The sequence below is a fragment of the Roseibium sp. SCP15 genome, assembly GCF_040329435.1.
Classification (GTDB): domain Bacteria; phylum Pseudomonadota; class Alphaproteobacteria; order Rhizobiales; family Stappiaceae; genus Roseibium.
Genome location: NZ_JBDZYI010000002.1, coordinates 1,143,988 through 1,259,330 on the forward strand (window position 1 = coordinate 1,143,988; position 115,343 = coordinate 1,259,330).

The following is a 115,343-nucleotide window of genomic DNA, read 5'->3' on the forward strand; positions in this document are numbered from 1 at the left end:
GCACAGCCGGAAATCATGCGCGCAGCGACCAAAGGCGTCATGCACGCAAATACGGCTTCCCGGAAGGTTTCCCGCCTCAATGCCCGCATCAAGGCACTCGGCGCATAATTCTTCCGTCATATGACCGTTAAAAAGACCCGGCCTCAGTGCCGGGTTTTTTTTAGCCGCGCAATTTTGTGGATGAAGCAACTCAACAACCAGTGCGCGCAACATTGTCAATTTTACCAGCTACAATACTGACAGTAAATTTCGTTTGTTTTCAATAACTTATGTACATGTAGGGGTTGAGTAACCTAATCAAACCGGATTCGATACGAGTCAAGTCGCCCATCGTGAATTTTTTTTTAAAATTGTTGTTTTTGGATTGTGACAGCGCCCCGCAAAGCAAAAAGTCATTGCTGTGAAAAGCGTTTGGTGAATCGGCAACAGCATGCAAATAATCGATGACGCTGGGGCAGAAACGCATTTGACCGGCCTTACGGTAAACCCCGCTGTTGCCCCGCTCCGCTCGGTCTGTATATTAACAATTGGCTGGCAGGGAAAAGATCAGCGAACAACCTAAAAAACAGTGCTTGGACCAAAAATGAACAAGTCAACTTTATATATATCTGAGCACGGGGCATTAAGAGCACGGTACGAATACAGCAATGTATTCACCATACTGCGCGCTTAGCGACATTTAGGCTTAGTTCTCTTTCCCAAATTCTTGTTATTACTTTTAATCAATAGCCCTTGGCTATTGAAGGGGGCTGTTGTGCAAATTGAGGGTAGCTACGCTGGAAATGTGAACTCCCAGGAGGCATTCGATGCGCTTTCCGACACACAGGACGCGGTCCTTGTCGATGTTAGAACGCAGGCTGAATGGGCGTTTGTCGGTGTGCCGGATCTGCGCGCTATCGGCAAGGAAACCTTGCTGATCGAATGGCAGAGCTTTCCCTCCTCCGGCCCCAACCCGGAATTTGCCGCAACAGTTTCAGACCACCTGGTCAAAAAAGGACTTGACCTTAGCGCTCCAATCTATTTTCTGTGCCGCTCCGGCGCACGGAGCCAGGCAGCAGCGATAGCCCTGACGCAGGCCGGTTACACACAATGCTTCAACGTTTCCGACGGTTTTGAAGGCCCGCTTGATGCGGAGAGCCACCGCGGAACTCAGTCCGGCTGGAAGGCCGCCGGACTGCCTTGGACACAAAGTTAGACACCCTTTCCTCGCGAAGGGGACAGGCGGCCGGATAATTTCGGGCGTCAACAACCATAACCGTCCCAAAAAGGGACAAAATAATGCTGCAAAAGCAGCAAGGCGCCGAAGAACGGCTGTGGCGGACCGTTCTTCATTGTACAGGAGGCAGATGACATGCAGGTTCAGGAGGCAGGCGGCTCCGAACATTGGAAGCGGGTAAAAAAGCAGCTTCGCGCAGAATTGGGCGATGATGTATTTACCAGCTGGTTTGCACGTGTAGACCTCGAGGAACATCAGGATGGCACTGTGCGCCTATCCGTTCCGACCCGTTTCCTAAAACAGTGGATCCAGAACAACTACAATGACCAGCTGATGGGTCTGTGGCAGCGTGAATGCGACAATGTGCACCGCATTGAACTGACTGTCCGCGGAGCTATCCGGCCGCGTCAGACCCCAGTTGCCAAGCCGAGCCTCACAGCTCCGTCTGGCGCAAAGCCTGTTTCGGCGGATTCCCGCGGCGATGCCCTGGTCGATGCGACACAGGTAACCCGTGCTCAGGCGGCAACCGCAGCTCTCGGCCGCGGTGAAACGGCAGCAGACAGCGCACGTGACGTTCTGCAAGGTGCCGCTCTCGATCCCAAGTATACGTTCGAGACTTTTGTCGAGGGCGAATCCAACAATCTGGCCCTCGCCGCAGCCCGACAGGTCGCTGCTGGTGGTGCCGTTACCTTCAATCCGCTTTACCTCCATGCCTCGGTCGGTCTGGGCAAGACCCACCTGATGCAGGCGGTTGCCGCGAAGGCGCGGGCAAGCGGACGCAAAGTGCTTTACCTCACGGCCGAGCACTTCATGTACAAATTCGTCGCAGCCCTGAAGTCCCAGTCGGCACTGGCATTCAAGGAAACGCTGCGCACCATCGATCTTCTTCTGATCGACGACATGCAATTCCTGCACGGCAAACAGGTGCAGCAGGAATTCTGCCATACCCTGAATGCGCTGATCGACGGTGCGCGTCAGGTCATCGTTGCGGCCGACCGGGCTCCGTCGGAGCTCGACACGCTGGACGACCGTGTACGCTCTCGCCTTTCTGGCGGTCTGGTTGTCGGCATTCAGGAGCCAGATTTCGTTTTGCGGCGGAACATTCTGGTTTCCCGGGTCGACATGGCGCAGAAAAACTACCCGCAGTTCGACGTGCCGGACAGTGTTCTGGACTACGTCGCCCGGCATGTGGCCTCTTCCGGCCGCGACCTTGAAGGCGCACTCAATCGACTAGTCGCTCACAACCAGCTGACCAATCAGCCGATCACGCAAGAAATGGCTGAATTGACCTTACGTGATCTGGTTCGCTCCAGCGAACCGCGCCGGGTCAAGATCGAAGACATTCAGCGTGTTGTTTCAAAGCACTACAACGTGACCAAGGCAGACCTGCTGTCGGCTCGCCGGACCCGGACGATTGTCCGTCCGCGCCAGATCGCAATGTATCTTGCCAAGGTGATGACTCCCCGGTCGCTTCCGGAAATCGGTCGCCGGTTCGGCAATCGCGACCATACAACGGTGCTGCACGCTGTGCGGAAGATCGAAGAAATGGCTCGTGGCGACTACGCCCTTGCGCAGGAACTCGAACTGCTCAAGCGCATGCTGGACGCCTGATCCCGGCACTTGTCACGCAGGTCCTTAGGTCCTGCGTGATGTCGCGTATGGCCGGTGAGTATTTCCTTCTTTTTCGTGAAAATTCACGTGGGAAGAAAAATTGAGTGCTCTTAGGGTTAAAATACACGATATTCTACCATTTTCGGGGGCGTTCCAGGGGGACGCCCCCTTGCTTTTGGCCGCAGTTGAGGGCAGTGTCTTCCCCCCGCTCCTTACAGGAGCCCCTAAGTCCAGTTTTGCCAGACGGTTCCGTCTGGCTTTTCATGAGTACGGAATGAGCGTATGAAAGCGACCCTCGAGCGGACCGACCTCCTCAAGTCCTTGACCCATGTTCACCGGGTGGTCGAACGCCGGAATACCATTCCCATCCTGTCGAACGTCTTGCTCCGCGCCGATGGCGGCGCGTTGAACCTCAAGGCCACCGACCTCGATCTCGAGATCGTTGAAGCCGTTCCGGCGATGGTCGAAATGCCTGGCGCCACCACCGTACCGGCACACATGTTCTATGACATCGTGCGCAAGCTCCCGGAAGGTTCCCAGGTTGTTCTGGAAACCACGAGTGACAATGCCACTTTGGAAATTCGGGCCGGCCGCTCGAAGTTCACACTGCAGATGTTGCCGGAGACCGACTTCCCGGATCTCACTGCAGGCGAATTCACGCACGGTTTTGCGCTGACGGCGGCTGATATCCGCAAGCTGATCGACACAACGCAGTTTGCGATTTCAACGGAAGAAACCCGCTATTACCTGAACGGTATCTACCTGCACACGGTTGATGCCGGCAACGGCCAGCAGTTCCGTGCCGTGGCAACCGACGGACACCGCCTGGCTCAGGCTGAAGTACCAGCACCTTCAGGTGCCTCCGGCATGCCGGGCATCATTGTTCCGCGCAAGACGGTCGGCGAGATGCAAAAGCTTCTGGAAGACCCGGAAGCTGACGTGCAGATCGAGCTGTCCGACACCAAGATCCGGATCACCACCGGCTCCATCGTTCTGACCAGCAAACTGATCGACGGAACCTTCCCGGATTATGGCCGCGTTATTCCGCAAGGCAATGACAAGGAAATGCGGGTTGACCGGGATGAGTTCAAGGAAGCTGTCGATCGCGTTTCTACCATATCCTCCGAGCGCGGCCGTGCAGTGAAACTCTCCCTTGATGAGGGCCGCATGGTGTTGACGGTCAACAATCCGGACTCTGGCAGCGCGACGGAAGAACTTGCCGTCGAATATGATGCTGAGCCTCTCGAGATCGGCTTCAACTCGCGCTATCTGCTCGATATCGCCAACCAGCTGAACAGCGATACAGCCTTGTTCCGGCTGGCAGATTCCGGTTCACCCACTCTCATTCAGGACAATACGGTCGACGATTGCCTGTTCGTCCTGATGCCGATGCGGGTCTGAGGACTGGCAACGGCGTAGGCACACGGAAGCGGTTTGATGACTGAATTCAGGACAGCGCAGCTGACCCGCCTGTCCCTGACCAACTTCCGGAATTATGAAAGCCTGTCGCTGAACCTTTCGGCGAAACTGGCAGCTTTTGTCGGCGCGAACGGCGCCGGCAAGACCAACATCCTCGAAGCCATATCTTTCCTCACCGCCGGCCGCGGCATCAGAAGAGCGAGCCTGGCCGACGTTTCCCGAAAGGACGGAGACGGCAGCTGGAGCGTTGCCGCCACGGTACTGCTCGACGGCTTCGAGACGAAGATCGGCACCGGCCTGATGGCAGGCACCAGTGGCCGGAAGGTGCGGATCGACGGAGAAGAGGTTCGTGGATCGGAAACGCTCTTGGACTATGTTCGAGTCCTGTGGCTGGTTCCTGCGATGGACGGACTTTTCACCGGCTCGGGCTCCGACAGGCGAAGGTTCCTCGATCGATTGACACTTGCCATCGACCCGGCTCACGGGCGACGTGTCAGCGATTTCGAAAATGCCCTGCGTCAGCGTAACCGTCTTCTGGATCAGGGTGGATCCGATACCTTCCTGAATGCTCTGGAAATCCAGGTGGCCGAACTGGGGACAGCCGTTTCCATCGCCAGAAACGAAACTGTAGGTCTGCTCAGCCAGATGATTGCAGACCAGGCCAAACAGGACCTTCCATTCCCGCATGCCGCGGTGACGCTGGAGGGAGCCTTCGAGGCTGAAACGATCGGTCTCAGCGCCTCGGATCGGGAAGATCATTACCGGCGAATGTTGCGTGACGGACGTCCGCGCGACCGTGCCGCCGGCAGAACGCTCACCGGCCCGCATCTGAGCGATTTGAAGGTCCGACACGCTGCGAAGGACATGCCGGCAGCCCAATCCTCAACCGGCGAGCAAAAGGCTCTCCTGATCGGACTCATTCTGGCCCATGCGGAACTGACTGCCAAAGTCTCAGGAATGACCCCCGTCCTCCTCCTGGACGAGGTCGCAGCTCATCTGGATCCGAACCGCCGGGAAGCCCTGTTCACCAAGCTGAATGGCCTGGGAGGACAGGTGTTCATGACCGGAACCGACGAAGCGCTTTTCGAAGCCTTGCCGCCCGGGGCCGAGGTGTTTGAGATCAAGGATCACGGTGGCCGTCTCCTCACTGGCGGGCAAACCTCATAAAACCGCCTGAATCTTATGGTTTTCCACCAGAATCCCTTTGCTGGCTTGCTTACAGCCCCCACGTGGTTGAACGCCCCAAGGAACCCCGTATAACGGGGGTAGAAAAGATAAACCGATTGGTGATTGATTCGCATGAGCGACACATCCACGTCAGAGCCTGTTCCAACTCCTGAAACCGAGAACGGTGCCGAATATGGCGCAGAGTCCATCAAGGTCCTGAAAGGCCTTGATGCCGTGCGCAAACGGCCCGGCATGTATATCGGCGACACTGATGACGGCTCCGGCCTTCACCACATGGTGTACGAGGTGGTGGACAACGCCATCGACGAGGCCCTGGCCGGACATGCTGACCATGTAACCGTCACGCTGAACCCGGACGGTTCGGTGACCGTTTCCGACAACGGCCGCGGCATCCCGACTGACATGCACCCGGAAGAAGGCGTTTCGGCGGCCGAGGTGATCATGACCCAGCTGCATGCAGGCGGGAAGTTCGACCAGAACTCCTACAAGGTCTCCGGCGGTCTGCACGGCGTTGGCGTTTCGGTGGTGAATGCACTTTCCACCCGGCTTGACCTGCGCATCTGGCGCAACGACCAGGAACACTTCATGACGTTTGCGCATGGTGAAGCGCAAGGCGCCCTTGAGGTTGTTGGACCGGCAAACGGCAAGAAGGGAACCGAAGTTACGTTCCTGCCCTCCCCGGAAACTTTCTCCAAAACGGAATTCGACCTGAGCACGCTTGAGCACCGCCTGCGTGAACTGGCGTTCCTCAATTCCGGTGTCCGGATTATCCTGACGGACAAGCGCGGCGTGGAAGATGTGGTCGAGGAGCTGTTCTACGAAGGCGGCCTGGAAGCCTTTGTCCGTTATCTGGACCGGGCAAAACATCCTTTGATCGAAGAACCGATCAGCATTCAGGCAGAACGTGACGGTATCACCGTCGAAGCCGCCATGTGGTGGAACGACAGTTATCACGAACAGGTTCTGTGCTTCACGAACAACATCCCGCAGCGCGATGGTGGTACGCACCTGGCCGGTTTCCGGGCCGCACTGACACGTCAGGTTACCGGTTATGCGGAAGCGGCCGGCCTGATGAAGAAGGAAAAGGTGTCTCTTTCCGGCGACGATTGCCGTGAAGGATTGACCTGCGTTCTATCGGTAAAGGTTCCGGACCCGAAATTCTCCTCGCAGACCAAGGACAAACTTGTGTCTTCCGAGGTTCGACCGGTCGTGGAAAACCTTATTTCACAAACGCTTAGCGAGTGGCTGGAAGAAAACCCAGCACCTGCGAAGTCGATCGTCTCCAAGGTTGTCGAAGCCGCGTCCGCCCGCGAAGCGGCCCGCAAGGCGCGTGAACTGACCCGGCGCAAAGGCGCTCTGGATATTGCCTCGCTTCCCGGCAAACTGGCGGATTGCCAGGAACGGGATGCTTCGAAAGCCGAATTGTTCCTGGTGGAGGGTGATTCCGCGGGTGGCTCGGCCAAACAGGGTCGTCACCGGGAAAATCAGGCCGTGTTGCCGCTGCGAGGCAAGATCCTCAACGTTGAACGTGCCCGTTTCGACAAAATGCTGTCTTCAAACGAAATCGGCACGCTGATCACCGCACTTGGCACTGGCATCGGCAAAGAGGAATTCAACGTCGAGAAGCTACGCTACCACAAGATCATCATCATGACCGATGCTGACGTGGATGGTGCTCACATTCGAACTCTTCTTTTGACCTTCTTTTTCCGGCAGATGCCAGACCTGATCGAAAACGGTTATGTCTATATTGCTCAGCCGCCGCTCTACAAGGTCAAGCGCGGTCAGTCGGAGCAGTATCTGAAGGATCAGGCGGCTCTGGAGGACTACCTTATCGCGCAAGGCCTCGATGACGCGTCCCTGACCCTTTCGGGCGGAGAAGTCAGAACGGGCCAGGATTTGCTTTCGGTTGTAGAAACTGCTCGCAAGATTGCCGATATATTCGACGGACTGCACTCGCGTTACAATCGCGATGTCGTCGAGCAGGCAGCCATCGCCGGCGCGCTCACTGCGGAAATCCTGGAAGATCATTCCAAAGCGGAAGAGGCAGCGGCCTATATCGCCCGGCGCATGGACATTCTGGCAGACGAATTTGAACGCGGCTGGACCGGTGAAGCACGCGACGACGGCAGCCTGGTCTTCAGGCGCACGGTGCGCGGTGTCGAAGAGGCGGCCACGATCGATGCCGCTCTGCTCGGCTCAGCCGATGCCCGGCGTCTTGCAGCCCACGCGGACCATCTGCACGAAGTTTACGGCAAGGCCGCACTCCTTCGCCGTAAGGATATCCCGACGGAAATCCGCGGGCCTCGAGCACTGCTTCAGCAGGTTTACGCGTATGGTCAGAAGGGTATCTCTCTGCAGCGCTATAAGGGTCTGGGGGAAATGAACCCCGAGCAGCTCTGGGAAACCACGCTCGATCCGAATGTCCGGTCCCTGCTGCAAGTCAAGGTGAAAGAGGCAGACGATGCCGACGACATCTTCACCAAGCTGATGGGTGACGAAGTTGACCCGCGCCGTGAGTTCATCCAGGACAACGCGCTCGCGGTGGCAAACCTCGACATTTGACGAAGACGCACGTCTGTCAACGATCAGGAGCGGCGATTTCGCCGCTCTTTTTTGTTGATCTCGCGCACTTCCGCAACTTCTTCGTCAGGACGTCCAGGGTTCCGGCTTGCCGAAGTAAAAGCCCTGTGCCGCTTCAATATTGAATTCCTGCAGCAACCGCGCTTCCTCGGCAGTCTCTACATGCTTGGCGATCACCTTAATGCCAAGCTCATGAGCAGCCCTGACGAGACCGTTCAGGATAGCTGCCTTTGCGGGCTCATCGACAACCTGCTGAGTCAGGCTCGATTCCAGTTTGAGCCACTCGACCCGCAGACCGGTCAGGCGTGAGAGAACGGGCCAGTGACCGGCAAAATCGTCAATCGCAGTCTGACAGCCGAATTCGCTGACAAAATTGAAGAACGATTCTACTGTTGCCGGTTCGCGCAGGAAGTCTCTTTCCGCAATTTCCAGGCAAAGCCGCGACGCCAGAAGCGGATTGACCGATAAACGGTGATAAAGGCCATCGCGAAAATTCGGATCACGCGCCGATTCCGCCGATACATTCATTGTCAGCAGAGAACGCACCGGATTGCGTTCAGCGGCGTCAAGAACCTTGTCCAGCGCCCAAGCGTCAACTTGCGCAATGAAGCCGGACCGCTCGGCCGCTGAGATCCAGGCGCGAGACGAGATTCCCTTTGCCCGGTCTCCCTGCAGCCGCAAAAGAACCTCCGAACCGCAAATCCTGTCATTCTTCAGGCACATGATTGGCATGGCGTAAAGCGCCAGTTCGCTTGCCCGGAAGCTGCTGGGCTCCGGCAACTCCGCCAATTCACTGCCTCTGGTCTGGCAGTCACTAGACTGGACGCTATGGATGTGAACCGATTGTCCGCCATATCTCTTGCCGCGCAGGCAGGCCCTGTCGGCCAGCCCGAGAATGCTGGCTGCATCACCATCCTTCAGCGAAACGTCACTGTCGACAAAGGCAACTCCGATCGATCCTCCGATGGTGAATACCCGTTCGCCGACTTCCAGGCGAATCCGGTCAAACCCGTCGAGGATCTTCTCGGCAATTTCCAACGCGGCCTCTTCGTTGGCCGCTGGCACCATGCCGGCAAACTCGTCTCCGCCGATACGGGCAACGGTGCCGAACTCACCGAGGGTCAGACGAAGACAGGCAGCGACCCGCAGAAGCATGTCGTCCCCCGCATCATGCCCTCCGAGGTCATTCACCTTCTTGAACTCATCGAGATCGATATAGAAAATCGCGAGACCGGTATCCGTGTCGGAGGAGAGACGTACGAGTTCACGGTTCAGGGCCTTTTTGAAGGCCCGGCGATTTTCCAGTCCCGTCAGCGGGTCCTGATAGGCCAACCGACGGTTTTCGGCAACTTCCCGCGGGCAATCGACATTCCGCCTGATGATTGCCATCGATACCGCCTGACCTTCCCTGCGGTTGCGGGTCTTTGGAAGCGGGAACATCCTGACTTCGCACATCTGACGATCTGCGGCGCCGGAAGGATCGGTCTCGCCATTTTGCGGTATGTAAAACGTATGCGGCAGGTCCTCACCGATCGACACCAGCATCTCGGTCAACTGATCCGCATCGAAATTGCAGGCTGTGACCTTCAAGAGCATCTCGGCCTTCTGCTGGTAAGTCTCTGTGCCGTCGAAAATCAGGACATCGTCAGGGAAATGTTCCAGCAATCCCTTTTCAAGACCGTCCGCTGTTTCCGCGTTTCGATGCTCAACGGGCTCTGCCTGTCCGTTTATTTCGTCCTGACCAACGTCTTCCATGTCAAACTGGACAAGCACGGCCTTGCGCTCTCCGGTCAGGGAAATGAACGACGTACAGATCATGTGATGGCAGAAGATGGTGCCCGACTGGAGGTAAATGGCGCCGCTTGCTTGCGCCGGAACACCGCTGAAGGCCGCCGACAGCACGACCTCGCATCGCTTCCAGCTGGCTTCGGACAGCAAGTCCTTCAGACCCGAGGGAACATCGGCAACAGCCTTCGCCGCGCATTCGGAAATCATATGGGTGTTGGAGACCAATATGCTGCCGTCCCGGGCAACGTAAGCGGCAGCGTGCGGCAGCACCTCCAGCAAGGACGTGTGAAAATCCGTGAGCGTTTTACTATCTGCACTCCCGGATTTCCCCCGCCGGTCATTTACTAACCGATGGCTGATTTGCACCAGATCGCCCTTTCAAAAAATCTTCGCAATTGGCGCTAACTCAAATACAACAACGCGCCGTCTTTATTCTGAAATCACTAACACAGTTTAACGTGTAAACTTGCGCGAGGAAAACTTCCCACAAGTCTTCAATTTCTTATGGTTAACGAAAAATTAATCCATAGTTATCTGATTTATTTAAAATTTTAACTTATTTTTCGATGAACTACATCTCATGTGCTTCGAGTTGCCACAATTTCATCATTATGCTGACGTAAGGGCCGCGGCGAATTGATGTTCATTCATTGACGTTTGTCCTTACCCGGGTCCCCGTGCCCTGCATGCCGATGGAAACACTCATGAATTTCTCGAATAAATCGAATTTCAATTGGCTGGCTCTTGCCTGCGCAACTGTATTTCTGTTCGTCAACGGTGGAGCTCTTGCAGCCGCTGACAGCTTTGAGCAATGCGGAAAGGCTTCCTGGTACAAGCTTGGCGGCAAGACGGCCAGCGGCGAAAGAGCCAATCCAAATGGCCTGACTGCCGCACACAGAACACTGCCCTTCGGAACCATGGTCGAGGTGACAAACCTGTCGAACGGCAAAACCGTTACTGTCCGCATCAACGACCGCGGGCCTTTTACCAAGGGGCGCGTCATCGATGTGACGTTGGCGGCGGCAAAAGAGCTTGGCTTCGTCGGTAAGGGGATCACACGGGTTCGGGTGACAGGCAAAGGCGAGCAAATTGACGCGCAGCATCGTCAAAAGTGCCAATAAATCATTCGCGATACTGCCGCAACAGTCGTTGACTGCATGACGCTAGGGAAAATCTGATTTATTTAACCTATTGAATCTTATTCGCAAATATAGACGAACTAAAGTTTCGTATTTGACTCAGTATGAATAACGATCAGTCGCATTACGGTGAATCAAAAAATAAAATATTTTACGGTAATGACATTCGCCGAAGATGCCGCTAGAGTTGCCGCCGTGGTCGATGGGGCCACGTGCACAGTAACTTTATTCGCGCAGTCTTCCCGGCTGCGCGTTTTTTTTTACGGGATGCGAAAAAATTCGGATCCCGGCTTGCAGGGACGAGCGATGGTCCGGCATGTCAACGCTCCAAAGCGACAAGGCCTCAATGCCTTACATGACTTCAGCTGCGTAACTTTCACTCCCTCGCCAGCGAGGCTGGCAACGTCCGCTGCGTCATGCCATCTCACTTGAGAAACTGACATGCTTTTGGCCGTCTCTGGCCTGGCCGGACGAGTGGTCAGACAATCAGCGACTTCAATTCATCAAACATCCAGCGGGTCGCCGGTCCCTGAAACGTTTCCTTTGCGATAAGGATTTCAATGGGCGGACTCCATGGCTTGTGGTCGAAGCGAATGTTCATGCGATGCATTCTGGACTGTGCGATCCATTCATCCGCCAGAAAGGCCGGCAGATAGGCCCAACCGAGACCGTCCATTACCATTGCGCAGATCGTACGATAATCGTTTGCAAACCAGGCAAGCGTCGACATTTTTGGAAAGGCATCCAGACCGGTTTTATCCACCCCTCTTAAAAGCAATTCCCTGTATGGGATCAGATCATTCATGGAGAGGTGCCGCCGGCTAGCCAGCGGGTGGTCAGGGGCGCAGACCGCATGAAACGGCAAATTGCCGATGAAGCAGTGTTCGACTTCATTGTCGATCTCGGCTTCGGAAATAATGAGACCAAGATCCACTTCGCCCGCTTTCACAAGGCCGCTGATATCAGGGCTGGCCACGGAAACGATTTCAAGGGCAGTTGTCGGAAACCGGTCACTGAAGCCGTGAAAGATCCGAGGCAGGCGCGGCAGCGCCAGGGCGCTGTCCATTGCCAGTCGAACTTCCGCCTCCTCGCCGCTCTGGATCGAGGCTGTTGCCGCATTGAGGTCATCCACCTGCCGAAGGATCGAACGGGCGAATTCCAGAATGCGGCTGCCCTGCGCCGTCAGCGTCGGCTTGCGCGTCGACCGGTCGAACAGTTCTACATCCAGATCCACTTCCAGAGAGGCAATCCCCTGACTGACCGCGGACTGCACCTTGCCCAGCTTGCGCGCACAGGCCGAGAAAGACCCTGTCTCCACGGTTTCGGCAAACATTCTGAGATGTTCCAGACTGTACATGGCCCCGCTCCCGCTATATCTGCTGCTATTATCATAATTTCTGATATTAATTGATTTTTTAATATCATCATAATTGATTAAAGGAGCTCCGGGATTTTGGAGTTTCATTGATGACGATTAAAGAACGGGTGCTGCATTCGGTCCTCTTTGAGGTGATTGCGCTGATCCTTTTCGTGCCTCTGGCGATGATGGTGACGGACAAGGGCGCGGGCACGATGACCGCCCTGAGTGTCAGCCTGTCGCTGATCGCCATGGTCTGGAACTTTGTCTACAATTGGGGATTTGATGGTGTGTTCGGCGCCGACCGGCTGTCGCGGCGCCTGCCCTTGCGCCTGTTTCACGGACTGTGCTTCGAGCTGGGCCTGATCTTCGTATCGCTGCCACTACTCATGTATGTCCTTCAGGAAAGTTTCCTGACGGTTCTGGCCATGGACCTTGGCGCCGTGGTCTTCTTTCTCGTTTATGCCGTTGTTTTCAACTGGGTCTACGACATCACCCGCGACCGCCTCTTTTCCTCGGCGCTCACAGGCAAATAGACCTCGCAGCCAAACGCTCCGGCCCGCCACAAGCACGGGGATCGTTGCCATGATATCTTGTCCATAAGCACAGAAAGCCATTGCCGAAGGCAACCGGATCTTGTAAGAGGACGCTCTATCCGCCGCATGGTTCACCAGCGGCCGACTAAGCACCCGTAGCTCAGCTGGATAGAGCGCTGCCCTCCGAAGGCAGAGGCCAGAGGTTCGAATCCTCTCGGGTGCGCCAATGTTTTCAATGGCTTAGCGAAATTTCTATTGTGAAAATTTGTTCCTTTCATAGGTTTGGGACAAATTTGGGACAAATCCGATTTCAAGGAACCGATGTCCCGTGCCAACCAAGCGCCTCAACAACCATCCTCACGTCTACGAACGCATCACTGCCGACGGGCGCCTGACAGGCTATCAGGTCAAGATCCGGAAAAAGGGCTTCCCCGACTTCACGAAAACCTTCGACCGATTGGCGGACGCCGATGCCGCCGTCGTCCAGGTCCTCAACGATCGCAACCACGGCAGCCGTCGCGATCACCGGGCTCCCGAGCGCATCACTCTCGGCGAAGTGCTGGAAAAGGCCATCCTGGAAATCCGGCGGGGCGAGCGGAAGGGCAAAGATGGCGATGCCGCGCGCTTGTCCGTTTTCATAAAGCGCCATCCGCCGTTCTGCCAGATGAGCATGGCACATATCACTCGCCATGACTGGGAGGACTGGAAGGCATTACGGCTGGAAGAGGTAAAATCCAGCACGGTGCGCCGGGAAATGAACTTGCTGATGCCGGTCATGAAACAGGCCGCCATAGATCTCGACATGCTCGGTTCCCCGCTGGATCAGGTCAGTCGCCCCAAGGTGCGAGATGAACGGATCATCCGGCTCGAACCCGATGAAGAGCTCAGACTTTTCCTGGAGTTCGGCCGTGCCAGGAACGAGCTTCTTCTTCCGGCCGCCCGGTTTGCTCTTGAGACCGGGTGCAGGCGCTCGGAACTGCTGCGTCTTGGCTGGGCCGACTACAGTCACAACGGTGGAACGATATATCTGCGTGATGCCAAGAATGGGCGCGGCAGGGATATTCTGCTTACCAGCGCAGCCCAGGCCGTCGTTGAAAGCCTGCCCGGCCGCCAGAAAATGAAAGGCCTCATCTTTCCCATTTCGGCCGAGGCACTGAAAAACGCCTTCGAGCGGGCGCGCCTACGCGCTGATGTCGAACATTGGCGCTGGCACGATTTCCGCCATGAGGCGATTTCGCGTTGTTTCGATCACGGCTGGACCGCGGAGCAGGTCATGGATTTTTCCGGCCACGTCGATATCAAATCGCTGTTGCGCTACCGACACCCACGAGTGGCCGATGCAGTGGCACGACTGCGCCGGATGGAAAGCGAGCGTCAAGCTGCTGGAGGTCTGCGGATAGCGGGGTGAACATCCTGGTTCCGGTGACAAACCGTCATTGAGGATCGGTGTTGTTCCGGAGCCAGGAATTGGCTGATGGCACCAGGCTCTTGCGCGGCCTTCCGAGCTTCTTGCCTTTTTTCGCCGCCATCTTTTTGGGCTCTTCCTTGGAGGGCTCCCGTCGAGCGGTTTCCGCTTTTGGCGCGGGAGCCTGCTGCGGCATGACAGGTTCCTGCCCCACCAGGGTGCGGGATTTCAACACCGGGCGCGACCGCGAAATCACCGCATGCGCCTCGATCCAATCCTCCACATCATCAGCGAGGTAAAGCGCGCGCTTTTGCGGCATGAAAAATCGCGGCCCCTCACCCTTCATCGCCAGTTGAGCGAGGGAACTTTCCGAGATTGGATAGTTTTCCGCGACCTCGCGCCGTGTCAGATATTTCTTCATGGGCGGCCCGGCGATTGCGGCGTGCTCGCGAGTGCCCGCACATGCCGGTCGGCATTTTGGATGGTAAGCGCCGCATATCCGGCGGCCTTTTCCGGCCGGCGGGCCGTGAGCCATGCCTCCAGCGTCGATCCCGACACGCCCTCCTCGAGAGCAACAACCACTGCGGCAAAGTCCAGCTCTGATGGAGAAGAGGCTTCCAGGGGGCGGGTCCCGCGTTGAACTTCGGCCCGAATGCGCGCCTCCTGCACATGGCGGATCCCGTCGAGCACATCGAAATCATCAGTCGTTGGAGGACAGCCGGATACCGCCGCGACCGGCGGCGTTTCACGGGCAAAGCCCGGGCCGCGCCCGCGCTGTGCCGCTAGGTGAGCCTTTACCTCGGTAAGCAGGTCTTCGCCCGCGGACGCAACACGGCCACTGGCATCTACCAGGCGCACGAATGGAAAACTTCCGTTTGCCTTCCGGTATTTCGGCTTGCGATTGGTGAAGCCCGGCAATCGGCCGGGTTGCATTGGACTGACGGCTCGCGGGTCACCGCCATAAAGTTCGGCCAAGCGTTTTACCGCGACACGAACAACGGGGTACGGCAGTTCACCAGCGGTGATGAGCTTGATCCAAACCTGGAAGTTTCCCGGTGACGTCTCCACGGTCAATGCCGGCTGCAAGCCATCTGACGCAACACGCGCCACTGCTTCAGCATTCAGATCGTCAAGCATAACGATGCCAGGATGTCCGTCCCGGGCCGATGGCCCGAGACGTATGAATATGGCCGCACCTCTTGCATTGGCTGCTGCGGCTCTAGAGAGGAGTTTCGCGACATCTGCCGGCCCCAGATTGCGGCCAGTCCAGATGCCACGGCCCCGAACTTCGGTTTCCCGAGGAGGAAAGATGAAGCCGATGTCGAGCAATGTATCAAGAGCTGTTCGAGTTTGCAGGACAGCCCGCCTTGTTGCTGGGTGGACCATAACCCCTCCTATCGAAGAAGCGTCGGGCCGATGACGGCGAGACAGTGGTCCGAAATGGCCCTTGCCATGGCCGGGGCGGAAAGGTTGGACCATCCGGCCGGCAGCGGCCTTGTGAGGTGGTCCAACACTTCCAGTCCCCGCAACCCCTTCTCCATCAGGCGTACAACGGAGCCGACCTCATCAACAGCATCATCCAGGTAGCCCGTAAGCTGCCCCCTCTCCGCCATCTCAATGGCGCGGGAAAAGAGGTCTCTGTCAGGATCCTGGACCGGGTATCGCTCACCGAGCGCCACACCGGCGATAGCCGCGTAGGCCGAACTTCCTGCTGGCAGAGATGAGCCATTCTTGAGAGCAGCCAGATCGTTGTGTGTGCTCTTCGCAGCTGCGTGACACTCCCTCAGGGTTCGCCTAAGCGCAAGCACAGACACAGAAGAGAAGTCCGGAGTATGCGGTTCGGTCGGCGTGATGTCGGGGTCGTGTTCATTCATGAGTTAGCCTCGCTGATTAATGTAGAGGCCCTCAATTATTCACACGGCGATGCAAGGAACAAAAACTTTTTTTCCGAGGCGACCGGCTTGTTTCTTTCATGGGCATTCATACGATTTCAGGAGGTCCAGAGAGGCAGCAGCCAGCCGTGCCTTGTTAACCGCGCAAGCGGTTTCCAAGGCAGCTGGCCAGGGGCTACGCGCCCCGTGGACCCCCGATGTTTGGCCGACCAGGAGTGGATGAGGATGAGCAGTGGCAGCGAAAAGCGGCAGAAAAATCAGGTGGTCGGCGTGCGTATGGAAGACGACCTTTACGGCATTCTGACCGATCGGGCCGCTCGGGCCGGTTTGCGGCCCGGCACCTACGCCCACCAGGTGCTCGCAGAGCATCTCGTCGGGGCAGAACCCGTCGCTCGGATTGCCCGCAACCGGATCATCGTGTCCGAAGAAGACCGTCAGGTTGTCGCAGAGTTCTCCCGGCATGCAGGGCGACTTTCCGGTGCGCTCATACAGGCTGCGCGTATTGCCAGGCTTGGTCGGATGACGGCCTACCACGAGCTTATCGAGCGACTAATCGCCGACCTTCAGACCGTACGCCAGGCGGTCTATGCCATCCAACGAGCGATCAAATGATCGGAGGAATGACGGAACACACGGGAGATGAGGCACTCGCGTATCATTGGTTGAAAGCCGACGGTCATGAGCGCGTCGAGATCCGGACCCATGGCCTTCTCGGTCGAGGAGCCGTCGATGGGCTCCAAGAGCTTTGTCTCCTTGCCTCAGGCTGCCGCTCTCGCAAACCTATTTTGCATACCTGGGCGAGCCCATCCATTGAGTACGACGCCCACCAATGGGAAGATTATTGGTGTCGGTTCGAGGACGAGATGGACCTTGTTGGACAGCCCTACGTTGAGGCCGAGCACCAAAAATTTGGTCGTGGCGGTCGGCATGCCACCCATGTTCATAGGGCCTATCTGCGTGTCTCTCCCGAGGGCAAGGCCATTCGCATGAGCCACCTCGCCCCCCGACAGGAGAAGCTGTCGCGTATCAGCGAGTTCATGACGGGCGAGCCCTTTACCAGCGGCATCTATAACCGGTCCGTCATTACGACCTTGCGAGAGACTGAGTTTGCCGCTGTTGCCAACGCCATGGTTGAAGCTGGATTGGACCAGCACCGAGCAACCCGGGCGACATCCGCGCAAGAACGCGCCGCTTCTGAGCGCCTTGAGGATATGGCCATCGACGAAGTGGAAATCCGGGTTTGGCGCGCCTGGAATGCGAGTGACGACGGCAAATCGTTTCGTGCACTACTCGATGCTGCGGGCTTAAGGCTGGCCACCGGCGAGAAAGTTGCTGTCGTCGTCACGCCAAGATGTAACCGGGTGCCGCTCCGGCGGGCCTTAAGCCGGGTGGCTAAGCGGCATGGGCAAGCATCAATTCGCAAGGCGGATGTCGACAGTCGGCTTGCCGGCCTGGAGCTCATTCACTGCGAAAGCCTTGAGCCGTTGAATGACTTTGCGGTGGAGCGCCTCGGTGTGACCGGGCGCGCGACTCGAGAAAATCGCAAGGCTGCAAAAGAAGAACTCGAACCGAGCTATCAGCCAACTGAAATATTTTCCAATGCTTCGGCCGAAAGCCCAAGGCATCTTGGGGAGCACAAAGGCACACCGGAATATTCTGAACCGGCAACGCCTCGGCCGCTCGATCCTGCGCAATTAACGCCCGAAGTTCTCGCCGCGATCGACCGTTTCAAGGCGGCGTTCTTTGCTTCGCCGTCTCCGGCGGAAGGGTCTGAACAGAGTGACATCAGGGATTTGGAAGTGGAGCAAAAAGCAAAATTGCGTTGTGCTAAAGCCTTAGAAAGTGAACTCTACCAGCAGCCAAGCCTGCAGGAGGTTACCTGGCGCGATAGCTACAAGGCTCAACTCGCTAACCTTCCACGAGAACTGGGCCCGCGACTTGCCTGGGTAGAACAGCAGGCGGCCGCTCGAGCGCGCATCCGCCTGAAGACCGGTGTTGTCGTCACCACAGAGCCTCTACGAGCAACGGTGTCCAAGCCAACCACCGATACTGTCGACGTTGTTGTCGCTCATGCCAAACGCCAAGGATGGAGGCAAGTCGTCATCACCGGCGGCACGGATGAATGGCGCGAGCGCCTCACCCGAGCTGTGACACGGGCAGGCATGGAAATTACGAACCCGGAGCTAAAGGAGTTTGCAGCCAACGAGACAGACCGCGAACTGACACGGTCCCTTGTCCGAACTTGGCTCACGACCAGAAAACAAGCCCAAGACACACGCAACCGAAAAGACATCGAATTGTTCTACCTGGCCATCGATGAACTGAAGGGCGCTACAGACCTGGACTTCGTCCTCGGACCAGATCTCGCCCGACGGTACAAATCTGATCGCGAACGGCTCCGCATCATTCGCGAAGAGGCGGCAAACAATTATCAACCGGTCGGACCGTAACAGGAATGCCCTGCGGCACAGGGGCGGCGGCGCGCGGCGCGCCAGGAAACGCCGCCTTTGGCGGCGGCTCTTGTAAGTCCAGTGAATAGCCTCAAGATTTCTGGACGCCTCAAGAAGCCCGCCCTGTTGGGGAGCCCTATTCTACATTTTCGCTGTGAAAACTCTGTGCCTAGAGTTCGAACGACGGTTTGTAAATTCCAAGCCCGAGAAGGGTCAGCTTGTCCGAGCGCTACAGACAAGCCGTGGATGATGTCGCAGAAGCTCTATCGGAAGGCGTCAGCAAATGATCAGCCGAATCCTGAAAGCCCTGGTGTGCGCCCTGCCGCTTATATCGGCACCTTCGGCGGCCTTTGCAGACTACCTGGTCGGAAGTCCGATCCAGGCGATTATCTGCCACGGGTTCATTTCCCAGACATGCGAAAGCAAAAGAGTTGACGCCACTTTCGAAGATGGAAAACCGCAGGATTTGCCAGCGATCTACGAAACAGCAGACCGACATGCCGGTGGAATTTGCTGGATCGAGATAGACAGCAACATTTTCAAAAACCTACTCGGATGCGGGTGCAACTTTGCAGGCAAGGGCAATCGACCAAAACTCATCATAATGGGCAGCAACTGACACATGCAGGAACCCGATTCCGCTTCGCGCCCACGATTCGGTCGGTTTCGCTCTTTGGAACGATGCCCGGAAGCCGTCGTTCGTTTCGGCTAACAGCTGCAACGGCCAATACGGGCGAAAGCCAAACGTTTGCTAAGGGTGCGTATTTGTAGTGCCTCTCCTTTGAGATCTGACCTTCCAGCCCACGACAGGGGTCGTCTCCCTTGTCAGTGGTCTGAAAGGCGGAGCGCAAACATTCGCCATAAACGAGAAGCAATCAATCCAATCAATCGGAAATTTCATTGTAAATGTTTTTGTGGTAACTGCGATCGGTGGAATCGGCCTTGGCCCGAAGTCGAATCTTGGTGATCTTAGGCCGTGTGGACGAATTGGAGATGCATTTCGCCGGGAAATGCATGGTTCAAGAACAAGGAAATCCGGCGCAGGGGATGCTGGCGCATCCTCAAGGCGGATTCCCGACGGGATTGAGCGATGCAGGCCCGGCCTTTCGGGTGTGACACCAGCCGTCGATTTGGCGCGAAAATTCTTTTGCGCGTATCACCGATACGCTCTGCAAGTCTTTTCACTCCAACTCTTGACCGGTGTCATACGAAATACGTCTCCAATTCGCCCACACGGCCTAGGGTTGAGTATTCTTGAGCAAAGGGTCTCCAAGCTCTCGGCCGGGAAAAACGACAGCTGCCGGCGTCGATCTGAATAAGGATGTGCACAACATTGGGGGATTAGTACAAATACTTCTATGAGCATTGTCGGATCGCTTTAACTTATGAGCGGGCCGTGATCTCAATGTCTTTGCCTGCGGCTTGTTTGCAAGTTTAAAGAGCGCTGAATACAAGCGCTGCACGTGGAGGGTAAATGGTTTCCCGATCAAATAAACGGCAAGCTGATGCAACGCCGCACGCGTCTTCACTGATCGAAGGGATGCGAGATTTCGGGTACACCCTAGAGACCGCCATGGCCGATATCATCGACAACTCGGTGACAGCTCGAGCGTCTCGAGTGAATATCCTTGCGGAGACAGCAACTGACGAGCCATGGATCGCAATCGTCGACGATGGGTGCGGAATGACCGAGCCCGAACTGATTGAAGCGATGCGGCCCGGTTCAAAAAATCCTCTCCTAGAAAGAGAAGGGCGTGACCTTGGTCGTTTCGGCTTGGGTTTGAAGAGCGCCAGTTTTTCCCAGTGCCGACAGTTGACGGTAATTTCGCGGAAGTCTGGAGAGACTTGTGCCGCGACATGGGACCTCGACAATGTGGCGCAGACCAATGATTGGCGGGTCGATCTGGAGGATGATCTGTCTAAAATTCCAGCGGCTAATAGTTTGCCGGAAAACGGCACAATCGTTCTCTGGCGCAAGCTGGATCGTCTTTCTACGAACTTCCGCCACGATACAGGGAAAAGGTCCGCAGAGATCAACAAGGCTATATCGGGAGCCGAGCGACATCTGCGTCTTTGTTTTCACCGGTATATGGAAGGCAACAGACCCGCTCTCCGCATTCTTTTAAACGAAAGGAAGTTGTCCCCCATTGATCCCTTTGCGACAGACCACTTAGCTACCCAAGCTGATCCGGAGGAACGGCTCCCGCTCCTGAACGGAGAGGTCGTCACTCAGTGCTTCACCCTTCCTCATCACAAGAAGATGTCGAAGTCAGCATGGGAAGAACTGGGTGGCTCGGAAGGACACCTTCGGTCACAAGGTTTTTATATCTATCGCGAGCGGCGCCTGATCATCGCTGGCAGCTGGCTCGGATTGGCGCGACAGACCGAATTGACGAAACTCGCGCGGGTGCGCGTCGACATTCCAAACACCATGGACTCCGATTGGAAGATCGACGTCAGGAAGGCTTCCGCGCAAATGCCGCCCGTGGTTCGCGAAAGGCTGCGACGGATTGTCGAGCGGTTGCAGGGGACATCCAAGCGAACCTACCAACGGCGCGGCCGCAAGCTGGTGTCGGACGAAAACCTGCCGTTGTGGAACCGCATTCGGAAGGACGAAGGCATTGTCTATCGACCGAATGTCGAGCATCCCTCGATCACCGGTTACGTGCAGATCTTGCCTGAAGAACTCCGCCACGGCTTCCAGGCCTGTATCAACTTGCTCGGGACCGGACTGCCGATCGCGGCGCTTCACGCTGACATGCTTGGCGGCGCGGAACGAGTCACTTCGGATGAGACCGAATTCAGCGAACTCGCCGAGGCAGCAGAAACTGCGGTCCGGGCCCTCATAGCGGCAAGCATGACAGGAAATGACGTGGTGCGGACCCTGTGCTCAACGGAGCCCTTCATCCACCACAAAGACTCGATTCGGAAGCTGGTCGAAGACATCGAACATGGAGAACGCTCGTGACAGCGCAACTGAAACACCTCGATGATGTGGTATCTCAATCGCTGGCTCATCAACGTAAAACTGGGGCTGAACTTCGAGACTTCATCACTACAATGAACATGGCGCTGAACGTAAACGCAGCGCCTGATGCGCTTGAGCAGCTGGCACGGGACATTGAGGAACGATTCGGCATCACGATGGGACTTGGCGCCATGGTTGATGCCGAGAACTTCCGTCCTTGGCTGGACGAAGCTAAGGCGTCGATCCAGCCATTCTATTGGGACCGGTACAAGAAGCTGCTGCACAAGAATGGTCTGCCGCAGGACGTCATCACGACAACGGACGAGTTGACGGATCGAATTCTTGGCCGTCTTGGCAATCCGGGCCTTGCGGAGAAATGGGACCGGCGCGGAATGGTCGTCGGTCACGTGCAGAGCGGGAAAACTGCGAACTACACCGGTCTGATCTGCAAGGCTGCAGATGCGGGCTATCGCCTGATCGTAGTCATCGCTGGCATTCACAACAATCTACGGAACCAGACGCAGGAGCGAATCGACGAAGGTTTCATCGGTCGTGATACAGGACGGTTAGCCACCCAAGGCAAGAAGGGCAACCGCGCCATCGGTGTTGGCTTGTTCGACGACCGACAGGTTCCGGTCAGCCTCACCAACACTCTTTCGGACTTTCGCAAGGACACGGCGTCGACGAATACCAGCCAAATCGACTCATACAAGGTACCGGTCGTCTTGGTGATCAAGAAGAACCACAACACTTTGCGCAACCTTTTGGACTGGCTGCGGGAGAACAGCGCGCGGGGTGACGATCAGATGATCGACCAACCGATGCTGTTGATCGACGACGAGGCTGACAACGCTTCGATCAATACCAAGTATTCCAAAGAAGAAATCACGAAGATCAACGGGCAGATCCGCGATCTTCTGAACATGTTCCATCGCAGCTGCTACGTCGGTTACACCGCAACACCCTTCGCTAACATCTTTGTCGATCCTGACCAGTACGATGAAGCGTTGAAAGAAGACCTATTTCCCAAACATTTCATCGTGGGTCTTGATGCGCCCTCCAACTACTTCGGGGCGAAGAAGATCTTCATCGACGGCGTTCCAGATGACGGAGACCCGATCTGGCTTCGTTACATCTCCGACAACGAAGATGTCCTTCCAATGAAACACCGCATTAATCAGACTGTCGATGAGTTGCCCGAAAGCTTGAGGGAAGCTGTGCGAGCCTTTCTGATTGCACGTACGATTCGAAACTTGCGCGGACAGGCGGCGAAACATTGCTCGATGTTGGTGAATGCAAGCCGTTTCACGAGTGTTCAAGGATTGCTCCGGAACCGACTCCATCAATATGTCGAGGGCATTTTGGATTCTTTGCGGGTCAACGGAGCGCGCGACGCGGCCGCTATAAATGATGCGATGATTGCCGACCTGCACGACACTTGGGAAATGGAATACTCTGATGCAGAATCGGACTGGTCCAAGGTTCTTGCGGCCATGTTGGAAGCCGTAGCCGCCACCAAAGTCGTCGAAGTGAACAGCCGCGCCAACGGTCTCGATTACTCCGGGGATTCCAGCATCGGTCAGACCGTTATCGCAGTTGGCGGCTTTTCCTTGTCGCGAGGACTTACCCTTGAAGGACTAACCATCACTTGGTTCCTCCGCAATACCATGATGTACGACACTCTAATGCAGATGGGACGCTGGTTTGGCTACCGTGGTGGCTACGAGGATCTTTGCCGTATCTGGATGCCTTCCGAGGCAATCGACTGGTATGCCCATATCGCCGAAGCCAGCGAAGAACTACATCTCGAACTCAAAAGAATGGAAAAAGCGAAGGCGACACCGTCGGACTTCGGCTTGGCCGTGAGGAGTCACCCGGCATCGCTTCTTGTCACGGCACGAAACAAGATGGGGTCCGGTCAGAAACATGTCATGATCGGGCTTTCCAATGCGTGGGTCGAGACGGCGAAAATCACCGCAAAACCGAAAGAATTGGAGGCCAACGAAGCTGCAGCCAAGCGCCTCCTACAAGACCTGGCGGCTCGCGGTCTTGACCCTGATGCTGCGGAGAGGGTCAACGGTGGTCATTTGCTACTAGACGCCCCCGTCGAGCTGATCGACCAGTTCCTGCTCAGTTGGCGCAACCATGATCAGGCGTTTCTGACGCAGCCTGGCCCAGTACGCAGCTACATCCGCGACCGCCACGAGGATGAGCTGAAGTTCTGGGATGTGCTTGTGACAGACGTGAAGAGCGAAACCACTAGTTTCGATATTGCCAACTGGTCAGTTGGGCCGCAAATGCGGCGCATTGGCTACGCTGACCTTTCGGATCACTTGCTGTCCATGAGTGGTAAGCGCTCTCGCATCGCTTCGCGTGGTGTTGAGCGTATCGGTGTCGACGGAAAGAAGGCCCAACATGCCGAAGCGCAGTACCTTGCGCAGGAAAAACTCGATGGCACGGATGAGAGCAAACGCCCATCCTTCCCTGACAGGATCTACCGCCAAGTCCGCGACAAACCCTTGTTTGTCCTGCATGTCGTGCAAGTACGCCAGCCCGATCAAATGGAAATCGATCAACTTCGGGACAAGAGCGTCCTCGATCGTCTGCCTGAGCGCCCAGTGATCGGTTGGAGCATCAGTCTCCCACCGTCGAGCAAACCCAATGATCGGGTCGAATACATTATCAACACGCAAAAGTTCCGCGAAATCTACGGCACCGAAGAGGAAGACGATGGCGCCTATGAAGACGATTGAGGGTCCGTGGGCCAACCTTTCCGAAAACCAGGCACGCCGCGTCGATGGCAAGGGCCGTTTTGATTTCTTCTGGGTGCGGATGCCGGACAGCTCTCCGGGCCTGATTTTGCGACTGGCGGCAATTACCGAGGAAGTGCGCCCTCTGCCGAAACTAAAGCACGTCGGGATCTTTTATCGCGTCGTCGAAGGCAGCAACTGCTGGTGCATTGCTCTTTCGGAACCAAAGCACCTCGACTTGTTCGAAACACTCTGCCGGGACGTTGTTTCGGCAGGTGAACAAGCTGCCGATCTGCAGAGTGCTGTTAACCGGGCGGTCCGGCGAGCCATGCGCTGGCATCATCTGCTTCGAGGGGGAAAACAGGAGATGCGGCTTGAGGTCCAGCGCGGCCTCGTCGGAGAACTGGCTTTCCTTCGCGAACTCGTCAACGTTCTCGGCCCGGCAAAAGCTGTTGAAGCCTGGAAAGGGCCGTTCGGCACTGCAAAAGATTTTGAGTTGCCCGGATTTTACTTTGAGGTGAAGGCGCGCAGAAGCGCTGCTCATTCAAAGATAAGGATATCGTCCGAGGCACAGCTGATGGATATCGACGACGCTCGGCTATTCCTAAGAGTGCAGGATGTCGATACCTCGCTAGGCGCCACGGGTAACAACCTGAAGGATCATGTAGACAGAACCGCCACCCTTTTCGAGAACGATATGGCGGCGCTGAACGTCTGGGAGCAACGCCTCGCGGAAAGCCCCTACGACGAAGACGCGGTCCAGTTTGAGCGTGGTTGGCACTTGGGAGGAGTGCGCCTTTTCGAAGTGGTTGAGGGGTTTCCTAGAATTGTACCACCGCTGCCACCAGGCACCGAGGAACTGGCCTATTCAATACGTCTTGATGCGTGCGCCCAATTCGAAACAGGTTTTGATTTGAACGATTTGATAATGGGAGATGTGAGGAATGTCGGCGCTTGAGGAATTTCATCAGAGCCTGATCGCCGACGTCCAGGGGGACGCCGATGCGATGGGTTTTTACACGCAGGAAGCCTTCTTCGAAAAGGTTGGTGAAATCCTCACCGAGGCCGGAGAGATCGACGAATGTGACTATTGTCATTTTGAGGGCACCCGCTCCGTATTAAAGGATGGAAAACGGCGTAGAGTTACACTGCAGGTGTCCGGCTACGGCGGTGACCCTCGAGATACAGGTGGTGATCTCGCGCTGATCCTGTGTGATTTCCAGATCACGCCCGAAGTCAGAAAAACAGATGGAAAACATCTGAATGGGCAATTTTCAAAGTTGGTCGAGTTCCTCAGATTTGCGCGGCAAGAGGAGTTCCTTGATGACCTCGAGGAGACAAGCAACGCAGCGCAACTTTCGGACCTTATCCAACAGCGCTGGTCGGCGATCGAGAAATTCAAGCTTGTCTACATCACCAATTCCGACAACCGAGCCAAGGTTGATGCTCGGCCCGCGGGGCAAATCGACGGGAAGCCGGTAACCTACAGCGTTTGGGACTTGAAGCGTCTTCAGGCTTTCGTCGAGCAGGGACGTGCACGGGAAGATTTGACTATCGATTTCGTACAAGACTTTGGGGGCGGTGTTCCCGTACTCAAAGCATCGGGGGCGGAGACGGCGCTGGAGAGCTACATCGCAGTCATTCCGGGTAAGCAGCTGGCCGAAATCTATGACCGGTGGGGTGCTCGCTTACTCGAAGCCAACGTGCGCAGCTTCTTGCAGGCTCGTGGCAAAGTAAACAAGGGGATCAGAGAAACAATCACGAAGGAACCTCACATGTTCCTTGCGTATAATAACGGTCTCGCAGCAACCGCCGAGAAAGTCGAACTGGAACGGATTGGTGACGGCCTTGTCATTACGAGCGCAGACAACCTCCAGATTGTGAATGGCGGCCAGACCACCGCCTCCATCCACGCCGCACGCAAGCTGGCAGGAGAGGGTCTGAAAGACATATTTGTCCAAATGAAGCTGAACGTCGTGCCTCCGGTTCTAGCCGATACTGTGGTTCCACGGATTTCGGAGTTCGCCAATAGCCAGAACAAAGTCAATGCGGCAGACTTCTTTGCCAATCACCCTTTCCACATCCGCATCGAAGAACTGTCGCGGAAGATCTTGGCCCCGGCAGGGTCTGGTGGTTATCGCGAAACGAAATGGTTCTATGAACGCGCTAGGGGGCAATTCGCAGATCAGCGCAGCAAGTTGACCAAAACCCAACGGGACAAGTGGGATGCCGAATTCCCTAAGAGCCAATTCTTCACCAAGACGGATCTCGCGAAGTTCGAGAATTCATGGAACGGAAAGCCGGAAGTTGTGTCCAAGGGGGCTCAAAAGAACTTCGCCGAGTTCGCCAAGGTGATCGAAAAGATGTGGGGGCGGAATGGTGTGCGCATCAATGAAGTCTGGTTCCGGCACCTCGTCGCAAAGGCCATAATTTTCCGCGGGCTGGAAAAGCTTGTCTCAGCTCAGGAATGGTACGAGGGCGGCTACCGTGCCAACATTGTGACCTACGCCGTTGCAAAGCTGGTGCACGACGCAGAGGCAGCCGAGAAGGTAATCGATCTCGGGCGAGTTTGGCGAACGCAGTCTGTTCCGGCAGCCTTGGAAGAAGCGCTGCTCGTGGCAGCATCCGAGGCGCAGACGCTGATAACCACGCCGCCTGAAGGTGTTCGGAATATGAGCGAATGGGCGAAGAAGCAAGCCTGTTGGGAGCGCTTCCGAAAGTCCAAACTTGTATACCCCAAGGACTTCAAAGGCCTGCTAATTTCGATCGAAGATGCCAAATCAGAGGATAATGAGGTCAAGGATGATGCAGAGTTGACCAAGAGCGTCGAAGATCAGGCAAAGGTTTTCGAATTCGGTGCAAAGTTCTGGCAAGAAGCACGTGATTGGGGGCGGCTGCACAAGCTGCTATCACCTTCCGAGTACGGGGTGCTCGATACTTGCGCCAAGATCCCCAGCCGCATCCCGACCGAACGCCAGACTTCGGTCGCGCTCCAAGTTCTTTCAAAACTGGAGCAGAACGGTTTCGGTGCCCACGAAATAGCACAGGTCGCCAACTAACTGGCGGTCAGGAACAATCGATCAGGTCAACAACTGCCTGACGGCCTTGCCGATCTGGAAGGCGAGATACGGCGGAACCGCGTTACCTACTTGATGGTACTGCTTCGTGCGGGGGCCGCAGAACCAGTAGTTATCAGGGAAAGTTTGGAGTCGCGCAGCCTCTCGAACAGTCAGAGATCTGCACTGTTTCGGGTCAGGGTGAATGAAGTAGTGCCCGTCCTTGGAAATGTGGCTGGTGACAGTTGTCGATGGTCGATTGGCATACTGCGTCCTGAACCGGTCGGCAAAATCGCCGGAGCCCCGGTTTTTATGCGCCGGTTGGAGAAACTCGGGGAACTCCATCAGCTTTGGTGCACGGCCGAATTTGTGAGTGAATGCCGCCGAGAACATGTAACGGCCGAGATCGTCAGGAATATGCCCGCGCGTCTCATGCTGCAGGGTCGAGTGCAGCCGCTCGTCCGAGAACCATTCTTGCAGGTGTCTCGAGCCAAATAATGTTTCGCTTTTACTGCTAACGGCACGAAGATGCGGAAGGTCGTTTGCGATAACGATTGATCGTGCCAGAGCACGTACGTCTTCAGCGACTTCATGAGCTTCTGCAATGGCAGATGCCTGCGCCCGGACAACGTGCTGCCAATCTCCCGTTGTATCCTTGCGGCTTAGGCCACTACGCAACTGACACATCCCTCCTATGACCTCTCCGACAGTCACCTGGGGCTGTCTGCCCCCAAGGACTGGACCATCAAGAACCAGGTTTCTGGCAAGGTCATTCCGAATACCGAGGATGATGACCCGGTGGCGAGCCTGGGGAATGCCATGATCCTCGGCTTTGATCAGGAAATCGCGGGCATCTACGCGGCCACCGTCCGAAGCAGTTGGCTGGGCAAGCGGCAGCAGACGATATCCGTCACCTGCCGCTTCGAGATCGTCGAGAACCCTGCTGAAGATGCCACCGCCGTCCACTTTGCTCGAAAGCATGCCCTTGACGTTTTCCATTACGAAAGCAGCTGGGTTTAGCCGATCTAGTATTCGCACGTACTCTCGGTACAGGTAGTGTCTCGCATCCTTTTCGGGAACGTAATCCGCCTTCCCTTTGTTGCGAGATCTACCGGCGAGGGAATATGCCTGACAAGGCGGTCCACCGATCAGGATCGTGTTGCCGGAATGCTTGTCTTTGGCACGATCAAGCTCCTTTGCCAGTTCATTGAAGACACCTTCATCACCCAGCACACGTTGACGGACTTCCTGCTCGGCAAGCTTCCAGTTGGTCGGGTAGAGTTCTGCCCAGTCTGGAAACGCCTTCCCTTCATTCAGCGCATCATAATATTCCTGCGGAAACTCGTCGAACGACCGTAGGAATGCCCGAAGACGTAGGGTCTGGACAGCGTGATGGTCCATCTCGACAGACAAATGGATCTTCATCGGGGCACCATCACGACGTCCGGCGCTCGAAAATCCTTCACCTAACCCGCCCGGACCGGCAAATAGGTCAATGATGGCAAATTCCTGAGGCATGTAGTCCCTTTCTTATCGGCATCTCTACCAGGTATGGCGGAATAATCCAGGTGAAAAATGCGCGCGAGATATATACATTCCGGGAATGGCCGATTTAGTGGATCAGAAGACGAGATCGCGGATGATGTCCGGGATCAAAAGCACGAACACGAAGCCGGAGATCCAATTGCGGAAAGCACTGCATGCGCTTGGATACCGCTTTCGAATTCATGATCGCCGCCTCCCAGGAACCCCGGACATCGTGCTCCCAAAATGGCGCGTTGCAATTCAGGTTCATGGCTGCTTCTGGCACCGTCACCCCGGCTGTCCAAAAGCCACGACTCCAGCAAACAATGCGGAATTCTGGCAGGCTAAATTCGATGCCAACGTGAAACGGGATGCTGCCGCTGCCGAAAAGGTTTTGCTCCAAGGCTGGCGTCTACTCGTCGTTTGGGAATGCGCGGCTCGGGAGTTCTCCGATGGTCATACACTGGATGAGGTTGTGAGGTTCATTGAGGAGGGAGCTGCATCTCCTGTGCGCTTTGCTGAAATCGGTTCGAAACTAGACGGCTAGCCGTGTCTCATCTCATCCCCCAAATGTCTCAATAGGCTCTAGATATAGATGGTAGACGTCCCAATGGACACAAGACCATCCTATTGAGACACTACAAATAGATCTGCTAGACGCTCCGCTGGCGTATACTCAACTAAACCACAAAGAGCATTCACACTGATGAGGTCCGCTATCGAGAACCCCGGGGAAGTGCCTGAACGTCCGTATTGAGGTTTCGTAGCTGTCATTTGATTGAACTGCAGCGAAGGTCGGCCTCGAGTGCGGATTGACCTCCTGTTGTTCATTGATCCAATGGAGGACATGCACGACGGCAGACGCGCGCTGCAATTCAAACACTACACCGGGTATGTGTCTTGCCTAATGCAGAAAACCTCGCCGAAGTCTCGCTGCGCTTCCCCCACTGATCCGGCTAAGGATCACCAAGACCTCCTCTTCTTTCAGCTCACCGCGATGCTCCAGTGCAACGGCAATCCTGTAAAGGAGCCGCATCTGCGTCGACAGCATTCCTCGAACGAGACCCGCAATCTCCTCAAGCCTCAGCCTTACTTTCTTCTGCAGAACATGATCGGTCGCGAGCCGTGCTTCGATGTGCTCAGGTGGTTCTTTCCAGAGCAACGAGCTGCCGAGGCCGAAGGAGGTTTCCTGCATCGCCGCCAGGACGCTGGCGCGTGCCAGGTCGCTCTCGCGCGGACCGCCTGCTGCCGTTGAGGCCATGCCGGTGAGGAGTTCCTCGGCGACGCGACCGGCGAGCAGGATGGCGAGATGCTTGTCGATATCGGCCTCTGTCGGAATGGCGGAAAAGCCCATGTCGACAAAGGCGTGCGGCCCGATTTCCGGCGAAAGAAGCGACATGTGGAAGACCCGAAGACCGAAGAGATGGGCCACGAGCGCGTGACCTGCCTCATGGACTGCCATCTGCCATCTTTCCTCCGGGGCATAGTGCGGTACCCTACTCAGAATTTCATCCTGTAGATGGCTTTTCGAAAGACGCTCTCCTGCCCGCCGAGCCCGTGCCCTGACTGCACGAACGAGAGCCTCCACATCGGCGCCGCTTGAGCCGCTCAGGAACCGGGCGATCGGACCGAGCTCGATGTCCTTCAGATCACCCTTGAGGTACTGCCGGAGAATATCCGCCAGGTCTTCCTCGTCGGGTAATGGGATCTCGATGATCCTTTCCAGCCGGCCAGGCCGAAGGAGCGCCTTGTCCAGAGCATCGGCCTTGTTGGTGGCGCCGACGACAATCACGCCCTCGCGACCTTCAAGACCGTCGAGCTGCTCGAGCAGCCCATTGATGGCCATTCTCACGTAGTCCGAATTTATGCTCTGCATATTGTTCCGACTGCCGACGGCGTCGATCTCGTCGATGAAGAGAAGCGAAGGCGCCTTCCGCCGGGCTTCATCGAAATCACGCCGCATGGTTCGCAGGTAATCGCCGAGATGACCGCAGGCCTGCCAGGCGGAGGCGGAGGTGGCGATGAGATGCAGATCGCAGCTATGCGCGAGGCTCGCGGCGAACTTCGTCTTGCCGACACCCGGAGGCCCGGTGAGAACAAGCCCCCGGTCGAGCTCCTCCCAGCCGATGTCTCCCTTGCGATAGGCAGCAAGGTCGAGTGCCAGGTCGAGCCCCCATGTGCGGGCTTCGCCATAACCGATGAGATCCTCCAGCGGGATCGGACCTTTTCCAGTCGCTGGCGCGCGGGACGTGAGCAATCGGCGCAACCTGGCACGGGTACGGGCCGGTCCTTCCTGCTCCCGCATGGCGGTGCCGATCTCGATGACGGATTTGGAGCGCAGGACATCCGGGTTGATCGCATCTGCAAGGCGTAGTTCCCGGTCGTGCAAGGCGCGAAAGGTCCGCTCCAGGTCCTCGACAGTCAGTGTTCCCAGGGACAGAACCACGTCGCAGGTCGCGCGTGCCTCCCCGGACAGCTCCTCAATGTCCTCCGCAATGATACAGACCGCGTAGCGCTCGTGCAGGTAAAGGGCGAGCCAGGAAAACGCGCTGCCGTCCTCGTCGATGTCTTTGGCCCTGAGGTCGCCTGGACCTGTGCTCTTGAAGATAGCAACGCCCGGTCCACTACGCCTGTAATTCGAGCGAAGATAGGCGTGATTGCTCGCCTTCCAGCCTTGAGGGACAAAACAGAATTTGATAATCGACTCCACGCTTTCCTGCCACGATTTAGGCGCTTCAAAGGCGACGACCCGGGCCGGAAGCAAAAGGCGTGTCGCCTTGCCCGCATCCGCGTCGACAATGGTCCGAGCGACCGCCGCTGTGATCATGGTGAGCACAGGGGGAAGAAGAAGCGCCTCGCGATCGAGAATCGACGCCGTAACATTCGCGTCCTCGTCGTCCGCCGGATCCATCTCGATCTGGTCTTCCAAGCCATCGGGGAATTCGATCTCGACCCTGGTGATCCGGTTGGAATAGTGCCCGGCCTTGTCGGCCTCGGCATTGACGCGCCGTTGCAGGCGACGGGCCAAGCGGGCAAAGACCTTGTCGATGCGCATCTTCCGCCGTGCCTCGGGTGTCTTGCGGGCAAGGCGCGCCTTTACGAGATCGGTCTCAGGGGTCACGGCAACCGGCTCGACGGTCTCAGAAACGCAGGTCATCGGCACACCTCCCGGCAGATTGCCTTATCCGAGAGAACCGCAACACTCCGCCGGGCCTGCTGCAGCAACGCTTCGGCCCTTGGTATCGCGCTCGGACCGGGGAGTGGCTCGGGACAATCATCGGACACAGGTAAGCAGAGGTTGGTGATGGACTCGGGGGCACATTCGACTAGACGCTCCCTGGTGCAATCGATCGCCACCAGCAGGGCGGAGGCCAGTAGGTCGAGGGAAGTGTTGTCCCCTTGAGAAGTCCGGCCGGATCGCATGTGGTCCTTGAGAGCTTGGCAGCAGGCCGTCAGGTCTCCGGTATCCGGAATGCTTTTGGCCGTTACTGCGCGGGCGGCATTGAGGCAGACGGCAATGAGATCGATCTCGCTTGCCTTGAGCTGCCCGTCGCGCCGCCACCAGGCAAGCGGGCGTGTGGCCTGGAGGCGATCGGGGAGCTCGGAAGAAAGGAATGCGGTGACAGCATCAGAGCTGTCCAGATGATGAGGAACAAGATGAGACAAGACACAGGTCTCCTGTTGACCCGTCGGTGAACCTACGGGCGGCATTGTAAAATCGGGATTGGATTGAAAGAGGCTGCCTAGACTGCGGCGAGCCTCGGTCGGCGTCCGGACCCGGGTGGAGGCGAAGCTCTCAGCCCCGCCTCCGGTCCGAGCCCGCGTTCCTCAAGACAGGAGAGCATTCTCGCGTCCGAGAGGATGCCGGTCAGCGGTGTGACCAGCTCTTCGAGCCGTTGCCGGACGCGATGGGAAAAATACGCCCGTGCCGCTTCCACCACCGGGGTGATCGCCACGCCGAAATACTGATCGACCGTTTCACGGGTCAGGACCGTGAAGCCATGAAAGTCAGCTGTGACTTCTCCGTAGAAACAGATGAGGACGGAACAGCCGGTCGCGGCCTTGATCCCGTTCCGTCTTGCATAGGATCGAGCGAGCATGGCCGTCGAAAGGAGATCATGGCGAGCCGCTTCGCGGATGGTCTTGCCCAGATAGGATGAGCGCTTGATCTCGATGGCCGTTGCCGTGAGCGTTCTAAGGTCGACGGCAAACTGGTCGATCCTGATGTGCCGGGCAATAGCCTTGTTATGTGGCAGCTGGGGCGGGTCTTCCGGGTCGATCTCACCGCTACGGGCAAGCTCTTCCGCCCGCCGGGTGACCGGAAAGGCGTCGGGCTTCCACGCCGTGAAATGCGGCGCCGCGGCGATCGTGTCCGAGATCACCGCCTCGATGAGCCCGCCATCGCGCTTCTGGATGGAGGCACAGAAGGACACGAATGAGGACACTTCCTCGGGCAGCACCGGGTCTCCGCCGAATGCGGCTTCGCTCGCGCCGATGACGGCGCTGTCCACCATCGCCATGATCTGGGGGGACAGCAAGGGATTGGCTGCAGGGGTAATAGCGGCTTTCCGCCTTGATCTGGTCTTCGTCATGCAAAGTTCTCCTGGCGTTCCGCGCAAGGAACCCACAATGCGACGTAAGGCACAGGGAGAACCCGTGCGAAAGGCACAACGCATTCGGGATCCGGTAGCCGGATCGCGACAAATCAATGGTCAGGGAAAAATTCGGCTCGTCAGGTGGCCGAACGCTCGCAAGGCTCCACACGAACCGTGCTGGATGCACCGAAAGAAACCTGCGGACAGATGACGAAGGGTGTTTCCGCGGCAATGCGCGGCAGTCTAGTCTTGGCAATAGCCATGGCCGGTATCTCCCAAGGATACGGGTGTGTGGTCAGGCTGTCGTTGGTGTTCCAGCACCGGCGGCAGCCGCTTCTTCCTCAGCCCGAACAAATCTCGGGCCGAGGTAATGAAGGTAAGACGATCGAAAATTCCTGCAATGGAGAAAGCGCTGCTCTCTGGCATTCTTTGACAACGTGGTTAATGGATTGCCTGTTCGGGATATTTTTTTGGGACAAACCACCATGAATTTCAGTAAACCAAAATTTTAACACGAACCAATATGAATTTACTATCAATGCGTTAGCAAAATCCATCAACCGTGGATTTGGCCCATTTTCGCGCTCAAGAAGGCGGGCAATGAAACGTAGACGCTCGTCCATCGGCTTTCACTCTTTCCAGGGCATCCGGGGCCACTACAAATGCAAAAGGTGTAAACCATGTCTCCGGTAAAAGATGTCAGCTATCAGTCAATAAGGACACGATGTGAGTTACGCACGCCACACCGTTTGATTTGGGACATTTGAAACGGTTTTTAAAACGGTTTTCGCTCGTCGATATCTTTAGTGGAGGCACTGATTGACCGATTCGGCGACTTTGCCTTATTTGAATTACAGGTATTGACCATTTGTTCGCGGACTCTATCCTGCTCTAAGGACTCAACTGTCATTCTTGGGACAACAGACGTGTTCCCGCGCAGTTGTTCGCAGCCAGAGTAATTGGCAAGCTCAATTGCCTGAGGACAGGTGTCGGGCCGGATTGATTACGCGCCAATTGCAAAGTGCCCCACGAGACGACGTCATGCCAAGTCTGGACAATCCGTTGGCGATGCTGTCGCTCAATGTGGAACGGTTACTGGCCGGGGGAACATCTGCATTTGAGGTGTCCACGAAGTGTTCTTATCACCTTGTAGCTCCAATCATGCGGCATTCAACGAAAGGCCCCTTCGCAGGAGCCAGACAATGCTCAGGACTAGCGCCATCGATGCGCAACTGGCTATGACCCCAAAGCCGGCCGGAAGCGAGTGGGTGTCCAGCAGCGAACCGAACCAAGGGCCAATGACACAGAATGGCAGTAAGGCGCAACTCGACTGAATCGAAAGGACCGTGCTGCGCAACGAACTCTCTTCAACCGCCCGGTTGGTCAAGATGCGAAACAGCGGTTCCCCCAGGCCATAGGACACGTAAAAGATCGCGTAGACGACAAGCGCGGACAGTGACTCGCTACCTGACACGAGATAGATGGCGGGACCGACCGTCAGACAACCGACAAGAATTGAGGAGGCACTTGTGCCGACTTTTTGAAAGACGCGCGGACTAAAAAAACTGGACACTGCCCACAGCAGAGCACCCACTGCCGGCAGAACACCAAACAGGCGAATATCAATCCCGAGCCCAGTTAGAAGGGGCTGCTCGGTGTAGAAATTCAACTCTCGCAAAAACAGATAGACACCACCGATGAGGGTCGCGAACAGCAAGGTCTCGGTCTTCCAGATGGCGGAGAACGCCCGGCGGATCTGCCATTGGTTCATCTTTTTTGTTTCACCGCGCACAGGACCGACTACCGGCTGTTCAGGAAGCAGGAGTGCGCAACCGGCAGCAGCCAGCAGGAACACCGCACTGAAAAGATACGGCAGCGCGATGTCGACACTGGCGATCAGGCCGCTGGCTAGGGCGTAAAAGATGAAGCTTATGTTCAGCACCGAGAAATTGGTGGATTCGACCTGGCTGTAGCGCGAGAGTTCGCCTCTGTGTTTGAGTTCGTCATAGATGTAGGCGGAATCCGCACCTGACATAAAGGCGCGCCCTGCACCGGCCAAAAACTCCATCACCGCAAACAACAGGAACCCCGACCCAGCCCAGATCCCGCCATATGCACCAGCAACCAGCAGCGCGCCGAGCGCAAGTGATGTGCGCCGGCGCACTCGGTCCGCAAACATGCCCGCAGGTATTTCCGTCAGAAGTTTGGCCAAGAAATGGATCGCTTGAAGCGTATACACCTGCTGCAGCGACAGCCCGTGCGACACGTAGAAGACGATAAGGATCGGGCCATGAAACATGGCGAACTGGAGAGCCGTGTATATATATAAGCGCGACATGTCAGGTTGAAGCCAGCAAGTTGTTCTGAAGAAATCCGAAGGGAGGCAGGACTGCCGTGGCCGGAAACAAGGCATCGGACGCAGCGTCCGTGATGACCACCGTCGTTAGCTCGCCCTTAATATCGTCGAGTTGAGCGATTTCAAACTGCGCGGCCGCAGTGTCCAAGAAAAAAATCTTTTGCCGCGCGGAAAAGGCATTTGAAACCACGAAAACCCATTTCCGCCTATTCAGGGCGCGCAGCCGGCAGACGATCGGAGCAATCTCGGCCGAGTACATTTCGACCAGAATGCATGTCAGTCCGACATTCGAGTATCCGATGACTTCATCCAGCAGCCCCGACTTGCTGCGCGCATGCCGATCTACGAAGCCGGACAGATAGACATGCCCCGGATCCAGCAGCGAAGTTCCGAGTGAATTCCCGAGTTTCTCGGCGATCTGGACGCCGACCGGTGTCATTTCGATGTATCTGAAAACGCGGTTCTCCCGGCACAGCTTGCCTGCAATGTCGTAGATCTGAGGATTGCCTTCGGTCAGCACCGTGACATGAGAAACCCCCATCCGGTTGAGAACCGAAAGATAACCGTCGATCAACAGGATATTCCTGTCGAAATCCTCGTAAAAATACGGCAACACGTAAAGGTTTCCGGAAGGATTAAGATGCCGGACCGTTTCTTCGAACGAGCGGTGAAAAAGTACGAGATCTCCGGCGTTGACAATCAGGTCCCTCACCTTGGCTGAAATCAGCTCCGTGCTGCTGCCGATCCCTACAAATGTCACGCTTTGCTCGGCGGGAGGGTTCCCCCCGGCCTGAAACAGGCTCAGACGTGCAGATTGCGACTGACGCGCGACCGCCCGGTCAGTGGTCAGAAAGGAAATGTCCAACGTCGGAGGCTCGATCTGCTCGGCACTCGGAGCAAAGCGACACAATTGAAGGCCTAGGCTGCTGCCGGTACGCAGCAAAAGTTCTTCGGTACTTGCTTGAGGCTTGTACAATGTGAGGCAACGGTCGTTTTCAAGGCACTGTGCGGCCATTCGTTCCAAGTTTTTTTGCGAAAATTCCGTCGGCTTGGTCAGGACCACGTAGCCGTCCGCGAGGGGCGACACCGGCGGTGCACCGAGCGGCGTTCCTTCTTCGATAATGCGATTTGCGACGTAGTGGGGCTGAGGACAAAAACTGCTGACCATGACATAACCTGTTAAAATTGCAAAATTCACTAATAAACTTTATACGTGTTTTTGCAACGAAACTTTTGTCTCATCAAGCGATTGGCTTCAGGCTCGCAAGCAACCTTTCGAGAATTCCGCAACCTCCTTTAACCTTCTGTAACAATGTAATTTTTTCTTTGACCACCCCTACAAAACCGGAGCTACACAGAATGCCTCAAACTTCTCGCGACGGGATTAAAGGGTCTCAAGAAGCCAGTTGAAAAATCTCGTGCATGCGCAATTCGCGTTGCCGCTCATAGTCTGCAACGACTTGGTCCCGGTCCTGCCCGACCAGATAAACAATGCCAGGGGTCGTCACCAGGTCGGTCGTCACGGAAAGACGATCACCGATCGGCACGAAGGCAATCGCATCCGCGAAACTCTCTAGGTGTTTGATCCCAGAATTTGATGGTGCAGTCTTTTCGCCCGAATGGAAGGATGCACTATGGGACAGGTTTTACACGGGGGCGCCACAACGACAGAGGCGATCCGTCGAGCAATACAAAATAGTCAAGAGAGCCTGAGGGCGTGACAAGTGTTACTTGTTGGTTAGTGAAACATTGGTATAGCAGCGGCAGATTTTCGAATTTGACTTTGAAGGACCGCAATTGCCGTCCTGGCGATCCCGCGCAGAACTTGTCCCAAAGTACCTTCTTCCACTTTGGCGAACAGATCGCGCCATCAGCTCTTAAGATCAAACAGCTAGTTTTACGATAACGCTGCAAACGAAATCGTATCGTGCTCGCCCAACTTCAAGCGAATTCAAAGTGCTTCCAACTCTGGAAACTGTTGCCAGCGAATACCCCGATTGGTCATCGTCTTACAGGAGATATCATCTTGAACCGCGTAAATGATTAACTTTCCGCCCGCAATTTGAAGACCCATTTCCCGTTTGCCAATGTATGCCCCGAAGGAGTTCTTCCCATTCAGGGAGATGCAGCCAGCCCGATGACCTTTTGAATTGACGAAGAAGTACGAAATCTCTGCGTCTCTAATCGAGTAGGGATCCTTGAACGTCTCTCTCACATATTCGGTGATTACGCGTCGTTCATTTGCTGTTGCTGGCGTCGCATTTGCCAGCATCGCATCGACTTGTTCGGAAGTTACGCACCCTGTCAAAACAAACGCTAAGACGATTGTGCTTGAAATTGAAACCCAATGTTTCAAACCAGCCCCCCAATTGCTGTTAAGTGATTTCGATATATCTGTTTTTCGGGCGTGCGCTAGTGTTTTTCAGCAACTACCAATGGCAGAAAAGCATCGGACATCTGATCCTAGCTGAATTTCGCAAAAGCGTTCAGAAACGGAAGAGATGAGAATCTTTTAAGACGCCGAGAATCAACGCAGTTTCAAGTTTCATTAATCAAAATTTAACCTCCAAACTGATTGTCTCCCCATACATAAAGTTGTTTCTACAAGGTTACGCAACCATGCTGCCTCCTGTCTCCCAACAATCGTCGAACCCATCTGTGGTCTCCCCAAACCAAAAAGCCTCTACAAAAACTCTTGCTGCCACTGACCGAGCGGACCAAAACAATCCGGAGGACATTGTTCAACTCAGCGAGACAGCACAGAACTTTGTGAACCAGAATAGCGATAGCAATGATCAAACCTCTAGCCCGAGTTCCAGCACTGTCAGATCATCGCTACAGGATCTTGGATCGCCGACAGAGATTGAAGAGGCGAAAGTCTACCTGAACGCAAAAATGGATCAGATGGAGAGAAAAAATCGCCTCTCACAAATCGAGTCCGCAATTGCGTTTGCTGAAGGGTTGAAAAAGTTTGAAGCAGACTACACAAAAATCAAAGACACGGAGCCGGTTCCCGCGATTGAATTGCAAGGTGATGAGTTGGAGGCAGCCAGGAAATTGGTGAGTACGCTGGATCCCAGTGTGAAATCTGAAGATGGAACGGTTCTCTATGTCGTGGACGGCAAAAACTACACTTTCAAACCGGACGGGTCGGCTACTGTGAACGACAATGGTGTCCCAACCAGCGAAGACGACAAACAAAGGGTGCTGGATACTCTTCAGGGATCTATCGACAGACTAAACGAGTTGACGGGAGGTTCCTCAATCTAGGAATTGACCGCCAGGCGTGAGGCCGCAGCCAAAGAAGTCGAGGCAGGCGAAAGAAGCCTGATCGAACAGCAATCCAATCTGGAAACTGCACACAGGAGCGGTGGCCGCAGCAATCAAGGGGTGATCGTCGACTCGACGGTTTGATTTCGTTCCAAATCAGTTGACTGAATTGAAGGGGAGCGCACAGTCGCTCCCCTTCTCTATCTTATGCTCGGAATACCGAGAGGTCGAAGATTTGATCGTTTCCGTCTTGCAGGTACTCGACGTGGTCGGACGACGTGAACCAATCAGAGAGCATGGCATAGTTGCTCAGATTTCCGTCCGCCGCATCGGCCGTAGAGTAAATTACGAGACTGTCGCGGGATCGTATGAAACCGAGATCGGCCGCCGCAACATCTTGATAGACTATCAGGTCGTGAGTGCCTGAATCGTAGGTTGCACCTGAGTTGTTATGGTAGAAGGCATCATTGTCAGAGCCTCCATCCATCAACACTGTTCCTGAGGACTGATCGAACAAGTTGTCAGCCCCGGCGACTCTCCAGCGTTCTTTGGGTACGTGGCTAATGGACTGCTTATTCAGGCTATTTTTTGGGACAAATTTGGGACAAACCAGTATGAATTCCAGTGAATCAAAAAATTGACAAACGAACTAATATGAATTAACTATCAATATGTTAGCAAAATCCATCAACCGTGGATTTGGCCCATTTTCGCTCTCCGAAGGCAGAGGCCAGAGGTTCGAATCCTCTCGGGTGCGCCATTTTATCTCTATCCCCCCTCCATACAAATTGACCGCTCGGAGACCCTAACGTTCACAACTCGTGCTCAGCTGCGGCGACTTGTCCGCATGCGCGACACCGGATGTCGGAGCCGCCGTATTTTAAAACTCAGAAATCCGAGCTAAGTCAGCCGGCTACCGGCCGCAGGCTGTTGCGATGAAAAGGGAAACCAAATGACAAAAGTGGCGCTCGTGATCATGGATGGGGCGGGTTACGACTCGGTCGTCAGCGAATGCGGCTATCTGGAAGGCGCCGTCACGCTTGGTCAGGCTCGGCGCTGGAAAATGCATACCGCGACCCCGAGCCTGTCGGGCCCGATGTACGAAACGATCCACACAGGTCTGTGGCCGCACGAGCATGGCATCGTTTCCAACGAAGCCGTGCGGCGATCCTCTTCCTCCAACATCTTTTCCCTGGCACGCGCTGCCGGCAAGACGACCGGTGCCGTTGCCCAGGAATACTTCCACCGGCTCTATGTCGACGAAGCATGGGATCAATTGCGCTCCGTCGAACACCAGGACGAAAACGCGCATATCCAGTACGCGCGGTTCTATTCGATGGAAGGCTACGGCTCGATCAATGCGGTCGCACCGGCGGAAATCGATCTTTGCGCGCAGACCACATTGCTCATGGAGCGCCATGCACCGGACTATATGTTGCTGCACACCTGCTCTGCCGACACGCTCGGCCACACCTACGGTGGCGACAGCAAGGAATACCGCCGGCAGATCTGGCACATCGACAATGCGCTTTCACGCGCCATCCCAGTCTGGCGCAAGCTTGGTTACGACATCATTGTGACCGCGGATCACGGCATGACGGCGGACCATTGGCATGGCGGCACCACGGCGGCTGCGACCGAGATCCCCTTCTACCTGTTTTCCGATGCAATGGCCCCGGCGGAAACAGAAGAACTTTCGCAGCTCGGCATTGCCGCATCCGTTCTGGCGCTTCTCGGGATAGAGGCGCCGGAAGGCATGCGTGAAGCCTTCATCACGCCAAAGAAATAGGTTGAACTGCCAAACAAAAGGCGCACGATCCCTCGTGCGCCTTCTTTCTATTTCGCCGCAAGTGTCCTGCGGGCCACTTCCATGAAGTGGCGGATCACCTTGACTTCCCGCCTCTGCGCGAGATGGACAAGTGTCTCGCTCATTTTCAGATCGACATCGGTCAGATTGATCTGCACCAGCCGGTCATCGTGACCGAATTCGGCCTTTGACACGAAGCCGATCCCGGCTCCCGAAGCCACCACTTCGCGCACTGCCTCACGGCCCTCGGCAACGATGGCCGGCTTCAGCCGGATGCGATGTTCGGCAGCTGCCTCGACCAGTTTGGCTCGCGTCTTGGACCCTTCTTCCCGAAAGATCAGCGGCAGCTTGGAAAGCTCTTTCAGGCTGAGACCACGTTTGCCCCCAGGCAGAAATCCGCGTTCCGCAAAGGCGGTGATTTCCGTGGAACCAAGGTTGAGCGTATCCATGTCCTTGCCCGGATCAACACTGCCCGCGATCCCGATTTCCGCGTTGTAGGCACGAAGTTCTTCGACGATTTCCTTGGTGTTGCCTACTCTCAGGGAGACCGTAACATCCGGATATTTCTTGCGAAATTCCGTCAGAATTTCGGTCACATGGTGCGCGGAATCGGCAACGATACGAAGCTCGCCCTCGATCGCAGCGCTGGTTTCGGACATGTATTCCTCGATCTGCTGCTCGATCTCGAAATACTGTTTGGTCATACGAAACAGCGTTTCACCCGCCTCCGTAAGATGCACCCGCTTTCGTTCCCGGTGAAACAGCAACACGTCATGGTCCTGCTCCAGTTTGCGCACCTGTTCGGAGATGGCCGGCTGGGTATGGCAAAGCGCTTCGGCAGCGCGCGAAAACCCGCCCAGAAGAGCAACGTGATGAAAGGCCTTCAACTGACTGTGGCGCACAGCAAACCTCCGACATTCGACATATAAGCCCCACCTATATTTCGATTGAAAATTGCAATTTCACATATAGATATAATTGCTGCAAAGGTATTCGGGAACCACCAATCTTGGAGAGCTTCCGATGAACGCCCATAACCCACGGATTGAGCCACCGCGCCTGGGTGAACCCTATCTTCTGACGCCTGGACCGCTGACCACCTCCTACGCGGTGAAAGAGGCCATGCTCGTGGATTGGGGAAGCTGGGACGGTGACTTCCGCGCCATGACCCGCGAGTTGCGCCAGCGGCTGATCGATCTTCTGGGCGACGGTTCGGACGATTTCGATTGTGTGCCGATGCAGGGTTCCGGAACTTTTTCCGTTGAGGCCATGCTGGCTTCCTTCATCCCGAAGGACGGCAAGGCCCTTGTGCTGGCAAACGGTGCATACGGGCTCAGGGCCGCGCAAACACTCGATTACCTGGGGCGTGACTACCAGCTGCTCGACAAGGGCGATTATCTGCCTCCGCGTGGTTATGAGGTGGCCCAGATCCTGGCGGAAGATCCGGCGATTACCCATGTCGTGGCGATCCACTGCGAAACATCCTCCGGCATCTTGAACCCGGTTGAGGAAATCTCGGAAGCCGTTTATGCGGCCGGTCGGAAGCTGCTGGTCGACAGCATGTCGGCCTTCGGCGCAATTCCGCTGGAAGTCTCCCAAATCCGGTATGAAGCCATGGTCAGCTCGGCCAACAAGTGCATCGAAGGGGTGCCAGGCTTCGGCTTCATTCTGGCACGCAAGTCCGAGCTGGAAGCTGCAAAGGGCAACAGCCACTCGCTCAGCCTGGATGTCCATGCCCAATGGGCGCACATGAACAAGACCGGCCAGTGGCGCTTCACGCCGCCGACCCACGTTGTTGCCGCCTTCCTGGAAGCCTTGCGAGCGCACGAAGTCGAAGGCGGTGTCGCCGGGCGCGGCCGCCGCTACACCCAGAACAGGGATGTCATGGTCAAGGGAATGCGAGAACTCGGCTTTGAGACGCTGCTGGACAATCGCTGGTTGTCACCGATCATCGTGACCTTCTTCTGCCCCGCGGATCCGAATTTCATTTTCAATCGCTTTTACGAGCTCATGAAAGACAAGGGCTTCATTATTTATCCGGGCAAGCTGACCGTGGTTGACAGTTTCCGTGTCGGCTGCATCGGTCAGATGGATGAACACGTTATGCGGCAGGTTGTTGTTGCCGCCAGAGAATCGCTGCGCGAGATGGGCGTTGCTTCCGCCACCCCTCCCCCGGCAGCTTTGGAAGAACGCGCCAAACTGGCCTCCTGAGAGTACAAGGAACAAACATGACAATTCACACGAGCGTTGAAGCAAACGAGCGCGTTTACCAGGGACCGAAGGTACCAGCCGTCGCGATTTGCCTTGATGGGTGCGAACCGGAATACCTGGATGTGGCGATCGCCAAGGGCCTGATGCCGACCCTGAAGAAAATGCGCGAGGAAGGCACCGACAAGCTGGCGCATTCCGTCATTCCTTCCTTCACCAACCCCAATAACCTGTCTATCGCAACGGGCCGTCCGCCGATCGTGCACGGCATCTGCGGCAACTACCTGATCGATCCTGACACGGGTGAAGAGGTGATGATGAACGATGTGCGTTTTCTGCGCGCACCGACCCTCTTTTCCAAGTTCTACGAAGCCGGTGCCCGCGTTGCCGTGGTGACCGCCAAGGACAAGCTGCGCGCGCTGCTGGGCGCCGGGCTGAAATTCGATGAAGGCCGCGCCATCTGCTTCTCCTCGGAGAAGTCCGATCAGGCGACACTTGCCGAAAACGGTATCGACAATGCTTCCAAGTGGCTGGGCATGGACGTGCCGGAAGTCTATTCCGCAGAGCTTTCCGAATTCGTCTTCGCGGCGGGCGTGAAGCTTCTGAAGGAATTCAAGCCGGACGTGATGTACCTGTCGACCACCGATTACATCCAGCACAAGTTCGCTCCGGACCAGCAAGGTGCGCTCGACTTCTACGCCATGTTCGACAAGTATCTGGCCCAGTTGGATGAATTGGGCGCGGCCATCGTTGTCACCGCTGACCACGGCATGAAGCCCAAACACCTGGCAGACGGGTCTCCGGCCGTTGTTTACGCTCAGGACCTCATGGACGAGTGGCTGGGCAAGGACCAGGCTCGCGTGATCCTGCCGATCACCGACCCTTACGTCGTTCACCACGGTGCCCTTGGTTCCTTTGCGACCGCTTATCTTCCGGAAGGGGCAGACCAGGCCGACATCATCGCAAAATTGCGCGCGACCGACGGCATCACGCATGTGCTGACCAAAGAAGAAGCAATCAAGGAATACGAGCTGCCGGGCGACCGGATCGGTGACCTTGTCATGGTTTCGGGCGAAAACATCTGCATTGGCACTTCCGAAGACCGTCATGATCTGGCAGCGTTGAAAGAGCCCCTGCGCAGTCATGGTGGACTGACCGAGCAGGTGGTTCCGTTCATCGTCAACCGCAAGATCGATCTGCCGGAAGCGCCGGTCCTGCGGAACTTCGATGCCTTTTATTACGCAACAAGTGCAGCGGCCCAGTGAGATGACCATCAACGTAGAAATCCGCAACGAGGGGATGCGCATTGGCGGTGAAGAGGTCTTCACCGACGATGTCGTGCCCGTGCATTACCCGTACACGAACGAAATCATTGGAACCGTTCCGGCGGGCAAGGCAGAACACGCAGCGCGCGCATTCGAGATTGCCGCGAACTACACACCGGTTCTGACACGCTATGAGCGCCAGCAGATCCTGTTCCGTGCTGCGGAACTGATCCGTGAAAAACGCGAATGGCTGGCCAAGTGGCTGACGCTGGAGCTCGGGATCTGTCATCAGCATGCGCTGTATGAGACCGGACGGGCGTATGACGTTTTCACCCTTGCCGGTCAGATGGCGATCCTGGATGACGGTCAGATCTTTTCCTGCGACCTGACACCCCAGGGCAAGGATCGCAAGATCTTCACCAAGCGGGAGCCGGTGCGGGCGATCTCTGCAATCACGCCGTTCAACCACCCGCTCAACATGGTCTCGCACAAGATCGCGCCGGCAATCGCCACCAACAACTGCGTGGTCTGCAAACCGACAGAGCTGACACCTCTGACGGCAATTGCACTGGCGGATATCCTTTATGAAGCCGGCCTTCCGCACGAGATGTTCCAGATCGTGACGGGATGGCCGAAGGATATCGGCGAAGAGATGATCACCAACGAGAACATCGACATCATCACGTTCACCGGCGGTGTGCCGGTGGGCAAGATGATTGCCGAAAAGGCGGGTTACAAGCGGACCGCTCTGGAACTCGGCGGCAATGACCCGCTGATCATTCTCAATGACCTGTCGGATGCAGACCTGGAAAAGGCGGCCACGATTGCTGTGGCAGGTGCAACCGGCAACTCTGGTCAGCGCTGCACGGCCGTCAAACGAATCCTGGTTCAGGAAAGTGTCGCCGACCGCTTTGTTCCCCTGGTGCTGGAAAAGGCCAAGGCGATCAGGTTCGGTGATCCGATGGACCCTGAAACCCAACTTGGATGTGTGGTTCATGCCCAGGCGGCTGAACTGTTCGAGAAGCGGGTCCTGATGGCCGCCGAAGAAGGAGCGGAAATCCTCTATCACCCCGGCCGCCAGGGTGCCTTGCTGCCGCCGATCGTTGTGGACAAGGTTCCGCATGGATCGGAGCTGGTCATGGAAGAGACCTTTGGCCCGATCGTTCCGATCGTTCGCGTTCCGGACAATGACGAAGAAGTCATGGCCATTTCCAATTCAACGGAATTCGGTCTGAGTTCCGGTGTCTGCACCAACGACCTGAACCGCGCGATTGCCTATATCAACGGCTTGAACGTTGGCACTTGCAACATCTGGGAACAGCCAGGCTACCGTATCGAAATGTCCCCGTTCGGCGGCATCAAGGACAGTGGCAACGCGGTGAAGGAAGGTGTTCTGGAAGCAATGAAGTTCTTCACCAATGTGAAGACCTATTCCCTGCCCTGGCCACGATAAGCCGGAGCGTTCCTCCCTGGACTGCGAGGCCCGAGTGGCCTCGCCCTTTTCTGTCGACCTAGAGGCTGCACGTTCTGCGTGGCAGCGAGAGGAAAATCATGACGCAACTCGTCCATACGGAAGGTGAATCCAATACGTCCGACGCCCGCAAGGCGTGGCTGAAAAAGTCGATCGGGCCCAAGTCTGCACCTCTTCTGGAACGGGACGCAAATGCTTTCCTGCACCAATCGCTTTCCTCCCCTTGCGTCTCGACCATCGCAAAGGCTGAAGGTATCTGGATCGAGGATATGGACGGCCGGCGTTACATGGATTTCCATGGCAACTCGGTTCATCACATCGGCTATGGACACCCGCGCCTGGTTGCCGCGATCAAGGCACAGCTGGACGACCTGCCGTTTGCGCCACGGCGCTTCACCAACGACCCGGCAGTGGAACTTGCGGAAAAGCTCGGCAGCATTGCACCGGGCGACCTGAACAAGGTGCTGTTCACCACCGGTGGGTCCGACGCAAATGAAGTGGCACTCAAGATCGCACGCGCGGCGACAAAACGCTTCAAGACCATCAGTTTCTGGGATGCGTTCCACGGCGCCGGTTTCGGCGCAGCCAGCGTTGGCGGCGAAGCGACGTTTCGCAGCCATATTGCCGGGCCGCTTTTGCCGGGGACAGAACATGTGGCCACCTATCATCCCACGCAATGCCCTTATGGACACAAGACCCTTGAGGACAGCGCGGCAGCCTGCGCCAACATGATCGAATTCGTTCTCGGTCGCGAGGGAGACGTCAGCGCGGTGATTGCCGAACCGATGCGCGCCATTCCCCTGGTGCCGCCACCCGGTTTCTGGAAGCGGGTGCGCGAGGCCTGCAACCGGCATGGTGCATTGTTGATTTTCGACGAGATTCCGACAGGCCTGGGCAAGACCGGCAAGATGTTCGCGTTTGAACATGACGACGTCATCCCAGACATTGTCACCGTGGGCAAGTCACTCGGCGGCGGTATTCTGCCGATAGCTGCCTGCGTCACGCGTCGGGATCTGGATGTGTGTGGTGAATATGCCATTGGCCATTACACCCACGAGAAGAACCCCGTGACGTCCCGTGCGGCCCTGACGACGCTCCAGATCATTGAGGACGAAGGTCTGGTTGAGCGCTCGGCAGAACTGGGCGCACACGCCGTCTCACGCTTGAAAAGCGAACTTCAGAACCTTCCGACCGTGGGAGACATTCGCGGTCGCGGCCTCATGTTTGGTGTCGAAATTATCGAGGACCGGGAAGACAACACTCCGGATCGCGATAGCGCCGAGCGGATTTACTATGCCTGCCTGGAAGCAGGACTGAGTTTCAAGATCAGTCAGGGAAACGTGCTCACACTTTCTCCGCCGCTGACAATCAGCAAGTCCGATCTGGATCACGCGCTTTCCATCGTGATCAACGCAATCAAGGCGGAAGGTTGACCCGTGAATACCGGGACACCTCGCGTCAACTGAAGCATCATGATCGGAAATTCCGGAATTGCCTGCTTGATCCATTGCAGGACCATTCAGCTCACCTGGTTGAAGGGAAGTTATCGCAGCGGGCTAGATCGGATCACCGGCTTTCCTTCACCATCACTCTAATCGGATTGTCTGGGTCGCAGCATTCACTGCCATCAGAGATAGTTTCTTTCTGATTACGCAATCGCAATTGCTGTGCCGAAGAAGCACAGGAACTTGCCTGTTTCTCTGCGGCCGAACACGGCTTCGCCACCAAAACCAGCAAGCGAATAGACCTAGCTAAACAACCTTATTTATATGTCGCATTGCGGTTGTTTGATATGGTGGTCGAACTGCTTTTTTGAATTTTGATTGCCATTTTCCTACCAGATCATGGTGTTCCGATCATCGGCGCGGCCGCTTCGAAGACAGGCTCTACGCGAGCTCAAACAGGAGAAATCCCAAGTCTACTCCGACTTGACGCTTCCCGATGATCGCAAATGGGAGCGAGATTGTGACCAGACGTTCGTTGCACGTCGGTATTCTCGGATTTGCGTCCATTTTGATCCCCACGGCTTCAGCTCTGGCTGACGAAAACCGAAGCATGGAATGCCGGGGACCGGATGGTTCGTACCAGGTACACTATGCACCGGAAGACAGGGTGCTCCAGATCGGCGGCCGGGAGATCGGGTTCGTGTTTCCCCCGGCTGATGAGCGCGGCACCTACATGGTTTCAGCGGTGATTGATGCCGCCCCTGTCATTGCCCTCTTCGAGCCGCAACACAGCGTCGTCTACAATTCCTTCGATGGCTCACGCATCCTGCGGGAAGACCCTTGCCTGCCGATACATTCCACCACCCAAACTGGCGAGAAAACACAAGGGCGCTCGCTGCTTGAAATTCAAAGGCTGCTGAACGGTCTCGGCCTCGACGTGGGTCCGATTGACGGCGTGGAAGGGCGCAGAACCCGTTCGGCAATCGCTGCCTTCCAACGGCTGATCAATGCCCCCGCAACCGGTATGCTGACACCGGGACAGACCAGGCGCCTTGTCGAACTGGTTCAAAAATCAGGGACCGAAACCGCAGACGTGCAAAATCGGCACGACATGGCAAAAACGACGGAAAGTGGCCCTTCCGACGTAACGTTTTTCAAGGACTGTGAATACTGCCCCGAAATGGCTTCCCTACCCAAGGGCCGTTTCCTGATGGGAGCAACTCCCGAGGACAAACGCGTGCCTTTCATCGAACTCAATCTGGCGAATGCGTTGCCCAGGCATGAAGTCACCCTGGATTACCTCTTTGCCATCGGCCGTTTCGAGGTGAGCGTCGAAGAGTTCGACCGTTTCGTGCAAGAGACCAATACTGAGGTGGGAGGCAGTTGCACCGTGCGGCTCATCGAGCGGGGACCGTTGGCGCACAAGCATTCTGGCACCCTTCACCCCGACAGCCACAAGATCATGCATGGGCCCAATGCCGTCATCATCTCGGATGGATCTCATCGCAGACCGGGATTGCCCGTGAACGACCGCCAGCCGGCCACGTGCATTTCGCGCGGCGAAGCAGAGGCCTATCTACAATGGCTGAGCACGAAAACCGGTCGAGCCTATCGCCTGCCCACCGAAGCCGAATGGGAGTATGCAGCAAGAGCCGGAACTGAAACCATTGCCTTCTGGGGCAACGATCTCTCCAGAGCGTGCGAATATTCCAACTTTGCCGATCAGCATTCCGGATACGCCGTCGGCATTGCGTCGCCGTGCGCCGAAACAATCATTCGAGAGTGGACAGCGGAAGTCGGCAGCTACAAGCCCAACCCATGGGGCCTGTACGACATGTTCGGCAACGTTCAGGAAATGACGGCGGATTGTTTTTTCAACTCTCACGCGGATTCACCAGCAGACGGCACGGCGCGCGGCAGGGCCGACTGCACCGTTTTCGTTGCCAGAGGTGGGGGTTACGAGCTGCCCTATACATCCATGAGGGCTTCGGAACGCCTCTTCTACGGCTACGATCCGGAGGCGCCCAACGACATAGAAAGGGGCAGGTCCAACGCGCTCGGCTTCAGGGTCGCGCTGTCATTGCAACCCGAAACGACAAAAGCGACCACCGAACATTCGCGGGACCCGACACAGCCTGCCGGTGCGAAGACGAAAAACCGGGAAGCAAGTGTCAGGAAGGTGAATACCGAAGCGCTGCAGCCGGTCCATTCCAGCGGTCATACCTGGAAAGCGCTTGGCAATTCGCGTTTCGTCACAGGCGACATCATGATGGGAGAGGACAATCTGACTTTCGATAACGGTACCAGACTGCCGATAAAGTTCGTGACGGAACGCCCCGGACCGTGGGCCGTCCAGAAGGCTGACCTGCCCGGCAAGATCTACAAGCTTGACCCTCCCGCGAACCCGTCCTTGCTTGGCGGCTACTCGCTTTGCGATGAACCCGTCACGTATCTGGTGTTTGCGCAGCCTTCCGCCGATCAACTGATCATGCTTGCCTTTGTCGGAAATGGCGTGCCGTTCACTTCCGGCTACAATCTTTGCGCCAACTACGATTTCGTACGCTAGTCAGACCGCAAGGCTCAACGTTGTGACACCGGCAACCATCAGGATAGCCGCTGTCAACCGCCGCGCCCAATAACCTTCCTTCAGGAAGACGAAACCGATCAGGGCTGCGAAAATGACGGATGTTTCCCGGAGGGCAGAGACAGCGCCGAGCGGCGCGAAGTTCTTGGCATAAAGTACCAGGCCATAGGCAATCATCGACACCATTCCGCCAGCGATGCCGACGACCCAGGTGCGGGCAGGCATATGGGGCAATACGGCCCGATAGCGCGTACCCAGGAACATCACGATGAAGATATTAAGCACGGCACCCCAGGCCCAGTAACTGAGCGTGTTCCCGGACAGCCGGACGCCGATCCCGTCTGTGAGCGAATAACCGGAAATGAAGATCCCGGTCGCAATCGCAAATCCAACCGCTCTCTTCTTGATGCCGGAACGCAGGACGGACCAGCTGGAAAAAATGATGCCAAGCGCGATCAGACCGATGCCAACCCAGGCCTGAAGGGGAAGATATTCACCAACGAAAAGCGCTGCCCACAGGGAGACCAGAGCCGGCACGATGCCTCTGGCAATCGGATAGACCACGCTCAGGTCGCCAAACTTATATCCCTGACAGAGCGTATAGAAATATCCGAACTGAATGACGGTTGTCAGCAGAATATATGGAAAGCTCTCTGCTGAAGGTAACGGCAAAAGAAGTACCATCACCGTCCCGGGCAGAACGTGCCCAAGCGCGACAAGCCCAAGCGTGATCGCCCCGTCTGCAGCTGTTTTCACGATGGTGTTCCATGTGGCATGCAGCACAGCCGCCAACAGGACGATCAGGATTACGCTCAGGCTCATGTTGTCAGAGTGCTGCCTTGAACAGGCCGGTAAGGTTTTCTTCCGTCAGTTCAATCGGGTTGCCACCGCAGCTCGGGTCGACGATCGCTCCCTTGACCAGCTCGGGAATTGCATCTTCCGTCACGCCAAGAGCGGAAAGACTGCCCGGAATACCTAGGCTGTCGTTGAACTCCTTCACGAAAGCCCGGAAACCGTCAAAGCCGCCTTCGATCCCAAGATAGGCCGCCGCCGTGTTGAAGCGGTCGGCAATGGCCGGGGCGTTGAAATCGAGCACGGCGGGCATGCAGACGGCATTTGTGGTGCCGTGGTGCGTGTTGAAAACGGCTCCGATCGGGTGGCTCATGGCATGGATGGCACCAAGTCCCTTCTGGAAGGCGGTTGCCCCCATCGCCGCAGCCGACATCATGTGGGCACGTGCCTCGATGTCGCTGCCATTTTCAAAAGCGCGCGGCAGGTAGTCCTTGACCAGACGCATGCCCTCCAGAGCGATGCCCTGGCTCATCGGGTGATAATGCGGTGAGCTGAATGCCTCCACACAATGTGCGAACGCATCGAGCCCTGTTCCAGCCGTGATGAATCCAGGCATGCCGACAGTCAGTTCCGGATCGCATATGACCACGGACGGCAAGACCTTCGGATGGAAGATGATTTTCTTTGCGTGGGTTTCGGAGTTGGTGATGACACTTGCACGTCCGACCTCCGATCCTGTGCCAGCGGTGGTCGGTACGGCAATGATCGGCGCGATGACATCGGCGTCGGCACGCGTCCACCAATCACCAACATCCTCGAAGTCCCACACCGGACGGGTCTGACCGGCCATGAAGGCAACCATCTTGCCCAAATCGAGACCGGAACCGCCGCCAAACGCGATCACGCCGTCATGACCACCGGCATTGTAGGCTTTGACGCCTGCTTCGAGATTCTTTTCATTCGGATTCGGATCGACTTCGAAGAACAGTCCGCGGCCCAGTCCCGCAGCTTCCATGATATCAAGCGTCGACTTGGTTATCGGAAGGTTCGCAAGCCCCTTGTCAGTCACCAAAAGCGGGTTCTTCATTCCCGTTGCGGCGCACGCCTCGGGCAGTTCCTTGATGCGACCTGCGCCGAACTTGATTGCGGTCGGATAAGACCAGTTTCCAACAAGGCTCATCGACATGTTTCCTGTAAAAGAGGCTGGTAACGCCGGGCGGTATGCCGCTAATCGCACCCCAGCTTATTGATCGTCTGTTTTGGGTTTTCAGACAGTCCCTTGGCTTCCATATCCTAGGAGTGCTCGGGAACTGTCTGTTTCACATCAGCGGATCGACCGCGTCAGCTTGTGGCCTTCTTGAGGTGGTAGGACTTCGGGCGTGTCAGGTTGTGATAACCGATCGCCGACAATCCACCCCCGCGCCCGGTATCCTTGCAGCCGGTCCAGCACAGGCCCGGATCGAGGTAATCGGCGCGGTTCATGAACACGGTTCCGGTTTCGATCCGGTCCCCTACACGAACCGCCCGATCGATGTCACGGGTCCAAAGTGACGCGGTCAGACCGAAATCGCTGTCGTTCATCAATTGGATCGCTTCCTCGTCGGAAGACACCTTCATGATACCGACAACCGGCCCGAAGCTTTCCTCCCGCATAACCCGCATGTCATGCGTGACATTGGTCAGGATCTGCGGCGTCAGGTAGGCGCCACCATCGTCTTCTGCAAAGGTCTCGATATGCGCGACTGCACCGGCTTCGACAGCCTCGGCGATCTGCGCCCGTACCTCGTCTGCAAAGCGAACATTCGCCATGGGACCGATCGTCGTTTCAGCGTCCAGCGGGTTGCCGAGCTTGTAGCCGTTCACAATCGCGACCGCCTTTTCAAGGAACGCGTCGTAAAGGCTTTCATGCACGTAGATCCGCTCGATGCCGCAGCAGCATTGGCCGGAATTGAACATGGCACCGTCGATCAGCGTATCGACGGCCGCATCAAGATCTGCATCTTCCATGACATAGCCCGGATCCTTGCCACCAAGCTCCGTGCCGACGCCGGTAAAGGTTCCCGCCGCAGCCTTTTCCATGGCCTTGCCGCCGCCAACCGAACCGGTGAAATTGACGAAATCGAACGCACGTGCGCTGATCAGTTCCGATGTCGTGTCGTGGTCCAGATAGACATTTTGGAAGACGTCTTGCGGCACACCAGCTGAGTGGAAGGCATTTGCCATACGCTCACCCACCAGCAGGGTCTGCGTGGCATGTTTCAGCAGGACGGTGTTGCCCGCGATCAGCGCTGGAGCAACCGTGTTGATTGCCGTCATGTAGGGGTAGTTCCAGGGCGCGACCACGAGCACGACACCATGCGGGATCCGCTTGATGTATCGCAGGAAATTCTCATCTTCCCCGGCTCTGATATCAGCCAGAGCCTCTTCCGCGATCTTGGCCATGTGGCTGGCGCGCTCATTGAAACCACCGAATTCCCCGCCATAGCGGACCGGACGTCCCATCATCTTTGCGAGTTCCGGCACGATCTCGTCATTCATCGCGCCGACCGCGGCAACGCCTGCGATGACCAGGTCGACACGCTCCTGGAGCGGGCGTTCGGACCAGGCAACCTGCGCTGCGCGGGCCTTTCCGGCGGCTTCAAAAGCTTCTTCGCGCGACAGGGTTTCACGTTCTGCAAACACCGACCCGTCGATCGGCGAGATACATTTCAAACTCCGGCTCATGCCGATTTCCTTCTTTAGAAAGGCTGTGTCTGGATGCGCCTGAGATCAGGCACGTTCAAAGCCGCGCTGGATCTCGTAGTCAGTCACCGCGCGTTCAAAATCCTCAATTTCCACGCCGGCAGCCCGGGTGTAGTGGTCCACCACGTCATCTCCGAAGGCGGCCCTCAACATCTCCGAGGTCCGCAACGTCTCACGCGCTTCCCGCAACGTCCCCGGGATCATGCCCGTCTCGCCCTGATAGACGTCGCCTTTCGTCGGTGGCTGAAGGTCCAGCTCTTCTTCGATACCCGCGATGCCTGCTGCCAGCATGGCCGCCATGGCAAGGTAGGGATTCATGTCAGAGCCCGGGATCCTGCATTCGACACGAATGGCCTTGGTTCCGTCACCGCACAGGCGAAAACCTGCTGTCCGGTTGTCCACGGACCAGATGATCCTGGTCGGTGCAAACGTCCCTTTCATGAAGCGCTTGTAGCTGTTGATGTAAGGAGCCATGAAGTAAGTGTAGTCAGGAGCGTATTTGAGCAATCCCGCCATGTAGGACTTCATCAGCTTCGACATTCCGAGTTCATCGGCTTCATCGAAAAAGGCCGGTTTGCCGCCCTGCCAGAGAGACTGATGAACGTGGCTCGAGGACCCGACCTTGTTGTGATTCCATTTGGGCAGGAAAGTCGCGGCATGTCCGTTCTGCCAGGCAATCTCCTTGACCGCATGTTTTGCGATCGTGTGATACGCCGCCGTATCCATGGCGCTTGCGTACTTGATGTTCAGCTCTTCCTGTCCGGTTTCGGCCTCACCCTTGGAATTCTCGACCGGAATCCCGGCATTCCACAAGTGGTTGCGGATCGGGCGCATCACATGTTCTTCCTTGGTGGTTTGAAGAATGTGATAATCCTCGTTATAGCCTGAGATTGGCTCCAGGTCGCGGAATCCCGACTTGCGGATTTCATCGAAACTCTTGGCAAACAGGAAGAATTCAAGCTCGGTTGCCATCTTGGCATCAAAGCCCATCGCCTCCAGCCGTTTCACCTGCCTTTTCAGGATGGCGCGAGGTGAATGCGTGACTTCTTCGTGCGTATGGTGATCGAGAATGTCACACAGGACCATCACCGTGCCTTCAAGCCAGGGTACCGGACGCAGGGTGGCAAGATCCGGTTTCATGACATAGTCGCCATACCCGCTTTCCCATGAAGTTGACGCGTAGCCATCCGGCGTCGCCATCTCCAGATCCGTTGCCAGCAGATAGTTGCAGCAATGGGTTTCCTCGTAAGCCCCATTGATGAAGTGACCAGCGTGAAAACGCTTACCCATCAAGCGGCCCTGCATGTCGACCAGACAAACCAGAACCGTATCCACTTCGCCTTCGGCAACTTGTGCCTTCAGGCTGTCAAAACTCAAAACACCATTCACGAAACAGTCTCCCCATTCGTGATCTTTTCAAGGGCAGGAAGCAAAAGATTCAGCAATTCCTGCCCGATTTCATCAATGTCTTCCGGTGTGCTCAGAAGGTCGTTGCGCACCTCGATCATTACGTTTGCGAGCCCCCGGCTCAGGGCGTGAATTTGCAGGGAATGCGTTACGCCATCCTCAGGACCATAGGGTTCGTTGCGGGCGACGCGGCGATGAGAGAGGGCTCCGGCATGGTCAAGCATTTCATCGACAAACCGGCTGTCACTGTCGTGCAGAAGACCGATTTCAACCGATCGTGGCTTGCCGAAATAGATCGGGGTAAAGCTGTGCACGGTGACCACCACGGTATCGGGACCGTGGCTATCGAGCACCTTGCCGGCCGCATCGCAAAACGGCCTGTAGACAGTCCTCACACGCTCTTGACGGTCCTCGGCTGACAGGCCCCGGTTGCCAGGCACTTCAATCACTTCGGACTTTTCGGTCATGGCACCGGGAGCTTCCGGCGGCCGGTTGCAATCGTAAACAAGCCGCGAAATGCGCGATGCGACAACCGGAGCATCCAGGGCCTTGGAGAGAAACAGTGACAGGTCGCGTGCTCCCGGATCCCAGGCGGCATGGCTGATGCTGTCGGCGGCCGAAAGTCCCAGATTGTCGTATTGAGGAGGAATGTGACTGGAGGCATGTTCACACAGGATGACAACGCGTCCCTTGCCTTCGGCATTCAGAATCTCGACGGCTTCTGTCATACCGAGCCTCCTTCTTCAGGCATGTTTTCAATCAATCGGGTCTCCAGGAGCTGTCCGTTTCCGTAAAGGATCGGATAGGCGACGGCCGCAATGTGGCTGTTGAATTCACGTAGCGCCCGCAATGTCTCCAGATGAATGTCGCTGGTCTCGAAGCTTTCCGCATTGCCGCCTTGAAGGCGTTTCAGATGCCGCTTGCGGCTCTGCCGCTCGGCACGCTTCAGTTCTGTTTTTTCAAGACTGAGCAGGCGCGCACTTTCCAGGTCGTCCGAAATCAAAACATTCGAGGCAAGCTTCAGGTTGGACAGGATCGCCTCATGCATATCCACGAGTTCTTCCCATCCCGCCTTTGAGAACTTCGCCTTTTTCTTGCGCAGCTCATTGGCAAGAACAGCAAGACGCTTTGAAACGACATCTCCGGCCGTTTCCAGGCGAATAGCGTATTCGGCCAGATCGAGCGCCGCACGCGTGTTTTCCTTGCCGAAGTTTTCCTGTGGAATTGAAGCCACGTAGGAACGAATGCCGGACAAACACTCGTTCACATCAAGGTCCATCGCCTGCAGGGATCGGATGGCGTCCTTTTCGCCGTTTTCATAGAGCGACAGAACCGGGCGGAACATGGTTTCGACAACGCCAAGCATACGCAGCAATTCGCGTTTCAGGCTGGTAAGCGCTTGTGCTGGAACTTCAAGATCGGCTTCATCGAGAACGCTCACAGGCTTGTGCGCGATTTCGGCGCCCAGCTTCTGATCGTTGCCGGCCTCTGGCAGGAGACGCTCCATCGGACCGGCCAGATAATTACAGAAAGGCAGCGCCAGAATAAGCAGAAGGGCGTTGAAGCCCATATGGGCATAGACCAGCATCTGGCCGCCATCAGGATTTCCAACCAGCCCAGCTCTCAGGATGTTTTGCGACACGAACAGAACACAGACCGCCAGTGTGCCCCTGAGAATGAGATTGGCCAATGGTATCCGCCGGGCCAGAATGGGCATGCCGCGGCTCAACCAGACGGGAATGAAGGCGCTGCCGAAGTTCGCGCCAAGCACCAGCGACAGGCCGGCGGCAAAAGGAATCGCACCGATCTGCACCAGTGTGACGCACATCAGAATGGCAGCAACGCTTGAATGCATGACAAATGCCAGCGCTGCACCGACAATAAAGGCCGTGATGTAATCCCGCTCAAGATAAGCCGCGATGGCCGGAAGAAAGGCACTGTCCCGGATGGGATCCATGGCTTCGCGAAGGAAACGCAGCGAAATCAGGATGAAGGCGACGCCCATCAGGATCCGGCCAAGTTGCCGCCATTTGCGCGTTTCGGTCTTGACGAAAAGCCAGCCGCCCACTGCGAGCAGCAATGGCACAAGCCAATCCAGCTTGAACGACAGAATCTGGATAATGAAGGCGGAGCCCAAATCACCGCCAAGAACAATCGCCAGCCCCATGCCGAAGCTCAGGAGACCACTGGCGGCAAACCCGGCGGCAAGTAAAGCGACGGCAGCAGAACTCTGCAGGACGATTGCCAAACCGATACCCATCAGGCTGCCCTGCAGCTGCCCGCTCTGACCGGTCAGAAGGCGCTTGAAAGAGGCACCGTAGCTCCGCTCAATACCGGTCCGCACCATACGCACCGCAAAGAGGAGCAGCATGGTTGCACCAAACAGGCTTATGAGGAAACTAACGATCGCCATGGTCAGCCATCCAGCAATTTCAGCATTTGTGCATGCAGTTCGGGCGTGGCGGCCGAGACCACGCATCCGTCCGACTGCAACGTCAGTGCATTGCCCTGCCAGTCCGTCATGAGGCCGCCTGCAGCTTCGACCACCGCCGAAACCGGCAGATAATCGTAGGGCTGCAAATCGTAATCAACCACGACATCGACGTGACCTGCGGCCAACAGGGCATGCGGGTAACAGTCATAGGTGAAACGGCGAGTCTGCCCGGTATTCATCAGACGCTCGAACACCCCTGGCTTGTCTCGAAAGAGCTTTTCACCCTCGTTGATAAACACGATGGCCTGATCAAGCTCCGTCTGCCCGGAGGTGTGGATCGCCTCGCCATTGAGCGTTGCTCCCTCGCCTTTCACGCCCATGAATGTTTCATGCAAAGCGGGCATACCGATGACGCCGAGGCGCGGCTTTCCTTCAACCAGGTGCCCAAGCAGGAAACCGAACAGAGGATGTCCGGACAGGAATGACCGGGTGCCGTCGATCGGATCGATGATCCAGACATTTTCAGCGTCTACATCTTCTATTCCGTGCTCTTCACCAAATATTCCGTGATCCGGAAACTGGTCCGCGAGATAGGCCCGGACCTTTGACTCCACGGCCTTGTCGGCTTGAGTGACCGGGCTCTCGTCTTCCTTGAATTCGATGCCGAGCCTGCCACGGAAGTACCCGCGGGCCGCCTCTGCACCGATATTTGCCATATGCAACGCATGCGCGCTGTAGTCAGTCATTTTGGGCCTCATTCAGGTCACGCGATGCAACGTCAATTTCCACGCCGGCGCTGACGATCCGATGCGACAGGTCGCCGGTGGGCGGCACATCCGTTACCAGGAAATCAACCTCATCCAGGGTCAGACCCCGGTAGGGCGCACGTTTTTCAAATTTAAAATGATCAAGTGCGATCAGTACCTTGTCGCTGCATTGCGCGACGACTGTTCCCAGCTGGGCTTCGCTGGCATTCACATAGAGAAAGCCATGAGAACTGGAAAGACCGTCTGCACTCAGTAGCGCCAGATCATAGGCAAACCCCTTCGCCTGTGCCTCGGTCAGGGAACCAAACGTACCGCGTTCATCCTGCTGCATTTCTCCACCGAGCAGATGCACGCTGTTGCCGTTGTGGTTGACCAATGCCTGGGCCACACCGATCGAGTTTGTGGCAATGGTCAGGCGGGCGTATCCCCGCAGCTCTTCAGCCACAAATGCAGTCGTCGTGCCGACATCCAGAAAGAGGCACATGCCGTCCTCGACGTACTCGGCAACTGCAACCGCAATCTTCCGTTTTTCATCTTCATGCTGGGCAATGCGCCGGAAAAAACTTGGATCACCCTGCGCGCCCACGAGATAAGCGCCACCGTGCACACGGGCCACCGCGCCGCTTTTCGACAGCGCCTTGACCGCGCGCCGCACGGTTTCCTCGGAAACGTCCAGGGCTTTTGCAAGATCGGCGTTCCGGGCGGAGCCGCCGAGCCTGCGCAAAACACTCAATAACTCAAGCTCCCTGTGGGAATGAGTAATCATTTAGCCAGCTCACAACATTCAATCACGGTCATCATTACCTCATTAAATCCACAAAAACGCAATAATCATTTTGCAAAAAATCACAAAACCCCTCATAAACACACAAAACGACGTATTTTCTACGATCGAAATCCAGTTGACGAAGAGGCGCGGTTGAGGATGCGCTTTGGGCGCAGCGTTCGTGCAAAATGATCGGGATCCGATTATTTCGCTCGGAAAAAGGTGTTCGATCTTGCTAGAAACACGGACGAATTCCCGCCCGACTGACTCGAAAAGGCTTCAGCGTGCGGAGATTTGCCCTGGAGGAAATTCAACATGCACGACAGCCGGAATGTTTTGTTCATCATCATCGATCAGCTGCGCGCCGATTGTGTATTCGGTGAGTTGGCGGAGTATGTTGACCTGCCGAACCTGCGCGCATTTGCGGACGATGCGGTCAGCTTTCATCGCCACTATTCGGTCGTGAACCCCTGCGGCCCTTCGCGCGCATCGATCCTCACCGGCCAGTATGCGATGAACCATCGCTCGGTCCGAAACGGGACCCCGCTGCGGCACGACACGCCGAACATTGCTACCGAAATGCGCAAATCCGGCTATATGCCGCTGCTGTTCGGCTACACCGACACCTCTCAGGACCCGAGAGCTTATCCGGCAAACGACCCTGCCCTGAAGTCGTACGAATTTCCCATGAACGGCTTCCACGAAATGACAGAGATGCGGCTGGAAATGTCCTATCCGTGGCAGTCGCACCTGATCAACCGGGGCTACAAGTTCGACAAGTACTGGGATGTCTACAAACCTGTCTCCCCGACAGGTGGCGCGCCCAAGCTCAACGACCCGGCTCTTTATGCGGCAGAAGACAGCGACACGGCTTTCCTGACCAACTCGTTCCTCAGCACGATGCCGGCCTATCGCCAGGAAAGCTGGTTCGCACACCTGACCTATATCCGGCCACACCCGCCTCTGGTTGCGCCCGCGCCTTTCAACGACATGTACTCGCCAGAGACGCTTCCCCTTCCCAACCGGCTCGAGACCAAGGAAGCAGAAAAAGCCCTGCACCGGTTCTTCGCTCCATTGATCAGAAAGGCGAATGCAGCCAGCTTTGTTGAGGGCTTCCCCGAGCTGGAAGAAACCGATGAGAACATCAAAACGCTCCGCTCCATCTATCTCGGCCTGGCGAGCGAAGTCGACCAGCATATCGGCCGCGTGCTGCAATACCTCAAGGACAGCGGGCAATACGACAACACATTGATTGTCGTGACTGCCGACCATGGCGAAATGCTCGGCGACCGTCACAGCTGGGGCAAGATGACCGTCTACGATGCGGCTTATCACACGCCGCTCATCATACGCGCACCCGGCAAGAGCGGTCAGGCCGGACAGACCGTTCAGGAATTCACCGAATCAATCGACCTGACGCCGACCATTCTGGATTGGGTTGGCCAGGAGATCCCCAATTCCATGGACGGCAGATCACTGCTGCCGTTCCTGGATGGTCAAACGCCAGAGAACTGGAAAACCTATGCGTTTTCCGAACTGGATTTCGGCGATCCGATTTCAGAAACGCCGTGGCAGCAGGATCTTGGCACGACTGCGCTCGATTCCAGCCTGTGCCGGATGCGAGACGAGCGGTTCACGCTTGTGGAATTCGCCGCGGATCTTCCACCGCTTCTTTTCGATCACACGAAAGGCGGCGAACTGGAGAACGTCGCGGATCATCCGGATTACCAGTCCGATCTGGCCCGCCTGACACGCCGGATGCTGCGCCATCAGATGAAAAACCGTGACCAGACCCTGGCAATGAGCATGATCACCGACGATGGCGCTGTGACACGCTCGCGGCACAAGTAGGGCTATCAGGGCACGCTCGAACACATTGTCATAAAAGGTAAATATGGACCTGCTAGGTCGGCCTCAACCTTGGCCGACCAGCGGAAGCCTGTGTGCTGACACGCAAAAGCTGCAAAGCCTCCCCTCACCTGTAGCGATGCCTATTTTGTGTGCTTTTGAACGTATTTCCGGCAAATTCGGTAAAAAAAACACATATCTATCTATTTTTTTGTTTTTTTGTGGATTCATGGCCGGAAATGTGGGTTAATGAACGTATGGGTGGAGAACAAGAAAAAATTCCTCATAGGGGACGTGAACTGCTCGATGTTCTTGCAAGGTTGGGAGGCTCTGCAAGAAATGCTCAGATTGCGCAGGTCATGGATGTTTCCGAAGAGACCGTACGCCGTCTGGTGAAATCGCTTTCCAAGATTGGCAAGGTCGAGAGGGTTCATGGCGGCACCTACCTGTCCAGATCCCAGGGTTCGCCGATGTATTCCGGCGCCCTTGAGCAAAACACCAAGGAAAAGACACGCATCGGGCGTGCTGTCCGCAATCTGGTTTCGGACGGCATGGTGGTGTTTCTCAATGTGGGTTCGACAACCACCCATGTTGCCGAGCAACTGCGTGACCTGAATGGTCTGACGGTCGTCACCAACTCTATCTCAACCGTCGCTTCCCTGGCGGACCAGAATGGAACCCGTGTCCATCTGGCCGGGGGTGAAGTCATTCGCTCCGAGCGCGGCAGTTTCGGCCGGGCCACAGAAGAATTCGCCTGCCGGTTTAACTATGACGCAGTGATTTGCGGTGCCGATGCGATTTCCCACAAGGTTGGGTTCCTTGCTTCCAACCCGGCCGAAGCTGACCTCACGCGCGTACTGGCCGATCGAACAGAGCGCATGGTGATCGCAGCCGATTGCCGCAAGTTCGAAGCTCGTGCGCCTTACGTGTCATGCGGGTTCGACAAGGTCACAGACCTGGTGACGGACGCCAGACCGGTGGAAGCCCTGAGTGCTGCCCTGAAGCAGGCAAACGTCACGGTCCATGTAGCGGCCAGGCAGATGTCCAGGACGTCGGAAACACCGGTTTCCGAGAGAAGTCTGGCCTCGGGCTCAACGGTTTAAGTGCGGAGGGAGGAGTTCATGAGAAATCTGCCTTTGCACGCCAGGACAACCGGTCTTCGCTTTACCCATGCGGACATGAATTACGTTTTGCCGGACAATGGAACAGACTTGAAAGGATCGTCCGGACAAGACTCCGGGTCGCATAAAAGAGACCTGCGTTTCCATAAGAATGTCTTATCGTTTCATCCTCTTTATCGATTTTACATATGCTATTCCGCAGTGAATAGTTTCATCGGGGAAATACGTCACTCAACGTGGAGGAACTAATGAGAAAACTGCTTCTGATGGCCGGTGTCGCCGGCCTGGCACTTACCGGAACGGCATATGCGAGCTGTCCTCCGGTAACAGTCGCAGACCCGCAAGGGGTCGCTGCTGGTGCATATCCTCAACAGTACGATCTGGCGGAATTCGAGTCCGCAGCGAACTGTAAGCTTAGCTTTGCAGAAAACCCGGCAATCGGTGAGCTGAACGGCCGTATCCGCGGCAACGGCGACCTTCCCGCCGTGGCTGACCGCCTGCCTTCCGAACCGCTGGTTCTGGCTCCGTACACCGAAATCGGTCAATATGGCGGCGTTCTCGACGCGCTTTCCAATGCGACCGAATCCGGCACTTCCGACTTCCTTTCGGTCCGCCACGTCAACCTGTTCCGCTATTCGGACGACTTGCAGACCGTTGTCCCGAACGTTGCCAAGTCCTTTGAATGGAACGATGATTTCACGCAACTTACCGTGAAGCTTCGTGCGGGCCACAAATGGTCCGACGGCGCGCCGTTTACCGCAAACGACATCGCGTTCTGGTACAACAACCTGATGATGGACAAGAACGTCTTTGCCGAGGCGAAGGACTACGCCCTGGCGGGCGGCAAGCCGATGAAGGTCGAGGCACTGGACGACACGACCGTTCAGTTCACCCTGGAAGCTCCGAAGCCGGGCCTGGTCGAGACATTCACCTCCAGCTATGCCCAGCCTTATCAGCCGAAGCACTTCTTTGAGCAGTATCACCCTGCACTGAATGACGGTGCCGATGAAGCTGCAAAAGCTCTGGGCTATGAAGGCGGCTACGACCTGATCAAGGCCTATTACGGCAACTCCGACTGGATGGACACGCCGTCGCCGATGCTGACCGCCGGTGACCGTATTTCCAACCTGCCGAAAGACGCCGCTCCGACGCTGGAAAGCCACATCCTGGTGAAGGAAACGGCTGAAGGTCGTCACTACGTCGCCAACCCGTACTTCTTCCAGATCGACACCCAAGGCAATCAGCTGCCCTACATCAACGAAATGGACGAAGTCTATATCGGCGATGAAGAGGTTCGTAACCTGAAGTTGCTGAACGGCGAAGTCGACTACAAGTCCCAGGCGATCAACCTGACATCGGCTCCGGTTCTGCTTGAAGGCCAGGAAAACGGTAACTACACGATCGAAGTGAAGCCGACCATTTCGAGCCCGACCCTTGCGTTCAACGTGACCGCAGAAGACGAAGCCCGCCGGGAGATCTTCAACGACATCCGGTTCCGCACGGCAATGTCCATCGGCATCGACCGCGACCAGATCAACGAGGTCATCTCCTTCGGTCTCGGCACGCCGCAGCAGTATATCGGCTTCTCGCCACGTCCCGAATATATCGACGAAAAGTGGTCGAACCACGAAATGGCCTATGAGGCAGATCGCGCCAAGGCGCTGCTCGACGAGATGGGTCTGGTCGACAAGGACGGTGACGGTTTCCGTGACCTTCCGAACGGTGACCCCTTCGTCCTCGACTGGCAGTTCGCAACCCAGGCAACCTCGTCTCAGCTGGTTGAACTGGTCGGCCGGAACTGGACCGAACTGGGTGTAAAAACCACGATCAAGGAAGTGACTTCGGACGAATACCGTTCGGCTCAGTCAGCGAATACGCTCGACGTTCTCATCTGGACGAAGGGTCAGCCGGCGGGTTCAATCCTCGGCGACAGCGAGATCTGGGTACCGCCGTTTGACGGTTACTTCGATGTCCGTACAGGCATGCTCTGGGCTGAATATATCAGCTCGAACGGCGCAAACGGCATCGAGCCGCCGGCTTGGGTTGGCGAGCTGAAGACCCAGCTTGACATCTACCAGTCCTCGGCTCCGGGTTCAGATGCTTCCAAGGCAGCAGCCAACAAGATGGTTGAAATCATGACCAGCCAGCTGCTGTTCATCGGCGTCGTAAACTCTCCGGCACCGATCTACCATTCGAACAACCTGAAGAACTTCGCGGACTTCAAGACGTCCTCCTATGAGTACTACCGGACTTATCCTTACCGTCCGGCTCAGTGGTTCCTGAGCAACTAAGCTCCTGAGTTAAACCGAAAGCGGGCGCCCGCGCCCGCTTTCTCCTGGGAGGGGGGAGCTATGCTACAATTTGCCCGTTTCACTGCCATCAGGGCAGCCCTGGCGCTTGTCACGCTGGTGATCGTTTCGCTGGTCGTGTTCTCGCTGATGGAACTGGTGCCCGGCGACTGCGCCGAGCGTTACCTGGCCTATAAAAACACACAAGGATCTGCCATTACCCTGGCGGATATCGAGGCTGAACGCGCCAGACTTGGTCTGGACCGGCCGTTCCTGACACGTTGGGCGAGCTGGCTGGCCGGTGCGTTTCAGGGAGAATTCGGCGACAGCTGCATTCTGCGCGTGAACATTGCACAGCTGCTCGGATCCAAGTTCTGGATTTCCCTTGCGATCTGCCTCGGATCTCTGGTTCTAGCCTATTCGATCGCGATTCCGGTCGGCATCATTTCGGCAGCTTCCAAGAACCCGCTTCTGAACAACTCTCTTCGTTTCGTCAGCTATCTCGGCCTGGCAATGCCGAACTTCCTGCTCGCTCTGATGATCATGCTCGTTTCAACCGTCTATTTCGGTGAAACACTGACAGGGCTCTTCTCGCCAGAGTACAAGGACGCGCCCTGGTCACTCGACAAGTTTCTGGACCTCCTGAAGCATGCCTGGCTGCCGATCTTCATTCTCGGCTGGTCGGCAACAGCCTTCGCGCTGCAGACCGTACGAGCGCTGATGTCGGATGAAATCGGCAAGCTCTACGTGACGGCCGCCGCCGCGCGCGGGATCTATGGCCGCCGCCTGTTGTGGAGGTATCCGGCAAGGCACGCCCTGGGTCCGATCGTGAACTCGCTCGGCTTTGACCTCAACCGCATCTTCAACGAGCTTCCCATTGTCGCGCTCATCCTGACGCTGACCGAAATGGGATCGCTGCTCCTGGACGCGCTGGCGCGTTCCAACGACCAGCAGCTTGCAGGTGCCATCATCTTTCTGCTGACCGCGTCCATCGTTGCCGTGAATTTCCTGACGGAAATCCTTCTGGCAGTGATTGATCCGCGCGTGCGCAAGAGCATCATCAGGTAGGCCATGACAGCAGTAGCAAAAGACCAAAAGGCCAAGGAAGCCTATTTTACCGCCTCGCAAAGGCAGCTGATCTGGGCGCGTTTCAAGAAACAGAAAGCGGCGATGGTGGCTGCCACCGTGCTGGCCGTGCTCATCCTGTCCGGCCTGTTCGCCCCGTTCCTGGCGCCTTATGACCCGACGATCGCCGGACGCGACAAGGACTACCTGAACGGCGCTCCGCAAATTCCGCAAATCTGCGACAAGAACGGCTGCTCCCTCCGCCCGTTCCTGCATCCGGTCACCCGTGAACGGTCGATCCAGACCAACTTCCGCTGGGTTGAAAAGATCAACGATGACGAACGCGTCTATGTGCAGTTCTTTGTGCGCGGCGACGAGTACAAGCTGTTCGGCTTCATTCCGGGCGACGTGCACCTGTTCGGTATGGAAGAGGGCTATGTTCACCTGTTCGGCACAGACAGCGCCGGCAAGGACATTTTCTCCCGTACCCTCTTTGCGATCTGGACTTCGTTGCAGGTTGGCACGCTGGGTGTCGTGATCTCGTTTGTTCTGGCGCTCATCATCGGAGGGGTTGCCGGCTATTACGGTGGCATGGTTGACAGCGTGATCCAGATGATCACCGATGCCGTGCGAACGATCCCGTCCATTCCCCTGTTCATGGCGATTGCCGCCTTTATTCCGCCCGAGTGGTCGGCAGAGACGCGCTTCTTCGTGATCACGATGATCCTTGGCCTGGTCGGCTGGCCGACGCTTGCCCGTCGCGTGCGGACCCATCTGCTGGTCGAGAGAAACCAGGAATACGTTCTGGCCGCCCAGCTGTGCGGCGCGAGCGCCGGACACGTGATCCGAAAGCACCTGCTGCCCAGCTTCACCAGCTACATCATCGTCGATCTGGTGATTTCCTTCCCCTACATGGTTCTGTCAGAAACCGCGCTGAGCTTCATCGGCCTTGGTCTCAAAGACCCGGTCAACAGCCTCGGCGTGATGTTGCAGAACGTGACCAAGGCCGACGTCCTGCTGAACTACCAGTGGTACTTCATCCCCGTGGTGTTCTTCATCACGCTCGTCATGGCCTTCGTCTTTGTCGGTGACGGGTTGCGCGATGCCGCAGACCCCTATGCAGAGGCCAGAAAATGAGCCTGATTGACGTTGAAAACCTGACCCTTCAGTTCCAGACGGACGAAGGACTGATCACCGCCGTTGAAAATGTGTCGTTCTCAATTGCACCAGGCGAAGTGATGGGGCTCGTCGGCGAGTCGGGGTCCGGGAAGTCGGTGACGGCAAAGTCTCTGATGAAACTGAATTCGTCCAATGCCCGCTATTCTCCGGAAAGCAAGATCACGCTTCATCTGGAAAGTGGTCCGGTGAGCGTGCTCGATCTCAAACGCCCGCGCGACATGGAAGTCGTGCGCGGCGGTGCGATCAGCATGATCTTCCAGGAGCCTATGGCAAGCTTTGCGCCGGCCATGACAATCGGCAAGCAGATGGTCGAGCAGCTGCTTGTCCATTCCAGCATGACGAAGAAACAGGCCAAGGAACTGTCCATCGAAATGCTGGACCGCGTTGGCATCTCCGATGCTTCCATGCGGTTCAACCAATATGCGTTCGAGATGTCCGGCGGCATGCGTCAGCGCGCCATGATCGCGATGGCATTGTCGACGAAGCCGAAACTGCTGATCGCCGACGAACCGACAACGGCCCTGGACGTCACGATCCAGGCACAGGTGATCGACCTGATGAAGGAACTGGTCGACGAGTTCGGCATGGGGATCATCTTCATCACCCACGACCTGGGTGTGGTTGCTCAGACGGCGGACAAGGTCGCGGTGATGTATCTGGGCCGAATGGTTGAGGAAGGACCGGTGCGCGAGGTGATCCGAAATCCGTTCCATCCCTACACGCAGGGTCTGATTGACGCGTTGCCCCAGCTGGACGATCTCGACAAACCGCTCACACCGGTCCCTGGCGACATCCCCAGTCCTTTGGAACGGCCGGATGGCTGCGTCTTTCACACAAGATGCAGCCAGATCATCGGCGACATTTGCAAGACCGTAGTGCCACATCGGATCGAGACCGGAGAATTCCACGGCGCAAGCTGCCACCTTTGCCACCAGGGAGCTGCTGAATGAGTGACGATATTCTGATTCAGACCAAAGATCTGTCCGTTGGCTTCCGGGTCGGTGGCGGCGTGTTCAACAAGCAGATACTCAAGGCGGTCGACGGCATTTCCATCGACATCCCCAAAGGATCGTTCTTCGGTGTCGTGGGAGAATCGGGATCAGGCAAGACCACGCTCGGACGTGCTCTGCTGAAGGCTGTTTCCATCACCGGCGGGCATGCCACCTATGACGATGGCGAGGTTCAATACGATCTGGCAGAAATGACGCCTGCGCAACTGAAGGACTACCGCAAGCGCGCTCAGCTGATTTTCCAGGATCCTTATGCGGCCCTCAGCCCGCGCATGACGGTTCGTGACATCATTGCCGAGCCGCTTGAAGTCATGGGTCTGACCAAAACGCGTGAGGAAACCGACGCAAGAGTTCGCGACATTGCATCCAAGTGCAGGCTCAACCTTGAGCATCTGCGGCGCTTTCCGCATGCGTTTTCCGGTGGCCAACGTCAGCGAATTTCCATCGCCCGTGCGCTGGTATCGGGACCGCGCTTCGTCGTTGCGGATGAATCCGTGGCCGCTCTCGATGTGTCGATCCAGGCCGACATCCTGAACCTGTTGAGGTCTTTGCAGGAAGAACTGGGTCTGACCTTCATGTTCATCAGCCACGACCTGTCGGTGGTGGCTCATACCTGCGACCACGTTGCGGTGATGTATCTCGGCCGGATCGTGGAAAGCGCGCCGACGCGCCAGTTGTTCGCCAATCCGCGTCACCCCTATACCAAGGCCCTGTTTTCGGCAATCCCTTCGCTTGATCCGGATCATCGAGGAACGGCACAGAAACTGGAAGGCGAAATCCCCTCGCCGACCAATCAGCCCTCAGGATGCAAATTCCACACCCGCTGCCCCTATGCGGCGGATATCTGCAAGCTCGAAGAGCCACCGCTGGAAAGCTGCGAAGAAGGGCATTCGGTTTCCTGCCACCTGTGGAAGGAACTGCAGCATTATGAGCACGCAACACAGGCCTGACCGGTAGAGTTGTTCGTGCGGGTCAACGAAAAGCTGGAAAGCGGACAACCGCTTTTCAGCTGGCTTCCGGGGGCCTCCCGGTATCGGCAAGACCATTCCGCTGAAGAAAGATTTCGTCAGGCGTCATCGGAGCCCGAGACTGAAGTCATTCATACGCGTTCTTGAGTTTCTCAAGCTCAGACCCAAGAAGCTTCGCAAATTCGGTTGTCAGCGCGGAAGGCGGCCGGTGAGCGGGTTGCATGATCGAGACGGAAAGCACCACCCGCGGTCGGAAAGGTCGGAAGATCACGGGGCAGGGCTGCGGCCTCGACTTGACATAACCCGCAGCGGTGATCGGATCACACACGCAATAGCAAAGCCCCTTTTCGACAAGCGTCAGGGCCGGCTGGAATGTCCGGAGTTCAAACCGGTGAACGAAGTCTGCTTTCTGTTCATTAAAGGCTGCCATGGTCGCGATAAGATTGGGGTGACCCTCCTGAAGTGCTGCCATCGGCTTGCCCGACAGGCCTCGCGCGTCAATCTCCTGCCTCTCGGCAAGCGGATCTCCCTCCGGTACGGCGCAAACACATTCCAACTCAAAATCCAGGGTTTCAATGGCTGGGTTGGGAGACGGCGTTTCCGCAAATCCAATATCGTATTGCTGCGATGAAACCCATTCTGCCACCACCGAAGACGCCCGCATCATCAGGGAGGCACGGACCTCGGGCCGATCTTCAAGAAACTCCGCCAGGATCTGAGGCATCATCATGTTGGCCGCTGCTGGCATGCAGGCGATGTTCAAACGACCTTTGCTGAGTGCCCCGATTTCCCGCATCGTCCGCGTGGACAGGGTCAACCGGTTCAGGATCGCTTCGGCCTCGCCAATGAAGAACTTCGCCTCGGGCGTCGCTTCCATCCGGCCACGCTGACGACGGAAAAGAGTCAGCTCAAGTTCAGTCTCCAGATTGGCGATCAGGGCGCTGACAGCCGGTTGCGTCCGGCCGAGAATCTTGGCCGCTTCCGACACCGACCCCGTCCGCATCACCTCTCTGAACGCTTGAAGTTGTCGAAAACTAACATTCATCAACATTGTTTTTACACGCGTTTTTCCGACTTTATAAAGTCACTTTATTCTAGCATCAATTTTATCGTTTTGACCTAATATACCGCGAACAGCATGTTCCTTCCAGGTTTTGGTGCCGGTGTCGACCGGTGCGGGGGAGGAACGAATGGAACGCTTTGCCAGCATCACGCTGACGTTTCTGATATGCGTTGTCGCCCTGGGGCAGTTCGTGCAGGTGATTACCCGCTACGTTCTGGAAATCCCGGTGATGGGGCTGGAGGAAAGCCTGCTTTATCCGACCATGTGGCTCTACATGCTCGGCGCGGTCAACGCTTCACGGGAAAACACCCACATCCGGGCGAACGTTCTTGAGATTTTCCTCAAGACCAAACGTCAGCATCAGGTTCTTGCCGTCATCGGCGAAGTCATCAGCCTGATCGTCGGCCTCTGGCTGACCAGTTGGGCCTGGGATTTCACCCGCTATTCCATCCGCGTCTGGCGAGAGAGCCCGACGCTGTACCTGCCGACCTTCTACGTCGATATCGCCCTGACCGTGGGGCTGGTCCTGATGATGGTCTTCACCGCCCTGCATCTGCTGCGCCACCTGCGCGCTCTTCTGGTCAAGGAGGCCTGAGATGGTTGAGGTCGCACTTCTCGCGGTTCTGGTTCTTGTCATCCTTCTGACCCTGGGCGTGCCACTGCCCTACTGCTTCGGCGGCGGACTGATGGTGATGTATTTCGTCGGCGACGTGGTGATGAAGGGCAACATGCTTTGGGGCTTCCAGCAGCTCGGCAACCCGGTTCTGCTGGCGATCCCGCTTTTCGTCCTTGCCGGGACAATCATGAGCGTCTCAGGCATTGCGGCGTCCCTGCTGAATTTCGTCAACATCTTCATTGGTCATCTGCGCGGCGGCCTCGGCGTCGTGGCCACAGTGTCCTGCGCTCTGATCGGTGCCATTTCCGGTTCCGGGCTCACCGGTGTTGCCGCCATCGGTCCGCTGCTCATCCCGGAAATGGAAAAGCAGGGCTATCCGCGTGAATACGCCACAGCCCTGATTGCCAATTCTTCGCTTCTCGGGCTGCTGATCCCGCCATCGGTCACGATGATCGTCTATGGCTGGGTCACGGATACATCGATCCTGGCCTGCTTCCTGGCGACTCTCGGTCCGGGCCTGCTGATCATGCTGAGCTTTTCCGCGGTGAACATCCGCATGGCGAAGAAGTTTCCGCTGAAGCTGGACAAGCCGCTGAAAGGGCAGGACTTCGTTGCCGAGGCTTCCTCGCGCGGTTTCAAGGCGACCCCTGCGCTGCTGATGCCGGTCATCATACTTGGCGGAATTTACGGGGGCATCATGACGCCCACCGAGGCCGCCGCCGTCGCAGTGATCTATGCCGTCCCGGTCGGTTTTCTCATCTACAAGGGACTAAACCTCAGGACATTTCTCGGCGCTGGCCGGGAAGCGGCGACTTCCGTCGGCGCGATCATGTTGATGATCCTGTTCTCGATGATCCTGTCGCAGATGTTCGTCCTGGAGAGCATTCCGCAAGCGCTGGTGCAGGCGATCTTCTCGATCACCGAAAACAAGGTCGTCCTGCTGATCCTCATCAACATCCTGTTGTTCCTGGTGGGCATGGTGGTCAATGACGTCACCGCCATCATCCTGATCGCTCCGCTGCTCTTGCCGTTGATGGAAGCGATCGGCGTCAGCCCGATCCAGTTTGCCGCGATTATGGGTGTGAACACCGCCATGGGCGGCGTCACCCCGCCCTATGCCTCAATTCTCTATCTCGGCGCGCGCATCGGCAATGTGCCGGTCACCAAGGTTATCCGACCCGCCATGGTCCTGATCCTGCTCGGCTACCTGCCGGTGGTGTTCCTGACCAGCTTCTGGCCGGACCTGTCCATGTGGCTGCCGCGCGTCTTTGGCTACTGACCCTGTTTCATCTTGACTGGAGGAGAAACCAACGATGATGAACTTCCTGAAATCCACCTGCATTGCCGCCGCCCTGCTGACGACCACCGGCATAGCAACCGCCGACACGCTTAAGGTCAGTCACATCCGACCTCAGGATGCGACGATTGACAAGGAACTGCGCGTTTTCGCCGACAAGCTCAAGGAAGCAACAGGTGGTTCGCTGGAGTTGAACCTGTTCCCGGCATCTGCCCTTGGCGACTACACTTCCGTGCAGGAACGTATTTCGGTCGGCGCGATCGACATGGCCGTTCAGCCGGCCGCAACCGCAGTCGACCGGCGCATGCAGATTTCGGCTTTCCCGTATGTCGCCGCGAACTGGGCCGACGCCAAAAAGATCTATGGACCTGGCGGTGCGATCTATGACGCCATGAAGGAGCTCTACGCCAAGCAGGACATCACCATGCTGGCAGCTTACCCGGTCTATTTCGGCGGTATTGCGCTTAACACCGACGCGGTAAACCCGGGCAACCCGGCAGCCTCCAAGGGCATCAAAGTCCGCGTACCGGGAATCAAGAGCTTCCAGTTAACAGCGGATGCGCTTGGTTACATCTCTTCCCCTATCCCGTTCTCCGAAGCTTTCACGGCGGTGCAGACCGGTGTGGTTGACGGTGTCGTCGGTTCTGGCGCTGAAGGCTACTATGCTTCCTTCCGGGACGTGACCACCACCTATGTGCCGGTGAATACGCATTTTGAAGTCTGGTACATGATCATCAATTCCGGGGCGCTGGCCGACCTCAGCGCAGAAGACCGGGCAGCCCTTGAAAAGGCCGCGCTGGAATTCGAGGCAAAGCGTTGGGAAACAGCAGAAGCCGACCAGGCTGCCTTTGAGCAAAAGCTGGCCGACTATGGCGCTACCATCGTCAAATTGAGTGATGAAGAGCTCGCCGCCACGGCTGAACACGTGCGCGCGCAGGTCTGGCCGCAAGTTCTTGAAGACGTCGGACAGGAATGGGGCCAGTCCATTCTCGACAAGATCGGCAACTGAGTCCTCGCAGGAGGGGGCGGCCAATCGCCCCCTTCTTTCTTCTACTGGAGATCATCCATGTTTCGATTCCTGAGAGAGGTTTCACCGGATATCGTTCAAGTGACCGTCAATGGTCAGCCGGTCCGGGTTCCCTCGGGTCAAACGGTCTGGTCGGCACTTGCCTTGTCAGGTCAGCCGGTCACCCGCAAGGCGGCCCTCTCCGGAGAAGATCGCAGCGCCTATTGCGCCATGGGCGTCTGTTTCGAATGCATGGTGGTGATAGACGGCGAACCCAATCAGCAGGCCTGTTTGCGCAAGGTTGCACCAGACATGGTCATCACCACCCAGATTGTTACCGAGAGCACGACGGCGACCAATGACGGCCTTTGATTGTGTGATTGTCGGCGCCGGTCCTGCCGGAATGACGGCAGCGCTGAAACTCGCCGAGCATGGTGTACGGCTGCTGGTTCTGGACCGCGGCACAAGAGCCGGAGGTCAGATCTACCGCTCCGCCGCGTCCTCCCCGCTCCCCGATGCATCGAAACTCGGGCCCGACTACACGACCGGTGCAGAATTGATTGCGGCCTTTGAAGCTTGCGGCGCAGAATACGCGCCCGGGGCAGACGTCTGGCATATCGGTGACGACGGCAAGGTCCTTTATTCTCTTGGAGGAGAGACAAGACAGGTCGAGGCCCGCGAAATACTGATCTGTCCGGGTGCCATCGAACGCCCGATGCCGATACCCGGCTGGACACTACCCGGCGTCATGACCGCAGGCGCTGCACAAGTCATGCTCAAATCGGATGCGATGGTTGCCGAAAACGCAGTCTTTGCAGGCTCCGGCCCGTTGTTGTACCTCATCGTAGCGCAATATCTGCGCCTCGGCGTCAAGGTGACAGGACTGGTCGACACCACCCCGCGAGAAAACTATCTACACGCAGCGCCCACCGTCTCCGGAGCTCTGAGCTCCGTGTCTCTCCTCCGCAAAGGGTTGTCTCTTCTGCAGGAGATTCGTCGTGCCGGGATACCGGTTTTCCGAAATGCGACACGGTTAAAAGTGCTTGGAGCAGATCGCGCTGCAGGGCTTTCGTTTCACTGCCGCGTGCAACGAGAAATATCTGCCGAGACCATCTTTCTGCACCACGGCGTCATTCCGAACCCGAACATGGCAAGAGCGCTCGGTCTCGACCATATCTGGAACGAAGACCAGCTGACCTGGCACGTGAAGAAAGACCGGTTCGGACAAAGCTCATTGCCGCATGTTTCTGTTGCCGGAGACGCAGGGGCCATCGTCGGGGCCGATGGAGCCCGTCACGAGGGGCACCTCTCCGCTCTCAACATATTGTCGCGGCTTGACAGAATATCCATCGAGGAACGTGACCGCCTTTCCAGCGCCCCCATTGGCCAATTACAGCGTTTGTCCAGGTTCCGCCGGTTCATCGACCGGCTCTACCGGCCCGTTGAGGCATTGCGCCTGCCGCAAGACGAGAACACTCTGGTCTGCCGCTGCGAGGAGCAGAGCGTTGGCGATCTTCGTGCCGGATTTGAAGACGGTGCACGGGACCCGAACGCACTGAAATCCCAGACCCGCTGCGGCATGGGACCGTGCCAGGGGCGGCAATGCGGCCCGACCGTCAGTGCCCTCCTGGCCAAGTGGCGCAATCAAGGCGAGGCAGAGGTCGGATACTACCGACTGCGCAGCCCTCAGCGCCTGCTCAGCCTGGAAGAGTTGAGCCGCTTCAGCACCTCTGAACCTGGCCAACAAGAAGCGTCGGAGGCTGCGCAATGAAAGCAGATGTGCTGATCATTGGTGGCGGTATTCAGGGATGCGCTTCGGCTTACCATCTCGCCCGCCAGGGCGTCGCAGTAACTCTCCTGGAAAAGGACTACGTCGCCCGCCATGCGTCAGGCGTGAACGCAGGCGGCGTCCGTCTCCTCGGACGTGATCTTGCCGAGGTTCCTCTTTCCAAAGCCTCCATGCACCTCTGGCAGACGCTGGATGAGGAGCTGGACGCCGATACCGGATTTCGGGCAACGTCACTGGTAAACATAGCAGCGGACGAGGCAGACATCGCCACCTTGAAGGCCCGTGAAGCTACGATGCATGCGGCCGGTCATACGCACGAACACATCATCGATCGTCAGGAACTGCGCGAAATTCTGCCTCAGGTCCATCCCTCCTGCGTTGGAGGTGCAACATCAAAGCTGGATGGTCTTGCCAACCCCTTCCGTTCCACCAATGCATTTCGCCTGGCCGCAGAAAGGCGCGGCGCCCACATCGTCGAAGGTGCTGAATTGCGAAGCCTTCGAAAGGTTGGCCCGACCTGGATCGCGCAAACCCAATCGTACTCCTATGAAGCTGCTACCGTAGTGAATTGTGCAGGCGCCTGGGCGGACCGCGTTGCGCTGATGATCGGCGACAACGTGCCGCTCAGCCATGCGGCACCCATGCTGATGATCACCGCGCGCATGCCGCATTTCGCTTCTCCTGTCGTCGGTGCGGTCAGCCGGCAGCTCAGCTTCAAGCAATTCGACAACGGTACGGTATTGATTGGTGGCGGAGCCAAGGGGTTTGCCGACCGGACAACCAACAAGACACGTCTGGACTACGCCAAGCTTGCCAGGGCGGCCCGCACCACCATCGACTTCTTCCCGATCATGGCGCGCGCTTCAATCAACCGCATGTGGGCCGGTCTTGAAGCCTATATGCCCGACAATCTTCCGGTGATCGGACCGGCGGTTAACGCTGAAAACGCCTTTCATGCCTTCGGCTTTTCCGCACATGGCTTCCAGCTCGGCCCAATCGTCGGCAAGGTCGTTGCCGAAGTGATTTTGACCGGACAGACCGGATTTGACTTGTCCGCATTCCGTATCGACCGCTATGACCGGAAGATACTTTAACTGGAGCAGAAAATGACTATCACTCGCATCGAAACCGGCCAGCGCATGAGCAAGATCGTCAAGCATAACGGCACGGTCTATCTCTGCGGCCAGACCTCGGACAAGGAATCCGTCGCCGATCAGACCCGTCACTGCCTGGAGAAGGTCGAAACTCTTCTTGAACAGGCCGGCAGCGACAAGACCCGCATCCTGCAATGCCTCATCTGGCTGTCGGACATGGCCGACTTTGCTGAAATGAACGCGGTCTGGGACGCATGGGTTCCGGAAGGCCATGCTCCGGCACGGGCCTGTGGTGAAGCCAAGCTTGCCCGGGATGCTCTGAAGGTCGAGCTGATCGTCACCGCAGCCTGCGACTGATCGTATCGATCCATCTGAATTCAGGGTTTTGACGGGGCTCCAACGAGCCCCGTCAGCTCATTCAACTGAACAACTTACCGCTTCGGGATGATGTTGTGCTCCGGTCCGAACGGGAAACCGGTGATGTTGTCGGCACCATCCTCCTTCACGATCAGAATATCGTGCTCACGGTAACCGCCCGCACCTGCCTGACCTTCCGGGATCATGATCATCGGTTCCATGGAGACGACCATGCCCGGCTCCAGAACCGTGTCGACATCCTCGCGCAACTCAACAGACGCCTCACGGCCATAGTAGTGGCTGAGCACGCCAAAGGAGTGTCCGTAGCCGAAGCTTCTGTATTGCAGCAGATCATGGCTGCGATAGATGTCGTTGAGTTCTGCGGCGATATCGCTGCAGCGGGCGCCTGGCTTGATCAGTTTCAGGCCTTCCCGGTGAACATGGCAGTTGACTTCCCACAGCCGCAGATGCTCATCCGACGCATGTTCACAGAAGAGCGTGCGCTCCAGGGCGGTGTAGTAGCCGAAGATCATCGGGAAGCAGTTCAGGCTGAGAATGTCGCCTGCCTCAACCACCTTGTTGGTGACCGGATTGTGCGCGCCATCGGTGTTGATGCCTGACTGGAACCAGGTCCAGGTGTCCATCAGCTCGACAAACGGGAAGGACTTGGCAATCTCGCGGATCATTGCATTGGTCGAAGCGATGGCAACTTCATGCTCGGTTACCCCGGCCTGAACGGCCTCGACCAGCGCGGCACCGCCAACGTCGCAAATGCGTGCGCCTTCACGAATGAGAACATGCTCTTCAGCGCTTTTTATAGTGCGCTGAGCCATGGCGTCGGCCGCAATATCAACAAACTCAACGCCCGGAAGAGCGTCCTTCAGTTGCTTGAGAAGGTCGAGCGAAACGTGGTCGAACTCGATGCCGATGCGTTTGACCGATGCGTTGGGCAGGCCGAGCAGGGACTGGATTGCGTAGAAATAGTTGTCACGGCGCCAGTCGGTGTAGATCACCGTATCGCCATGGGTGCGGCGCCAGGGCTGGCCACCATCGATCCCGGCCGCGATTGTGGTCGCCTTGTACTGCGTGATCAGCATGCCGTATTTGCGGCCGAAATAGCAGTAGAGGAAGCCGGAGTAGTAGCAGATGTTGTGGTAGGAGGTGAACAGACAGGCGTCGATCTGCCGGTCTGCCATCAGCTTTCTCAGTTTCGCCTGACGACTGTCCATCTCCTGCGGAGAAAATGGCGAGAAAGCCTTCTCACCATTGTTCATCTCATAAATGCGGATCATGTCTTCGCTCATGGGAGGTCTCCTTTCCCTGTTTCGATTCTAGGCCAGCTTTGCGCTGTTTTCCGGGCCTGAAACGCAAAACGGGCCGGCTTCCCTTCACAGAAGCCGGCCCGCCAGGCCCAAATTCAAATTGTCTTGCTGCCGGGAGTACCGGTCTTCGGCCTCCGCCCGGTGGCTGGCGTTCCGCCACCGGCTCAGTTTGAAAGCAGCGAGGCTGGTATCAGCCCGGTGATAGTCCTCTCAGGCGTTCCGACCGCCGGCGCAACAGTTCCAGCACGGTCAGGAGTGCAATTGAAATGGCAACCATCAGGGAAGCCACCGCCAGAATGGTCGGAGAAATCTGTTCGCGCAACCCTGTAAACATTTGCCATGGTAGCGTCTTCTGTCCGGCCGAACCGAGGAAGAGAACAACAACCACTTCATCGAACGACGTGATGAAGGCAAACAGCGCGCCGGACACGACACCCGGGATGATCAGCGGCATCTGAACCTTGAAGAAGGTTGTCACCGGATTTGCGCCAAGGCTTGCGGATGCGCGAACCAGACTGCGGTCGAAACCGACAAGCGTTGCCGTGACCGTAATGATCACGAAGGGCGTGCCGAGTGCGGCGTGTGCAAGCACAACACCCCAATAAGTGCCCTGCAATCCGATGCGGGAATAGAAGAAGTACATACCCGCGGCAGAGATGATCAACGGCACGATCATTGGCGAAATCAGCACCGCCATGATCGCAGACTTGTAGGGCACATGCGACTGCGACAGGCCGATAGCTGCCAGTGTGCCAAAACCGGTGGCGAGCAATGTTGCGATCGGTGCAATCAACACCGAATTCTTCAATGCCTGTTGCCAGTCCGGATTGGTGAAGAAGTCGTTGTAGTGCTTGAAGGAATAGCCTTCAGGGCTCAACGCCAGCATTTCCTTGGTAAAGGTAAAGAAGTCCTGCGCGTTGAAGCTCAGTGGAAGGATCACCAGGATCGGAAAGATCAGGAAGAAGAAGATCAGTCCGCAGATGACCCTGAAGGTGTAGAACCATGTCCGCTGAAGAGGGGACGCATATGGTGGAAGTGCGCTCATATCGTCCTCCTATCCGAGCTTGACGTTATCGATGCCGACGATCTTGTCGTAGACAACGAACAGCATGAGAACCGCAACCAGCAGCAAGGTTCCAAGGGAAGCCGCCAATCCCCAGTTCAGCGACGAGGAAATGTGATAGGCGATCCGGTTGGAGATGAAGATACCCGAAGTACCGCCCACCAGTTCCGGCGTGATGTAGTAGCCGATGGACAGAATGAACACGAGCACAGCGCCTGCGCCGATTCCGGGAACTGATTGCGGGAAGTAAACGCGCCAGAATGCGATCCAGTCATTGGCACCAAGACTTTTCGCGGCCCTTACATAAGAAGGTGAGATGGTCTTCATCACCGAGTAGAGCGGCAGGATCATGAACGGCAGCAGAATGTGCGTCATGGCGATGATAGTGCCTGTCTGGTTGTTGATCATCACCAGTCGGCCGGCGTCGCTGATCACCCCGGTCCAGACCAGGAAGTCATTGATCACCCCTTGCTGCTGCAGCAGTACTTTCCAGGCGGACGTTCGCACCAGAAGAGATGTCCAGAAGGGCAGCAGCACCAGGATCATCAGCAAGTTTGACGTTCGCAGCGGCAGGGCGGCGAGCAGAAAAGCGATCGGATAGCCAAGCAGGAGGCAGGAAACCGTGATCACGATCGACAGGAACAGGGTACGGCCGAACAGGAACAGATAGATCCGCTCGTCAGCCGGTTTCATCTCAATGCCTTCAGCAGTCTGCTGCGCATCAAACGCGTTCAGGAAGTAGCCACCGGTGTAGCGCGGCGAGAACTGTTTCAGGACCTGCCAGGTCGAAACATTGCCCCATTTCTTGTCCGCGTCGAGAAACTGTTCCTTGAAAGGTCCGGCCTCGTCCATGCGCTTGATCCGCCGGCCGGTCTTGCGGAACAGGCTGGAAATACCGCTTTGCTCATAATTCAGGCGAGACCCGAGACGGGTGTGTGTTTTTTGCTCCACGGCAACGACCATGTCGCCGTAAAGCGCGGCAAAGACTTCCTCGTTCGGAGCTTCGCCGGAGTTCGGATCCCATTCCTGTATTGCGATAACCGTTCTGGGAAGCGTGTCGGCAACGATCCCATTTTCTACAGAGCGGAACAGCATGTCCGCAATTGGTGCGACGAAGGTAATCAGGACAAAGATCAGGAGAGGCGCAATCAGCATGAGGGCGCGCAGTTTTTCCCGGCGCAGCGCCTTCGCCAGTGCCGCCTTCAGCGGTTTGCCGTCCTGGGTCGTCAGGACCTGACCGTCGGTGGTATCGCTCATGAAAAAGTCTTCCGCAAATCAGAATGGAGGGTCCGGGTGGAGAGATCCCCACCCGGACCAGAGCCTATTGGCTTACTGAGACAGCCACGCCTGGAACTTGGCGTCGATGTCGTCGCGGTAATCCGCCCACCACTCGTAGTTATAGAGGAAGGTGTTTTTCGCGTTGTTCGGATCGGTCGGCATATGCGGTGCCATGTCGATACCGAGTTTCGCGTGCTGACCCACCAGCGGAGCGGAAGACTTACGAGCCGGGCCGTAGGAGATGTATTTCGCCTGATCGGCCAGACGCTGAGTGTCGGTGGCGTACTTGACGAGTTTCTTCACCTCAGCCAGACGGTCTTCAGGCAGACCTGCCGGAATGATCCATCCGTCAAGGTCGAACACCTGTGCGTCCCACAGCATTTTCACCGGTTGCTTCTGCTCTTCGATCAGAGCAAAAAGACGACCGTTATAGGTGGAGCCGATCACGACTTCCTTGTCGGCCAGAAGCTGCGGTGTTTCAGCGCCTGCAGACCACCAGACAACGTTGTCCTTGATGGAGTCGAGTTTGGCGAAAGCCTGAGCCTGACCTTCTTCGGTTTCCAGAACGTTGTAGACTTCTTCCTTTGGAACACCGTCACACAGAAGAGCCCATTCCATGTTGTTGATCGGGCGCTTTTCCAGGGAACGCTTGCCCGGGAATGTTTCCAGATCGAAGATGTCACAGATCTCGGTCGGCTCCTTGCCGCCCCACTCATCGACGTCCGAACGGTAGCCGAACGTGGTGGAGTAAACGATCTGCGGAATGAAGCACTCGGATACCAACAGGTCGCCGAAATCTTCCGAAGCCGGTGTTCCGTCCGGAGCAGCGGCAAGGTCTTCGTCCGGATTGATTTCCAGAGCCAGGCCTTCGTCACACAGACGGATCGCATCGGAAGCAACCACATCGACCAGGTCCCAGGTGATGTTGCCTGCTTCATTCATCGCACGCAGTTTTGCAACCGCTTCGTTGGATGATTCATCCCAGATCACGTTGATGTCCGGGTTCTCCGCGGAATACGGATCCGTGTAGGCATTCTTCTGGGACGCCTGATAGGCACCGCCCCAAGAGACAACCGTCAAGTCTTTCGCAAGCGCGGCGCTACCGGCAAACGCCAGTGCAGTACCTGCAAGAATTACAGTTTTGAGCTTCATGTGAGCTAGCTCCCTCTTTTAGGATTTAACGGATATCTTTCCGTTGTTGTCGCTGGCGGCCAAAGGCCGACCGCCTTGCGAATTTAGACAACAGCGTCGAGCGCTTTACAGTCGTTGAGCGCCCAGCCCACAGGGACCGTGTCGCCAACATGCAGCTTGCGCTTCTCTCCGCGGTTGCGAACCTTAACGATGAACTCATCGTTGCCACACACGTTCATGCGAACGCGAATGTGATCCCCTAGATAGATCAGTTCTTCAATCCGGCCATTCACCAGATTGTCCATGGCATCATGAGTATCGAATTCTACACGCTCGGGCCTGAGGGACAGCGTGGTCTTGTCGCCGACGGCCGACACATTGACCTTGTCGGCCTTGAGCTGCGTACCGTCACCCAGTTCGACCAGGCACTCCTCGCCCTTTATGTCGATAACCTTGCCGCTCAGCTTGTTGTTTTCGCCGATAAACTGGGCCACGAACGAATTCTGCGGATCTTCATAAAGATCGTCGGGCGTGGACAACTGCTGGATGACGCCGTCGTTAAAGACCGCAACCCGGTCCGACATCGTCAGCGCCTCGGTCTGATCGTGCGTCACATAGACCACTGTCACACCAAGATTTTCGTGGATGTGCTTGATTTCGTACTGCATCTGCTCACGCAGCTGCTTGTCGAGGGCGCCAAGCGGCTCATCCATAAGAACCAACTCGGGATCGAACACCAGGGCGCGGGCAACCGCGACACGCTGTTGCTGGCCGCCCGACAATTGGGCCGGACGGCGGTTGCCGAAAATGCCGAGCTCGACCATGTCCAGCGCGCGCTGCACCTTCTCTTGCTGCTCAGCCTTGCCAACACCCCGGACCTGAAGCGGGAAGGCCAGGTTTTCAGCAACCGTCATATGCGGAAAGAGAGCATAATTCTGGAAGACCATGCCGATGCCGCGCTTGTGCGGCGGCACATTGTTGATCGGCCTGTCGTTCAGATAGATCTCGCCATGTGTCGCGGGCTCAAACCCTGCCAGCATCATCAGGCAGGTGGTTTTTCCGGACCCAGACGGCCCCAGCATGGTCAGAAATTCGCCGGGCGGGATATCGAGGTTGAGGTTTTTTACGACCAGGGTTTCCCCGTCATAGCTCTTTTGAACGCTGTCATACTTAACAGCAGCGCCCCGTGATTTCGCCATTTTGTCCCCAAGTCTGGTTCTATAATTATTATCAATTGCCCGACCGACATGTCGCAGGAGATTTTTGCCGCCTGTAACAATCGCCCTTGCGATCGCGACTAGAAAAACAAAAAAAATCCTACAATGAAAGAGGCAAATGAAAAAAAATGAATATTTTTTAGCCAGAACCCGATTGAATATTTTGCATCGCAGAAAATAAACGGGAATTTATACTAAATACCTACGGCCCGGAGGAAAGATTAACTTCCACCAGGCTGAGTTATCTCTAACGCACAAATGTATTTGTTCTGATTATTTCCAAAGAGTGTCACAAGCCTCTGCTTGGCCGACATGTCCCAGAACGTCAAAAAATGCTCCCGATACGCCAAAAGCGACACGTTTTCGGCAAAAGAGGACCAACGAAAGTTCTTTTCATAAACTTCAAGGTGCCGGAGAAACGCCGAATTCGGGCCACAATCGATTCATTTCTCTCACAGTCTCGACTATCTTGAAATCGATCGACTTCCTCCGTTAGGTTCCGTGCAAACAGCAGGAAACAATTTGTCAAACTCAGCCCATCAAAACCCGCTTTTTCTCACAACCAAGGAAGTTGCAGATCTTTTGCGCGTGAAGGAACGCAAGGTTTACGACCTGGCGGCAGCCGATGAGATTCCACACCGGCGGATAACCGGGAAGCTGTTGTTTCCGGCAGACGAAATTCACGCCTGGATCGACGGGTCCGGGCAGTTGCGCTCCAGAGAACGCCCCAACGTTCTGGCCGGGTCACATGACCCGCTTCTGGACTGGGCAATCCGCGCGTCCGAATGCGGACTTGCAACGCTTTGCAACGGCAGCCGCGATGGTTTGAACCAGTTTGAGGCCGGAACGGCAGCACTTGCGGGAATCCATCTGCCTGAATCAGACGGCTGGAACATCGAAACCGTCGCCGGCCGCGGATTTCCTGACGCTGTTCTGATCAACTGGGCAACCCGCAAGCGCGGCCTTCTGGTTTCAAGTGAGCTCGCGGACGAGATTCATTCGATCAATGACCTGAAAGGAAAACGGGTTGCCTTGCGCCAACCGGGTGCAGGAACTGCGGTTCTCTTTTCGAACCTGCTCGCGAACTCAGGGCTGAGCGAGGACGATCTCGCCTGCATCAAGAGCCGTGCGCACACGGAAAGTGAAGCCGCAGCAGCCGTCGCATCCGGAGAAGCGGACGCCTCTCTCGGCATTGAAGCGATGGCGCGGCAGTTCAAACTCGCCTTCGTGCCGCTTGCAGACGAGTGTTTCGACCTTCTGATCGATCGCAGATCTTTCTTCACCGAACCGGTGCAACGGCTGTTTTCCTTTGCCCGCACCACCGACTTTCAGGAAAAAGCGACCAAGCTCGGCGGATACAGCCTGACCGAACACGGGTCGATCCGCTGGCTGTCTGCCTAACGCCGAACAGGACACTTAAATGAGCGACATCCGTCCACACGAGATCATGGTTCCGACATCTGCGCCGGACGACGCCCGGCTGCATTTCATCGGCAGGATCCACACCCCCTGGAACGACAGAAAAGACTGCCCGCGGCAGGGGAAACAAGATGGCCCGGAATGCCGCATCCAAGTTTTCGAGCCCTGGGTACCGGCCCTGAAAGGCATCGAGGAATTCGACCAGATTGAAGTGCTTTGCTGGCTCGATCAGGCCCGGCGTGACCTGGTCGTCCAGAATCCCGGTCACAGCGACCGGACTTTCGGCACCTTTGCGCTGCGTTCCCCCGTCCGGCCAAATCCGATCGGCACGGTCGCGGCGAAACTGGTCTCCATCGATGGCGCAACGCTGGTGGTGCGTGGACTCGATTGCCTTGACGGCACTCCCCTGATCGACCTGAAGCCGGACCGTTGCTCCTTCACGCCCAAGGCTCCGCCAAAACCCTCAAGCTGAGCCGGTGTGAGCGCCAAGTCAGTCGACATTATCCTCGTGGCTGGCTTGACAAGCCTCTGTCAGAATTGAAAATCCCCGACAAAACCGCTCATCCGAAGCGGTGCTCTGGAGGATTTCATGCAAACGAATGCGGAGACCGGCGCCGTCGGCGTCAACGACGTTGTGTCCATCGAGCGGTTGGGCGCCATTGCCCTCGTTGCTCTGGATAATCCACCGGTAAATGCGGCGTCGCACGCCTTGCGTTCCGGTCTCTGGCAAGCCGTTGAAGAGCTGCAGAAGGACCAGGACATCAAGGCGATCGCCGTATACGGCAAGGGCCGTACATTTATTGCCGGTGCCGACATCCGGGAATTCGGCAAACCTCCGCAAGACCCTTGGTTGCCGGATCTCTGCAACTTTCTTGAAAGCTGCCCGACTCCGATCGTTTGCGTCCTGCACGGAACAACGCTTGGAGGCGGACTGGAGGTCGCTCTGTCCTGCCACGCGCGGATTGCCATCACCGGCACGAAAGTCGGTCTGCCGGAAGTCACCCTCGGGATTTTACCGGGTGCCGGGGGAACACAGCGTGCACCACGGCTTGCAGGTGTGAAAGCCTCGCTGGAGATGATCACCAGCGGCAAACCGATTGCCGCCGACAAGGCACTGCAGAGCGGGTTGGTCGACCGGGTCGAAGACGGTGCCCCACGCGATGTCGCTGTCCAGGCCGCCCGGGATGTCATTGATCAGACACTTCAGACCAGACGGACCGGCGAGCTGACCGCCGAGCAGGACAACGAGGCCGTCCGCGACATGCGCGACAAGCTGGCCAATACGCAACCATTGCTGTTTTCGCCGCACAAATGCGTTGATGCTGTGGAAGCCAGCCACCTGCCTTTGACGGAGGGGCTCAAGGAAGAACGCCGTCTCTTCAACGAATGCATGGAAAGTCCGCAGCGCGCCGGGCTCATTCACGCGTTTTTTGCCGAACGAGCGGTCTCCAAGATACCTGAAGCGTCCGCGACGCCACGCGATCTTGATCTGATTGGCGTGATCGGCAGTGGCACCATGGGGTCCGGCATCGCGACAGCACTTCTTCTCGCCGGATTTCAGGTCATCCTGACCGAGCGCGATCAGGACGGCCTGGACAGAGGTACAGCCACGATCGGGAACAATCTGGAAGGCGCGGTCAAGCGAGGCAAACTGACGACCCAGGCCCGTGACGCCATTCTGGAAAACAAACTATCGACATCGACAGACCTGTCATCGCTCTCAAATGCCGACCTTGTCATTGAAGCCGTCTTTGAAGATATGGGCGTCAAACGCGAGATCTTCGAAAAACTCGATGAGTGCGTGAAACCCGGCGCCGTGCTGGCGTCAAACACGTCCTATCTCGACATCAATCAGATCGCCGCTACAACCAGCAGACCGCAGGACGTTATCGGCCTGCACTTCTTCTCGCCCGCACATGTCATGCGCCTTCTTGAAGTCGTGGTTGCCGACAAGACGAGTGCCGACGTTGTGGCAACCGGATTTGCCCTCGCAAAGCGGCTCAAGAAGATCGGTGTCAGATCAGGGGTATGTGACGGCTTCATCGGCAATCGCATCATGACCTTCTACAAGAAGGCAGCCGACTACATGATGATGGACGGCGCGTCACCCAAAGAAATCGACGAAGCCATGAGGGGGTTCGGCCTCGCCATGGGGCCTTATCAGGTCGCCGATCTTGCTGGTCTCGACATCAGCTGGGCGGCCAACAAGCGCCGCGCGGCGACGCGCCCCCCCGAAGAACGTTACATTCCGATCGCCGATCAGTTGTGCGAGCAAGGGTGGTTCGGCCGCAAGACCGGTCAGGGCTTTTACATCTATGATGACGACGGCACTCGGCCGAACCCGAAAGCTCTGGAAATCATCGATGACGAACGCCGAAAGGCGGGCGTTACCCCTCGAGCCTTTTCCTCAGAAGAGATCGTCAACCGGTTCACCACCGCAATGATCCTGGAGGCGACACGTGTGCTTGAGGAGAAGATTGCACTGCGCCCGATCGACGTCGATGCAGTGTTCCTGTTCGGCTACGGTTTCCCGCGCTTCCGCGGCGGCCCGATGCACACGGCCGATCAGATTGGCCCGAAAGAGCTGGTGAGGCGGATCGAGGAATATGCCCAGGAAGACGACTATTACTGGCAAGTGCCCGACCTTCTGAGAAAGATGGCCGAGACTGGCGAGACCTTTGCGCAGATGAACGAACGCGTGTGAGGCCTGCGGCGCTCGGCGGCGGTTAAATTCAAAGCCTGGCAAGCCGGCAAATTAGGGTCCGGAAAGTCCCTATCGCGCGGCGCTTATTCGCAACTCCGCAAGGGTACTGGATCCCGGGCTTCCCGCTGGTCGCCCGGGATGACAACAGTAGCGGCGACCGGCTCTCATTGTCATCCCGGCCGCAGCGTAGCGGAGAGCCGGGATCTAGTAGTCCCAAACCCAGTAATCGCCCTAAACGCCAGCATCCGTGCAACGTGCTAAATCCTCCGGGCTGCGTCCAGACCACCATGAGCATATTCAGGAACGCTGGCGCCGAGGCGCAGGCCCAGCTCCGGATTGGATGCATTGCCGTCCAATGCGCGCTTTTTCACACCCTGAAGGATCGCTCCCATCCGGAAAAAGCAGAAAGCAAGGTAAAAGCCGAAGTCCGGAATTCCCGGCAGTCCCATCCGCTTGCAATAAGCATCTATGAAGGCCTGGTCTTCAGGCAGACCGAGCTTAGACCGATCGACGCCCGCCAACCCCCTACCTTCTTCGCCGGTTGGCCGTTGCCATTGCATGATCAGCGCTGCGAGGTCGGCATAGGGGTGTCCAATGGTCGACAGTTCCCAGTCGAGTACGGCGACACATTCCGGGCCTTTCCTGGCGAAGAGCAGATTGTCGATACGATAGTCACCGTGAACGAGTGTACGCGTTCCGTCATCTTCCGGGATATTCCCGTCCAACCACATGATCAGATCGTTCATCGCCGGAATGGATTCCGTTTCGCTCGCCCTGTACTGCCTGGTCCAACGATCGATCTGACGGCGATAGTAGTTCCCGGCAGGACCAAAATCAGTCAGGCCGCGCGCCTCCAGATCAATTGAATGTATCGCGGCCAGAACCCGATTCATTTCGTCATAGACGACGGTCCGCAAGTCCGAGGCGAGATCCAACAGACGCGGGTCGTCATAGTTCCGGCCGTCCACAAGATCCATGATGTAGAAGGACGAACCGACAATGCTGTCGTCTTCACAAAGCACGTGCATGCCGGCGACCGGAACCTCAGAACCGGCAAGCGCATTCTGGACACGGAACTCACGATCCACCGCGTGGGCCGATTTCAGCAGAATGCCGGGAGGCTTCCGGCGCAGCACATAGTTGCCCGAAGCCGCGGAGAGCCGAAAGGTCGGATTGGACTGACCACGGTTGAATTTTGCAGCTCGAACCGGGCCGCGAAATCCGGGCAGGTTCTTCTCCAGCCAGCTGGCCAGTGCGTCCGGATCCAGTTCCGTTCCGCGTCCGGACATTTTCACACCTTGTCGTTGGTGTACTTGCGCAACTCGGTCCGGGCGATCTGGCGACGATGCACCGCGTCGGGACCGTCGGCAAATCGCAGGGTTCTCAAATGCGTCCACATGCCTGCCAGCGGAAAATCCTGGCTGATGCCAGCCGCACCGTGAACCTGCATTGCCTCGTCTACGACTTTCAAGGCCATCAGCGGTGCGACGACCTTGATCTTGCTGATCCAGGGCTGGGCAGCACGCGTTCCTTGTGTGTCCATGACCCAGGCGGCTTTCAGGCACAGGAGCCGCGCCATCTCGATTTCCATGCGTGCATTTGCGATGATGTCGTGATTGGCGCCCAGATCCGTCAGCTTTTTTCCAAACGCTTCACGCCTCATGGCGCGCTTGCACAGGAGCTCCAATGCTTTTTCAGCCTGACCGATGGCCCGCATGCAATGGTGAATGCGCCCCGGACCCAAGCGGCCCTGAGCCACTTCGAAGCCCCTGCCCTCGCCCAAAATGAGATCCTCTTCGGGTACAGATACATCGGTAAAACGGATATGCATATGACCGTGCGGAGCATCATCTGCACCGAAGACATGCATGGGACGCAGGACTTCAATTCCCGGAGCGTCCGCGGGTATCAGAAACATGGAATGGCGGGCGTGCTTGTGAGCCTCCGGATCCGTTGCGGCCATGACGATATAGAGCTTGCACCGTGGGTCACCCGCCCCTGTCGCCCACCACTTGTCGCCGGTCAGGATCCACCGACCATCCCGTTTTTGCGCGGTCATCGCGATGTTTGTGGCATCCGAAGACGCAACATCAGGCTCGGTCATCAGGTAAGCGGAGCGAATTTCGCCGTTCAGCAAAGGCTTCAGCCAGCGTTCCTTGTGCGCTTCGGTGCCATAACGTTCCAGCACCTCCATGTTGCCCGTATCGGGCGCGTTGCAATTGAACACTTCCGCGGCGATGCCGACCTTGCCCATTTCCTCTGCAAGATATGCATATTCAACGGTTGTCAGACCGAAGCCTTTCTCACTGTCGGTCAGCCAGAAGTTCCAGAGCCCCCTTTGTTTTGCCTTTGCTTTCAAGTCTTCCAGGATTTCAATCTGGCGGTCGGTCAGTTGAAAACGATCTGCTGAGGGGTGTCGTCCAACTTCATGATGATACTCGACATCAAGCGGTTCGATTTCGGTCTCGACCATCTCGCGGACCTTTTCGATCAGCGGCCGCACCTTGTCGGAAATTCCAAGGTCCATGTGTCCCCCAGTTCACGTTAGATAAAAGCGGTTCAGCCAGTCGGCCTTCACCGCCGGGCGTCGTTCACCCTCGATTTCCACGGTCGCCTGCCAGAGAACATCAACCTCTCCCGGCTTATTCTGCTTCACGTCTCCAAGAACAAACCGGCCACGCAGACGTGCTCCGCTTCTGACCGGTGACAGGAAGCGAACCTTGTCGAAACCGTAATTGATGCCCATGACGGCACCTTCGATCTGCGGCTGCGCTTCCTGTCCCATTGCAGACAGGAGTGAAAGTGTCAGAAAGCCGTGCGCAATCGTGCCGCCAAACGGCGTCGCGGCCGCGCGTTCCGGGTCGACATGGATAAACTGGTGATCGTGTGTAACCTTGGCAAAGGCATCGATCTGAGGCTGATCTATCAGGTACCAGGAAGAAACGCCGATCTCCTGACCGGTCATCGCCATCAGGCTTTCGATCGTGACCGGCCCGGTCTTGCGTGCTGCCGTCACTCATACGCCTCCTGAAACAGGTCCGGCCCCGTTTCCACGTTGATGCCGCCGCTGACAGGCAAGATTGCCCCTGTGACGTATGCTCCTCCGCGCCCGCACAGAAACTGCACTGCCGCAGCAATGTCTTCCGGGCGCCCGACGCGGCCAAGCGGTACCTGAGCCCCAACCCGTGACCTGACCTCTTCATCTGCCGTGGCGAAGGCGGTCATTTTGCTGACAAAGGGACCAGGAGCCAGGGCATTGACCGTGATCCGCCGTTCTGCCAGCTCCTTGGCGAGAATTCTGGTGAGATGATGGACGGCAGCTTTCGATGCGGCATAGCTGTAGGCCCTGTCCCCATGAGCCGTTTCCCCCATAACCGAGCCGACATTGACCACACGCGCCGGGTCATCATCGCTTGCGGCAGCTTCCAACAAAGGCAACAGGCTTTGCGTCAGTTGAAAGAGGCCGGCCACGTTTAGCTGCATCACCCTGTCCCAGGCAGAGTGCGGAAACTGGCCAAGAGGTGCGCCCCAGCTTGTGCCGGCATTGTTCATCAAGATATCAAGCCGATCGGTTCGCTTGCCGATCTCCGCGGCAAGCCCGGCAATGCCTTCTTCCGTCGACACGTCGCCGCCAAACCCTTCCGCTTTTCCGTCATATCCGACCGCGTTCAGCTCAGCCGCTGCTGCCTTGCAGGCTTCCGCCTTGCGGCTGGCGATCAAAACACTGGCGCCGGCTGCCAGCAGCCCTTCCGCAGCCATCCGGCCGATTCCCGTTGCGCCACCTGTTACGAGCGCCGTTTTTCCCGGCAGGCTGAACAAATCTTCCGGCTTCATTCGGCTTCTCCGGCATGCTGCTTTCTGAGCGTCAGTTTTGAGACCTTGCCCGTTGCCGTCAGTGGCAGTTCATCGACAAAGACGACATCGTCCGGCACCTGCCATTTCGCGACCCGTTCGGCCAGAAGGTCGAAAAGCTCCTGCTTTTGCGGCTGTGCGTCTTCTCTGGCCTGAACGATCAACAGTGGTCGCTCGTCCCACTTCTCATCAGGAACTGCTATGACCGCGCAGTTGGCAACCCCCGGGTGAGACATGACGATATTTTCCAGATCCAGCGAAGAGATCCACTCGCCTCCGGATTTTATGAGATCTTTCGACCGGTCCGTGATGTTCAAGAAACCGTCCTGATCGATCGTGGCAATGTCACCGGTACAGAACCAGCCTTCGCCGTCGAACACTGGCCTGGACGCCTCGTCATTGTTGAAATACCCGGATGTAATCGTGTTGCCACGGACATAAAGGTGGCCCGGTGTCTTGCCGTCGTGCGGCAGCCTGATGCCGGCATCGTCGACAATCTTCATGTCAACGCCGAAGACCCGCCGCCCCTGCGACTGCTTGCGGTCGATGCGCTCGTCGAAAGCCATTTGGTCCATTTCTGACGGCAGGTTGCACTGGGTGCCAAGCGGGCTCATTTCAGTCATGCCCCAAGCGTGACAGACGTTGACGCCGCGGCTCTCAAAAGTCTCGATCAGACTGCGGGAAGCAGCCGAACCGCCAACGACGATATCGCCAAGGCCCTCCGGCAGACGGCCTCTCTGGGTGATTTCATTCAGCAGTCCGTGCCAGACCGTCGGCACTCCCCAGGCGGAGTAGACCTTTTCCCGGTCCATCAGATCAAAAAGGCTTTTGCCATCCAGAGCACTTCCCGGGAAAATCAGGCTTACCCCGGAGAGTGGCGCCGCGTATGGCAATCCCCAGGCATTCACGTGAAAGAGCGGGACGACCGGCAGGATACGGACACCCTCTCGGAGGATCTTGGGGATCGTCACACACATGCTGAAAGCGTGCAGAACCGTTGAGCGGTGCGAAAACAGCGTGCCCTTCGGTTCGCCGGTCGTGCCGGAGGTATAACAAAGGCCTGCAGCCTGATCTTCGGGGAACTCCGGCCAATCAATCTCCCCTGGTTGGCCATCGAGAAGATCTTCGTAGCAAAACGCACCTTCCAGCGACGTTTCTGGCATATGAGCCCGGTCGGTCATGATGATGAAACGCAAGTCTTTCGGCAAATGTGCAGCCAGCCGTTCCAGGATCGGAACAAACGTCAGGTCAACAAAGAGCAAACGATCTTCGGCATGACTGACGATGTAGAGCATCTGCTCGGCTGACAGTCGTGGATTGATGGTATGACAGATCGCGCCTATGCCCGAGATCGCATAATAGAGCTCGAAATGGCGGTAACCGTTCCAGGCAAGCGTCGCGATCCTGTCTCCCGGTTTCACGCCAAGGCTCTTCAGGCCATGTGCCAGTTGCGCGACCCGTCTTGCGGTCTCGCCATAGGTCGTTCGGTGAACGTCCCCTTCAGTGCGTACGGACACAATTTCCCCGGAAGGGTATGTTTCCGCGGCAAAAGTGATGAGGTCCGCCACCTTCAGCGGACGGTGCATCATCAATCCCTTCATGTGTGTCCTCCCAACACCGGCTGCATTTAGCAAGTTCCCAAAGGGCTTTAGGAGCAACCGTAGCGTGAGCTTCCCCAACGGGGAAGCCCGTTCCGGTGAAATCCTTTGACAGAGCGCCGGACTTGCGCCAAACCCTGCGCAAGCAGCTGGCACCGAGCGGGTGGCTGCCAAACGGAATGATTGAGATCCCCTTATGACCCAGAAACTGGTCATCGCTGTTTGCACGGCGCAACGGCCGAAAATGCTGCAGGCCTGTCTTTCGAGCCTCGACAAACTGATCCGGCCGGATGGAACCGAGCTGGCAATCGTTGTTGTCGAGAACGATCCGGAGCCATATTTTTCTGGTCAGACGGCGGAAGACACCAAGGCGCGCTATTCGCTGCCGGTGTTTTTCTATCACGAAAGAAGAAAGGGTATCCCATTTGCCCGGAACCTGGCGCTTGAGGCCGCTCTTGAGCAGGATCCGGATTGGATCGCCCTGATCGATGATGATGAGCGCGCGGAACCGGACTGGATCGCAAAGCTGCTTTCCGCATGTGCGGAACACAAGGCCGAAGTCGCAAATGGTCCGGTTCGCCGGATCTATGAAAAACCGGCACCGCATTGGTGGAAGTCGCAGCTGCTGAAACCCCGCCCCACCGGAACCGTGATCACCGAAGCGCCGACCAACAATGTGCTTCTGAGCGCCCGGATTGTTGGCAAGGACGGACTGGGTCTCAGGTTCGATGAACGCCTGACTTTCGGCAGTGAAGACATTGACTTTTTCCGCCGCACACACGCGGCCGGTGCCAAAATGATTTGGGTCGACGATGCCTTTGTCGAGGAAGACATCCCGGCCTCGCGTGTGACCACGGGCCGGCTTTTGAGCCGCATGCACATGGCCGCCACATCTGGTGCCTTCAACATCGTTTTGCGCGAAGGGCGCTGGAAAGCAGCCCTTCATTTCATTCCCAAGAGTTTTCGGCGGATGTTCTTCGGCTCGCTCGCAACACTTGTGGGTTTCGTGATGAAGCCGGTCGCCCGCAAACGTGGTGAAAAACTCTTCTATTACGGTCTCATCCGTTTGATGAAGGGATCAGGCAACCTGCGGGGCCTCCTGGGGCGGGCGCACAATTACTATGACGTGATCGATGGCCACTGACGTGTCGCATGGCTCCCGAAAACTTGCCCATATACATCTCGGCGTTGACGGTGGTGCGGAGAGGTTCTTCGTGCGCCTTTCCCGGGCATTGGCAAAACGCGGTGTGGAGCAGATTGCCTTCATCAGACCCGGCAGGGCGTGGCGCGACGAGCTGGCTGAGCATTGCGAGGTCAGAGAGCTGAAGTTCAGCCGCTCGCACATCAAGCGCCATTTCGTTCGCTGGGGAATCTCGCGGGAAATTCACCATTTCGGCGCAACTGCTACCATGGGGTGGATGAGTCCGGCCAGCAAATGGCTCCCGAAGCCCGGGCCCGACATGCGCACGTTTTTGCGTCTCGGAGACTGGCCTGACGGCTTTCACACCTACGGCAATGTCGGTGACCTGATCGGCAACACGCCTGAAATCATCCGCCAGGCAGTCGAGATGGGTTGGCCCGCCGACAGGGCCCACGTGATCAGCAATTTCGTCGATCCGCTGCCGGAAGATCTGCGGCCGGTCAAACGCGCGGATTTCGACACGCCTCAAGACGCGACGGTGCTGATCGCACTCGGACGTTTCGTTCAACGCAAGCGGTTCGACCTGATCATCCGCGCGCTGCAGCAATTGCCAGATACTGTCCATGCCTGGCTGATCGGTGATGGTGAGCTGCTGGACGACATGAAGGCTCTGGCAACGGAGTGCGGCGTTCTCTCCCGCGTCCATTTCCTCGGCTGGCAACGCGATCCCTCCCCGTTCCTGAAAGCTGCGGACATCCTTGTCTGCCCGACAGACGAGGAACCATTGGGCAACGTCGTCCTGGAAGGCTGGAACGCCGGCCTCCCGGTGGTTGCAACCGCATCCCCTGGACCGAGCTGGCTGATCGAACACGGCAAGACGGGGCTGCTTTCACCCTGTGGAGATGTTGAGGGCTTGGTGGCGTCGATTTCCGGGATTGTGAGCTCAGGTGAATTGCGCGACACGCTCGTTCAAAACGCTGCCCGATATTTGAACGATCAGTATTCTGAAGACAGTATCTGCGATAGATATTTGGAGCTCATGTTGCGCGACTGAATGCCGATTGCTCTAACAAAACTTGGTTTGCACCGGCGTCATTGATGACGAGAGCTCGAACCCAGAACGCCGGGTCCCTTGACCGTCATGTGCTCTGCTCTCGGTGACACGAACGCAAGATGCTTGAATTTTGTTCCAGTTGTGGCAAACAGCAATCGCTCGAGCTGCCTCTAACCCATTCCTGAAGAAAATCTCGAGGTTTCCTTTGTCCAGTCAATCCACAGGGGCGAGCAAGCAGTTCGCCGAGTTGATCACCTGGATTGAAAGACGCGAATTCACCATTGGCATTGTCGGCATGAGATATGTCGGTCTTCCTCTTGCGATTACCACCGTTCAGGAAGGCTTCAATGTCGTCGGCTTCGACATCAACGCAGCGCGGGTCGATCTGCTAAGTGCCGGGCAATCGGCAATTGAGCATATCGACGATGCCATGCTCGATAAGGCTCTGGCAAAAACGGTTTCGGGCAACCAATGACTTTTCGTAGCTTGATCAACCTGACGCGATCCTTGTCGCGGTTCCGACACCGCTCAGCAAACAACGAGAACCAGATCTTTCCTACGTTGAGGCCAGCGCTGAAGCCATCGCAGCAAATCTCAGAGTTGGTCAGCTGATCGTTCTGGAATCAACGTCCTGGCCGGATACGACAGGCGAGCCGGTAAAAACCGATCCTGGAACGTGGTGGATTGACCTGTGGAACGGACTTTTTCCTTGCCCTTTCTCCCGAAAGGGAAGATCCGGGAAACACGCAGTTCGACACGAGAGCGATCCCGAAAGTGGTCGGAGCAGACGAACGGAATTCGCTTGATCTGGCTGAAGCCCTTTGTGGGTCACTTGTTCAGAGAGTCGTTCCGGTTTCCTCGGCCAAAACCGCAGAAGCCGTCAAGTTGACCGAAAACATTTTTCGCTCAGTCAACATCGCACTCGTAAACGAGTTGAAGGTCATTTACGACAAGATGGACGTGGATGTTTGGGAAGTCATAGAGGCGGCAAAAAGCAAGCCATTCGATTTCATGCCCTTTTATCCGGGCCTTGGCGGCCACTGCATCCCGATCGATCCCTTCTATTTGACCTGGAAGGCACACGAATACGAAGTCGCGACCCGCTTTATCGAACTCGCTGGTGAAATCAACACAACGATGCCCTACTACGTTCTGCATCGGCTCTGCTGGGCTCTCGACACAAGATTTTCACGAGGTCTAAACGGCACCAAAATTCTAATTGTCGGAAGGGTATACAAGAAGAATGTCGATGACATCAGAGAAAGCCCTTCGCTGAAACTGATCGAACTCCTGCAGGAACGCGGCAGCCCGATCGAGTACCATGACCCGCATGTGCCTGAAATTGGCTCAACGCGCGCTTACCCGCAACCGTAGGGCTTGAAGTCCCCCCTGACCCCGGAAACACTCGCCGGCTACGATGCTATCTTGATCTCGACCGACCATGACTGTATCGACTGGGAAATGATTGTGGAATGCTCCAAGCTTGTTGTTGCTACGCTGAACGTCTGCGCGCGCAGCGGCCATAAAGGTGAAAAGATTGTCAAGACATAGGTTTCCCTCTCAAACGTTGGTACGCGGATGTTCAGGACGCTGACCCAATCGCAGGCAGAAAGATGAAAGAGCAAAAATCCTGTGTAATCTGTCAGGTTAAAAACAGCGAAGCATATTTACCCGCGTTTCTTGCCAGAAATGCCCAGCTTGTCGATCAAGTCTTTCTGATCGACCACAATTCGAACCGGGATCTCCGAACAATGTCCCGAAGAAATGTGACGGTGATCAGATCTTCGATCGGCTTGTATGCGCTGGACCTTGGCATCAATGCGTTGCTTTCCAACTTGAACCTAAAAAAGGAATTCAAGTGGATTTTCATTTTGGACGTCGATGAATTCTTGCCGTTCGAGAATTCTTCGGAAATTGAACAGTTTTTTGATTTGAATGAAACACATGGCTATATCCACATGCCATGGAAAAACGGAATTCTATCAGATGAAAATCAGTTAGAAATTCATCATGATTCGGTATTTCAGTTTTCCAACTACAACTCCACGGTCACGAAGCTCGCATATAACACCGACAGGACAGGCGAGTTTTGGATACGCCATGGCAACCATTTTGTGTTGCGTCCGCTAGCCCGGTTCCGGGACCTTTTCTTAGGCTCTAGGTTCACCAACACTCAGACGCCACTGTATCATGTGCCATTTCTGAACCCTAAATACTTAAGAGATAAGATCGAAACTAATCCGCAATCTAATTTCTATCGAAAAATCGTTCAAGGTTCTTCGTATTTAACCAACAAATACGGTGAGAATTGGCATCAAGTTGCACTGTCAGACGAAGATCTGTTCTGGTTTGTTCATAACTACCGCATAAAGAAAGAAAAAGACCAGACAGCAGTCAAGGCATCTGATTTTTCGACAACCAAACCGTTCCATTACCTAGGAAAAGATATCTCGTTTTGGTCGGACTACCTAACAAATTGCCCGGAAGGGCGCATGGTTTCCGAGACGCCGCAAGAAAAGCGTTATTTGAACAAACTGCGAAGAAGCTCATGTCTTTATGGCCGGATCCTGAAAAAACATACATCCATAGATGGCGAGGCATGCCTGAGGCTAGTTTAGACATGCACTGTGGACCAAATGCGCCGACTAAACCCAAACGTAGGGTTGGAGTTCTTCGTTCCTTAGCGGCTTGTTATTATGTCTTTGTAAAATTGATGCCAGAACAGCAGGCAGATCATCTTCCAGGCTCGCACAGTAAACCGCATTTCTGCCATCGGAAGACAAAAGCGTTTCCGCTGACCAGCCCGGAAGCGAGGCATCCAAAGACCTACTTCTCACGACAAGCAATACTGGTTTGCGAGCTTCGAGCGCTTCAAACATCACCGCGGTAACCCCTTCGGTAATGACCAAATCTGATTGAACAAGATACTCCGAATGAGATCCTGAAGACGCGTCCAAGACGCCATTTTCAGGGTCAAGCAGATACGCAACATCTTTGGGATACAATCCTCTGCCTTCGGCCCCCTTGTTTGCCTCAGCTACATCTTTTGCTGTCGTCTTGATTCTGACAAGCAAATTGACCGACGGTATGGAGGCAATCGCACTAGCCAACTTTTCGGTGACAACAACAGTCTCGAAGCAGTTTGCAGATATTCCGTGGAATCCCTTGTGCCAGGTAATGTAATTCGGCGCAAAATAAATGGTCTTAGCCGAAGCAGAAGTTGCCTTTGCTTTAGAGAACGATACGACACGCTGTTTCTTTTCGATCTTCTGGGCTGGCGAGTGCTGGTACACTTGGAGCGGAGAACGCGGACGCAGTTTGGTCAGTGATGGCGAACCGTTGTATTGCGCATCTGCGAGGCATTTCACGATCTCACGGCGTGGCGATCTGCCATGAGGAACCAAGCACCCGTGGCTATACATTTCACATTCGACGCCCGCTTCATTCAAGACAGATGCGAAAGCTGCCCGCTCAGTGTTTTGAACGTGATTAAAAACGGCACGGACCGGCGTGCCGTGTCTGTTCAAAAAACGCACCATAGCATCCCGATACGAAAAATAGTCGCGGATCGTGCTTTGCAAATTCTCCCTGATGAATTCATTAAGAGTGTCGTCCGCAGTAAAGGATAAGGCTTCAACGTTGTTCTTATCAGGTATTGGCTTAACCGGAACACGCAGATGATACCGCAACGCATAGGCGTTTTTGCGCTTGATCCATCGAGTGAAAAACAATTTGGTCAAATTGCGCGACTGTTTTTCTTTGGAAAAATTAAAGAAAACCCTGGGTATTTCAGAATGGGCGCTCTCGAGTTTTTTTCCCGAAATCGTTCGAAGGTCCAGCTCATATTTCTTGAAGAAAACATGGCCCGGCTTTAAGGTGCTGGAAAGCACCTCTTCATCTTCACAACCGAGCTCGTCCGCCAGCACTGCAGTCACTTCGGGTGGCGGTAGATCATAAGACTTGCCATCCGTGAGGTAGATCAGTTTCCCGCTGAGCTGTTCACTCATGGCTTCGTTTGCGAAGTACAACATCAGACGAACCGCAAGGATGGAGATTGCCGTTTCGCAAAGCTGATCTGGAAGTGAGTTGCGCACTTGGCCGCGTACATTTTTCAGAATACCCACAATCCGGCTATTTGCGGAAATAGCTTTCTCGTGCCCATAAAGGTCTTCGCCAGACACGAAGTCCGCCCCCTTTTTTTCAAGCTCACTCTTTATGTGAGCTGACCCGGCAATAATCGTGTCTTCGGGCCCTGCCATTGAGAGTGCTTTTCCAATGTCATTGACATCGCAAACTACAATTCCGATCGGAGTCGTCAAAGTTATATTTCCCGCTGTATCGCCTGCAAAATTCCGGTAGCCGTCAAACGCGCAATCAGCCCTTAACCTGAGGGAAGCCTTCGACAACACACCAGAATTTCTGCTACATTAAGCTTTTGTGATAGTCACCCATGTCCGCTTGACCGGCATCAACCAAACCAACAACCCGAATACGCCGACTTTGCCCCTTATAGGCGGCGCGGATTTGAGGCTCAAATGAAAAGTATATTCAAAGCATTCAAACGTTCTGTGCCAGAAAACAAACACGATTCCATAAAAGCAGAGCAACACGACCTGGTCCGTAGCTGGACATCTTCGATTCTAAATTTACCTACGGTCGAGGTACCCGATCCAAAATTTATTGAACATTTCGTTTTGCAACGAACTGACCGCTTCAAAGAATTGGGGGGTGGACCCGCTCTGAGATCCTGGTTTGAAACCGGTGAAACATATCAAATTTCAGATTTTCTGCTCTCACAAAAGAAGCTCGAGACCTTTCTCAATCAGACTATTGATGACCTTGAGCAGGAATGGCGCCTGATTTCCCGAAGCTGCGATCATAAGATCGGGGGCAAATGGGTGTCGATTGGGCCTGGCAACGGAATGTTTGAGATGGTTGCCTATCGGACCAAGAAATATGACCAGTTGCTTCTGATAGATATTGAAACAACAACAGGTAAACATCACCACGGTTTCGAGACCTCTGGGGCAGGATATGCATCTCTTGCGGCGACAAAAAAATTCCTTTTGTCCAATGGATTGAGCAAGGTCGAAATTTCGACATGCAACCCGCACCACGCTAAGCTGCCAGCTTCACGATTTGATTTCCTGATATCCCTCTATTCCATGGGTTTTCATTATCCTATTGAATTTTATGTGGACTATCTCATGGCGAACAGCGCCATTGGCTCACGGGTTGTTCTCGATGTGCGAAAAGAGACCACAAGGGAGGAACTGGACCGTCTCGAAACTTGGTTTTCAAGTACAGTTATAGTAGACCGGCAAAAATCTCAGAGATTACTTTTAACAAGGCAAAATTAGGCTATTAAAAACCATTGAAATAGAAGGATCGACATAATCATGTCAGCACTCTCGGAGCTATCTAGGCAGTACTCCTTTGCCTATTGCTCTTCTTTTGTGCTGCGGCAGTGACCACCGCTTCTACATCTATCAGCTCGCTGCTATTCGTCCTGATGACTTCAATTGTCGGTGCGTCAATATCTTCAATGCGCACATCAAGGCGAACAGGTTGGTCGTAAACCTGCTTCAGACGCCGAGAGGCCTGATGCTGTAAAACAATAGGTCGTTCCAGAAAACTCAAAGGTTCGGAAACCAGCCTTTTCAGGAACCGCTTTTTTTTCTTTGGGTCTTTCTTGCAATAGGCTTCGGGAAGAACCTCAAAACGTGCTCCGCGTGACACGATGTTATTGTGCAGCGCAAACAACAGTAGAACCTGATCCCACACATAGGGATAAGATTTGCAGTACTCCACCCACTCGTCAATAATGCACGTGGTCGTATACGAACGTGAAAAATATACGGCACCGCTTCTGAAATTGTAACCGTCACTCATATAGGCAGCAAGATCAGGAGCATTGCCGGAATAGGTTTTCAACGGCCTGCGAAGTTCGGCGTCGGCATCAAGCCACCAAAAATCTTCATCGTATCGATCGCGGACACTTTTCACAAAGGAAGCCTTGAGTGCACAGCTCTCGACCCAACTTTTTTGAGCGGGCAATCCTTCTATCACAAACCTCACATTTAAGCGCTCCAGGCTTTTTTTCAGGTTTTCTGCCTCGATTTCGTAGGGTGTGTCTTTTGTAAAGAAGCTAGCAACAAACATGGTTTTCTCGATGAGGAACCGGTTATGAGAGGTTAGAGTTTCTGCAATTCACTATTTGAAACAAATCACAAGAATACTCCATCAGCCTTATTCAAAAACTAAGTTTTTCCACGCGCTCTTAAATAAACGTGGCACTTTCCTTTTTCTTCTTGCAAGATGAATCGTTGCTCTTTCAAATTCATCGCCATTGCCTCAATTCCTTCATGCCCAACTACATGCGGATGAACTTCAACAATTATTTTGTTCACAAAAGGTAATTCAAATCTGCCAAGCAAATCAACTTCAGCACCTTCCACATCCATTACAATAACGTTCGAACGCAATTCTTCTAAAACTTCAATCAAACTGTCACATTCAACTGTCTGTTTTGTACCCAAGTCCCGGTTAAACAAGCTCGATGAAATTATATTGTCTGCAAAGTAAAAGTCTGCCTTGCCGGAGTCCGGTGCGACTGCCCTGGCCCTCAATTGAGGGATCAGCCTGTTCAGTGCAAAGTTCTGCTTGATTATATCCTGTGTTCCTGGATTTGGTTCATAGGAAACGATGTTTTTAGTCCCTACAATTCGCGCGCAGGTAAGGCTCACCAGACCTATACCCGCGCCGATTTCGAGCACCCGGTCGCTCTTATCAAGGTATTTCTCAACAAGATATCTCTCATCTTTTTCATAAGAGTCGTCGTAAAGAAATTTAACCAAATCTTTTGGAATAAAGTTTCTGTCTGAATTCAGTTTGAATCCACCCACGTTTACCCGTTTCACTTTCAGAATTTGATACACACGCCTCCTTAACTTAAACAGATCGCACTTTATTTTGTTCATTATTTTACTTTGCATTTTTCTGAACCTGTCCGGTTTCGGCGTATTTGTTCAATGCTAATGTCAGCGAAAATAATTGGCGTCAAGCGCTTCCGAGCGTCAATTGAAATGCGATCCTTGAATGCGCAAAGCTGAACGCTCACTACGCGCAAGGGCAAACGTCATTCGTGAGCGAACTCGAGTGGCCCTGCACAATTTCATTGAAACTGCGGACGGCAAAATCTTGAGTACCGAACCGGATAAGAGCGTCGAGAAAAGAAAAGCACAGTCAAACAATTGGGAAGATCCCACCAGGGTTGACTGCGCCATCGGCTTCAATGATCTACGTCGTCAAGACTTGATCGCAGAAATCCGCCACCCGATCATGTTCAGTCGAACGGCCCATCAATGACGTGCTGCATCGAATAGTTGGTAAGAAGCTTTTCCCGGTGCCACTCCGCTGCCATGGGGGTATTGGCATATTCGTGGAAACATGGAGTTCCGAGTGTATAGTGAAGCAGCTTGGCATCCGGATTCGGGCCAAACTCATCTGGCAGCCAATTCCATTCCATCGAAAGCTCACCGATGAGGTCATCTTCCAGCCAAGTGAAACGATGCAATTGCGCTCCGGTCGCATTCATTACGAACTCTGGTGTCACAACACGGTTCGCCGGATGGGCACAATTCCATAGAACAACACTCGACCAATTTTTCCTTGGGTAGTTTTCGTTCTTTGATCCCAAGTACTTTGTTTGTTGCTTGGTTTCATATTCGTGGTGGACGCAAAGAACCGCTTTTTTTTCATCACGCATGGCGAAGAGTTTGGCGATGTCGTCACGGACAATCATATCGCCATCCAAGAACAACGCCCAGCCATTGTAGTTCATCAGATGCGGAATCAAAAAACGAGTGTAAATAAAATGGTTAGATCCGTCCGTGTGTGTCTCTTGATACGTTGCCAAGTTACGTAGAGACAATGGCGTAACTGCCAGTATATCGCTCGACAGCCGTGTCAGACTGTTGACACAAACGTGATAAGCTACCGCTTCTCTCGGGTCGTAACCAATAAAAATGTTAAGCACTCTGTATGTTCTCCAAGGTCTGAACTTGGCGCGAAACTACTGGCAAAAATTTGAGGAATCAATGCCACAAATCGAAACAGATTTCGCAACTTTCTCACCTGAACTTATATGCCTCGCATCCTTATTGCGTTTGACATCAGAAAGCTCTCAACGGTTTCCTTTGTACTTAAACACGAAAAGAACTCTCGATCTCTACAGCAAGGGCCGGGACCATCTCATAACAATATCCAGCATCCGATTTGTTAACTAAAACTCCTTCAAAGAAGCATTTGTCGAGACAAATTTATATATTCCGATTTCGAAAAGACCTGGATCGGCAAAAAAATGGCACTACCGTTGAAATGAGATTCACTCGTTTGACATAACTCACTCTATCTTCCTCTGAAGATAGATTAGATACTAACGCACTAGCCTAACTCAATGAAAAAACACGAAAAAATAGACATCTCTCTCGTATCCGGTGCACGCCCCGGTCTGCTTCGGGAAACTCTGGAGAGTTTTTACTCCAAGCTGTTCAAGAATTTTGATCTCCAGACCCTTTATGTGAACATTGATCCTTTCGAGGGTGGGCCGGAGGAAGTTGAGACTTGTGAGCTGATTTGCCGGGAATATTTTTCCGAAGTCGTTTCCAGGAAACCGGACAAACCGCATTTTACCAAGGCTGTCAGATGGTTGTGGAGCCGACCCAAGGCCGACTGGTGCTTTCATCTTGAGGACGACTGGGTGCTGAGCCGCGAGGTTTCACTGCAAGAGTTTCACGATGCCCAAAAGAGGAACGTGGCGCAAATCTCGCTGATGACCCGGGAAAAAAACTGGGGCTACAGATCCATGTATCACTATGAACCGAGTCGGTTGACCTTCTTGGGCAGAGACCTTGGCAAAAGCCTCAATAGAAGAAGGCCCATCTTCACAACCAGCCCAAGTTTCGTTCGTCGGGACTTCGCACACCGATGCGCTGAACTCATGAACGACACACTCGATCCCGAGAAGCAACTCAACACTCTTAACCCGGAGCTGAATGCCTATACGGCAGATTTCCGCAACCACTTCATCGGCGCCCGTCGGGAGTTTGTAGCAATCGATATCGGCAGACAGCACAGAGACGAACACGGAATTACAAAAACGGTTATTGACGGCAACAGCGTCTGGACAAACGAAGAGAATTAAGAATGTCCCTGCTGAGGTATGAAATGCAGCAGAGAAAAACCGTGGCTAATTTACAGACAACATCGGAAAAAGGCCGCGTTGGTCAGCTTTCGCTTGCAAAGTAAACGCCTCTGGTTGCGGCTGTCTCAAAATCGAAGCCGAAAAAACTTACCTCCGCGGTATACCAGTCGGCGACGATCTGGATTGATTTTTTGCTGTAAAAATCCTTGTAACTCGCGCCTGCGTTGCGTGATACATTTTTCTGTTTCAAGGTGTTCTCAACCTCAAAATACTGCGCAACTTCCTCTCTCAGGTTTTCCTGGCGAAGAATGTTGACCGCAACCTTGCCGGTTTCATCAACAACATAGTCCATTTGAGGGTACCAGCCGAGGGACGCGCGATGCCAGAAATAGTCCTTTGTTCCCCATTCATGTCTGGTTTCCAGAAATTCCTCGAAGCCCTCGACGGTGAGTTCAAGCTGACGCTCATGCTGACCGCTGGTCTGCAGATAGAACTTGAAACGCGAAAAGGTTCTCGCCCATGGGTTCCGGATCACCGCAAATGGCACGGTTCCTGCCCGGACGGACGTGTCGATATCGCGCAGGCGGGCATGCTCGTATCCGGGGTGCAGGCCTCGTGAGCGCATGTAGTCCAGCAGCCCGTTCGCGTAGGCCTTGCTTTTCAGCCGCCTGCGATGAGCAAGAACAAGTTTGCCGTTGAGTTCCGGCGCTTCGCGAAGCGCCATGCCACCGTTTTTCGGGATATGGATCAACAAGTGCTTCTTTGGGACGATGCCCAGGCGGGCGGGGGCGAATTTCAGGAAGTTTTTAAGCTGGTATTCGTCCATCATCTCGGTCTCATCGGTCCGGCATGCACTGTGGAAAAGCAAGCGCCTGTTGGGTGCCTCTAACGCCGCATGTCAATCTGATGGTGCCTTATCCCAATCTGCCAGGACTGTCCATTCATCGGCTCGCCGTCCAGATTGAACTGGACCGGTTTTTGAGTCTGGATGGTGATGTTGCGGGCTTTTCTTTGGATGAGACCATTGCTCATGCCGTCGACACCCCTGTCCAGAAGGGTTGAGAGGATGTCGATTCCCCGCCCGGATTTCGGAAAAGGCAGGATTGTCAGATCCAGGAAGCCGTCATCGAGTTTGGCCCGCGGACACAGGCGGATACCGCCACCGGCGCGCCGGCCGTTGCCTATGGCCAGGGCGAGGAAAGGCCCTTCCCAGGAGAACCCTTCTGCCTCGATGCGTGCCTCACAGGCTGCCAGCTCCGAAAAGCGATGCAGGCCAGTGAAAAGATAGGCCGCTCCGCCCAGCACCCGTTTGAGATTTGGGTCGGTTTGCGACGTTACCTGTGTGCCAAAACCACCTGTTGCCATGTTGACAAAGACGCAGCCATTCACTTCGCCCACATCCATTGGCTTGGCGCTGGCGCGTGCGGCAAAGCGCAGGCAGGACGGCACATCAGCCGGATCCAGGCGAATGTGGCGGGCAAAATCATTGGCCGTGCCGAGCGGCAAAACGGCAAAGGCAAAGGGCGGTTTTTCACCAGCGGGCAACTCATGCAGGACCGCATCGACAACTTCATGGATCGTTCCGTCGCCGCCACCGCTTACAAGCGTATCGATCTTTTCCTGGGCCTGATCACGCAAGGCTTCCTTCGCCAGCCGCGCCGTGTCACCAGCTTCGAACGTCACCCGCACAGAAACCTCATGCCCCATCGCACGTACAGCCTGCACGGCGGCCCGCACATCGTTGCGGCCAGCCGACTTACCGTTCAGGATCAGACGCAAATGCTGCTTGTCCAAGTCCTTCTCCTTGTTCTGACGACGCGCTGCCGGGGACTAGCCCGGCAACATGGTCTCGCGTTTTGTGCGCGCGGTTCTCGCCTCTTCCATCAGCCATTGCCGGAAGGCCGCAACGACGGGCCGCATGGTCCGACCTTCCGGATAGACAAAGTAATAGGCCGTCTGCTGATCCGGCGACAGATCAAAAAGGCGCACAAGGCGACCTGAAGCCAGTTCCGCTTCAACAAAGAACCTTGGGATGAGCGCCGCTCCGGCGTGGTGGATGGCAGCTTCGGATATCATGACGAACTGTTCGAAACGCGCGCCCTGGAAGGCGGCGTCGGTTTCGACCCCGGCCCGGTCGAACCATTGACGCCACGCAAGCGGACGGGTTGCCAGCTGAAGACGCGGAACGCGGGCAAGATCGGCAGGTGTCCTGATTTGATGCCGGTCGCGAAATGCACGGGAGGCCACGGGAATGACCTCCTCGTCGAAAAGGCGCTCCGCTATCGCGCCTGCCCAGACCGGATCCCCATGATGAATGGCTCCGTCAAACGGCTCTTCGTCAAAGTCGAACGGTTGAAGGCGAACACTCAGATTGAGCCCTGCATCAGGATATCGCCTGACGAACTCGGCAAGCCTGGGTGCGAGCCAGCGCGTTCCGAAGGTTGGAAGCACCGCCAGGTTCAGAACGTCGGCACTGCCGGCATAAGACATCACCTGCCGCGTCGCCGCGGTCATCTGCTCCAGCGCGCCGCGTATGTCATGAAGGTACAGCCGGCCAGCGTCGGTCAGCACGATGCGTTGGCGCACACGCCGAAACAGTTCGACCCCCAGCCTGTCTTCAAGGTGGCGAACCTGCTTTGAAACAGCGCCTTGGGTCAGGTGCAGTTCTTCGGCCGCCCGCGTGAAGCTCAAATGCCGTGCAGCACATTCAAACGCGATCAGGGTGTCCGCCGGTGGGACAAAGGCGCGGCGCATGTGTTTTGCCCTACTTCATTCCATTTCGTCATGAAAGATGGAGCAGCTTTCGCTTTTCTGCAAATGAAATTCCGGCAACACTAGAAAAAACAGAATGACCTAAGCCGATAATCGGCGACAAAAAACGAGGGCCGCGACGAAAGGGCCCGGGAGAGAAAGTATGAATGCACCGGCACATATCAAGTCCTCACCCGCCGGCGGCGGCACCTTCGACTGGCAAGACCCGTTCCACCTTCGGGAGCAGCTGAAAGAAGACGAACAGCTGATCCAGGACACCGCCCGCGCCTATGCTCAGGAGAAGCTTCTGCCACGAGTGATTGATGCCTATAGGGAAGAACAGACTGACCGGTCCATCTTCAACGAAATGGGCGAGCTCGGACTGCTCGGCGTCACCCTGCCGGAGGAGTATGGGTGTGCGGGCGCCTCTTACGTCGCTTACGGCGTTGTCGCGCGGGAAATCGAACGGGTCGATTCCGGCTATCGTTCCATGATGAGCGTCCAATCCTCCCTGGTAATGTATCCGATTTATGCTTACGGCTCGGAGGAGCAACGCCAGAAGTACCTGCCGAAACTGGCAAGCGGCGAATTTGTCGGCTGCTTCGGCCTGACCGAACCAGACGCTGGATCCGACCCGGCCGGCATGCGCACACGCGCAGAAAAGATCGACGGTGGCTACAAGCTCACCGGTTCGAAGATGTGGATTTCCAACTCGCCGATCGCAGATGTCTTCGTTGTCTGGGCGAAGTCGGAGGCCCATGACGGGGCCATCCGCGGCTTCGTGCTTGAAAAGGGCATGAAGGGGCTGAGCGCTCCCAAAATCGGTGGCAAACTTTCCCTGCGCGCCTCTATCACCGGTGAAATCGTGATGGATGGGGTCGAAGTCGGCGAAGATGCCCTGTTGCCAAACGTTTCCGGCCTCAAGGGTCCGTTCGGTTGCCTTAACCGTGCCCGTTACGGCATTGCCTGGGGTTCGATGGGCGCTGCCGAGGACTGCTGGGCGCGCGCTCGCCAGTATGGCCTCGACCGCGAGCAGTTCGGCCGCCCGCTGGCGCAAACCCAGTTGTTCCAGAAGAAACTTGCCGACATGCAGACGGAAATCACGCTCGGCCTGCAGGCGGCACTTCGCGTCGGCCAGCTGTTCGATGCGGGAAGGGTCGCACCGGAAATGATCTCGATCATCAAGCGGAACAACTGTGGCAAGGCGCTGGATATCGCCCGTCAGGCACGTGACATGCATGGCGGCAACGGCATCCAGGAGGAATATCACGTCATGCGTCATTCCCAGAACCTGGAAACCGTGAATACCTATGAAGGCACGCATGATGTTCATGCGCTGATCCTCGGCCGCGCGCAAACCGGCCTGCAGGCATTCTTCTGATAACGTTGAACTTCTTTCCAGCGGGCCTTCAGGCCCGCTTTTTCTTTTTTGAGGAGGCCGTATGGCACAACGGACTGCGGATGTTGTCATCATCGGAGGAGCCGTCATGGGATCCTCGGTTGCCTGCCACCTGGCCCAGCGCGACGATTTTTCCGGTCGCATCGTCGTTGTCGAGGCTGACCCGGCCTATGAGACATGCGCCTCGGCCCGCTCCGCCGCTTCCATTCGGCAACAGTTCTCCTCTGCCATCAATATTGAAATCTCCCTTTACGGGATTCGGTACCTTCGCGAGATCGGCATCAACCTTGCGGTCGACGGTGACATGCCCGCCATTGACCTTCATGAAGGCGGGTACCTCTTTCTGGCAACGCCCGGAAAATCCGGGATCCTTCGAGAAAACCATCAACTGCAGCAAAACCTCGGCGCGGACATAGGCCATTTCGACCAGTCCGGGCTCAAGGAGAAGTTTCCCTGGCTGAACGTGTCGGATCTTGCCTCCGGTTGCCACGGATTGACCGGCGAAGGCTGGTTCGATGGCTATGGCCTCATGCAGGCCTTTCGCAAGAAAGCGAGAGACCTGAGTGTCGAATACATATCCGCAGAGGCCAAGCTCGATAAGGACACGTCCGGCAATTGGCAGGTCAGCCTGTCCAACGGAGAAACGCTCGCAAGCCCGGTCGTTGTAAACTGCGCAGGTGCTTCAGGCGGCCCAGCAATCTGCAAGCAGGCCGGCGTGGAGGTACAGATCGTCCCGAAGAAACGTTGCGTCTTCACCTTTGAATGCCGCGACCGACTTGAAGGCTTTCCCTTGCTGATCGATCCGAGCGGAACCTATGTGCGTCCGGAAGGGACGGGTTACATCTGTGGCTCCGCGCCTCCGGCGGACCAAGATCCCGATTGCACCGATTTCAACGTCGACTATGCCTTGTTCGAGGAACATATCTGGCCGACACTCGCTTCCAGAGTTCCTGCATTTGAAGCGATCAAACCAGGTGCCGCCTGGGCAGGCACTTATGACATGAACCTCTTCGACCACAACGCCTTTGTCGGCAGCGTGCCTGGCCTGGACGGCTTTTTCCTTGCGCTCGGCTTTTCCGGTCACGGTCTGCAACAATCGCCGGCAGTCGGACGGGGGTTGGCAGAGCTGATCGCGAGCGGGGCCTACCAGACACTTGATCTTTCGCCCCTGTCCTACGACCGGCTTCTTTCCAACGCCCCAATCGTCGAGAAGAATGTCGTCTGACAATCAGATGTCTTATTCAGCCACGAGAAGCGGAACGACGGGTTCCTCTTCAACTTGACCGGTTTGAGATTTTGCCACCTTGGCAAAGTCCTGAGCATGAACGGGAATAATGTCCGCTCCGGCATTGGCTGCACGATTTTGCGCGGCGATGGTATCGCTGTCAGCCACGGCCCAGTCGATTGCCTGCGACAGCGTCTCCTTCAGAGCCGCCTGGATCCGCGCAACGCGGATCTTGTCCGGTTCGAATGGCGGAGATTCGTGCCGTAGGTAGGCTCGCTGTGCGAGAAGCATCGTCAGAGCATGAACACCGTTTTCCGGGCTGCCGAAAGTACGCGTGATGAAACCGCCTCTGGTCTGCTCATCAACGCTGAGCGAATAGCCCTCGCGGCCGCGAAAAGACCCGGCAAAAAGATGCTTCAGATCCGGAGCGCAGGAGGTGCCCCCGGCGGTGCCGATGCTCACCAGCGGAAGGCCGGTGCTGGTCACGCCTCTGATATGAGTTCGCATGGACTTGCAATCGAGAAGAACGACGGTTCCATGCTTTTCCAGAAGCCTGCCGACCTGCTTGCCCAAAGCATTGTGGTAAGGCTCGTAGAACAGCAGTGATCTCTGCTCTATCTCGGTCGGACCGGGATCTTCCCCTTCCTGATAGAGTCGCTTGCCGTCCAGCGTGGTGAGCGGGCACAGGCCCCTACCAAGCGCAGATCCGTTGCCATGGAAGACAGGTTCTTCGTCGAGATCTATGACGTACCGCGAGACGGTGGACGTTACCAGGGTCGCATCCAGCTCCTCGCGAATTCCGAACACCCGCTCCAGCCGCCATGCCAAATCGACCTGAAGACGCCCGGTTGCGTTCAGTCGCTTGCCGACGACTTCAGGTATTTCCGTGCCGCTGTGGGGCAGACACAGAATGAGGGGGCTTTGCCCTTCTTCAACCAGGATCATGCTGTAACGCTTTACTCAAAAATACCAATTGGTCTTTAATTTGAATAATTTACTTAACGGAAACAAGACGTTTTCTTGACAGTCGAAAAACAGGTGAACGTCTAAACCCACTCTCTCTCGGAATTTTATTCTATATAAATCAGCCACTTATCGTGCCTTTACCAACTCCAAAGATACTACCTCCAACACTCGCGGTGGTTTGTTGCGCACACAAATATTTGAACGAACCTGCAATTTTCAGTCGAGTTTCAGCTCCCTCGACCAATGTTTCGTTGTCTTTCCCTTGACGCGGAACACCCATCGCGCAATTTTTCAAAGCCCACATTTACGCAGCTTGCATCAGCTGCCACTTCCAGATCTGGAACCGCGCTTCAAACGAGGATACCGCCATGACGCTTCGCAATGGCAAAGAGTTTTTGATGATTCCAGGGCCAACGAACGTGCCCGAAGAAGTCTTGAGAGCCATGCACAGGCCGGCGGTTGATATTTATGAAGGTCCGCTGCTGGAAACCACGGATTACTGCCTGAAGAGCCTGAAAAAACTGTTCCGCACCGCGGGCAAGACATACATCTATGCCGCAAACGGTCATGGCGCATGGGACTCTGCGCTGTGCAACACATTGAAGAGGGGCGACAAGATCCTTGTGCTGGAGTCGGGCCGCTTTGCGCTCGGCTGGGGTGAAGCGGCAGCTGTGAGCGGGCTGGACGTGGAAGTTCTACCAGGTGCATGGGACAAGGGCGTTGATCCGGCAAGGCTGGAGGAGCGCTTGAGACAGGACAGCGCGCATGAAATCGCGGCGGTTCTGGTTGTTCAGGTGGATACCGCGTCAGGTGTCTGGAACGATGTTGCAGCACTGCGTAAAGCCATCGATGCAGCCAACCATCCTGCGCTCTACATGGTGGATACGATCGCCTCGCTCGGCTGCATGCCATTCGAAATGGACGAATGGGGTGTTGATGTCGCTCTGACCGGCTCACAAAAAGGGCTGATGTGTCCACCCGGTCTTTCCTTTGTTGCAGCCGGTCCCAAAGCTGACAAGGCACATGAGACCGCTGACTTGCGAACCAACTATACGGACTGGACCTTTCGCCAGGGGCCAGAACATTACCAGAAGTACTGCGGCACTCCCCCGGAGCATCTCCTGTTTGCCTTCCACAAAGCCCTCGACCTGATTTTTGCCGAAGGCCTGGAAAAGGTCTGGCACCGCCATGCATTGCTTGGGGAAGCAACGCGCCGCGCGGTGGCTGAATGGTCAAGGAACGGTGCGGTTGAATTCAACATCAGCGATCCGCACGCACGCTCCAACAGCGTAACGGTTCTTCGATTGGCCAATGGGGATGCGGCAGCCTTGCGCGCCTTCACCAAGGATGTTTGCGGCGTCACTGTGGGCGGCACAATCGGCGAACTGTCCGGCAAGGGAATTCGTATCGCCCATATGGGGCACGTGAACGCGGTCATGCTGCTGGGGACGCTTGCTGCAATCGAACTCGGTTTCGAGAAACTGGCAATTCCATATGGCAAAGGCGGAGTACAGGCTGCAATCGACTACCTGGCAACGGCTGTTTGACAACCTGCTGTGACCAGCTGTCATTGGTCTGGGCCAAATACTGAAGACACGAGGGGGCGATGGCGATCTTACTGAACCTGGCGGGTGCGCTTGGACTGTTCCTTTATGGAATGAAGGTGATGAGCGACGCCCTGTCGGAGCTTGCGGGGCGCAGTCTCAGAACAACCCTCGGCAAATTAACCTCCAACAGGTTCAAGGCCGTCTTCACCGGTGTCTTCATCACCTGCGTCATCCAGTCGTCATCGGCGACAACGCTCATGGTTGTCAGCTTCGTCAATGCTGGTCTCCTGTCGCTGACCGGGGCGATCCCGGTAATAATGGGCGCCAATATCGGCACCACCTTCACGGCCTGGCTGATCGCATTGCTCGGCTTCGGCGTGTCGATGACCGCCATTGCCATTCCGTTGATGGCACTCGGTTTCGTTCTGTTTTCAATGTCGTCGGCCCAGGCGCGCAAGTGGGGCGGTGTCATTATTGGTTTCGGACTGCTGTTCATCGGACTTGAGTTCATGAAGGACGCGGTGCCCGATCTGCAGAACAATCCGGCGGTCTATGAGTTCATCGAGCGCGCATCCGGATACGGCTTCCTCTCAACGCTGCTGTTCCTGCTTATCGGCACGGCCCTCACCGTCGTGTTGCAGTCTTCCAGCGCCACCATGGCCATTACCATCGTGGCAGCAAGCCAGGGCTGGCTCCCGTTTGAAGCTGCCACCGCCATCATTCTTGGTGAAAATGTCGGAACAACCATCACCGCCAACCTGGCGGCGCTGGTGGCCAATACCAATGCCAAACGAGCCGCTCTTGCGCACCTGTTCGTCAATGTGTTCGGTGTTGTCTGGGCGCTGTTGTTCCTGCAACCGTTGATCGGACTGGTCGTCCATGCCGCGTTGCTGGCTGGAAGCGGTTCCCCCCTGACGGACGCTGCCGCGGTACCTCTCGGTCTTGCTCTCTTCCACAGCGTCTTCAACGTTCTGAATGTTGCGCTTCAGATCGGTTTCGTTCCATTGCTCGCCAGGCTCGTGACAGCGGCAATCACGGACAAGCCCGACCCGGAACGCGAATTTGCCCAGCCACAGTTCCTGACGGCTTCTGCGCTGAAATATCCCGAAACTGCAATCGATGCCTTCCTGAAGGAATCCCGGCGGTTGTTCAACAACGCCCTGTTCGAGGGTGTCGCCCACGGCCTCTCTCTGTCGAGAACCAAGATCCAGTCCCGGGCCTCGCTGGAGGACGCTATCCGGCAAGCAGGACCGGTGCAACCATACGACACCCAGACGCTGTTTCTGAATCGCATCGAACCGCTCTATGAAGAAATGCTGCGCTATTCCTCCGACATTCTGGCAAGACATGACCTTTCCGAAGCGCAGCAGGATCAGATCCAGGCAATCCGGCTGGCCGACCGCCGCATGCTGGACGTATTGAAAAATATCGCTGTTCTCAACACGATCGCCATCCGGGATGCCGATCCTTCCAATCCCCCATTTCTTCATGAATTAGATTCAATTCGGCTTGTCGTCGCTCGCTTGCTTCGCTCACTGTTCGAGCTTTTCAATGAAGAACCGGAGCAGCGCACTCACGAAGCGTTCAAGACCCTGAGGCGGGACGCCGATCAACATGACATCACGATATTTTCCGAAGTGGACGAGCTCATCCGCGAACAAAAAATCACGCCCTCAGAAGGCGCAGCGCTGATCAATGCAAGTGCAATCACTAAACATGTCACACGTGATCTGGTGAAGGCTGCACGCACGCTTTACGGTGACCTGCACCACAACGAGAACCTGGAAGACCTGGAAGCAAATTAATAAGATCGTTTGACCGGCGTCCCGTCAGGCGTGTTTTCCAGCCATCATGGCGGCAGCCATTTTACTGAGCTCCGGCCGGTTAAGCTTGCCAACGGCGGTAAGCGGCAGGCTTTCCAGGAAGACAATAGCTTCGGGTGCCTTGTAGCCCACTCTCTCCCGCGCGAATTGCAGCAACTCCCGCGATTCCGGCCTTGCGTCCTCTTTCTTCAACGTCACGAAAGCCCAAACGTTCTGACCGTGCACCAGGTCATCCACACCAACGACACCGGCATAGGCAACCGAAGGGTGATCCATCAAGGCGTCTTCAACATCCTGCGGATTGATGTTCGAACCGTCGTGAATGATGATCTGCTTCTTGCGGCCGCAAAACCACAGGTAACCATCTTCATCCGCACGCATGATATCACCGGAATCGAGCCAGCCCAATTTCAGGATCCGGTCGGTGGCATCCCGGTCGTTCCAGTAACCCGTCATTGTGCAGGGGCTCTTGACCCAGTGTTGACCTTCAACACCTATCGGAACCTCCTGGCCCTCCATATCCCTTATCGCGGACGTGTAACCCGGATTGTTCAGCCCAACCGAGCCGAGTTTGTTAAGGCCATAGGGCGGATTGAGGTGCGATGTGCCGATCTCCGTCATTCCGTAGGCTTCATTGATCGGGATCCCCGCAATTTCAGTGAACTCCTTTTCCAACTCGGCCGACAGTTTGTCTCCGCCGGACATGACCAGGCGAAGGGACTCAAAATCGGCAGACGTTGAGTGAATATCCCGGATCAAACCGAAGAGCGCAGCTGGCAGAATCAGGGAAACCGTTGGTCGATTTGACCGTAAAAGCGGCAGCAAGCCTTCGGCATCAAAGGTCGGCGCGAGGCACACTTCCGCTCCCGCCCAAAGTCCAGACAGTGAAAGCTTGATGGACCCCATATGCGAGGCGGAGGACGCAGCCAGCAGGACATCGTCCTGCGTCATGACCAGGGCCTTGGAAAAGCTGGAGGTAATGTATCCGAACGTTTTCAGGCTGTGAGTGACGCCCTTCGGTTTTCCCGTGCTGCCGGAGGTGAAGAGGATGAACGCAGGATCATCGTAATTCACCTGGGGAGGTGAAAAGTCTTTCGTTTCTTCACTCAACAGTCGTTCCAGGCTGTCATCGGCACCAGTCTGATCTCCTTCAAAGAAGAAGAGTCCCTTCGGCAGTATTCCGGCTTCTTCACTTGCTTCGATTTCAGATGCCCTCTCCGAATGCACGATCATCATTGCCGGCTGCACCGTTGCCAGTGCGTGATCGATTTCCGAAGCGGTGTATCTGTAGTTCAGCGGCATCGCGACGAGGCCCGCCTTCATGCAAGCCAGATAGTGCACAATGAGTGCAGACCTGTTCGGCATCAAAGATGCCACCACGCAACCTGGTGACAATTCCATGCTGACGTAATGCCCGGCAAGGCGGTCAGAGAGCGTCTCCAGCTCCAGCCAGGTCAATCGCGCATCCGACCCGGTCAGCGCATAGGCATCCGGTTTTTCACGAACGTGAGACGAAATCAGCGACCGCAGGTCCGCAGCTTCTTCAAGTGGACTGCCATGCAGCAAGTTGTCGCCCTCCCTACCAACTCCCTACCGGGTGTCCGCTATTGAAGAACATCTCTTCGTCCGGTCAAAGCCTTTCTTCCAGGCGCTCACAGATGGCCTTGAGCACCTGAACCCGGGCATGCCTCTTGTCTTCGGAAGACACCAGTGTCCATGGGGCATAGTGAGTTGAGGTGCGATCGACCATGTCGCCCGCAGCGACGGCATACTGGTCCCACTTCAGGCGATTGCGCCAGTCTTCGTCGGTGATCTTGTGCTGCTTGTAGGCAATGTCCTCGCGAAGCTTGAAGCGGCGCAGCTGTTCTTCTTCGGAAATTGCCAGCCAGAACTTGCAGACGATGTAGCCGAAGTCTGTCAGTTCCTGCTCGAACTCGTTGATTTCATTGTATGCCCGGAGCCAGTCATCATGCCCGGCAAATCCTTCGACACGCTCGACAAGCACGCGTTCGTACCAGGACCGGTCGAAAATGGCGAAATGGCCCTTGCGGGGAACCCGGCGCCAGAAGCGCCAAAGATAGGGCCGGGCCTTCTCTTCATCGGTAGGTGCCGAAATCGGGTGGACCTTGTAAATTCTGGGATCCAGTGGTCGGATCACCCGCCGGATCGCGCCCCCTTTTCCGGCTGCGTCGTTGCCCTGGAACACGAGGACGACACCGGTCTTGGACATGGCCTTGCGATCGGAGAGTTCCGACAAGACCTTCTGATACTTGTCCCTCAGCTCCTCGTATTCGGCCTTCTGGAGCTTGGCAGTCAGATCGATCGTGTCCACCGCGGTTTCCCGCTTCAGGCCGCCGACCACGGGCGGCGCGGCGACCGAGTGCGGCTCGCCGTCTTCCAGTTTCAATTTCATGGACCGGGCAACCGTCTGGGCAAGCGCCGCATCCCGATATTCCGGGTCCTGGGACGGGATCACGAACCACGGCGCGTACCCCTTGCTGGTCTCAAGGATGATTTTTTCACCTGCCTGGGTGGCTTTCTTGTGATGTTTCAGGGCCGCCCAGTCCACCAGCACGTGACGTGCGGCATGTTTCTTTTCAATCTTCTTCAGCCGCTCTTCCTGCACATCTTTCGGCAGAAAGAACCAGAACTTGAGGATCAGCACATCTTCGTTGGACAGCATTTCCTCGAAGCGGCGGATGCGCACCAGTGCTTTCTCAAATGCGTCCTCATCGATCTTCTTGTAGATCAAGTCCCGCAGGATCGACTGGTACCAGCTGCCAAAGACAATGGCCGTTTCACCCTTTGCCGGCAGGTCCCGCCAGTACCTCCAGAGCGGCGGGCGCAAGCGGGCCTCGTCCATCGGTTCGCCATAGGCATTGCACCCCAGATGGCGAGCATCCATCCAGCCATAAAGCCGCGCGACCGCTTCGCCCTTGCCCGCACCGTCCAGACCGTCAACGAGAATCAGTGTCGAAAACTGCTTGTTCTCCACCACGGGCAACTGTGCCGCAAGCAGATCTTCCCTCAGTTTCGGCTCCAGTTTCTTAAAGGCCTTCTTGTCCATTTTTTGTGGCAGTCGGGCAGATTCGAACATCGGGGCCTCCGTGGAAAAACGCGCTGATTGCATATTGAATCAGCTGAAACCAAAAGGCC

At 56.1% G+C, this 115,343-nt stretch carries 96 protein-coding genes, 1 tRNA gene and 1 pseudogene (1 of these 98 running past the window's edge); 53 read left to right on the plus strand and 45 right to left on the minus strand.

All coding sequences use genetic code 11. The features are described from left to right. From rpsT to gyrB, 6 genes are all read left to right on the plus strand, one after another. Positions 1-108: the end of a 30S ribosomal protein S20 gene (gene rpsT, locus ABLO27_RS12700; RefSeq protein ID WP_353033282.1), read on the plus strand. 159 nt of this gene lie to the left of the window's left edge; 108 of the gene's 267 nt are visible here — the last part of the coding sequence; the start codon falls outside the window, past its left edge; the stop codon is at positions 106-108. A 652-nt stretch (positions 109-760) separates the two neighbouring features. Next, positions 761-1,195 (plus strand): rhodanese-like domain-containing protein, encoded by a 435-nt coding sequence (locus ABLO27_RS12705; RefSeq protein ID WP_353033515.1) that lies wholly within the window; start codon positions 761-763, stop codon positions 1,193-1,195. Between the two features lie 156 nt (positions 1,196-1,351). Beyond that, positions 1,352-2,827, plus strand: a complete 1,476-nt coding sequence (gene dnaA / locus ABLO27_RS12710; protein ID WP_353033283.1) for a chromosomal replication initiator protein DnaA — start codon at positions 1,352-1,354, stop codon at positions 2,825-2,827. Between the two features lie 282 nt (positions 2,828-3,109). Continuing rightward, the gene (gene dnaN, locus ABLO27_RS12715) at positions 3,110-4,228 is read left to right on the plus strand and encodes a DNA polymerase III subunit beta (protein WP_353033284.1); all 1,119 of its coding nucleotides are present in this window, start codon (positions 3,110-3,112) and stop codon (positions 4,226-4,228) included. Positions 4,229-4,264: 36 nt separating this feature from the next. Beyond that, on the plus strand, positions 4,265-5,413 hold the full coding sequence (gene recF / locus ABLO27_RS12720; RefSeq protein WP_353033285.1) for a DNA replication/repair protein RecF: 1,149 nt from the start codon (positions 4,265-4,267) through the stop codon (positions 5,411-5,413). Positions 5,414-5,545: 132 nt separating this feature from the next. After that, the gene (gene gyrB, locus ABLO27_RS12725; protein WP_353033286.1) at positions 5,546-7,999 is read left to right on the plus strand and encodes a DNA topoisomerase (ATP-hydrolyzing) subunit B; all 2,454 of its coding nucleotides are present in this window, start codon (positions 5,546-5,548) and stop codon (positions 7,997-7,999) included. 84 nt (positions 8,000-8,083) lie between these two features. Here the strand turns inward: gyrB and ABLO27_RS12730 are convergent, their stop codons facing one another. Beyond that, the gene (locus ABLO27_RS12730) at positions 8,084-10,075 is read right to left on the minus strand and encodes a GGDEF and EAL domain-containing protein (protein WP_353033516.1); all 1,992 of its coding nucleotides are present in this window, start codon (positions 10,073-10,075) and stop codon (positions 8,084-8,086) included. Positions 10,076-10,509: 434 nt separating this feature from the next. Here ABLO27_RS12730 and ABLO27_RS12735 point away from each other — a divergent pair, with 434 nt between their 5' ends. Beyond that, positions 10,510-10,926 (plus strand): septal ring lytic transglycosylase RlpA family protein, encoded by a 417-nt coding sequence (locus ABLO27_RS12735; RefSeq protein ID WP_353033287.1) that lies wholly within the window; start codon positions 10,510-10,512, stop codon positions 10,924-10,926. A gap of 496 nt (positions 10,927-11,422) precedes the next feature. On the opposite strand, the gene ABLO27_RS12740 is transcribed toward ABLO27_RS12735, so the two are convergent. Further along, positions 11,423-12,301, minus strand: coding sequence for a LysR family transcriptional regulator (locus tag ABLO27_RS12740; RefSeq protein WP_353033288.1), 879 nt, complete (start codon positions 12,299-12,301; stop codon positions 11,423-11,425). A gap of 110 nt (positions 12,302-12,411) precedes the next feature. Here ABLO27_RS12740 and ABLO27_RS12745 point away from each other — a divergent pair, with 110 nt between their 5' ends. The 3 genes from ABLO27_RS12745 to ABLO27_RS12755 all read left to right on the plus strand — a co-directional run bounded on the left by ABLO27_RS12745 (position 12,412) and on the right by ABLO27_RS12755 (position 14,245). Then, positions 12,412-12,837: a PACE efflux transporter gene (locus ABLO27_RS12745; RefSeq protein ID WP_353033289.1), complete on the plus strand. Its 426-nt coding sequence runs from the start codon at positions 12,412-12,414 to the stop codon at positions 12,835-12,837. A gap of 149 nt (positions 12,838-12,986) precedes the next feature. Next, positions 12,987-13,063 (plus strand) — tRNA-Arg (locus ABLO27_RS12750). Positions 13,064-13,165: 102 nt separating this feature from the next. After that, on the plus strand, positions 13,166-14,245 hold the full coding sequence (locus ABLO27_RS12755) for a tyrosine-type recombinase/integrase (protein ID WP_353033290.1): 1,080 nt from the start codon (positions 13,166-13,168) through the stop codon (positions 14,243-14,245). A 25-nt stretch (positions 14,246-14,270) separates the two neighbouring features. On the opposite strand, the gene ABLO27_RS12760 is transcribed toward ABLO27_RS12755, so the two are convergent. From ABLO27_RS12760 to ABLO27_RS12770, 3 genes are read right to left on the minus strand one after another with little or no spacing between them, the layout of a single operon-like run. Then, entirely contained in the window at positions 14,271-14,663 is a 393-nt protein-coding gene (locus ABLO27_RS12760; RefSeq protein ID WP_353033291.1) for a helix-turn-helix transcriptional regulator, read from the minus strand. Beyond that, positions 14,660-15,628 (minus strand): DNA-primase RepB domain-containing protein, encoded by a 969-nt coding sequence (locus ABLO27_RS12765; protein ID WP_353033292.1) that lies wholly within the window; start codon positions 15,626-15,628, stop codon positions 14,660-14,662. The genes ABLO27_RS12760 and ABLO27_RS12765 overlap by 4 nt, the downstream gene beginning before the upstream one ends. Positions 15,629-15,636: 8 nt before the next feature. Next, positions 15,637-16,116, minus strand: a complete 480-nt coding sequence (locus ABLO27_RS12770; protein WP_353033293.1) for a hypothetical protein — start codon at positions 16,114-16,116, stop codon at positions 15,637-15,639. Positions 16,117-16,359: 243 nt separating this feature from the next. Between ABLO27_RS12770 and ABLO27_RS12775 the strand changes: the two genes are divergently transcribed. The 7 genes from ABLO27_RS12775 to ABLO27_RS12805 all read left to right on the plus strand — a co-directional run bounded on the left by ABLO27_RS12775 (position 16,360) and on the right by ABLO27_RS12805 (position 27,361). Then, positions 16,360-16,746, plus strand: coding sequence for a hypothetical protein (locus ABLO27_RS12775; protein WP_353033294.1), 387 nt, complete (start codon positions 16,360-16,362; stop codon positions 16,744-16,746). An 8-nt stretch (positions 16,747-16,754) separates the two neighbouring features. Beyond that, positions 16,755-18,584: an LPD7 domain-containing protein gene (locus ABLO27_RS12780; RefSeq protein WP_353033295.1), complete on the plus strand. Its 1,830-nt coding sequence runs from the start codon at positions 16,755-16,757 to the stop codon at positions 18,582-18,584. A gap of 283 nt (positions 18,585-18,867) precedes the next feature. Next, positions 18,868-19,203, plus strand: coding sequence for a hypothetical protein (locus tag ABLO27_RS12785; RefSeq protein WP_353033296.1), 336 nt, complete (start codon positions 18,868-18,870; stop codon positions 19,201-19,203). Positions 19,204-20,124: 921 nt separating this feature from the next. Continuing rightward, on the plus strand, positions 20,125-21,552 hold the full coding sequence (locus ABLO27_RS12790) for an ATP-binding protein (protein ID WP_417714786.1): 1,428 nt from the start codon (positions 20,125-20,127) through the stop codon (positions 21,550-21,552). Continuing rightward, positions 21,549-24,305, plus strand: a complete 2,757-nt coding sequence (locus ABLO27_RS12795) for a Z1 domain-containing protein (protein ID WP_353033298.1) — start codon at positions 21,549-21,551, stop codon at positions 24,303-24,305. The genes ABLO27_RS12790 and ABLO27_RS12795 overlap by 4 nt, the downstream gene beginning before the upstream one ends. Next, positions 24,283-25,260, plus strand: coding sequence for a PD-(D/E)XK motif protein (locus tag ABLO27_RS12800; protein WP_353033299.1), 978 nt, complete (start codon positions 24,283-24,285; stop codon positions 25,258-25,260). Before ABLO27_RS12795 ends, ABLO27_RS12800 begins: the two co-directional genes overlap by 23 nt. Then, positions 25,247-27,361 (plus strand): AIPR family protein, encoded by a 2,115-nt coding sequence (locus ABLO27_RS12805; RefSeq protein ID WP_353033300.1) that lies wholly within the window; start codon positions 25,247-25,249, stop codon positions 27,359-27,361. The genes ABLO27_RS12800 and ABLO27_RS12805 overlap by 14 nt, the downstream gene beginning before the upstream one ends. 21 nt (positions 27,362-27,382) lie before the next feature. Here the strand turns inward: ABLO27_RS12805 and ABLO27_RS12810 are convergent, their stop codons facing one another. Then, positions 27,383-28,876: a DNA cytosine methyltransferase gene (locus ABLO27_RS12810; RefSeq protein ID WP_353033301.1), complete on the minus strand. Its 1,494-nt coding sequence runs from the start codon at positions 28,874-28,876 to the stop codon at positions 27,383-27,385. 85 nt (positions 28,877-28,961) lie between these two features. On the opposite strand from ABLO27_RS12810, the gene ABLO27_RS12815 reads away from it, so the two are divergent. Then, positions 28,962-29,429: a very short patch repair endonuclease gene (locus ABLO27_RS12815; RefSeq protein ID WP_353033302.1), complete on the plus strand. Its 468-nt coding sequence runs from the start codon at positions 28,962-28,964 to the stop codon at positions 29,427-29,429. A 357-nt stretch (positions 29,430-29,786) separates the two neighbouring features. Here ABLO27_RS12815 and ABLO27_RS12820 read toward each other — a convergent pair whose 3' ends face one another. From ABLO27_RS12820 to ABLO27_RS12855, 8 genes are all read right to left on the minus strand, one after another. After that, on the minus strand, positions 29,787-32,039 hold the full coding sequence (locus ABLO27_RS12820) for an AAA family ATPase (protein ID WP_353033303.1): 2,253 nt from the start codon (positions 32,037-32,039) through the stop codon (positions 29,787-29,789). Next, entirely contained in the window at positions 32,036-32,548 is a 513-nt protein-coding gene (locus ABLO27_RS12825; RefSeq protein ID WP_353033304.1) for a hypothetical protein, read from the minus strand. The genes ABLO27_RS12820 and ABLO27_RS12825 overlap by 4 nt, the downstream gene beginning before the upstream one ends. Positions 32,549-32,625: 77 nt before the next feature. Further along, positions 32,626-33,474 (minus strand): hypothetical protein, encoded by an 849-nt coding sequence (locus ABLO27_RS12830; protein WP_353033305.1) that lies wholly within the window; start codon positions 33,472-33,474, stop codon positions 32,626-32,628. 140 nt (positions 33,475-33,614) lie between these two features. Beyond that, positions 33,615-33,740, minus strand: a complete 126-nt coding sequence (locus ABLO27_RS12835) for a hypothetical protein (RefSeq protein ID WP_353033306.1) — start codon at positions 33,738-33,740, stop codon at positions 33,615-33,617. A gap of 896 nt (positions 33,741-34,636) precedes the next feature. Continuing rightward, positions 34,637-35,776, minus strand: coding sequence for an MFS transporter (locus ABLO27_RS12840; RefSeq protein ID WP_353033307.1), 1,140 nt, complete (start codon positions 35,774-35,776; stop codon positions 34,637-34,639). Between the two features lie 40 nt (positions 35,777-35,816). After that, positions 35,817-37,001 (minus strand): hypothetical protein, encoded by a 1,185-nt coding sequence (locus tag ABLO27_RS12845; RefSeq protein ID WP_353033308.1) that lies wholly within the window; start codon positions 36,999-37,001, stop codon positions 35,817-35,819. A 226-nt stretch (positions 37,002-37,227) separates the two neighbouring features. Further along, entirely contained in the window at positions 37,228-37,380 is a 153-nt protein-coding gene (locus tag ABLO27_RS12850) for a hypothetical protein (protein WP_353033309.1), read from the minus strand. A 404-nt stretch (positions 37,381-37,784) separates the two neighbouring features. After that, positions 37,785-38,189 carry a hypothetical protein gene (locus tag ABLO27_RS12855; protein WP_353033310.1) on the minus strand — a complete coding sequence of 135 codons (405 nt, stop codon included), beginning with the start codon at positions 38,187-38,189 and terminating at the stop codon, positions 37,785-37,787. 263 nt (positions 38,190-38,452) lie between these two features. On the opposite strand from ABLO27_RS12855, the gene ABLO27_RS12860 reads away from it, so the two are divergent. After that, positions 38,453-39,103 carry a hypothetical protein gene (locus ABLO27_RS12860; RefSeq protein WP_353033311.1) on the plus strand — a complete coding sequence of 217 codons (651 nt, stop codon included), beginning with the start codon at positions 38,453-38,455 and terminating at the stop codon, positions 39,101-39,103. 205 nt (positions 39,104-39,308) lie between these two features. On the opposite strand, the gene ABLO27_RS12865 is transcribed toward ABLO27_RS12860, so the two are convergent. Then, on the minus strand, positions 39,309-39,590 hold the full coding sequence (locus ABLO27_RS12865) for a hypothetical protein (protein WP_353033312.1): 282 nt from the start codon (positions 39,588-39,590) through the stop codon (positions 39,309-39,311). Between the two features lie 465 nt (positions 39,591-40,055). Between ABLO27_RS12865 and ABLO27_RS12870 the strand changes: the two genes are divergently transcribed. Then, complete coding sequence (locus tag ABLO27_RS12870) at positions 40,056-40,892, plus strand: alkaline phosphatase family protein (protein ID WP_353033313.1); 837 nt, start codon at positions 40,056-40,058, stop codon at positions 40,890-40,892. A 47-nt stretch (positions 40,893-40,939) separates the two neighbouring features. Here the strand turns inward: ABLO27_RS12870 and ABLO27_RS12875 are convergent, their stop codons facing one another. Further along, positions 40,940-41,812 (minus strand): LysR substrate-binding domain-containing protein, encoded by an 873-nt coding sequence (locus ABLO27_RS12875; protein ID WP_353033314.1) that lies wholly within the window; start codon positions 41,810-41,812, stop codon positions 40,940-40,942. 121 nt (positions 41,813-41,933) lie between these two features. Here ABLO27_RS12875 and ABLO27_RS12880 point away from each other — a divergent pair, with 121 nt between their 5' ends. From ABLO27_RS12880 to ABLO27_RS12900, 5 genes are all read left to right on the plus strand, one after another. Continuing rightward, positions 41,934-43,121 (plus strand): 2-aminoethylphosphonate--pyruvate transaminase, encoded by a 1,188-nt coding sequence (locus tag ABLO27_RS12880; RefSeq protein WP_353033315.1) that lies wholly within the window; start codon positions 41,934-41,936, stop codon positions 43,119-43,121. A gap of 17 nt (positions 43,122-43,138) precedes the next feature. Then, on the plus strand, positions 43,139-44,383 hold the full coding sequence (phnA, locus tag ABLO27_RS12885; RefSeq protein ID WP_353033316.1) for a phosphonoacetate hydrolase: 1,245 nt from the start codon (positions 43,139-43,141) through the stop codon (positions 44,381-44,383). Between the two features lies 1 nt (position 44,384). After that, positions 44,385-45,836: a phosphonoacetaldehyde dehydrogenase gene (gene phnY / locus ABLO27_RS12890; RefSeq protein ID WP_353033317.1), complete on the plus strand. Its 1,452-nt coding sequence runs from the start codon at positions 44,385-44,387 to the stop codon at positions 45,834-45,836. A gap of 98 nt (positions 45,837-45,934) precedes the next feature. After that, a complete protein-coding gene (gene pbfA / locus ABLO27_RS12895; protein ID WP_353033318.1) occupies positions 45,935-47,287 on the plus strand; it encodes a (R)-1-hydroxy-2-aminoethylphosphonate ammonia-lyase in 1,353 nt (450 codons plus the stop codon). A 532-nt stretch (positions 47,288-47,819) separates the two neighbouring features. After that, positions 47,820-49,865, plus strand: a complete 2,046-nt coding sequence (locus ABLO27_RS12900) for an SUMF1/EgtB/PvdO family nonheme iron enzyme (protein WP_353033319.1) — start codon at positions 47,820-47,822, stop codon at positions 49,863-49,865. Here the strand turns inward: ABLO27_RS12900 and ABLO27_RS12905 are convergent, their stop codons facing one another. From ABLO27_RS12905 to ABLO27_RS12940, 8 genes are all read right to left on the minus strand, one after another. After that, positions 49,866-50,705 carry a DMT family transporter gene (locus tag ABLO27_RS12905; protein WP_353033320.1) on the minus strand — a complete coding sequence of 280 codons (840 nt, stop codon included), beginning with the start codon at positions 50,703-50,705 and terminating at the stop codon, positions 49,866-49,868. It abuts the gene before it with no gap. Positions 50,706-50,709: 4 nt separating this feature from the next. After that, positions 50,710-51,855: an iron-containing alcohol dehydrogenase gene (locus ABLO27_RS12910; protein WP_353033321.1), complete on the minus strand. Its 1,146-nt coding sequence runs from the start codon at positions 51,853-51,855 to the stop codon at positions 50,710-50,712. A 161-nt stretch (positions 51,856-52,016) separates the two neighbouring features. After that, positions 52,017-53,399: an aldehyde dehydrogenase family protein gene (locus ABLO27_RS12915; RefSeq protein WP_353033322.1), complete on the minus strand. Its 1,383-nt coding sequence runs from the start codon at positions 53,397-53,399 to the stop codon at positions 52,017-52,019. A 45-nt stretch (positions 53,400-53,444) separates the two neighbouring features. Then, positions 53,445-54,806 carry a glutamine synthetase family protein gene (locus ABLO27_RS12920; RefSeq protein WP_353033323.1) on the minus strand — a complete coding sequence of 454 codons (1,362 nt, stop codon included), beginning with the start codon at positions 54,804-54,806 and terminating at the stop codon, positions 53,445-53,447. Next, positions 54,803-55,552 carry an N-formylglutamate amidohydrolase gene (locus tag ABLO27_RS12925; protein WP_353033324.1) on the minus strand — a complete coding sequence of 250 codons (750 nt, stop codon included), beginning with the start codon at positions 55,550-55,552 and terminating at the stop codon, positions 54,803-54,805. The genes ABLO27_RS12920 and ABLO27_RS12925 overlap by 4 nt, the downstream gene beginning before the upstream one ends. After that, on the minus strand, positions 55,549-57,237 hold the full coding sequence (locus ABLO27_RS12930) for a Na/Pi cotransporter family protein (RefSeq protein WP_353033325.1): 1,689 nt from the start codon (positions 57,235-57,237) through the stop codon (positions 55,549-55,551). The genes ABLO27_RS12925 and ABLO27_RS12930 overlap by 4 nt, the downstream gene beginning before the upstream one ends. Positions 57,238-57,239: 2 nt before the next feature. Continuing rightward, positions 57,240-58,004 (minus strand): inositol monophosphatase family protein, encoded by a 765-nt coding sequence (locus tag ABLO27_RS12935; RefSeq protein WP_353033326.1) that lies wholly within the window; start codon positions 58,002-58,004, stop codon positions 57,240-57,242. Beyond that, positions 57,997-58,791 carry a DeoR/GlpR family DNA-binding transcription regulator gene (locus tag ABLO27_RS12940; RefSeq protein WP_353033327.1) on the minus strand — a complete coding sequence of 265 codons (795 nt, stop codon included), beginning with the start codon at positions 58,789-58,791 and terminating at the stop codon, positions 57,997-57,999. Before ABLO27_RS12940 ends, ABLO27_RS12935 begins: the two co-directional genes overlap by 8 nt. Positions 58,792-59,106: 315 nt before the next feature. Here ABLO27_RS12940 and ABLO27_RS12945 point away from each other — a divergent pair, with 315 nt between their 5' ends. The 7 genes from ABLO27_RS12945 (at position 59,107) to ABLO27_RS12975 (ending at position 68,252) form a co-directional block, all read left to right on the plus strand. Beyond that, the gene (locus tag ABLO27_RS12945; RefSeq protein ID WP_353033328.1) at positions 59,107-60,642 is read left to right on the plus strand and encodes an alkaline phosphatase family protein; all 1,536 of its coding nucleotides are present in this window, start codon (positions 59,107-59,109) and stop codon (positions 60,640-60,642) included. A gap of 254 nt (positions 60,643-60,896) precedes the next feature. Continuing rightward, the gene (locus ABLO27_RS12950; protein WP_353033329.1) at positions 60,897-61,742 is read left to right on the plus strand and encodes a DeoR/GlpR family DNA-binding transcription regulator; all 846 of its coding nucleotides are present in this window, start codon (positions 60,897-60,899) and stop codon (positions 61,740-61,742) included. A 266-nt stretch (positions 61,743-62,008) separates the two neighbouring features. Then, entirely contained in the window at positions 62,009-64,051 is a 2,043-nt protein-coding gene (locus ABLO27_RS12955) for an ABC transporter substrate-binding protein (RefSeq protein ID WP_353033330.1), read from the plus strand. 60 nt (positions 64,052-64,111) lie between these two features. Beyond that, the gene (locus ABLO27_RS12960; RefSeq protein ID WP_353033331.1) at positions 64,112-65,116 is read left to right on the plus strand and encodes an ABC transporter permease; all 1,005 of its coding nucleotides are present in this window, start codon (positions 64,112-64,114) and stop codon (positions 65,114-65,116) included. A 3-nt stretch (positions 65,117-65,119) separates the two neighbouring features. Further along, complete coding sequence (locus tag ABLO27_RS12965) at positions 65,120-66,250, plus strand: ABC transporter permease (protein WP_353033332.1); 1,131 nt, start codon at positions 65,120-65,122, stop codon at positions 66,248-66,250. Beyond that, the gene (locus ABLO27_RS12970) at positions 66,247-67,242 is read left to right on the plus strand and encodes an ABC transporter ATP-binding protein (protein ID WP_353033333.1); all 996 of its coding nucleotides are present in this window, start codon (positions 66,247-66,249) and stop codon (positions 67,240-67,242) included. The genes ABLO27_RS12965 and ABLO27_RS12970 overlap by 4 nt, the downstream gene beginning before the upstream one ends. Continuing rightward, entirely contained in the window at positions 67,239-68,252 is a 1,014-nt protein-coding gene (locus ABLO27_RS12975) for an ABC transporter ATP-binding protein (RefSeq protein WP_353033334.1), read from the plus strand. The genes ABLO27_RS12970 and ABLO27_RS12975 overlap by 4 nt, the downstream gene beginning before the upstream one ends. Positions 68,253-68,397: 145 nt before the next feature. Here the strand turns inward: ABLO27_RS12975 and ABLO27_RS12980 are convergent, their stop codons facing one another. After that, positions 68,398-69,321 (minus strand): LysR substrate-binding domain-containing protein, encoded by a 924-nt coding sequence (locus ABLO27_RS12980; protein WP_353033335.1) that lies wholly within the window; start codon positions 69,319-69,321, stop codon positions 68,398-68,400. Positions 69,322-69,460: 139 nt separating this feature from the next. Between ABLO27_RS12980 and ABLO27_RS12985 the strand changes: the two genes are divergently transcribed. From ABLO27_RS12985 to ABLO27_RS13015, 7 genes are read left to right on the plus strand one after another with little or no spacing between them, the layout of a single operon-like run. Beyond that, complete coding sequence (locus ABLO27_RS12985; RefSeq protein WP_353033336.1) at positions 69,461-69,928, plus strand: TRAP transporter small permease; 468 nt, start codon at positions 69,461-69,463, stop codon at positions 69,926-69,928. Position 69,929: 1 nt separating this feature from the next. Beyond that, on the plus strand, positions 69,930-71,228 hold the full coding sequence (locus tag ABLO27_RS12990) for a TRAP transporter large permease (protein ID WP_353033337.1): 1,299 nt from the start codon (positions 69,930-69,932) through the stop codon (positions 71,226-71,228). A gap of 34 nt (positions 71,229-71,262) precedes the next feature. Continuing rightward, on the plus strand, positions 71,263-72,255 hold the full coding sequence (gene dctP / locus ABLO27_RS12995; protein ID WP_353033338.1) for a TRAP transporter substrate-binding protein DctP: 993 nt from the start codon (positions 71,263-71,265) through the stop codon (positions 72,253-72,255). 57 nt (positions 72,256-72,312) lie between these two features. Further along, positions 72,313-72,624, plus strand: coding sequence for a (2Fe-2S)-binding protein (locus ABLO27_RS13000; protein WP_353033339.1), 312 nt, complete (start codon positions 72,313-72,315; stop codon positions 72,622-72,624). Further along, a complete protein-coding gene (locus ABLO27_RS13005; protein WP_353033340.1) occupies positions 72,611-74,023 on the plus strand; it encodes an NAD(P)/FAD-dependent oxidoreductase in 1,413 nt (470 codons plus the stop codon). Before ABLO27_RS13000 ends, ABLO27_RS13005 begins: the two co-directional genes overlap by 14 nt. Next, positions 74,020-75,135 carry an NAD(P)/FAD-dependent oxidoreductase gene (locus ABLO27_RS13010; protein ID WP_353033341.1) on the plus strand — a complete coding sequence of 372 codons (1,116 nt, stop codon included), beginning with the start codon at positions 74,020-74,022 and terminating at the stop codon, positions 75,133-75,135. Before ABLO27_RS13005 ends, ABLO27_RS13010 begins: the two co-directional genes overlap by 4 nt. Before the next feature lie 12 nt (positions 75,136-75,147). Next, positions 75,148-75,492 (plus strand): RidA family protein, encoded by a 345-nt coding sequence (locus ABLO27_RS13015; RefSeq protein WP_353033342.1) that lies wholly within the window; start codon positions 75,148-75,150, stop codon positions 75,490-75,492. A gap of 74 nt (positions 75,493-75,566) precedes the next feature. On the opposite strand, the gene ABLO27_RS13020 is transcribed toward ABLO27_RS13015, so the two are convergent. The 5 genes from ABLO27_RS13020 to ABLO27_RS13040 all read right to left on the minus strand — a co-directional run bounded on the left by ABLO27_RS13020 (position 75,567) and on the right by ABLO27_RS13040 (position 81,485). Continuing rightward, the gene (locus ABLO27_RS13020; RefSeq protein ID WP_353033343.1) at positions 75,567-76,796 is read right to left on the minus strand and encodes a M24 family metallopeptidase; all 1,230 of its coding nucleotides are present in this window, start codon (positions 76,794-76,796) and stop codon (positions 75,567-75,569) included. A gap of 208 nt (positions 76,797-77,004) precedes the next feature. Then, positions 77,005-77,859: an ABC transporter permease gene (locus ABLO27_RS13025; RefSeq protein WP_353033344.1), complete on the minus strand. Its 855-nt coding sequence runs from the start codon at positions 77,857-77,859 to the stop codon at positions 77,005-77,007. A 9-nt stretch (positions 77,860-77,868) separates the two neighbouring features. Then, a complete protein-coding gene (locus ABLO27_RS13030; protein ID WP_353033345.1) occupies positions 77,869-79,134 on the minus strand; it encodes an ABC transporter permease in 1,266 nt (421 codons plus the stop codon). 72 nt (positions 79,135-79,206) lie between these two features. After that, positions 79,207-80,307, minus strand: a complete 1,101-nt coding sequence (locus ABLO27_RS13035) for an extracellular solute-binding protein (RefSeq protein WP_353033346.1) — start codon at positions 80,305-80,307, stop codon at positions 79,207-79,209. A gap of 83 nt (positions 80,308-80,390) precedes the next feature. After that, a complete protein-coding gene (locus tag ABLO27_RS13040; RefSeq protein WP_353033347.1) occupies positions 80,391-81,485 on the minus strand; it encodes an ABC transporter ATP-binding protein in 1,095 nt (364 codons plus the stop codon). A gap of 540 nt (positions 81,486-82,025) precedes the next feature. Between ABLO27_RS13040 and ABLO27_RS13045 the strand changes: the two genes are divergently transcribed. The 3 genes from ABLO27_RS13045 to ABLO27_RS13055 all read left to right on the plus strand — a co-directional run bounded on the left by ABLO27_RS13045 (position 82,026) and on the right by ABLO27_RS13055 (position 85,626). Beyond that, positions 82,026-82,904 (plus strand): helix-turn-helix transcriptional regulator, encoded by an 879-nt coding sequence (locus ABLO27_RS13045; RefSeq protein WP_353033348.1) that lies wholly within the window; start codon positions 82,026-82,028, stop codon positions 82,902-82,904. Between the two features lie 19 nt (positions 82,905-82,923). Further along, entirely contained in the window at positions 82,924-83,394 is a 471-nt protein-coding gene (gene tsaA, locus ABLO27_RS13050; protein ID WP_353033349.1) for a tRNA (N6-threonylcarbamoyladenosine(37)-N6)-methyltransferase TrmO, read from the plus strand. 117 nt (positions 83,395-83,511) lie between these two features. Then, positions 83,512-85,626, plus strand: coding sequence for a 3-hydroxyacyl-CoA dehydrogenase NAD-binding domain-containing protein (locus ABLO27_RS13055; protein ID WP_353033350.1), 2,115 nt, complete (start codon positions 83,512-83,514; stop codon positions 85,624-85,626). A gap of 257 nt (positions 85,627-85,883) precedes the next feature. Here ABLO27_RS13055 and ABLO27_RS13060 read toward each other — a convergent pair whose 3' ends face one another. Genes ABLO27_RS13060 through ABLO27_RS13080 form a run of 5 tightly spaced genes read right to left on the minus strand, consistent with a single transcriptional unit; the run spans position 85,884 to position 91,079 of the window. Then, on the minus strand, positions 85,884-86,915 hold the full coding sequence (locus tag ABLO27_RS13060) for a phosphotransferase family protein (RefSeq protein ID WP_353033351.1): 1,032 nt from the start codon (positions 86,913-86,915) through the stop codon (positions 85,884-85,886). Between the two features lie 2 nt (positions 86,916-86,917). Next, positions 86,918-88,153 (minus strand): acyl-CoA dehydrogenase family protein, encoded by a 1,236-nt coding sequence (locus ABLO27_RS13065; RefSeq protein ID WP_353033352.1) that lies wholly within the window; start codon positions 88,151-88,153, stop codon positions 86,918-86,920. Between the two features lie 12 nt (positions 88,154-88,165). After that, complete coding sequence (locus tag ABLO27_RS13070; protein WP_417714775.1) at positions 88,166-88,642, minus strand: MaoC family dehydratase; 477 nt, start codon at positions 88,640-88,642, stop codon at positions 88,166-88,168. After that, complete coding sequence (locus ABLO27_RS13075; protein ID WP_353033353.1) at positions 88,639-89,460, minus strand: SDR family oxidoreductase; 822 nt, start codon at positions 89,458-89,460, stop codon at positions 88,639-88,641. The genes ABLO27_RS13070 and ABLO27_RS13075 overlap by 4 nt, the downstream gene beginning before the upstream one ends. Further along, a complete protein-coding gene (locus tag ABLO27_RS13080) occupies positions 89,457-91,079 on the minus strand; it encodes a long-chain fatty acid--CoA ligase (RefSeq protein WP_353033354.1) in 1,623 nt (540 codons plus the stop codon). Before ABLO27_RS13080 ends, ABLO27_RS13075 begins: the two co-directional genes overlap by 4 nt. A gap of 193 nt (positions 91,080-91,272) precedes the next feature. Between ABLO27_RS13080 and ABLO27_RS13085 the strand changes: the two genes are divergently transcribed. From ABLO27_RS13085 to ABLO27_RS13100, 4 genes and pseudogenes are all read left to right on the plus strand, one after another. After that, positions 91,273-92,220 carry a glycosyltransferase family 2 protein gene (locus ABLO27_RS13085; protein ID WP_353033355.1) on the plus strand — a complete coding sequence of 316 codons (948 nt, stop codon included), beginning with the start codon at positions 91,273-91,275 and terminating at the stop codon, positions 92,218-92,220. Continuing rightward, on the plus strand, positions 92,210-93,271 hold the full coding sequence (locus tag ABLO27_RS13090) for a glycosyltransferase (RefSeq protein WP_353033356.1): 1,062 nt from the start codon (positions 92,210-92,212) through the stop codon (positions 93,269-93,271). Before ABLO27_RS13085 ends, ABLO27_RS13090 begins: the two co-directional genes overlap by 11 nt. 295 nt (positions 93,272-93,566) lie before the next feature. Then, positions 93,567-94,822: pseudogene (locus ABLO27_RS13095) on the plus strand (nucleotide sugar dehydrogenase). A gap of 62 nt (positions 94,823-94,884) precedes the next feature. Then, complete coding sequence (locus ABLO27_RS13100; protein WP_353033357.1) at positions 94,885-95,889, plus strand: glycosyltransferase family 2 protein; 1,005 nt, start codon at positions 94,885-94,887, stop codon at positions 95,887-95,889. Between the two features lie 27 nt (positions 95,890-95,916). Here ABLO27_RS13100 and ABLO27_RS13105 read toward each other — a convergent pair whose 3' ends face one another. After that, on the minus strand, positions 95,917-97,590 hold the full coding sequence (locus ABLO27_RS13105; RefSeq protein ID WP_353033358.1) for a hypothetical protein: 1,674 nt from the start codon (positions 97,588-97,590) through the stop codon (positions 95,917-95,919). A gap of 216 nt (positions 97,591-97,806) precedes the next feature. On the opposite strand from ABLO27_RS13105, the gene ABLO27_RS13110 reads away from it, so the two are divergent. After that, positions 97,807-98,631 carry a hypothetical protein gene (locus tag ABLO27_RS13110; RefSeq protein ID WP_353033359.1) on the plus strand — a complete coding sequence of 275 codons (825 nt, stop codon included), beginning with the start codon at positions 97,807-97,809 and terminating at the stop codon, positions 98,629-98,631. 61 nt (positions 98,632-98,692) lie between these two features. On the opposite strand, the gene ABLO27_RS13115 is transcribed toward ABLO27_RS13110, so the two are convergent. Together ABLO27_RS13115 and ABLO27_RS13120 are read right to left on the minus strand one after the other, a co-directional pair. After that, the gene (locus ABLO27_RS13115) at positions 98,693-99,433 is read right to left on the minus strand and encodes a putative nucleotide-diphospho-sugar transferase (RefSeq protein WP_353033360.1); all 741 of its coding nucleotides are present in this window, start codon (positions 99,431-99,433) and stop codon (positions 98,693-98,695) included. A gap of 98 nt (positions 99,434-99,531) precedes the next feature. Then, positions 99,532-100,209: an FkbM family methyltransferase gene (locus tag ABLO27_RS13120; protein ID WP_353033361.1), complete on the minus strand. Its 678-nt coding sequence runs from the start codon at positions 100,207-100,209 to the stop codon at positions 99,532-99,534. A gap of 160 nt (positions 100,210-100,369) precedes the next feature. Here ABLO27_RS13120 and ABLO27_RS13125 point away from each other — a divergent pair, with 160 nt between their 5' ends. Further along, positions 100,370-100,639 (plus strand): hypothetical protein, encoded by a 270-nt coding sequence (locus ABLO27_RS13125; RefSeq protein ID WP_353033362.1) that lies wholly within the window; start codon positions 100,370-100,372, stop codon positions 100,637-100,639. Here the strand turns inward: ABLO27_RS13125 and ABLO27_RS13130 are convergent. Further along, on the minus strand, positions 100,617-101,309 hold the full coding sequence (locus ABLO27_RS13130; protein ID WP_353033363.1) for a glycosyltransferase: 693 nt from the start codon (positions 101,307-101,309) through the stop codon (positions 100,617-100,619). The genes ABLO27_RS13125 and ABLO27_RS13130 overlap by 23 nt on opposite strands. A gap of 420 nt (positions 101,310-101,729) precedes the next feature. Between ABLO27_RS13130 and ABLO27_RS13135 the strand changes: the two genes are divergently transcribed. After that, a complete protein-coding gene (locus tag ABLO27_RS13135) occupies positions 101,730-102,476 on the plus strand; it encodes a hypothetical protein (protein ID WP_353033364.1) in 747 nt (248 codons plus the stop codon). A gap of 82 nt (positions 102,477-102,558) precedes the next feature. Here ABLO27_RS13135 and ABLO27_RS13140 read toward each other — a convergent pair whose 3' ends face one another. The 3 genes from ABLO27_RS13140 to gcvA are packed head-to-tail and all read right to left on the minus strand — an operon-like array spanning position 102,559 to position 105,230. Further along, the gene (locus tag ABLO27_RS13140; protein WP_353033365.1) at positions 102,559-103,305 is read right to left on the minus strand and encodes a sulfotransferase family 2 domain-containing protein; all 747 of its coding nucleotides are present in this window, start codon (positions 103,303-103,305) and stop codon (positions 102,559-102,561) included. Positions 103,306-103,361: 56 nt separating this feature from the next. Then, complete coding sequence (yegS, locus tag ABLO27_RS13145; RefSeq protein ID WP_353033366.1) at positions 103,362-104,270, minus strand: lipid kinase YegS; 909 nt, start codon at positions 104,268-104,270, stop codon at positions 103,362-103,364. A gap of 36 nt (positions 104,271-104,306) precedes the next feature. Beyond that, positions 104,307-105,230, minus strand: a complete 924-nt coding sequence (gene gcvA, locus ABLO27_RS13150) for a transcriptional regulator GcvA (protein ID WP_353033367.1) — start codon at positions 105,228-105,230, stop codon at positions 104,307-104,309. A gap of 160 nt (positions 105,231-105,390) precedes the next feature. Between gcvA and ABLO27_RS13155 the strand changes: the two genes are divergently transcribed. Beyond that, a complete protein-coding gene (locus tag ABLO27_RS13155) occupies positions 105,391-106,608 on the plus strand; it encodes an acyl-CoA dehydrogenase (protein ID WP_353033368.1) in 1,218 nt (405 codons plus the stop codon). Between the two features lie 61 nt (positions 106,609-106,669). Then, on the plus strand, positions 106,670-107,851 hold the full coding sequence (locus ABLO27_RS13160) for an NAD(P)/FAD-dependent oxidoreductase (RefSeq protein WP_353033369.1): 1,182 nt from the start codon (positions 106,670-106,672) through the stop codon (positions 107,849-107,851). Between the two features lie 12 nt (positions 107,852-107,863). On the opposite strand, the gene ABLO27_RS13165 is transcribed toward ABLO27_RS13160, so the two are convergent. Next, positions 107,864-108,796 (minus strand): N-formylglutamate amidohydrolase, encoded by a 933-nt coding sequence (locus ABLO27_RS13165; protein ID WP_353033370.1) that lies wholly within the window; start codon positions 108,794-108,796, stop codon positions 107,864-107,866. Between the two features lie 389 nt (positions 108,797-109,185). On the opposite strand from ABLO27_RS13165, the gene ABLO27_RS13170 reads away from it, so the two are divergent. Both ABLO27_RS13170 and ABLO27_RS13175 read left to right on the plus strand, forming a co-directional pair. Beyond that, entirely contained in the window at positions 109,186-110,364 is a 1,179-nt protein-coding gene (locus ABLO27_RS13170) for a pyridoxal-phosphate-dependent aminotransferase family protein (protein ID WP_353033371.1), read from the plus strand. A 59-nt stretch (positions 110,365-110,423) separates the two neighbouring features. After that, complete coding sequence (locus ABLO27_RS13175; RefSeq protein WP_353033372.1) at positions 110,424-112,169, plus strand: Na/Pi cotransporter family protein; 1,746 nt, start codon at positions 110,424-110,426, stop codon at positions 112,167-112,169. Between the two features lie 24 nt (positions 112,170-112,193). Here ABLO27_RS13175 and ABLO27_RS13180 read toward each other — a convergent pair whose 3' ends face one another. Continuing rightward, positions 112,194-113,753, minus strand: a complete 1,560-nt coding sequence (locus ABLO27_RS13180; RefSeq protein ID WP_353033373.1) for a class I adenylate-forming enzyme family protein — start codon at positions 113,751-113,753, stop codon at positions 112,194-112,196. Positions 113,754-113,817: 64 nt separating this feature from the next. Beyond that, positions 113,818-115,284 carry a polyphosphate:AMP phosphotransferase gene (gene pap / locus ABLO27_RS13185; RefSeq protein WP_353033374.1) on the minus strand — a complete coding sequence of 489 codons (1,467 nt, stop codon included), beginning with the start codon at positions 115,282-115,284 and terminating at the stop codon, positions 113,818-113,820. Positions 115,285-115,343: the final 59 nt, after the last annotated feature.

Coding starts and splice junctions, on each gene's coding strand:
- dnaA (WP_353033283.1), top strand. CDS start 1,352: ATGCAGGTTCAGGAGGCAGGCGGCTCCGAACATTGGAAGCGGGTAAAA.
- dnaN (WP_353033284.1), top strand. CDS start 3,110: ATGAAAGCGACCCTCGAGCGGACCGACCTCCTCAAGTCCTTGACCCAT.
- recF (WP_353033285.1), top strand. CDS start 4,265: ATGACTGAATTCAGGACAGCGCAGCTGACCCGCCTGTCCCTGACCAAC.
- gyrB (WP_353033286.1), top strand. CDS start 5,546: ATGAGCGACACATCCACGTCAGAGCCTGTTCCAACTCCTGAAACCGAG.
- ABLO27_RS12735 (WP_353033287.1), top strand. CDS start 10,510: ATGAATTTCTCGAATAAATCGAATTTCAATTGGCTGGCTCTTGCCTGC.
- ABLO27_RS12740 (WP_353033288.1), bottom strand. CDS start 12,301: ATGTACAGTCTGGAACATCTCAGAATGTTTGCCGAAACCGTGGAGACA.
- ABLO27_RS12745 (WP_353033289.1), top strand. CDS start 12,412: ATGACGATTAAAGAACGGGTGCTGCATTCGGTCCTCTTTGAGGTGATT.
- ABLO27_RS12760 (WP_353033291.1), bottom strand. CDS start 14,663: ATGAAGAAATATCTGACACGGCGCGAGGTCGCGGAAAACTATCCAATC.
- ABLO27_RS12765 (WP_353033292.1), bottom strand. CDS start 15,628: ATGGTCCACCCAGCAACAAGGCGGGCTGTCCTGCAAACTCGAACAGCT.
- ABLO27_RS12770 (WP_353033293.1), bottom strand. CDS start 16,116: ATGAATGAACACGACCCCGACATCACGCCGACCGAACCGCATACTCCG.
- ABLO27_RS12775 (WP_353033294.1), top strand. CDS start 16,360: ATGAGCAGTGGCAGCGAAAAGCGGCAGAAAAATCAGGTGGTCGGCGTG.
- ABLO27_RS12780 (WP_353033295.1), top strand. CDS start 16,755: ATGACGGAACACACGGGAGATGAGGCACTCGCGTATCATTGGTTGAAA.
- ABLO27_RS12785 (WP_353033296.1), top strand. CDS start 18,868: ATGATCAGCCGAATCCTGAAAGCCCTGGTGTGCGCCCTGCCGCTTATA.
- ABLO27_RS12790 (WP_417714786.1), top strand. CDS start 20,125: ATGCGAGATTTCGGGTACACCCTAGAGACCGCCATGGCCGATATCATC.
- ABLO27_RS12800 (WP_353033299.1), top strand. CDS start 24,283: ATGGCGCCTATGAAGACGATTGAGGGTCCGTGGGCCAACCTTTCCGAA.
- ABLO27_RS12805 (WP_353033300.1), top strand. CDS start 25,247: ATGTCGGCGCTTGAGGAATTTCATCAGAGCCTGATCGCCGACGTCCAG.
- ABLO27_RS12810 (WP_353033301.1), bottom strand. CDS start 28,876: ATGCCTCAGGAATTTGCCATCATTGACCTATTTGCCGGTCCGGGCGGG.
- ABLO27_RS12815 (WP_353033302.1), top strand. CDS start 28,962: ATGGCCGATTTAGTGGATCAGAAGACGAGATCGCGGATGATGTCCGGG.
- ABLO27_RS12820 (WP_353033303.1), bottom strand. CDS start 32,039: ATGACCTGCGTTTCTGAGACCGTCGAGCCGGTTGCCGTGACCCCTGAG.
- ABLO27_RS12830 (WP_353033305.1), bottom strand. CDS start 33,474: ATGACGAAGACCAGATCAAGGCGGAAAGCCGCTATTACCCCTGCAGCC.
- ABLO27_RS12835 (WP_353033306.1), bottom strand. CDS start 33,740: ATGGCTATTGCCAAGACTAGACTGCCGCGCATTGCCGCGGAAACACCC.
- ABLO27_RS12840 (WP_353033307.1), bottom strand. CDS start 35,776: ATGTTTCATGGCCCGATCCTTATCGTCTTCTACGTGTCGCACGGGCTG.
- ABLO27_RS12845 (WP_353033308.1), bottom strand. CDS start 37,001: ATGGTCAGCAGTTTTTGTCCTCAGCCCCACTACGTCGCAAATCGCATT.
- ABLO27_RS12860 (WP_353033311.1), top strand. CDS start 38,453: ATGCTGCCTCCTGTCTCCCAACAATCGTCGAACCCATCTGTGGTCTCC.
- ABLO27_RS12865 (WP_353033312.1), bottom strand. CDS start 39,590: ATGGATGGAGGCTCTGACAATGATGCCTTCTACCATAACAACTCAGGT.
- ABLO27_RS12870 (WP_353033313.1), top strand. CDS start 40,056: ATGACAAAAGTGGCGCTCGTGATCATGGATGGGGCGGGTTACGACTCG.
- ABLO27_RS12880 (WP_353033315.1), top strand. CDS start 41,934: ATGAACGCCCATAACCCACGGATTGAGCCACCGCGCCTGGGTGAACCC.
- phnA (WP_353033316.1), top strand. CDS start 43,139: ATGACAATTCACACGAGCGTTGAAGCAAACGAGCGCGTTTACCAGGGA.
- phnY (WP_353033317.1), top strand. CDS start 44,385: ATGACCATCAACGTAGAAATCCGCAACGAGGGGATGCGCATTGGCGGT.
- pbfA (WP_353033318.1), top strand. CDS start 45,935: ATGACGCAACTCGTCCATACGGAAGGTGAATCCAATACGTCCGACGCC.
- ABLO27_RS12905 (WP_353033320.1), bottom strand. CDS start 50,705: ATGAGCCTGAGCGTAATCCTGATCGTCCTGTTGGCGGCTGTGCTGCAT.
- ABLO27_RS12910 (WP_353033321.1), bottom strand. CDS start 51,855: ATGAGCCTTGTTGGAAACTGGTCTTATCCGACCGCAATCAAGTTCGGC.
- ABLO27_RS12915 (WP_353033322.1), bottom strand. CDS start 53,399: ATGAGCCGGAGTTTGAAATGTATCTCGCCGATCGACGGGTCGGTGTTT.
- ABLO27_RS12925 (WP_353033324.1), bottom strand. CDS start 55,552: ATGACAGAAGCCGTCGAGATTCTGAATGCCGAAGGCAAGGGACGCGTT.
- ABLO27_RS12930 (WP_353033325.1), bottom strand. CDS start 57,237: ATGGCGATCGTTAGTTTCCTCATAAGCCTGTTTGGTGCAACCATGCTG.
- ABLO27_RS12935 (WP_353033326.1), bottom strand. CDS start 58,004: ATGACTGACTACAGCGCGCATGCGTTGCATATGGCAAATATCGGTGCA.
- ABLO27_RS12940 (WP_353033327.1), bottom strand. CDS start 58,791: ATGATTACTCATTCCCACAGGGAGCTTGAGTTATTGAGTGTTTTGCGC.
- ABLO27_RS12945 (WP_353033328.1), top strand. CDS start 59,107: ATGCACGACAGCCGGAATGTTTTGTTCATCATCATCGATCAGCTGCGC.
- ABLO27_RS12950 (WP_353033329.1), top strand. CDS start 60,897: ATGGGTGGAGAACAAGAAAAAATTCCTCATAGGGGACGTGAACTGCTC.
- ABLO27_RS12955 (WP_353033330.1), top strand. CDS start 62,009: ATGAGAAAACTGCTTCTGATGGCCGGTGTCGCCGGCCTGGCACTTACC.
- ABLO27_RS12960 (WP_353033331.1), top strand. CDS start 64,112: ATGCTACAATTTGCCCGTTTCACTGCCATCAGGGCAGCCCTGGCGCTT.
- ABLO27_RS12965 (WP_353033332.1), top strand. CDS start 65,120: ATGACAGCAGTAGCAAAAGACCAAAAGGCCAAGGAAGCCTATTTTACC.
- ABLO27_RS12970 (WP_353033333.1), top strand. CDS start 66,247: ATGAGCCTGATTGACGTTGAAAACCTGACCCTTCAGTTCCAGACGGAC.
- ABLO27_RS12975 (WP_353033334.1), top strand. CDS start 67,239: ATGAGTGACGATATTCTGATTCAGACCAAAGATCTGTCCGTTGGCTTC.
- ABLO27_RS12980 (WP_353033335.1), bottom strand. CDS start 69,321: ATGTTGATGAATGTTAGTTTTCGACAACTTCAAGCGTTCAGAGAGGTG.
- ABLO27_RS12985 (WP_353033336.1), top strand. CDS start 69,461: ATGGAACGCTTTGCCAGCATCACGCTGACGTTTCTGATATGCGTTGTC.
- ABLO27_RS12990 (WP_353033337.1), top strand. CDS start 69,930: ATGGTTGAGGTCGCACTTCTCGCGGTTCTGGTTCTTGTCATCCTTCTG.
- dctP (WP_353033338.1), top strand. CDS start 71,263: ATGATGAACTTCCTGAAATCCACCTGCATTGCCGCCGCCCTGCTGACG.
- ABLO27_RS13000 (WP_353033339.1), top strand. CDS start 72,313: ATGTTTCGATTCCTGAGAGAGGTTTCACCGGATATCGTTCAAGTGACC.
- ABLO27_RS13005 (WP_353033340.1), top strand. CDS start 72,611: ATGACGGCCTTTGATTGTGTGATTGTCGGCGCCGGTCCTGCCGGAATG.
- ABLO27_RS13010 (WP_353033341.1), top strand. CDS start 74,020: ATGAAAGCAGATGTGCTGATCATTGGTGGCGGTATTCAGGGATGCGCT.
- ABLO27_RS13015 (WP_353033342.1), top strand. CDS start 75,148: ATGACTATCACTCGCATCGAAACCGGCCAGCGCATGAGCAAGATCGTC.
- ABLO27_RS13020 (WP_353033343.1), bottom strand. CDS start 76,796: ATGAGCGAAGACATGATCCGCATTTATGAGATGAACAATGGTGAGAAG.
- ABLO27_RS13025 (WP_353033344.1), bottom strand. CDS start 77,859: ATGAGCGCACTTCCACCATATGCGTCCCCTCTTCAGCGGACATGGTTC.
- ABLO27_RS13030 (WP_353033345.1), bottom strand. CDS start 79,134: ATGAGCGATACCACCGACGGTCAGGTCCTGACGACCCAGGACGGCAAA.
- ABLO27_RS13035 (WP_353033346.1), bottom strand. CDS start 80,307: ATGAAGCTCAAAACTGTAATTCTTGCAGGTACTGCACTGGCGTTTGCC.
- ABLO27_RS13040 (WP_353033347.1), bottom strand. CDS start 81,485: ATGGCGAAATCACGGGGCGCTGCTGTTAAGTATGACAGCGTTCAAAAG.
- tsaA (WP_353033349.1), top strand. CDS start 82,924: ATGAGCGACATCCGTCCACACGAGATCATGGTTCCGACATCTGCGCCG.
- ABLO27_RS13055 (WP_353033350.1), top strand. CDS start 83,512: ATGCAAACGAATGCGGAGACCGGCGCCGTCGGCGTCAACGACGTTGTG.
- ABLO27_RS13060 (WP_353033351.1), bottom strand. CDS start 86,915: ATGTCCGGACGCGGAACGGAACTGGATCCGGACGCACTGGCCAGCTGG.
- ABLO27_RS13065 (WP_353033352.1), bottom strand. CDS start 88,153: ATGGACCTTGGAATTTCCGACAAGGTGCGGCCGCTGATCGAAAAGGTC.
- ABLO27_RS13075 (WP_353033353.1), bottom strand. CDS start 89,460: ATGAAGCCGGAAGATTTGTTCAGCCTGCCGGGAAAAACGGCGCTCGTA.
- ABLO27_RS13080 (WP_353033354.1), bottom strand. CDS start 91,079: ATGAAGGGATTGATGATGCACCGTCCGCTGAAGGTGGCGGACCTCATC.
- ABLO27_RS13085 (WP_353033355.1), top strand. CDS start 91,273: ATGACCCAGAAACTGGTCATCGCTGTTTGCACGGCGCAACGGCCGAAA.
- ABLO27_RS13090 (WP_353033356.1), top strand. CDS start 92,210: ATGGCCACTGACGTGTCGCATGGCTCCCGAAAACTTGCCCATATACAT.
- ABLO27_RS13100 (WP_353033357.1), top strand. CDS start 94,885: ATGAAAGAGCAAAAATCCTGTGTAATCTGTCAGGTTAAAAACAGCGAA.
- ABLO27_RS13110 (WP_353033359.1), top strand. CDS start 97,807: ATGAAAAGTATATTCAAAGCATTCAAACGTTCTGTGCCAGAAAACAAA.
- ABLO27_RS13115 (WP_353033360.1), bottom strand. CDS start 99,433: ATGTTTGTTGCTAGCTTCTTTACAAAAGACACACCCTACGAAATCGAG.
- ABLO27_RS13125 (WP_353033362.1), top strand. CDS start 100,370: ATGCGCAAAGCTGAACGCTCACTACGCGCAAGGGCAAACGTCATTCGT.
- ABLO27_RS13135 (WP_353033364.1), top strand. CDS start 101,730: ATGAAAAAACACGAAAAAATAGACATCTCTCTCGTATCCGGTGCACGC.
- ABLO27_RS13140 (WP_353033365.1), bottom strand. CDS start 103,305: ATGATGGACGAATACCAGCTTAAAAACTTCCTGAAATTCGCCCCCGCC.
- gcvA (WP_353033367.1), bottom strand. CDS start 105,230: ATGCGCCGCGCCTTTGTCCCACCGGCGGACACCCTGATCGCGTTTGAA.
- ABLO27_RS13155 (WP_353033368.1), top strand. CDS start 105,391: ATGAATGCACCGGCACATATCAAGTCCTCACCCGCCGGCGGCGGCACC.
- ABLO27_RS13160 (WP_353033369.1), top strand. CDS start 106,670: ATGGCACAACGGACTGCGGATGTTGTCATCATCGGAGGAGCCGTCATG.
- ABLO27_RS13165 (WP_353033370.1), bottom strand. CDS start 108,796: ATGATCCTGGTTGAAGAAGGGCAAAGCCCCCTCATTCTGTGTCTGCCC.
- ABLO27_RS13170 (WP_353033371.1), top strand. CDS start 109,186: ATGACGCTTCGCAATGGCAAAGAGTTTTTGATGATTCCAGGGCCAACG.
- ABLO27_RS13175 (WP_353033372.1), top strand. CDS start 110,424: ATGGCGATCTTACTGAACCTGGCGGGTGCGCTTGGACTGTTCCTTTAT.
- pap (WP_353033374.1), bottom strand. CDS start 115,284: ATGTTCGAATCTGCCCGACTGCCACAAAAAATGGACAAGAAGGCCTTT.